The sequence below is a fragment of the Ekhidna lutea genome (assembly GCF_900188325.1).
GTDB classification, from domain to species: domain Bacteria; phylum Bacteroidota; class Bacteroidia; order Cytophagales; family Cyclobacteriaceae; genus Ekhidna; species Ekhidna lutea.
This window is the reverse complement of record NZ_FZPD01000001.1, coordinates 171,594-286,936: the sequence shown is the minus strand read 5'-3', so window position 1 is coordinate 286,936 and position 115,343 is coordinate 171,594. Positions and strand designations below refer to the sequence as shown.

106 protein-coding genes and 1 tRNA gene (1 of these 107 only partly in view) are annotated in these 115,343 nt (G+C 41.0%); 64 read left to right on the top strand and 43 right to left on the bottom strand.

Annotated features, from left to right (window positions below; translation table 11 throughout):
* Positions 1-73: 73 nt before the first annotated feature.
* From CHB71_RS01225 to CHB71_RS01205, 5 genes are all read left to right on the top strand, one after another.
* Complete coding sequence (locus tag CHB71_RS01225) at positions 74-937, top strand: M57 family metalloprotease (protein ID WP_089355056.1); 864 nt, start codon at positions 74-76, stop codon at positions 935-937.
* A 180-nt stretch (positions 938-1,117) separates the two neighbouring features.
* Positions 1,118-2,023, top strand: coding sequence for a M57 family metalloprotease (locus tag CHB71_RS01220; protein ID WP_089355055.1), 906 nt, complete (start codon positions 1,118-1,120; stop codon positions 2,021-2,023).
* A gap of 193 nt (positions 2,024-2,216) precedes the next feature.
* On the top strand, positions 2,217-4,310 hold the full coding sequence (recG, locus tag CHB71_RS01215) for an ATP-dependent DNA helicase RecG (RefSeq protein ID WP_089355054.1): 2,094 nt from the start codon (positions 2,217-2,219) through the stop codon (positions 4,308-4,310).
* Between the two features lie 93 nt (positions 4,311-4,403).
* Positions 4,404-8,270: a PKD domain-containing protein gene (locus CHB71_RS01210; protein WP_089355053.1), complete on the top strand. Its 3,867-nt coding sequence runs from the start codon at positions 4,404-4,406 to the stop codon at positions 8,268-8,270.
* A 109-nt stretch (positions 8,271-8,379) separates the two neighbouring features.
* Positions 8,380-8,799 (top strand): hypothetical protein, encoded by a 420-nt coding sequence (locus CHB71_RS01205; RefSeq protein WP_089355052.1) that lies wholly within the window; start codon positions 8,380-8,382, stop codon positions 8,797-8,799.
* A 126-nt stretch (positions 8,800-8,925) separates the two neighbouring features.
* Here the strand turns inward: CHB71_RS01205 and purH are convergent, their stop codons facing one another.
* The 3 genes from purH to CHB71_RS01190 are packed head-to-tail and all read right to left on the bottom strand — an operon-like array spanning position 8,926 to position 11,444.
* Positions 8,926-10,452 carry a bifunctional phosphoribosylaminoimidazolecarboxamide formyltransferase/IMP cyclohydrolase gene (purH, locus tag CHB71_RS01200; protein ID WP_089355051.1) on the bottom strand — a complete coding sequence of 509 codons (1,527 nt, stop codon included), beginning with the start codon at positions 10,450-10,452 and terminating at the stop codon, positions 8,926-8,928.
* Between the two features lie 53 nt (positions 10,453-10,505).
* Positions 10,506-11,072 carry a phosphoribosylglycinamide formyltransferase gene (gene purN / locus CHB71_RS01195; protein ID WP_089355050.1) on the bottom strand — a complete coding sequence of 189 codons (567 nt, stop codon included), beginning with the start codon at positions 11,070-11,072 and terminating at the stop codon, positions 10,506-10,508.
* Positions 11,073-11,087: 15 nt separating this feature from the next.
* Positions 11,088-11,444 (bottom strand): YraN family protein, encoded by a 357-nt coding sequence (locus CHB71_RS01190; protein WP_245811192.1) that lies wholly within the window; start codon positions 11,442-11,444, stop codon positions 11,088-11,090.
* Positions 11,445-11,461: 17 nt separating this feature from the next.
* Here CHB71_RS01190 and CHB71_RS01185 point away from each other — a divergent pair, with 17 nt between their 5' ends.
* Both CHB71_RS01185 and lipB read left to right on the top strand, forming a co-directional pair.
* A complete protein-coding gene (locus tag CHB71_RS01185) occupies positions 11,462-12,433 on the top strand; it encodes a type I phosphomannose isomerase catalytic subunit (RefSeq protein ID WP_089355048.1) in 972 nt (323 codons plus the stop codon).
* Between the two features lie 3 nt (positions 12,434-12,436).
* Positions 12,437-13,144, top strand: a complete 708-nt coding sequence (gene lipB, locus CHB71_RS01180; protein ID WP_089355047.1) for a lipoyl(octanoyl) transferase LipB — start codon at positions 12,437-12,439, stop codon at positions 13,142-13,144.
* Here the strand turns inward: lipB and CHB71_RS01175 are convergent, their stop codons facing one another.
* Positions 13,145-13,840, bottom strand: coding sequence for a hypothetical protein (locus CHB71_RS01175; protein WP_089355046.1), 696 nt, complete (start codon positions 13,838-13,840; stop codon positions 13,145-13,147).
* 87 nt (positions 13,841-13,927) lie between these two features.
* On the opposite strand from CHB71_RS01175, the gene CHB71_RS01170 reads away from it, so the two are divergent.
* The 6 genes from CHB71_RS01170 to CHB71_RS01145 all read left to right on the top strand — a co-directional run bounded on the left by CHB71_RS01170 (position 13,928) and on the right by CHB71_RS01145 (position 19,695).
* On the top strand, positions 13,928-14,317 hold the full coding sequence (locus tag CHB71_RS01170; protein ID WP_089355045.1) for a hypothetical protein: 390 nt from the start codon (positions 13,928-13,930) through the stop codon (positions 14,315-14,317).
* Positions 14,317-15,039, top strand: coding sequence for a 3'-5' exonuclease (locus tag CHB71_RS01165; protein WP_089355044.1), 723 nt, complete (start codon positions 14,317-14,319; stop codon positions 15,037-15,039). Before CHB71_RS01170 ends, CHB71_RS01165 begins: the two co-directional genes overlap by 1 nt.
* Before the next feature lie 22 nt (positions 15,040-15,061).
* A complete protein-coding gene (gene rnr, locus CHB71_RS01160; RefSeq protein ID WP_089355043.1) occupies positions 15,062-17,233 on the top strand; it encodes a ribonuclease R in 2,172 nt (723 codons plus the stop codon).
* A 235-nt stretch (positions 17,234-17,468) separates the two neighbouring features.
* On the top strand, positions 17,469-18,017 hold the full coding sequence (locus tag CHB71_RS01155; RefSeq protein ID WP_089355042.1) for a hypothetical protein: 549 nt from the start codon (positions 17,469-17,471) through the stop codon (positions 18,015-18,017).
* Between the two features lie 62 nt (positions 18,018-18,079).
* Positions 18,080-19,336 (top strand): sensor histidine kinase, encoded by a 1,257-nt coding sequence (locus tag CHB71_RS01150; protein WP_144017289.1) that lies wholly within the window; start codon positions 18,080-18,082, stop codon positions 19,334-19,336.
* Positions 19,333-19,695, top strand: a complete 363-nt coding sequence (locus tag CHB71_RS01145) for a response regulator (RefSeq protein ID WP_089355040.1) — start codon at positions 19,333-19,335, stop codon at positions 19,693-19,695. The genes CHB71_RS01150 and CHB71_RS01145 overlap by 4 nt, the downstream gene beginning before the upstream one ends.
* On the opposite strand, the gene CHB71_RS01140 is transcribed toward CHB71_RS01145, so the two are convergent.
* On the bottom strand, positions 19,692-21,167 hold the full coding sequence (locus tag CHB71_RS01140; RefSeq protein ID WP_089355594.1) for a DUF4301 family protein: 1,476 nt from the start codon (positions 21,165-21,167) through the stop codon (positions 19,692-19,694). The genes CHB71_RS01145 and CHB71_RS01140 overlap by 4 nt on opposite strands.
* Before the next feature lie 106 nt (positions 21,168-21,273).
* Here CHB71_RS01140 and CHB71_RS01135 point away from each other — a divergent pair, with 106 nt between their 5' ends.
* Positions 21,274-21,732 carry a tellurite resistance TerB family protein gene (locus tag CHB71_RS01135; RefSeq protein WP_089355039.1) on the top strand — a complete coding sequence of 153 codons (459 nt, stop codon included), beginning with the start codon at positions 21,274-21,276 and terminating at the stop codon, positions 21,730-21,732.
* On the opposite strand, the gene CHB71_RS01130 is transcribed toward CHB71_RS01135, so the two are convergent.
* Entirely contained in the window at positions 21,729-22,496 is a 768-nt protein-coding gene (locus CHB71_RS01130; protein WP_089355038.1) for a S1/P1 nuclease, read from the bottom strand. The genes CHB71_RS01135 and CHB71_RS01130 overlap by 4 nt on opposite strands.
* A 349-nt stretch (positions 22,497-22,845) precedes the next feature.
* Between CHB71_RS01130 and mfd the strand changes: the two genes are divergently transcribed.
* Together mfd and gldJ are read left to right on the top strand one after the other, a co-directional pair.
* The gene (gene mfd, locus CHB71_RS01125) at positions 22,846-26,205 is read left to right on the top strand and encodes a transcription-repair coupling factor (protein WP_089355593.1); all 3,360 of its coding nucleotides are present in this window, start codon (positions 22,846-22,848) and stop codon (positions 26,203-26,205) included.
* 147 nt (positions 26,206-26,352) lie between these two features.
* Positions 26,353-27,687: a gliding motility lipoprotein GldJ gene (gene gldJ / locus CHB71_RS01120; protein ID WP_089355037.1), complete on the top strand. Its 1,335-nt coding sequence runs from the start codon at positions 26,353-26,355 to the stop codon at positions 27,685-27,687.
* Between the two features lie 53 nt (positions 27,688-27,740).
* Here gldJ and CHB71_RS01115 read toward each other — a convergent pair whose 3' ends face one another.
* Positions 27,741-28,406, bottom strand: a complete 666-nt coding sequence (locus tag CHB71_RS01115; RefSeq protein ID WP_089355036.1) for a ComF family protein — start codon at positions 28,404-28,406, stop codon at positions 27,741-27,743.
* A gap of 22 nt (positions 28,407-28,428) precedes the next feature.
* Here CHB71_RS01115 and CHB71_RS01110 point away from each other — a divergent pair, with 22 nt between their 5' ends.
* From CHB71_RS01110 to CHB71_RS01075, 8 genes are all read left to right on the top strand, one after another.
* Positions 28,429-28,785 (top strand): hypothetical protein, encoded by a 357-nt coding sequence (locus tag CHB71_RS01110; protein WP_089355035.1) that lies wholly within the window; start codon positions 28,429-28,431, stop codon positions 28,783-28,785.
* Positions 28,786-28,825: 40 nt separating this feature from the next.
* A complete protein-coding gene (locus CHB71_RS01105) occupies positions 28,826-32,296 on the top strand; it encodes a DUF4175 family protein (RefSeq protein WP_089355034.1) in 3,471 nt (1,156 codons plus the stop codon).
* Positions 32,292-32,693 (top strand): ATP-binding protein, encoded by a 402-nt coding sequence (locus CHB71_RS01100; protein WP_089355592.1) that lies wholly within the window; start codon positions 32,292-32,294, stop codon positions 32,691-32,693. Before CHB71_RS01105 ends, CHB71_RS01100 begins: the two co-directional genes overlap by 5 nt.
* Positions 32,693-33,115, top strand: a complete 423-nt coding sequence (gene ybeY, locus CHB71_RS01095) for an rRNA maturation RNase YbeY (RefSeq protein WP_089355033.1) — start codon at positions 32,693-32,695, stop codon at positions 33,113-33,115. The genes CHB71_RS01100 and ybeY overlap by 1 nt, the downstream gene beginning before the upstream one ends.
* Before the next feature lie 62 nt (positions 33,116-33,177).
* Positions 33,178-35,043 (top strand): tRNA uridine-5-carboxymethylaminomethyl(34) synthesis enzyme MnmG, encoded by a 1,866-nt coding sequence (gene mnmG, locus CHB71_RS01090; RefSeq protein WP_089355032.1) that lies wholly within the window; start codon positions 33,178-33,180, stop codon positions 35,041-35,043.
* Entirely contained in the window at positions 35,043-35,915 is an 873-nt protein-coding gene (locus CHB71_RS01085; protein WP_089355031.1) for a class I SAM-dependent methyltransferase, read from the top strand. Before mnmG ends, CHB71_RS01085 begins: the two co-directional genes overlap by 1 nt.
* Entirely contained in the window at positions 35,912-37,609 is a 1,698-nt protein-coding gene (locus tag CHB71_RS01080) for an Ig-like domain-containing protein (RefSeq protein WP_089355030.1), read from the top strand. Before CHB71_RS01085 ends, CHB71_RS01080 begins: the two co-directional genes overlap by 4 nt.
* Positions 37,610-37,989: 380 nt before the next feature.
* A complete protein-coding gene (locus tag CHB71_RS01075) occupies positions 37,990-39,798 on the top strand; it encodes a tetratricopeptide repeat protein (RefSeq protein WP_089355029.1) in 1,809 nt (602 codons plus the stop codon).
* Here CHB71_RS01075 and CHB71_RS01070 read toward each other — a convergent pair.
* Positions 39,775-40,248 (bottom strand): Lrp/AsnC family transcriptional regulator, encoded by a 474-nt coding sequence (locus CHB71_RS01070; RefSeq protein WP_089355028.1) that lies wholly within the window; start codon positions 40,246-40,248, stop codon positions 39,775-39,777. The genes CHB71_RS01075 and CHB71_RS01070 overlap by 24 nt on opposite strands.
* 133 nt (positions 40,249-40,381) lie before the next feature.
* On the opposite strand from CHB71_RS01070, the gene CHB71_RS01065 reads away from it, so the two are divergent.
* Positions 40,382-41,668: a cystathionine gamma-synthase family protein gene (locus CHB71_RS01065; RefSeq protein ID WP_089355027.1), complete on the top strand. Its 1,287-nt coding sequence runs from the start codon at positions 40,382-40,384 to the stop codon at positions 41,666-41,668.
* A 218-nt stretch (positions 41,669-41,886) separates the two neighbouring features.
* On the opposite strand, the gene CHB71_RS01060 is transcribed toward CHB71_RS01065, so the two are convergent.
* Positions 41,887-42,444: a hypothetical protein gene (locus tag CHB71_RS01060; RefSeq protein ID WP_089355026.1), complete on the bottom strand. Its 558-nt coding sequence runs from the start codon at positions 42,442-42,444 to the stop codon at positions 41,887-41,889.
* A gap of 90 nt (positions 42,445-42,534) precedes the next feature.
* On the opposite strand from CHB71_RS01060, the gene CHB71_RS01055 reads away from it, so the two are divergent.
* From CHB71_RS01055 to CHB71_RS01035, 5 genes are all read left to right on the top strand, one after another.
* Positions 42,535-43,032: a MarR family winged helix-turn-helix transcriptional regulator gene (locus CHB71_RS01055; protein WP_089355025.1), complete on the top strand. Its 498-nt coding sequence runs from the start codon at positions 42,535-42,537 to the stop codon at positions 43,030-43,032.
* Between the two features lie 23 nt (positions 43,033-43,055).
* Positions 43,056-45,437: a 3-hydroxyacyl-CoA dehydrogenase/enoyl-CoA hydratase family protein gene (locus CHB71_RS01050; RefSeq protein ID WP_089355024.1), complete on the top strand. Its 2,382-nt coding sequence runs from the start codon at positions 43,056-43,058 to the stop codon at positions 45,435-45,437.
* A 23-nt stretch (positions 45,438-45,460) separates the two neighbouring features.
* Entirely contained in the window at positions 45,461-45,817 is a 357-nt protein-coding gene (locus CHB71_RS01045; RefSeq protein ID WP_089355023.1) for a four helix bundle protein, read from the top strand.
* Between the two features lie 33 nt (positions 45,818-45,850).
* Positions 45,851-47,026: a thiolase family protein gene (locus CHB71_RS01040; protein ID WP_089355022.1), complete on the top strand. Its 1,176-nt coding sequence runs from the start codon at positions 45,851-45,853 to the stop codon at positions 47,024-47,026.
* A gap of 102 nt (positions 47,027-47,128) precedes the next feature.
* Positions 47,129-48,595, top strand: a complete 1,467-nt coding sequence (locus tag CHB71_RS01035; protein ID WP_089355021.1) for a M28 family metallopeptidase — start codon at positions 47,129-47,131, stop codon at positions 48,593-48,595.
* 423 nt (positions 48,596-49,018) lie between these two features.
* Here CHB71_RS01035 and CHB71_RS01030 read toward each other — a convergent pair whose 3' ends face one another.
* The 6 genes from CHB71_RS01030 to CHB71_RS01000 form a co-directional block, all read right to left on the bottom strand.
* Positions 49,019-49,678: a response regulator transcription factor gene (locus CHB71_RS01030; protein WP_089355020.1), complete on the bottom strand. Its 660-nt coding sequence runs from the start codon at positions 49,676-49,678 to the stop codon at positions 49,019-49,021.
* Between the two features lie 25 nt (positions 49,679-49,703).
* The gene (locus CHB71_RS01025) at positions 49,704-50,471 is read right to left on the bottom strand and encodes a sensor histidine kinase (protein ID WP_089355019.1); all 768 of its coding nucleotides are present in this window, start codon (positions 50,469-50,471) and stop codon (positions 49,704-49,706) included.
* Positions 50,461-51,153, bottom strand: coding sequence for a hypothetical protein (locus tag CHB71_RS01020; protein ID WP_089355018.1), 693 nt, complete (start codon positions 51,151-51,153; stop codon positions 50,461-50,463). The genes CHB71_RS01025 and CHB71_RS01020 overlap by 11 nt, the downstream gene beginning before the upstream one ends.
* Before the next feature lie 793 nt (positions 51,154-51,946).
* A complete protein-coding gene (locus tag CHB71_RS01010; protein WP_089355016.1) occupies positions 51,947-52,300 on the bottom strand; it encodes a hypothetical protein in 354 nt (117 codons plus the stop codon).
* A 311-nt stretch (positions 52,301-52,611) separates the two neighbouring features.
* On the bottom strand, positions 52,612-52,740 hold the full coding sequence (locus CHB71_RS19070) for a hypothetical protein (protein ID WP_262485918.1): 129 nt from the start codon (positions 52,738-52,740) through the stop codon (positions 52,612-52,614).
* Between the two features lie 175 nt (positions 52,741-52,915).
* The gene (locus CHB71_RS01000; protein WP_245811191.1) at positions 52,916-53,995 is read right to left on the bottom strand and encodes an aminotransferase class V-fold PLP-dependent enzyme; all 1,080 of its coding nucleotides are present in this window, start codon (positions 53,993-53,995) and stop codon (positions 52,916-52,918) included.
* Positions 53,996-54,396: 401 nt separating this feature from the next.
* Here CHB71_RS01000 and CHB71_RS00995 point away from each other — a divergent pair, with 401 nt between their 5' ends.
* Positions 54,397-54,714: a Rieske (2Fe-2S) protein gene (locus CHB71_RS00995; RefSeq protein WP_089355014.1), complete on the top strand. Its 318-nt coding sequence runs from the start codon at positions 54,397-54,399 to the stop codon at positions 54,712-54,714.
* Here the strand turns inward: CHB71_RS00995 and CHB71_RS00990 are convergent, their stop codons facing one another.
* Positions 54,715-55,911 carry a sodium:calcium antiporter gene (locus tag CHB71_RS00990; protein ID WP_089355013.1) on the bottom strand — a complete coding sequence of 399 codons (1,197 nt, stop codon included), beginning with the start codon at positions 55,909-55,911 and terminating at the stop codon, positions 54,715-54,717.
* 168 nt (positions 55,912-56,079) lie between these two features.
* Here CHB71_RS00990 and CHB71_RS00985 point away from each other — a divergent pair, with 168 nt between their 5' ends.
* From CHB71_RS00985 to CHB71_RS00975, 3 genes are read left to right on the top strand one after another with little or no spacing between them, the layout of a single operon-like run.
* On the top strand, positions 56,080-56,841 hold the full coding sequence (locus CHB71_RS00985) for an SDR family NAD(P)-dependent oxidoreductase (RefSeq protein WP_089355012.1): 762 nt from the start codon (positions 56,080-56,082) through the stop codon (positions 56,839-56,841).
* A 59-nt stretch (positions 56,842-56,900) separates the two neighbouring features.
* Positions 56,901-57,320, top strand: a complete 420-nt coding sequence (locus CHB71_RS00980) for a hypothetical protein (protein WP_089355011.1) — start codon at positions 56,901-56,903, stop codon at positions 57,318-57,320.
* 13 nt (positions 57,321-57,333) lie between these two features.
* Positions 57,334-57,729: a hypothetical protein gene (locus CHB71_RS00975; protein WP_089355010.1), complete on the top strand. Its 396-nt coding sequence runs from the start codon at positions 57,334-57,336 to the stop codon at positions 57,727-57,729.
* 36 nt (positions 57,730-57,765) lie between these two features.
* Here CHB71_RS00975 and CHB71_RS00970 read toward each other — a convergent pair whose 3' ends face one another.
* Together CHB71_RS00970 and CHB71_RS00965 are read right to left on the bottom strand one after the other, a co-directional pair.
* Positions 57,766-58,590: an arylamine N-acetyltransferase family protein gene (locus tag CHB71_RS00970; RefSeq protein ID WP_179213274.1), complete on the bottom strand. Its 825-nt coding sequence runs from the start codon at positions 58,588-58,590 to the stop codon at positions 57,766-57,768.
* Positions 58,587-59,669 carry a hypothetical protein gene (locus tag CHB71_RS00965; RefSeq protein ID WP_144017288.1) on the bottom strand — a complete coding sequence of 361 codons (1,083 nt, stop codon included), beginning with the start codon at positions 59,667-59,669 and terminating at the stop codon, positions 58,587-58,589. Before CHB71_RS00965 ends, CHB71_RS00970 begins: the two co-directional genes overlap by 4 nt.
* A gap of 72 nt (positions 59,670-59,741) precedes the next feature.
* Between CHB71_RS00965 and CHB71_RS00960 the strand changes: the two genes are divergently transcribed.
* The 6 genes from CHB71_RS00960 to CHB71_RS00935 all read left to right on the top strand — a co-directional run bounded on the left by CHB71_RS00960 (position 59,742) and on the right by CHB71_RS00935 (position 68,292).
* A complete protein-coding gene (locus CHB71_RS00960; RefSeq protein ID WP_089355007.1) occupies positions 59,742-60,314 on the top strand; it encodes a DNA-3-methyladenine glycosylase I in 573 nt (190 codons plus the stop codon).
* A 31-nt stretch (positions 60,315-60,345) separates the two neighbouring features.
* Positions 60,346-63,354, top strand: coding sequence for a PKD domain-containing protein (locus CHB71_RS00955; RefSeq protein WP_089355006.1), 3,009 nt, complete (start codon positions 60,346-60,348; stop codon positions 63,352-63,354).
* Positions 63,355-63,409: 55 nt separating this feature from the next.
* Positions 63,410-64,480: a peptide chain release factor 1 gene (gene prfA / locus CHB71_RS00950; RefSeq protein ID WP_089355005.1), complete on the top strand. Its 1,071-nt coding sequence runs from the start codon at positions 63,410-63,412 to the stop codon at positions 64,478-64,480.
* A gap of 14 nt (positions 64,481-64,494) precedes the next feature.
* Complete coding sequence (locus CHB71_RS00945; RefSeq protein ID WP_089355004.1) at positions 64,495-65,868, top strand: right-handed parallel beta-helix repeat-containing protein; 1,374 nt, start codon at positions 64,495-64,497, stop codon at positions 65,866-65,868.
* Positions 65,869-66,016: 148 nt separating this feature from the next.
* Positions 66,017-67,915, top strand: coding sequence for a tetratricopeptide repeat protein (locus CHB71_RS00940; protein WP_144017287.1), 1,899 nt, complete (start codon positions 66,017-66,019; stop codon positions 67,913-67,915).
* Positions 67,915-68,292: a response regulator gene (locus tag CHB71_RS00935; protein ID WP_089355002.1), complete on the top strand. Its 378-nt coding sequence runs from the start codon at positions 67,915-67,917 to the stop codon at positions 68,290-68,292. The genes CHB71_RS00940 and CHB71_RS00935 overlap by 1 nt, the downstream gene beginning before the upstream one ends.
* On the opposite strand, the gene CHB71_RS00930 is transcribed toward CHB71_RS00935, so the two are convergent.
* The gene (locus tag CHB71_RS00930; RefSeq protein WP_089355001.1) at positions 68,289-68,588 is read right to left on the bottom strand and encodes a hypothetical protein; all 300 of its coding nucleotides are present in this window, start codon (positions 68,586-68,588) and stop codon (positions 68,289-68,291) included. The genes CHB71_RS00935 and CHB71_RS00930 overlap by 4 nt on opposite strands.
* 50 nt (positions 68,589-68,638) lie before the next feature.
* Between CHB71_RS00930 and CHB71_RS00925 the strand changes: the two genes are divergently transcribed.
* From CHB71_RS00925 to CHB71_RS00895, 7 genes are all read left to right on the top strand, one after another.
* Positions 68,639-69,367 carry a DUF3667 domain-containing protein gene (locus tag CHB71_RS00925; protein WP_179213272.1) on the top strand — a complete coding sequence of 243 codons (729 nt, stop codon included), beginning with the start codon at positions 68,639-68,641 and terminating at the stop codon, positions 69,365-69,367.
* A 19-nt stretch (positions 69,368-69,386) separates the two neighbouring features.
* On the top strand, positions 69,387-70,931 hold the full coding sequence (locus CHB71_RS00920) for an MFS transporter (RefSeq protein WP_089354999.1): 1,545 nt from the start codon (positions 69,387-69,389) through the stop codon (positions 70,929-70,931).
* A gap of 1 nt (position 70,932) precedes the next feature.
* A complete protein-coding gene (locus CHB71_RS00915; protein ID WP_089354998.1) occupies positions 70,933-72,864 on the top strand; it encodes an adenylate/guanylate cyclase domain-containing protein in 1,932 nt (643 codons plus the stop codon).
* 67 nt (positions 72,865-72,931) lie between these two features.
* Positions 72,932-73,471, top strand: a complete 540-nt coding sequence (locus CHB71_RS00910; protein WP_221406658.1) for an RNA polymerase sigma factor — start codon at positions 72,932-72,934, stop codon at positions 73,469-73,471.
* A 28-nt stretch (positions 73,472-73,499) separates the two neighbouring features.
* Positions 73,500-74,237: a HEAT repeat domain-containing protein gene (locus CHB71_RS00905; protein ID WP_089354996.1), complete on the top strand. Its 738-nt coding sequence runs from the start codon at positions 73,500-73,502 to the stop codon at positions 74,235-74,237.
* Between the two features lie 50 nt (positions 74,238-74,287).
* Positions 74,288-75,070: a DUF4097 family beta strand repeat-containing protein gene (locus CHB71_RS00900; protein WP_089354995.1), complete on the top strand. Its 783-nt coding sequence runs from the start codon at positions 74,288-74,290 to the stop codon at positions 75,068-75,070.
* 1 nt (position 75,071) lies between these two features.
* Complete coding sequence (locus CHB71_RS00895) at positions 75,072-75,740, top strand: DUF4097 family beta strand repeat-containing protein (RefSeq protein WP_089354994.1); 669 nt, start codon at positions 75,072-75,074, stop codon at positions 75,738-75,740.
* A 41-nt stretch (positions 75,741-75,781) separates the two neighbouring features.
* On the opposite strand, the gene CHB71_RS00890 is transcribed toward CHB71_RS00895, so the two are convergent.
* Complete coding sequence (locus CHB71_RS00890; protein ID WP_089354993.1) at positions 75,782-76,810, bottom strand: strictosidine synthase family protein; 1,029 nt, start codon at positions 76,808-76,810, stop codon at positions 75,782-75,784.
* Position 76,811: 1 nt separating this feature from the next.
* Here CHB71_RS00890 and CHB71_RS00885 point away from each other — a divergent pair, with 1 nt between their 5' ends.
* The gene (locus CHB71_RS00885; protein WP_089354992.1) at positions 76,812-77,306 is read left to right on the top strand and encodes a hypothetical protein; all 495 of its coding nucleotides are present in this window, start codon (positions 76,812-76,814) and stop codon (positions 77,304-77,306) included.
* Position 77,307: 1 nt separating this feature from the next.
* On the opposite strand, the gene CHB71_RS00880 is transcribed toward CHB71_RS00885, so the two are convergent.
* Positions 77,308-78,063 carry a hypothetical protein gene (locus tag CHB71_RS00880; RefSeq protein WP_089354991.1) on the bottom strand — a complete coding sequence of 252 codons (756 nt, stop codon included), beginning with the start codon at positions 78,061-78,063 and terminating at the stop codon, positions 77,308-77,310.
* Complete coding sequence (gcvP, locus tag CHB71_RS00875) at positions 78,060-80,939, bottom strand: aminomethyl-transferring glycine dehydrogenase (RefSeq protein ID WP_089354990.1); 2,880 nt, start codon at positions 80,937-80,939, stop codon at positions 78,060-78,062. The genes CHB71_RS00880 and gcvP overlap by 4 nt, the downstream gene beginning before the upstream one ends.
* 147 nt (positions 80,940-81,086) lie before the next feature.
* Between gcvP and CHB71_RS00870 the strand changes: the two genes are divergently transcribed.
* From CHB71_RS00870 to CHB71_RS00860, 3 genes are all read left to right on the top strand, one after another.
* Positions 81,087-82,508, top strand: coding sequence for a M28 family peptidase (locus CHB71_RS00870; protein ID WP_089354989.1), 1,422 nt, complete (start codon positions 81,087-81,089; stop codon positions 82,506-82,508).
* Positions 82,509-82,842: 334 nt separating this feature from the next.
* A complete protein-coding gene (locus tag CHB71_RS00865; protein ID WP_089354988.1) occupies positions 82,843-84,177 on the top strand; it encodes a dihydroorotase in 1,335 nt (444 codons plus the stop codon).
* A gap of 65 nt (positions 84,178-84,242) precedes the next feature.
* A tRNA-His gene (locus tag CHB71_RS00860) sits at positions 84,243-84,318 on the top strand.
* A 115-nt stretch (positions 84,319-84,433) separates the two neighbouring features.
* Here CHB71_RS00860 and CHB71_RS00855 read toward each other — a convergent pair.
* The 5 genes from CHB71_RS00855 to CHB71_RS00835 form a co-directional block, all read right to left on the bottom strand.
* Positions 84,434-84,631, bottom strand: coding sequence for a hypothetical protein (locus CHB71_RS00855; RefSeq protein ID WP_144017285.1), 198 nt, complete (start codon positions 84,629-84,631; stop codon positions 84,434-84,436).
* 221 nt (positions 84,632-84,852) lie between these two features.
* Positions 84,853-85,374: a hypothetical protein gene (locus CHB71_RS00850; RefSeq protein WP_089354986.1), complete on the bottom strand. Its 522-nt coding sequence runs from the start codon at positions 85,372-85,374 to the stop codon at positions 84,853-84,855.
* 253 nt (positions 85,375-85,627) lie between these two features.
* Entirely contained in the window at positions 85,628-85,933 is a 306-nt protein-coding gene (locus tag CHB71_RS00845) for a type II toxin-antitoxin system RelE/ParE family toxin (RefSeq protein WP_089354985.1), read from the bottom strand.
* Positions 85,921-86,109: a hypothetical protein gene (locus tag CHB71_RS00840; RefSeq protein ID WP_089354984.1), complete on the bottom strand. Its 189-nt coding sequence runs from the start codon at positions 86,107-86,109 to the stop codon at positions 85,921-85,923. The genes CHB71_RS00845 and CHB71_RS00840 overlap by 13 nt, the downstream gene beginning before the upstream one ends.
* A 272-nt stretch (positions 86,110-86,381) precedes the next feature.
* Entirely contained in the window at positions 86,382-86,933 is a 552-nt protein-coding gene (locus tag CHB71_RS00835; protein ID WP_144017284.1) for a hypothetical protein, read from the bottom strand.
* 211 nt (positions 86,934-87,144) lie between these two features.
* Between CHB71_RS00835 and CHB71_RS18910 the strand changes: the two genes are divergently transcribed.
* Positions 87,145-87,465 (top strand): DUF4442 domain-containing protein, encoded by a 321-nt coding sequence (locus CHB71_RS18910; RefSeq protein WP_221406657.1) that lies wholly within the window; start codon positions 87,145-87,147, stop codon positions 87,463-87,465.
* 194 nt (positions 87,466-87,659) lie between these two features.
* Here CHB71_RS18910 and CHB71_RS00825 read toward each other — a convergent pair whose 3' ends face one another.
* Positions 87,660-88,829, bottom strand: a complete 1,170-nt coding sequence (locus tag CHB71_RS00825) for a hypothetical protein (protein ID WP_089354982.1) — start codon at positions 88,827-88,829, stop codon at positions 87,660-87,662.
* A gap of 52 nt (positions 88,830-88,881) precedes the next feature.
* Between CHB71_RS00825 and CHB71_RS00820 the strand changes: the two genes are divergently transcribed.
* Entirely contained in the window at positions 88,882-89,559 is a 678-nt protein-coding gene (locus tag CHB71_RS00820) for an SDR family NAD(P)-dependent oxidoreductase (protein ID WP_179213271.1), read from the top strand.
* Here the strand turns inward: CHB71_RS00820 and CHB71_RS00815 are convergent, their stop codons facing one another.
* Genes CHB71_RS00815 through CHB71_RS00795 form a run of 5 tightly spaced genes read right to left on the bottom strand, consistent with a single transcriptional unit; the run spans position 89,560 to position 93,219 of the window.
* Positions 89,560-90,018, bottom strand: a complete 459-nt coding sequence (locus CHB71_RS00815) for a hypothetical protein (RefSeq protein WP_089354980.1) — start codon at positions 90,016-90,018, stop codon at positions 89,560-89,562. It lies immediately after the preceding gene.
* Positions 90,019-90,068: 50 nt separating this feature from the next.
* Positions 90,069-90,788, bottom strand: coding sequence for a DJ-1/PfpI family protein (locus tag CHB71_RS00810; protein ID WP_089354979.1), 720 nt, complete (start codon positions 90,786-90,788; stop codon positions 90,069-90,071).
* On the bottom strand, positions 90,785-91,201 hold the full coding sequence (locus CHB71_RS00805) for a nuclear transport factor 2 family protein (protein ID WP_221406656.1): 417 nt from the start codon (positions 91,199-91,201) through the stop codon (positions 90,785-90,787). Before CHB71_RS00805 ends, CHB71_RS00810 begins: the two co-directional genes overlap by 4 nt.
* A gap of 2 nt (positions 91,202-91,203) precedes the next feature.
* Positions 91,204-92,457, bottom strand: a complete 1,254-nt coding sequence (gene metK, locus CHB71_RS00800; protein ID WP_089354977.1) for a methionine adenosyltransferase — start codon at positions 92,455-92,457, stop codon at positions 91,204-91,206.
* A 51-nt stretch (positions 92,458-92,508) separates the two neighbouring features.
* On the bottom strand, positions 92,509-93,219 hold the full coding sequence (locus CHB71_RS00795; RefSeq protein WP_089354976.1) for an SAM-dependent methyltransferase: 711 nt from the start codon (positions 93,217-93,219) through the stop codon (positions 92,509-92,511).
* On the opposite strand from CHB71_RS00795, the gene CHB71_RS00790 reads away from it, so the two are divergent.
* Positions 93,220-93,426 carry a DUF2905 domain-containing protein gene (locus CHB71_RS00790; protein ID WP_221406655.1) on the top strand — a complete coding sequence of 69 codons (207 nt, stop codon included), beginning with the start codon at positions 93,220-93,222 and terminating at the stop codon, positions 93,424-93,426.
* On the opposite strand, the gene CHB71_RS00785 is transcribed toward CHB71_RS00790, so the two are convergent.
* Positions 93,419-94,180 (bottom strand): alpha/beta fold hydrolase, encoded by a 762-nt coding sequence (locus CHB71_RS00785; protein ID WP_089354974.1) that lies wholly within the window; start codon positions 94,178-94,180, stop codon positions 93,419-93,421. The genes CHB71_RS00790 and CHB71_RS00785 overlap by 8 nt on opposite strands.
* Before the next feature lie 112 nt (positions 94,181-94,292).
* Here CHB71_RS00785 and CHB71_RS00780 point away from each other — a divergent pair, with 112 nt between their 5' ends.
* From CHB71_RS00780 to CHB71_RS00765, 4 genes are read left to right on the top strand one after another with little or no spacing between them, the layout of a single operon-like run.
* Complete coding sequence (locus CHB71_RS00780; RefSeq protein ID WP_179213270.1) at positions 94,293-95,651, top strand: alanine/glycine:cation symporter family protein; 1,359 nt, start codon at positions 94,293-94,295, stop codon at positions 95,649-95,651.
* A gap of 60 nt (positions 95,652-95,711) precedes the next feature.
* Complete coding sequence (trkA, locus tag CHB71_RS00775) at positions 95,712-97,052, top strand: Trk system potassium transporter TrkA (RefSeq protein WP_089354973.1); 1,341 nt, start codon at positions 95,712-95,714, stop codon at positions 97,050-97,052.
* A 2-nt stretch (positions 97,053-97,054) separates the two neighbouring features.
* Entirely contained in the window at positions 97,055-98,512 is a 1,458-nt protein-coding gene (locus CHB71_RS00770; protein ID WP_089354972.1) for a TrkH family potassium uptake protein, read from the top strand.
* 52 nt (positions 98,513-98,564) lie between these two features.
* Positions 98,565-99,659 (top strand): prolipoprotein diacylglyceryl transferase, encoded by a 1,095-nt coding sequence (locus CHB71_RS00765; protein WP_089354971.1) that lies wholly within the window; start codon positions 98,565-98,567, stop codon positions 99,657-99,659.
* A 29-nt stretch (positions 99,660-99,688) separates the two neighbouring features.
* Here the strand turns inward: CHB71_RS00765 and CHB71_RS00760 are convergent, their stop codons facing one another.
* The 3 genes from CHB71_RS00760 to CHB71_RS00750 form a co-directional block, all read right to left on the bottom strand.
* Positions 99,689-102,886: a T9SS type A sorting domain-containing protein gene (locus CHB71_RS00760; protein WP_089354970.1), complete on the bottom strand. Its 3,198-nt coding sequence runs from the start codon at positions 102,884-102,886 to the stop codon at positions 99,689-99,691.
* Positions 102,861-103,241, bottom strand: coding sequence for a hypothetical protein (locus tag CHB71_RS00755; protein ID WP_089354969.1), 381 nt, complete (start codon positions 103,239-103,241; stop codon positions 102,861-102,863). Before CHB71_RS00755 ends, CHB71_RS00760 begins: the two co-directional genes overlap by 26 nt.
* Before the next feature lie 111 nt (positions 103,242-103,352).
* Complete coding sequence (locus CHB71_RS00750; RefSeq protein ID WP_089354968.1) at positions 103,353-103,592, bottom strand: hypothetical protein; 240 nt, start codon at positions 103,590-103,592, stop codon at positions 103,353-103,355.
* A 256-nt stretch (positions 103,593-103,848) separates the two neighbouring features.
* Between CHB71_RS00750 and clpB the strand changes: the two genes are divergently transcribed.
* Together clpB and CHB71_RS18765 are read left to right on the top strand one after the other, a co-directional pair.
* Entirely contained in the window at positions 103,849-106,464 is a 2,616-nt protein-coding gene (clpB, locus tag CHB71_RS00745; protein WP_089354967.1) for an ATP-dependent chaperone ClpB, read from the top strand.
* Positions 106,457-106,603, top strand: a complete 147-nt coding sequence (locus CHB71_RS18765) for a hypothetical protein (protein WP_179213269.1) — start codon at positions 106,457-106,459, stop codon at positions 106,601-106,603. Before clpB ends, CHB71_RS18765 begins: the two co-directional genes overlap by 8 nt.
* Positions 106,604-106,645: 42 nt before the next feature.
* Here the strand turns inward: CHB71_RS18765 and CHB71_RS00740 are convergent, their stop codons facing one another.
* Positions 106,646-107,785 (bottom strand): outer membrane protein assembly factor BamB family protein, encoded by a 1,140-nt coding sequence (locus CHB71_RS00740; RefSeq protein ID WP_089354966.1) that lies wholly within the window; start codon positions 107,783-107,785, stop codon positions 106,646-106,648.
* A 60-nt stretch (positions 107,786-107,845) separates the two neighbouring features.
* Between CHB71_RS00740 and CHB71_RS00735 the strand changes: the two genes are divergently transcribed.
* From CHB71_RS00735 to CHB71_RS00730, 3 genes are all read left to right on the top strand, one after another.
* Positions 107,846-109,120, top strand: a complete 1,275-nt coding sequence (locus CHB71_RS00735) for a hypothetical protein (protein ID WP_089354965.1) — start codon at positions 107,846-107,848, stop codon at positions 109,118-109,120.
* Between the two features lie 102 nt (positions 109,121-109,222).
* Complete coding sequence (locus CHB71_RS18760; protein ID WP_179213268.1) at positions 109,223-109,390, top strand: hypothetical protein; 168 nt, start codon at positions 109,223-109,225, stop codon at positions 109,388-109,390.
* Between the two features lie 208 nt (positions 109,391-109,598).
* Positions 109,599-110,816, top strand: a complete 1,218-nt coding sequence (locus CHB71_RS00730; protein ID WP_089354964.1) for a WG repeat-containing protein — start codon at positions 109,599-109,601, stop codon at positions 110,814-110,816.
* A 172-nt stretch (positions 110,817-110,988) separates the two neighbouring features.
* Here CHB71_RS00730 and CHB71_RS00725 read toward each other — a convergent pair whose 3' ends face one another.
* The 3 genes from CHB71_RS00725 to CHB71_RS00715 form a co-directional block, all read right to left on the bottom strand.
* Entirely contained in the window at positions 110,989-111,831 is an 843-nt protein-coding gene (locus CHB71_RS00725; protein WP_089354963.1) for a dienelactone hydrolase family protein, read from the bottom strand.
* Positions 111,832-111,913: 82 nt separating this feature from the next.
* The gene (locus CHB71_RS00720) at positions 111,914-112,561 is read right to left on the bottom strand and encodes a TPM domain-containing protein (RefSeq protein WP_089354962.1); all 648 of its coding nucleotides are present in this window, start codon (positions 112,559-112,561) and stop codon (positions 111,914-111,916) included.
* A 12-nt stretch (positions 112,562-112,573) separates the two neighbouring features.
* Complete coding sequence (locus CHB71_RS00715; RefSeq protein WP_089354961.1) at positions 112,574-113,473, bottom strand: TPM domain-containing protein; 900 nt, start codon at positions 113,471-113,473, stop codon at positions 112,574-112,576.
* A 69-nt stretch (positions 113,474-113,542) separates the two neighbouring features.
* Between CHB71_RS00715 and CHB71_RS00710 the strand changes: the two genes are divergently transcribed.
* Positions 113,543-114,133 carry a LemA family protein gene (locus tag CHB71_RS00710; protein ID WP_089354960.1) on the top strand — a complete coding sequence of 197 codons (591 nt, stop codon included), beginning with the start codon at positions 113,543-113,545 and terminating at the stop codon, positions 114,131-114,133.
* Here the strand turns inward: CHB71_RS00710 and CHB71_RS00705 are convergent, their stop codons facing one another.
* Both CHB71_RS00705 and CHB71_RS00700 read right to left on the bottom strand, forming a co-directional pair.
* Complete coding sequence (locus CHB71_RS00705; RefSeq protein ID WP_089354959.1) at positions 114,134-114,823, bottom strand: energy transducer TonB; 690 nt, start codon at positions 114,821-114,823, stop codon at positions 114,134-114,136.
* 204 nt (positions 114,824-115,027) lie between these two features.
* Positions 115,028-115,343 carry the 3' portion of a hypothetical protein gene (locus CHB71_RS00700; RefSeq protein WP_089354958.1) on the bottom strand. The gene runs 200 nt beyond the window's last position, so only the last 316 of its 516 coding nucleotides appear in the window; its start codon lies off the right edge, out of view; the stop codon is at positions 115,028-115,030.

Genomic DNA, 115,343 nt, shown 5'->3' with positions numbered 1-115,343 from the left:
TGTTTGTTTGGTTTATTTGACTTTGCTAGATTGCCGGGTGACTTAAACACCCCATTTATCAAAATAAAATATTATGAGAAGAATTAATTACTTGATGACTCTTGCTGTGCTGGCAGGTTTCACATTTGTTTCATGCTCTGAGCAAGAGCCAATTGCCGACGATCTTTCTGTACCAGCTGATGTTGTTGCACAAATAGCTGCATTAGGATTTGATGTGCAGAATTGGGTTCCTACCAAGTTTGAAAATGGATACCTTGTAGAAGGTGATATTTATTTAACTGACCAAACCATTGCTGAAATGGGTCAGGGAAATCCGCTTGCTTCTGTAGAGCAGTATAGCACCGACAACCTGGTCAATGCTGGTGGTGGTCGCGTGATCACTATCTACGCACCGGAAGAAAGCTCTGGAGGCGGACGAGGCAAAAAAGGAAGTGGCGGGTACAGCCCGGCAATGATTGCCGGCCTTGATGAAGCCATTTCTCGATATAATTCAGAAAATCTTATGATCTCTTTCCAAAGAGTTACATCTTCTTCAGGTGCTGATATTGTTATGACTAGATTAAGCAAGAGAGACGAAAGAAGAGGCGTTCTAGGATCAGCAGGTTTTCCTACTGCTTCAGGCGACCCTTACGGTGAAATCAAAATGAGTGGTGTTCTTGAGTCTTCTTACGGACTTAGCACTGATGGCATTGCTACTATCATTGCTCATGAAATGGGTCACTGCATCGGATTCCGCCACACAGATTACTTTGACAGAAGCATCTCTTGTGGTGGAAGCACTGCAAACGAAGGTGATGGCGGTGTAGGTGCAAACCACATTCCTGGAACTCCAACAGGTGCAACTGCATCTAAAAAATCATGGATGCTAGCATGTACTGATGGAGGAAATCGTCCATTCAACAATGACGATAAGACTGCACTAGATTACCTATACTGATCAAAAAACTAACATTAACCTAAGGGTGTTTTGAAAAGGGAGCTATTATAGCTCCCTTTTTATGTTTTTTACAAAACGAACCCCTGTATTTCGGTTTAAAGACAATAGATTGTATTCCTTCTGATAATTTCTTACCTTGGGTTATAGCGAAAACACCTTAATCAAAAAACCCTAATTATTATGAAGAGAATTATGAGAATATTATCGCTTGCTCTAATGGCAAGTGTTATGCTATTTTCCTGTTCTGATCAGGAACCAGAAGCCGAAGACTATTCGGTTCCGGAGGATGTTGTTGCTCAAATAGCAGCATTAGGATTTGATGTGGACAACTTCGTCCCAACTACGTTCAATGAAGGTTATCTTGTAGAAGGTGACATTTATCTAACGGATGAGACCATTGCCGAAATGGCTATGCCAAAAACACTCGCCACTGCTGAGCAATACAGCACCAATGAATTGGTATGCCCGGGAGGTGGAAGAGTAATATCCATATACATGGATGAAGGAACCTCTGACGGTGGAGGAGGTGGAGGTGGAAACGGCGGAGGGCCTCCTCCTGGAAAAGGTCCTAATAAAACATCATCATCTGCTTCGTTTCCATCCACTTATGGTGCAGCATTGGATGAGGCCATCTCTCGATACAATGCAGAAAACCTATTGCTGACCTTCCAAAGAACCAACTCGTCTTCTGGTGCTGATATTGTTTTCTCAAGACTAAGCAAGAGAGACGAAAACAGAGGAGTGCTTGGCTCGGCTGGGTTCCCAAATAATTGTGATCCATACGGTCAAATAAAAATGAGTGGGGTACTTGAAACCAATTATGGTCTTTCTGTTAACGGAATAGCAACTATAATGGCCCATGAAATTGGCCACTGCATAGGTTTCCGTCACACAGACTATTTCGATAGAAGTATTTCCTGTGGAAGCGGAGGAGATGAAGGTGAAGGATCAATTGGTGCCAATCACATTCCGGGAACTCCTACAGGTGCTTCATTATCCAAAAAGTCATGGATGCTAGCTTGTACTGATGGAGGAAATCGTCCTTTCAACAATGACGATAAGACTGCACTAGACTACCTGTACTAATCAAACAAACTAACATTAACCTAAGGTGTTTTTAGAGGGAGCTTAAAAAGCTCCCTTTTTTCTGCTTTTACTTTAAATCAAAATATTATATTGCGGGGTTGATTAACAACACCAAATTATTATGAGAAGATAATACGGTGAACCAAAGGGAGCTTCTGCTCCCTTTTTTTATGCTTCCGATTATCTTAGCCACATGCATCAATTCTTTGATCGATCTATTGAGTTCCTAAAGGGAGTTGGCCCTCATCGAGCCGAAACTCTCAACAAAGAATTGCAAATCTTCACATTCGCTGACCTCCTCCAGCACTACCCTTTTCGTCATGAGGATCGCAGCAAGTTTTATAAGGTCAAAGAGCTACAACCAGACCTTCCATATGTTCAGCTCATTGGAGAATTCAAATCTTTCAAAACGATAGGTATAGGAAGAAGGGCACGGTTGGTCGGAGTGTTTGCGGATGAAACCGGCTCCATTGAAATGGTGTGGTTCAAAGGGATACAATGGGTCCAAAAAAGCCTGACGATTGGCGTGAAATATGTGGCTTTCGGAAAGGCCACTTTATATAATGGAAAATTCAACATTGCTCACCCGGAAGTAGAGGTACTCACTGAAAAGAATGCCAAAGGAGGATATCTGATCCCTGTCTATCATACCTCTGAGAAAATGAAGAAGAAGGGGATGGACAGTAAGTTTATAACCAAAGCAATGAAAGTGTTATTGGTCGAGGCTGTTAATCACATTCCTGAGACCTTACCCCATCACCTCCTCCAAAAGTTTAAATTGATCGATAAGAAAACGGCTGTGGTGGCCATGCATTTTCCTCGGAATGCTCAGCAACTTATCATCGCTCAAAACCGAATGAAGTTCGAGGAACTGTTCTTTGTTCAGCTTCGGCTCATCAAACTAAAAATTGCCCGAACGGAAAAGTATAAAGGAGCCATCATCAACACCAGTGACCTCCTCAATCAATTTTATGAAAAGCACATACCTTTTGAGCTTACCGGGGCACAAAAACGAGTAGTCAAGGAAATCTACGCAGACTTCCGATCTGGTCAGCAAATGAATCGGCTGGTACAAGGAGATGTAGGAAGTGGGAAAACAATGGTTGCTTTTCTATCAATACTCATTGCAATCGGTTCCGGGTTTCAGTGTGCTTTTATGGCGCCAACCGAAATTCTGGCTGAGCAGCATTTCAAAGGATTGCAAGAATGGACCAAACCCCTGGGAATACAGATGGCCAGACTAACGGGCTCAACCCCTACTTCGGAGCGGAAGCTGATCCATGAAGGACTGATGTCTGGTGTAATTACCATTTTGGTTGGGACGCATGCTTTGCTTGAAGATAAAGTCAAGTTTAAGAATTTAGGATTGGCTGTGATCGACGAACAGCACCGGTTTGGCGTTGCGCAGCGGGCCAAGCTATGGACAAAAACAAAGGACACTTATCCTCATGTGTTGGTTATGACAGCCACGCCTATTCCACGTACGTTGGCAATGACACTATATGGTGATCTTGATGTCTCCGTCATAGATGAACTGCCGGCAGGAAGGAAGCCAATAAAAACAAAACACTTCTTTGAAACTAAGCGGCTCGAAATGTTCGGGTTTGTGGAAAAAGAAATTAAAAAAGGCAGGCAAGCCTATATCGTCTATCCACTCATAGAGGAGTCTGCTACGCTGGACTACAAAGATTTAATGGATGGATATGAAGGAATAACCAGGCGTTTTCCCAATTATCAAATCTCAATCGTACATGGAAAAATGAAGGCTGAAGATAAAGAATGGGAGATGCAGCGATTCGTAAAAGGTGAAACGCAAATCATGGTGGCTACCACCGTGATTGAAGTTGGGGTAAATGTGCCAAATGCATCCATTATGGTTATAGAAAATGCAGAGCGGTTTGGACTTTCACAGTTACATCAGCTAAGAGGTAGAGTTGGAAGAGGCGCAGAACAATCTTATTGCATTTTAATGTCGGGTGTTAAGCTAAGCACTGATGGTCGTAAAAGGTTGCGAACCATGGTTGACACAACAGATGGATTTAAAATTGCAGAAGTAGATCTCGAGCTTAGAGGTCCCGGAGACCTGATGGGCACACGTCAGAGTGGAGTGCTGGATTTATTGGTTTCAGATCTGGTGAAAGATGGTGAGATTCTAAAGACCGCCCGCATTGCCGCTCAGGATATTTTAAAAACGGATCCCAAACTTCAAAAGCCTGAGCACCAAATGATCAAATCTCATATCGATTCTTTTAGTAAAAATACAGTGAATTGGGGGAGAATCTCATAATTGACGTTATGAGCTATATTAATATACCCCTATCGCGGTATTAAGTCTGCTTTGCTTTTTATGTAAATTGAGGGTAACCCACATATTATTCTCATGAAAAAGCTGATCATCACCCTCTTTTTTATCACCTTATTGCTTCCTTCATACGCTCAGGTCGATACCACATTTTCAACATTTGCCTTTGCTGCCGACCTACACGACCCCTTTACTGGAAGGATTACTGAGATATACTCACTATTAGATGAAAATTATCGCACTCACATTGCATGGGTAAGGGATGATCAAAACACACGCGATGTAATGTATAGTGTTTACGATAATAGCTCCGTACAAACGTATGTTGTTGATGACGACATATCTAATGAAATCAAAAGATATCCAACGCTTGTTTTAGATGATAATAATCGCCCTCATTTAGCTTGGTTTGTGAAAAGAGATAATGACCAATCATGTTGTCCTAGTGGCAATTATGCTGTGATGTATGCAGGTGACCCTGACGGTGACGGCAATTTTGAGGTTAAACAAGTATCAACCAACCCAACAGACCCAACATCAAATACCGCTACCGAATACACAGATGCCTACGTAAATCATTCACCAGCCATTTTTATAGATCAAAATGGAGGAATTAATGTAGCGTACTTTTCAGATACATACGCTTCTATTGGCTATGAGCAATACTTGATCATAGCTACAAAATCCGGAAGTGGGTGGAACTACGATGAGGCAATTGTGATGGATGGCATCAATATTTACTCACAAGACTACCCTATACTTCCAAAAAGAACAGGATCGAATATAGTCGGAGGTGTACTAGATATAAGCCCGGATGATCTGGAAATATTTTATGAGTCAGGAGGTGCTTACGCACTACAGACTATCACAAATAACCCTGATCATGATGTAGAACACGCGCAAACCTTTATTGATAATTCAAACACACAGCACATTTTTTACACGGATAATAATGTGCAAACAGACCTCAACACGATATATCATTATACCATAGGGGTTGGAACTTTCAGCTTCATCGAATCGATAGTTTTAGAACAATATGTACCAAGCAATTTCACCTATGCCGCCTATGATAAAGTTTTAGATGATTTCTTCTTTATGTATCGTGGTAATTATAGTGGTAGTGAAGGAGCATATGCGCAGAGGTTATCAATGCCTTTATCCGGTGGAGGCAGAAAAGAAGTTGATGCAAACTTCAAGTCTGCACTTGGTGATAGAACCTTCAATGTTTATAATGGATTTATTTCTCATGTCACCGGCTCACTTTCAGAAGATTCAATCTTTGTCACAACGAATGTGATCCCAACCTCCGGTCCTGTTACAGCCAACTTTGAGCCATTGTCCGCAGAGGTCAATCTCGGTGAGTCTGTTCAGTTTACAGATTTATCCACCGGCAACCCCAACGAGTGGAGTTGGACTTTCGAGGGCGGAACACCCTCCAGCTCTTCAGAGCAAAGCCCCTCGGTTGCTTACCATACTGCAGGAACCTACAGTGTCACTCTTACAGTGAGTAATGAAGGAGGCTCTTCCAATACCAAAACTGTCACTGAAGGAATAACTGTCATTGACCCGGAAGCTATTTTAACTCCGGAGTTCACCGCCTCAGACACGCTGATTGAGATCGGCTCATCCGTCACATTTACTGACAACTCCAATGGCTCACCTACTTCCTGGGGTTGGCAGTTTGTGGGAGGCACGCCATCAACCTCAACAGAACAAAACCCAACAATTACCTATAATTCTACCGGTGAATTTGATGTAAGTTTAACTGTGGGCAATGCGGATAGTACTGCCACAATTACTGAAGTTGGCTTAATAAATGTCATAGAAACAGTAACTGCAGACTTCTCCGTTGATGCTGAAGAAGTCAGACCAAACGCAGATGTAACCTTCAGTGACCTCTCATCAGGAAATCCTACAGCCTGGAGCTGGACATTTGAAGGGGCCACTCCATCAACTTCAAATGAGCAAAACCCAGTAGTGGCCTATGATAGTATTGGGATTTATGGTGTCACGTTAGAAGTCAGTAACAGTACTACTTCTGATGTTGAAAGCAAAGAAGGGTTTATCACCGTCACTGAGTTTGATGGTCAATTGATTATAGCTTTTTCTGCAGATAAGACTGAAGTCATCAAATTTCAAAATGTTCAATTTACTGACGAATCTATTGGCAGCCCCTCCTCCTGGTCATGGAGCTTTGAAGGTGGAACACCATCAACCTCTACAGAACAAAACCCTTCGATCAGTTATGATAGCGTTGGCACTTTTGATGTCGTACTTGAAGTTTCAAATGGTGATTCAACAGGTACACTTACCAAAACAGAATACATCACTGTTGCTTCTGATGAAGAATTGGATCCCATTTTCTCTGCTGACAAACAAACGGTCTTCATTGGAGATACGGTTCAGTTTACCGACCAGAGTACCGGAGATCCGGAACGTTGGGAGTGGGAATTTGAGGGCGGGAACCCCGGCACTTCCGAGGTTCAAAACCCTAGTGTGGTTTATGAGGAGTTAGGCTCCTATTATGTCCGGTTAGAAATTTTTCAAGGGAATCTACAGGCTCGAGACACACAAGCAGATTTCATTCAGGTTGTAGAACGACCCGATAGTCTGGAAGTCGACTTCACACAGGACAAAACTGAAATTACTGTTGGCGATAGCATCAGCTTTAGCGACCTAAGTGTAGGAGAGCCTGTGGAATGGAATTGGGAATTCCCTGGTGGTGAGCCAGCTACTTCCACCGACCAAAATCCGGTGATCACCTACCCCGAGCCGGGGACCTATTCAGTGACACTTTCTATAAGTGATACGACTACAACACAAAGCATAACAAAAGAGGACCTGGTTTTTGTCAAGGACACAATCCTAATTGCGGACTTTGTTGCCGATACCACTGTAATCGTAATTGGTCAAAGCGTGCAGTTTACAGATCGAAGCTCCGGAGTGGTGACTTCCTTTGAGTGGCACTTTGAAGGCGGAACACCTGAAACGTCTACTTTAGAAAATCCGATAGTTCAGTATAATCAAGAAGGGTCTTTTGAAGTTAAGCTTGTAGTTAATGACGGACAAAAGACCGACACACTGATTCGAAGTGCTTTTATGCAGGTGTATGATCCTGAAGGTTGTGATGGTATGACAACCTTTACCTCGTCTAACGGAACTTTTGAAGACGGAAGCGGCCCGTTTGAATACGCTGCTTACCTTGATTGTTCCTGGTTGATTGCAGCATCTGGAATAGAGTCCTTGGCATTAATATTCAGAGACCTTCATATAGGAGATGGCGATACCTTGAATATCTATGACGGTGGCGATGATCAGGCTGAGTTGCTAGTATCATATACCAACGAAGAACTGCAAGAATCAATTAATTACTCAAGCTCTAACATCGTATTTATTACATTCAAAAGTGATTCGGTTGGGCTGGCTGGTGGCTGGGAGATTCTTTATGAAGAAGCTCTGGTGGCAGACTTTTCAAGTGATGTGTTAGAAGTGGAAGCGGGCAATAGCGTGGTGTTTTCAAATCAGAGCACTGGAGGTTTCACCGAACTGGAATGGTCCTTTGATGGTGGGTCTCCCGAAACCTCAACGGAAGAAAATCCAAGTATTCTATATGAAGAGGGTGGAACATATGATGTGACTCTTTCAATCGCCAACGAACTACAGTTTGTTTCAGAAGCAAAGTCAGACTACATCACTGTGCTTGATGTCTCACTTGGAAGTGATGAAGTGAGACTAAGCTATTATCCCAACCCAACACGCCGATATATTTATATCAAATCTGAAGGGTTCAAAACTGCAAGTATCATTGATCTGTCGGGTAACAAGTTAAAAACCTTTTCAACTAACCTGCTGGATTTAAACGAACTTTCGAGTGGTTCATACATTATTCAAATTGAAACAGTGGGGGGAGACGTTATCAACCGAAGAATCGTAAAAAAGTAAAAGCGGTCACTTGAGGAGAGTTCAATTAATGATTAATTGTTACCTGCACATTATGGTTAATTAATGGACTTATTGCCAATTCACTATTTAAGTAATTAACTTAACCTTAATGAAATCCCAATACATCAAACTCCTCAAAAAACAGATCAGCAAGCTGGAAGAAGAAAGTTTTGATCTGGAAGCCTGGAAAACCAGTGCGATCACTGTGCTGGAACGAATCTTTGGGGAAAATGACCCACGGGCAAAGCAAATCAATAACCTAAAAATTGATTACAGCAGTTGGGCTTTGCGTGATTCCAGTTCTAGTTATAAGCCTGTTGAAACGGCAAAGCTAAAGGGGAAGGAAGTTTTGAATACCGCCATAGATGAAATCGAAATTTTTGGAGCTCCTGAAAACCATGCGGTAGAAGTTTTAGGAAGTGATTTTGTAAAAAAAATGCAAAAGATGAATGATTCAGAGCGCAAGAAACATTTTAAAGGAATGAAAAAAGATGAATTGGTGGAATTGTTGATGAAGTTGACTTCTTAAGGGTTTAACCGCAGAGACATTAAGAAATACACAGAGAACACAGAGAGAAGTATAAATATTCTCTCCGTGATTTCTGTGAAAAACTCTGCGATCTCTGTGGTTAGAAAAACATAAAAACTGACTCTGTCAGTGCTTAAAATGCCTGGTTCCTGTCATCACCATCGCAAGGCCATTGGTATCACAATAATATATGGAATCCTGATCCTTGATAGATCCGCCCGGCTGGATCACAGCTGTTATACCTGCTTTGTGAGCAATCTCCACACAGTCCGGGAATGGGAAAAAGGCATCAGAAGCCATAACCGCACCGTTTAGGTCAAACCCAAATTTACCGGCCTTTTCTATCGCCTGGTTCAGTGCGTCTACTCTGGATGTTTGACCAACGCCACTTGCCAGAAGTTGACCGTCTTTCGCCAGCACAATGGTGTTAGACTTTGATTGTTTACAAACCTTAGAGGCAAACAATAAATCCTTCACTTCATCAGCAGTTGGAGCTTTTTTGGTTTTTACTTCCAAGTCATCTCTGGATTCGGATTTCAAATCATAATCCTGAACAATGGTGCCATTCAGCAAGCTTTTGTATTGAACCTCCTGATGCCACGGTTTTTTCTGAATAAGGAGGATTCGGTTTTTCTTCTTCTCAAGAATTTCCAGCGCATCCACGGCGAATGTTGGTGCAATCAAAATCTCAAAAAACAAGCTACTCATTTCTTCTGCTGCAGCTTTATCCACTTCCTGGTTGGTGATTAAAACACCGCCGAATGCGGAAACTGTATCTGCTGCAAAAGCTCTTTTATAAGCCTCCAGAACTGATTGGCCAGTTGCAATGCCGCACGCATTATTGTGCTTCAAGATACCAAAAGCAATGTCATCGGGAAACTCTGCCATTAGTTGTACGGCAGCTTCAATGTCTACAAGATTATTATATGAAATCTCTTTTCCCTGGATTTGCTCAAAGTATGCCTCAAAATCCCCATAGAAATATCCTTTCTGATGTGGGTTCTCTCCATATCGCAATGTTCTGCCAGGCGCTGATGAACCCCTGAACGCAGGAACTTGCTTTTCTGCATTCATCCAGTTGAAGATGGCTGAGTCGTAATGACTGGAGGTAGCAAATGCCTTAGCGGCAAATAATTTCCGCTCCTCCTCGGTAGTCTCACCGTTTTGATTATCTAAGATATTCTGTAAGTCCTGATAATATTCACGAGAGCTCACCATTACCACATCCTTGTAGTTTTTGGCTCCCGCTCTAATCAGTGCAATTCCTCCGATATCAATTTTCTCGATGATGTCGTCCTCTCCTGCACCACTTGCCACTGTCTCTTCAAACGGATACAAATCCACAATTACCAAATCAATAGGTGGGATTTCGAATTTTTTTGCTTCTGATAAATCAGACTCATTATCTCTTCTATGGAGTATCCCTCCAAAAATTTTCGGGTGTAGTGTCTTTACTCGACCCCCGAAAATAGAAGGGTAGTCTGTCAGGCTCTCCACCGGAATCACGTCGATACCCAGTTCCTTAATGAATTTCTCTGTTCCTCCGGTACTGTAAATCTTTACTCCTTGCTCAGCAAGTTTTGTGACTATGGGCTCAAGGCCATCTTTGTGGAAAACAGAAATAAGGGCAGATTGGATTTTCTTAGTAGACATGATTTAATGAAATATTAATGGGGCTCAATTGTTCGGCGTACAAAAGTAGTCGGTTAACCTAAAACAACACGCTCTATAACCTTCGGAAAATGCTCATACTCAAGCGCATGTATTTTTTGTGCCAATGATTCGGGTGTATCGTTCTTAGCTACCTCGCATTTTGACTGAAAAAGAATTTTTCCTTTATCATATTCTTCATTCACCAGGTGAATGGTAATGCCTGATTCTTTATCTCCTGATTCAATCACAGCTTTATGAACATTTGTACCATACATGCCTTTTCCTCCAAATTTTGGTAGAAGAGCAGGGTGAATGTTGATGATTTTGTTTGGGAATGCTTTAATTAGGTATCGTGGGATTAGCCATAGAAACCCTGCCAGAATAATATAGTCAAAATCAGACAACTGTTTTATAAATGATGGGTCATTGAATTGTTCTCGACTGAAAGTGGCTGAAGGGATTTCTAGTTTTTCAGCACGGGCATGTACACCCGCTGATTTCCTGTTGGAAAGAATTTCTTTCACCTGAATGCTATCATGATCTTCAAAGTGTTTCGAGATGTTTTCAGCGTTGGTGCCACTGCCTGAAGCAAAGATGGCTAGGTTGATTGGCTTATTCATTAAGAGCAAAACTAATTAGAAGGCATCTTCAAACACCTCTATTTTTCCGGAAGAGTCCACACAGACTATATCAAACCGTATGTCTTTATTCCAATTAATACCAAAAATGTATTCTTCAGCCGCATCTTTGATTCTATTCTGCTGTGCAGCAGAAACAAATGTTTCTGCTTCTCCAAAATCTCTTCTGCTACGGTTCTTTACCTCAACAAAGATCAGAAGCTCCTCATCCTGAAGCGCAATAAAATCTATTTCTGCTCGCAGATATCGGTAATTTGTCTCCAAAATTTCGCAACCCTGATTTTCGTAATACCTTTTTGCTATTCCTTCACCCTGAATACCTTTAGTTTTGCGATCCATGTGCGAGGGCCGCACGGCCATATTTTAAATTAATGTCACAATTATATCCATTAAAATTCAATCCCATCTTCAAAGAAAAGCTTTGGGGTGGACAGAAGATTAAAACGATTCTTGGAAAGGACTTAGGAGACCTAGATAATTGTGGCGAAACCTGGGAGCTTTCCGGAGTTCCTGGAAACACCTCTATTGTATCCGAAGGAGTGCTGAAAGGGCATCAGCTTACTAACCTTATTTCAGAATATAAAGCTGATTTGGTTGGTAGCTCAATATATCAGCAATTTGGTGCCGAATTTCCTCTTCTAATAAAGTTTATTGACGCGGCGAAAGACCTTTCGATTCAAGTACATCCAGATGATAAACTTGCTCAGAAAAGGCATAATTGTCCCGGGAAAGCAGAAATGTGGTATGTTGTTCAAGCTGATCAAGCTGCTTCCCTCATTAACGGGTTTAAAAAAGATTCAAACAAAGAGGAATATTTAACACATTTAGAAAGCGGGCAACTAACTAGTCTTTTGCATAGAGAAGAGGTAAAAGAAGGTGATGCATTCTATCTTCCTGCTGGTAGAGTTCACACCATTGGCAAAGGGTTGCTCATCGCTGAAGTGCAACAAACCTCTGATGTAACCTATCGCATTTATGATTTCGACCGTATTGACAAGGGAGGAAAAAAAAGAGAGCTTCATACGGAACTAGCTTTAGATGCAATTGACTTTTCAAAACCAGAACAATTGAAAAGCAAATATGAAACAGTTCTAAATGAAGCAATTCCCATAGTTTCAACACCCTATTTTTCTACCAATAAGTTTATTCTTGATCAACCAAAAACCATAAACCGCTCAGAACTCGATTGTTTTAAAATCTATATTGCCGTTGGTGGGTCTGGAAAAATTGGAGGAGAAACCATCAAATTTGGTGAGGTAATATTGGTCCCCGCCTGCATGAAACAATATAACATTGAACCAGATGGTGAGCTTGAATTGTTGGAAACCTACATAGAGCTGTAGCTAGTGAATAAAAAAACACAATTCATTCATTTAGGTCTTAAAGACTACAAAGAAGCCTGGGATTTTCAGGAAAATCTATTCAAAGAAACGGTAGACCAAAAAATTTCAAACCGTAAGCTTCCGGAGGCTGATCAAATTGAAACCAAAAACTATCTAATATTTTGTGAACATCCTCATGTATACACACTTGGAAAAAGTGGAGATGAAAATCACCTCCTGGCCAATGATGCTTTCCTGAAAGAAAAAAAGGCAACCTTCTACAAAATCAATAGAGGTGGTGACATCACCTATCATGGTCCCGGCCAAATTGTAGGCTATCCCATTCTTGATCTCGATCATTTCTTTACTGACATTCATAAGTACTTGCGTTTTCTGGAAGAAGGGGTGATTCTCACACTCAAAGAATATGGAATCGAATCTGGACGCGTTGAAGGACTAACTGGTGTTTGGCTGGATGGTGATGATACAGCGAAAGCACGAAAAATTTGTGCATTGGGTGTGAAAAGCAGTCGGTGGGTCACCATGCATGGGTTTGCGTTTAATGTGAATACAGACCTTGAGTACTTTAATTACATCGTCCCTTGCGGAATTCAGGATAAGGCCGTTACCTCGTTGCAGAAAGAATTAGGTCACGAAATTGATATCAAAGAAGTAGAGAAAAAGCTGAAAAAAAACTTAGCTGCTGTATTCGAGATGGAGCTGATCCAATAATCATTTTTTCACCAACCACAACGAAAGACCATATCCTACAAACGTACTCATAACATGCATGAGTGAAATATGGAGGTCGATTCCAAAAACAAAAAGGTTGAATAGCTCAAAAAACACGGGAATCATTAACATTACCAATGGTTTTCTGCTTTTTGTAGCCAATGCTCCATAAACCTGAAACATCCCTATCGAGCCTCCCATCCAGTTTCTCGCAAAAGCGAATTGCATGAATTGACTGTCAGGATACAGGTCTAGACCTACAGTATAAAAAGCACCAAAAAATGGTGCTACTGTCATATAAGCAGAAATGAAAATTAATGCCGTCGTTTTAAACCCAAATATTGCTTCATGTGACTGTACAATAATTAGGATTCCAATGACAGAAACGAAAAGTATATGATCAAACCCATTGTGCAGAAACAAGGTGGTAAACATGTTCCTCACAAATATTAAGGGATCTTCTCTAAGGTTTTTAACCCAAAAAGCAAAGTCACACTGAAGTGCTATCTGCCATGAACCCTCACAGTTTCGGGTTGACGCAAAGCCCAAAATTCCAATGATTGACCAAATAACAATAAGGTACGAAATAGAAAAAGCCTTTTGCTTTGCCAGTTGCGTCCAACTAAGTGTCTGGTTGTTGACTCCCTTCCAGGGCCATACAAATGGAAAGATTCTATTGTTTTCAGGGTTTTTCATTACAAATAAAGCGGCAAACTAAACCAAGCCTAAAGAATAAGGAAAGTGGTTTTCATTTTTTATGCAGAATGATCCCAAATTTGCGCTATGCGGAAAGACATTGATTTTGCTCCGGTCAAAGACGTTCACGTGGTGATAGCCAAAGACGATGAAGGGTGGAAAGTATTTCTTATCAACCGAAATGAGAACAAACTGGAAAATACAATGGTCACATCCAAAGGCTATGGTGAGACTAAAACAGAAAAACAAAAAACCTCCACCCTAAGACACATGATTCCGTTCATTGATTCTGGCGAATATGCTTTGATTGAACCAATTGATGAGTCTGTTTTTCATCTGAATAATGAATATTGGGTGAGTTACTTTATTGACGGGCGGGTATATGACAAAAAGTTTATCTTTGTACCTGATTCCATCGTTGAAGAAAACCTCACCTTCATTGAAGAATTGGAAATGAACGGTATCTTGCATGATTGATGCAAAACCACTTTCAAGATTTCTTAATAGTTGATATTGAAACCGTCTCGGGAAACGAGAACATTGAACAGCTTTCTCCAACTTTAAAAAAACATTGGGAACGAAAAGCTGGTTTTATTCGTAATCCTGAAGAAAAACCCCCCGAAGAGCTCTATGAAGAACGGGCTGCTATCTACGCAGAGTTCGGAAAAATCATAGTGATAGGAATGGGCTTCTATCATGAACACAAAGGAAAGCCTGCCTTGCGAGTTAAAACGCTCGCATCAGACCATGAAAAAGAATTATTAACTGACTTTAAAAATTTTATAGAATCTAAGTTCGATCAAGACAATCTAAAGCTGTGTGCACACAATGGAAAAGAATTTGATTTCCCTTACCTGTGCCGCCGCATGCTGATCAACGACATTAAAATCCCCTGGTCGCTAAATATGACCGGGAAAAAACCCTGGGAGGTAAATCACATCGACACGATGGAACTTTGGAAGTTTGGCGATTGGAAAAGCTTTACTTCACTGGATTTACTTACCAACATCTTTGGGATACCCTCCAGCAAAACTGAGCTGGACGGCTCAATGGTGACAAAAACATATTATGAAGAAAAAGATGGGTTAAAGAAAATTGAGGAATATTGCCAAAAAGATATAATCGCAACGGCACAGCTCTACCTCCGCCTCAATAATTTACCTCTGATCGATCCAGGTCAGATAAACATCGTAAAATGACCGCACGGTCAAAAAAACAAACATGAGTAAAAAACGAAAAAAGAAACTAGGATCACGATCCAAACAACAACCAAATCACGTAAAAGAAATAAAGAGCAAGCTCCACGAAATTTTCTCCCTTAATGATGGGAAGTCGTACGGTTATAGAGAGCTTATCAGACAACTAAAACTACGAGACAAAAAATCAAAAGATTACCTTAAAAGTCAGCTTTTCAGCCTCGAAAGCAAAGAGAAAATCAGACGACTCAGTGACGGTCGCTTCGTCAGCAACGCTGAAAGCGAATACATTCAGGGGACGGTCGACCATGTAAACGCAAATTTTGCCTATGTAGTGACTCCAGAACCTGATGAAGATATTTGGGTAAAAACAAACGACCTGAAATTCGCTATTCATGGCGATTTAGTGAGTGTGATTCTTACTAAGCCGGCCGGCAAAGGCTATCGAGCCGAAGGCAAGGTGGTGAACATCCTCAAACGAAACAGGGATGAGTTTGTAGGTAAAATAGAAATTTCACAAAAGTTCTCTTTTGTAGTCCCCGACAGCCGTAACATCCATTTCGACATCATGGTCTATCCAGAGAAAATTGGGAAGGCTAAGGCGAATGATAAGGTCATGGTCAAAATTGACAAATGGCACGATGCGAAAAACAGAAGTCCACTTGGAACTGTAACTGAAGTTTTGGGACAAGCTGGTGAGAATGAAGCTGAGATTCATTCCATCATGGCGGAGTTTGGATTACCATTCCGATTCCCGAAAAAGATTGAAAAAGCAGCCGATGAAATTCCTGACCTCATAACGGACGAGGAAATCAAAAAGCGTCGGGACTTTCGGGATATCACCACTTTCACCATTGACCCGCATGATGCAAAAGACTTTGATGATGCACTTTCTATCAAAGAGCTGGAAAAAGGAAAATATGAAATAGGTGTACACATCGCAGATGTATCTCACTATGTGGAAGAGGGTACGGAGTTGGACAAAGAAGCCATCGAGCGGGCCACTTCTGTGTATCTGGTAGATCGCACAATCCCCATGCTGCCGGAAAGATTGTCGAACGGCCTATGCTCATTGCGACCAAACGAAGAAAAGCTCACTTTTTCTGCCGTTTTTGAGATTGATGAAAAAGGAGTGGTTTCTAAAAAGTGGTTTGGACGAACCGTCATTAAATCGGACCGCCGATTCACTTATGAGGAAGCCCAGGAAAGAATCGAAGGGCTGGATAGTGATTTCACCAAAGAGATTGTCACACTCAATAACATTGCAAAGCATCTCCGAAAAAAGAAATTCCAGCAGGGAGCAGTAAACTTTGAAACAGTAGAAGTAAAATTCCGACTGGATGAGGATGGCAAACCACTTGAAGTAATCCCGAAGGAGCGAAAAGATGCCCACAAAATGATTGAGGAGTTTATGCTCCTTGCTAATAAAGAAGTGGCCACACACATCTACAAGTGGAAAGAAAAAGGCAAAGAAGAGGGAAGCAAAACCTTCGTTTATCGGGTACATGATGATCCGGACCCGGAAAAGTTGAGCACGTTCGCTTCATTCGCTGCAAAGTTTGGTCACAAGGTGGATACCGGAAACAACATTTCCCATGGTCTAAATAAGCTGATGGAAAACATTGAAGGCAAACCGGAGCAAAACGTTCTTGAGTCACTGGCTATTCGGTCCATGGCAAAAGCCAAATACACCACGGATCCAAGGGGTCACTTTGGATTGGCGTTTGATCATTACTCGCATTTTACTTCTCCTATTCGAAGGTATCCGGATGTGATGGTGCACCGACTCCTCGAGCATTATTTGCAAGGAGGAAAGAATGTAGGCAATGAAGAGTATGAACCGCTTTGTATGCATTCATCTGAAAGAGAAAAGCGAGCGGCTGATGCTGAGCGTGCCTCCATCAAATACAAGCAGGTGGAGTTCATGGAAACCATGCTTGGGCAGGAGTTTGAAGGGATCGTTTCCGGTGTGACTGAATGGGGCATATTTGTGGAGATCATCGAAACAAAATGTGAAGGAATGATTCGCATGAGCGACCTCAATGATGACTTCTATGAGTTTGATGAAAAGCAAATGCGGGTGATTGGGAGAAACAATAAACGCATTATAACATTAGGAGATAAACTCAAAGTACTGGTTGCCAAGACCGACATTGATCGCAGGACAATTGATCTTGAGTTGGTTGATGAGAAGTGATACACTGAGTCATAAAGCCCTTGACATGCTGGAGTACAACGGGTATTCGGTTAATCTCAGTGAGGATCTGGTCACTATTCGAAAGGCTTGTACACGGCTATTAAAAACAGCTGCTCTTTCAGTTGGCTCAAACCTTCTTAAATGCACTATTCGATAATAAATAAGATTTACTAATAAATTTTTCTTACCTTAAAGTAATCGTTAAAGGCCAAAAGCCTTTTTAACATAGTTACTTATGAAGTCACCCAATCTGAGCCAGAGAGCGATCGATCTTCTTGGAGAAAACGGCTATTCCTTCAAATCCAGGGATGGTAAAATCATCATTAAACATCGCACCGGGATTATGGGTATAGTTGTCCTTCTTTTTGTGACGATCTTTTTATCTATCCCTGTATTTTCCGCAGGTGTCATTTATGGGGTTATCCTGATAGTGGGTGTTATTGCTACAATTGTGATAAAACGCATATTCTTTTCACAAAAATCAAGTCTAACCATTGATTTGGAAAACAATACGTTCACAGCCATCATAGGGACATACCATCAGGAAAACCAACCGCTAAAAATGATTTCTACAATAACCCTTCACTCCCAGTTTATAGATGAGTACACTACGGCTGCAAGAAACTCCGTGGAAGAATACTTGATCTCAATCAGGGTTCAACTTATCACCAAAGAGGAGTTAACGCTTTTTCAACTCAAATCAGAACAGTCAGAACCAACGCCAGAGGTGAATGAAGTTTACTCCCTATTGGAAGAAAGTGTGAAAAGTGCAAAAGTTGCCTAGCCCTATGTTGCTATAAATGCGACAGATTTACTAAATTCCACCAGCCAATAATCACCCGCCAATTGAGTACTAGTCAATACCTTTCCAGAGAAGCTGGATTTTATCGCTTATTAATGATATCAGCCTATGTCGCATCATTGGGCTTTGGTTTCTTTTATTACGTTGCTGATGTAAAAATCATATATCAGTCGTGTTTTGGAGCATTTTTCGTCTTTTTAATCCTTGGGCTCCTATCATTGTCCACATTAGAACTTCCAGCCCTCTTTAGACTATCAATTCTAACTACCCTCATTGCATTTTTTGTACAGATCTTCTATACAGGTGGCACAATGTCACCGGCTTATCCTATTTTTCTTATTTCCCCTCTGCTCGCTTTTTTTTACAAGCCGGTCAAGGATCGGTATATTTTTATGGTTCTGGCGGGGCTTTGTATGTTCTCTATACTACCGCTAACCTTGTTGGGATATACCAAGAACATATTACCGGAAGAGTTTAAGATAGCTCACTCATTCATTTGCGTTTCATTCATTTTTGCCAGTGTCATTATCTATACTTTCCTGTTCAGAAATGCATTAGTTAAGCGAAACCAAAAAATTGGAGATTCGATGAAACAGCTTCAAGAGGCTACACATAAGCTTATTCAATCAGAAAAAATGGCTTCTCTGGGAATGCTTTCAGCGGGTGTTGCGCATGAAATCAATAACCCACTAAACTTTATCAAAGGAGGAGTTGAGATACTAGAGCAGGGTTTGGAAGATGAAAAAGAATTGAAATTTGAAGCTTCGCCGTGTATTCATATCATAAAAGAGGGGCTAAGCAGAGCTTCCGTGATTGTAAACAGCCTAAATCATTTTAGCAGAAATACGGAAGCAATGGATGAGCAATGTGATCTTCATGACATACTCCAGAATAGTATCATAATGCTCCAACCACGATTAAAATATAAGGGTAAGCTTGAAAAGCATTTCACTGATGAAAAATTAGTGGTTCCGGGCAATGAGGGTAAGCTTCATCAGGCTTTTCTAAATATCATTTCTAATGCTGAGCAAGCGATTGAGAAAGACGGTGAAATCCTTATCAAAACACGCAAAAGTGGAAGTAAGATAACTGTTGAAATAGCTGATAATGGGGTTGGAATCAGTAAAGAAAACCTGAGCAAGATTAGCGATCCATTCTTCACAACAAAACCCGTTGGACAAGGCACGGGGCTTGGTCTATCCATTACATATAAAATTATCGAAGATCACAACGGAAAAGTTGAGGTAACATCAAAACCAGGAAAAGGTTCTAAATTTGTCATCTCTTTTGATGTGAAGTGAGACGTACTATATTATTTGTAGATGATGAATTAATCAACCTTTTCGTTTTGGAGAAAAGGTTTGAGAAAGATTATGATGTACTTACAGCACAGTCAGCAGCTGAAGCTTTCGAGAAAATTTCAGAAAATCAAAATCGCATTGACGCGATTATTAGCGACCTGAGAATGCCCGAAATGGACGGGCTACAATTCATCAATAAAATAAAGCCTGCGCTGCTTGACATTCCCTGCTTTTTGTTGACTGGCTTTGATTCGGATGAAGTCATCGAAAAGTCAATTGAGTTAAAAAAAATCCAGCATGCCTTTAGGAAGCCCTTCGATTACGGCGAAATTGATCGGATGTTGAAAGAAGTGCTTTAGCAGTGATTTTCTTTAAGAAGGTCTGTTACAGTTTTTACCGGATTGAAAGTGATGAGCGGAACCTCTACAAAAACTGTATTCCAATCAGCCATACTCCCATTCCATAATCCCGGAAGCTCCATGGCAAGCAACTTTTGTCCGTTGTATGATTTTTCTGAAATAAAACCTGCCTCATCATCCCTAAATTGCATAAGGTCAAACTTTTCTCCTTTGTAGTTTTTTACTCCAAGCACCAGATCTACCGGGTTAAAATGAGTTCCTGCTTCAAAAATTTCGCGTTGTTCATCACTACTTGTGTCTACTTGTGCAGACTCTACAATCTGAAGCGTTTGAGCATCTTGTTTTTTAACCCAAAAAGGTCCACCACCAGGCTCTCCTTCATTTTTCACCATGCCACAAACGCGAATAGGCCTGTTTAAAAGACGAACAGTTTCACTATTTGAGTAACCTCCTTTCATTCCAAGTTCGGACAAAAGGCTTTTGGCTTCTGAGGTGACATCATCACCAGAATCGGCTTTTTTAAGAAGGTTAAAAACACGCTCCTGATAAGCCAGAAGAACACCGGCCAGAACTTTCTTGTATTTTATCGTTTCTTCCTTGAGTCTGTCAGGAACTACATTATCAATGTTTTTTACAAAAATCACATCAGCATTTAGCGCATTCAGGTTTTCCAGTAATGCGCCGTGACCAGCTGGCCTGAATAGTAAACTCCCATCATCCGCGCGAAAAGGTTCACACTCCGGTGTTGCTGCAATTGTATCAGTGTCTGCCTGCTGAAAACTGAATGAAACATCAATGTTTTTTTCTGCCGACTTTGCTATAATATGATCTTCAAACTTTGCCTGGTGATCTGGGGAGATAGTGAAGTGTATTTTAACCCCGTTTTTCCCTTTCGCATATGTAACTCCTTCGACCAAGTGCTCTTCGGCTGGTGTTCTGCTTTCCGTATCGTATTTATGAAATTTAAGAAGTCCCTTCGGAAGCGATCCATAGTTCAGACCTTCATTATAAAGGAGATGTGAAATAACATCATCATGCTTATAATCATTTAGGGCCTGATCAACAGAGATTCCATGTGTCTGGGTAAAGCTTTCATTGAGTTCTTCGTAGAACGCAAATCGGTTCAGGTTTTCAAAGAACTTTTTAGTCTTTTTATGTTCTTGACAATACGTATCAAAAGATTCCTTCGTCCCATCAAATTTTTGCAGAAAAGAAAAAAGTGGCTTAAACATTCGTGTAGCAGCACCTGATGCAGGAACAAACTTCATCACTTCAAGCTCAGATTCATCATAGTTTGAAGTATAATGATCTACTTCCTCTTTGCTAAGTAGCAAAATGCCATTCTCAACAGTAGCAGGAGCCAACAGAGGAGCTGGTAAAAAACCATTTTTAAATCTCATCAGCTGATCTTCAATCTGACTTTCCTCAATTCCCTTACGCTTTATCAGCTGTTTGTCTTTATCCGTAAACATTGATTTGGTTGTCAAAACCTTAAAAATAAAATTCCCCCCGCGAAGTTGTTCATTTTCATATGAAAACAAATTAATTTGGTTTGTCCAAATCTTAAATCAGAACGGCATGAGCATGGAAATATTCAAAATAGCACCTTCTTTTTACGGAATAACGATGGTTCCAAAAGAGTCATGGAGACAGTATGGGTATGCACTTCTGACAATCGCCGGTTCTGATGGAGAGGTTTCTGATCCCGAGCTTGAGTGGCTCACAATCGAATGTGCACAAGCTGTTGGTGTGGACGAAGATATTATTGCCGACTGGGAGGAGTATGATTTTGAAGAAGGTGATCTGGAGGAAATATTTTATGATTTCAACTCAAGTTCATTTGCAAACTTCAACAAGTTGCTCATCTATGATGCCATCCGGATGTCAAGTGCAGATGGTGATTATGCTCAAGATGAAAAAGAGCAGGTGAGCCATGCGGCCCAAATATTAAAGGTCCCCATGGAAACTGTTTTTGCTATTGAGGCTTTAGTGGATCTAGAACATGCAGCGGATAAACTTCGAATGACTATTCTCTAACCGTATATTTCATTTAAGACATTAGCCAGTCTTATACCCGCTTGAAGCAATCGCTGATTTAATAAATCTAAGTTTTCGTATACATAATCATAGCTTAGCTTTTTGTCCTCCGGTACCGTGTTATAACACTGTTCCCGATACTTCACTGATTCATAAGCCCAATCTAAAACATTAAGAGAAGACCAATCTTCAAGCTGTTTTGCAGTAGGGTGATCTATCCATTCTGCGTATTCTGTATAGCTAAACTTTTGCTCCTCTATCATTTGGCTATCCCATACCCTGTGCAGGTTAGAGCTTTTCCAGAAAAAGTCTAATTTCACATCATTCGCACCCCGATCTTCTCCATTACCAACATGGAGCGGCTGGTGAATATCTCCAATTAGGTGAACGAGACATTTCAACGCAAACGCTTCATCCCCATCTGTAAATTCCTTTGTTTCCAGCTCAGAAATTAAACGTTGAAGGGCCACTATCACATCACCTTCCTCAGGAGTGCCCGCTTCTTCGTAGGTTTTTCCTGTTGGAATAGTTGCGAAATGCCAGTCATACATGTAATCATATTTGTCATCTGACTTAATAAAATCCATGTAATAACTTACCTCAGCAAGGGTTTCAAACCCCAATGCTTTTTCAATGTTTTTCCTTGCTTTATTAGTAAGGTGCCGCTCTGCTATTAAACCTACTATTCGATGACCAGTGGGGCCCCAGGCAAAAGATTGAGAAACTATTAAGAGCGTAATTAATGGAAGGACGAATCTTTTCATGCGTTAAAGTTAAACCTAAAGTGAAATTAGCGAAGGATTTGTAGAATAGGAATGAACCAAAAAAAGAGAAGGCGTGCCCGAAGAACGGTACACGCCTAATCACCAACCTAACCTAAAAGAAAGTCTTTCAATAAACGAACGAAGTTCAATTTATTATGAATGTCTTTGCTCTTAATACACATGAAAGACACTAAATGTTGCAATCACATCTTGAAATAGTTCATTTTTTAGATGAATGACCGCTTATGATCTATTAACAAGTATCTACTGGTGTGATGGTCAAAACCATTTGAGGCTTGTGCATGTAGTATAAACGTTACTTTTGCCAATCTAATTTTTGAATGTGGGTTTGAATACGAAAGATTTACTACTAAAGTACCAGGAGAGCAGCAACGTTGAAGCAATAGCAGAGAGCCTCAATAAGAAAAAACAGTTGCGGTTGAAGGGAATTGCAGGCAGCTATGATGCAGTACTGGTTGCCGCTACATTTAAAAAAATTGGAGGAATACACCTCATCGTTCTTCATGATTTTGAAGAAGCATCATACTTCAGTACGGATCTATCAAACTTTCTTGAGGATGAATTTATTTCATTCCCATCTTCATACAAAAAGCCATATCACTATGAAGAAATTGAGAATGCGAACATTCTGCAAAGGGCCGAGGTGCTCAATGAGCTTAATGATCGGCAAAATCTTTTAATCATCACTTATCCGGAAGCCCTCTCAGAAAAAGTAATAAACAAGCGATCCCTTGTATCCAACACCTTTACTGCAAAGCCTGGCGAACAGCTGGATATAGAATTTCTTGCCGACCTGCTAATAACATATGATTTCGAGAAAACAGATTTTGTATATGAGCCTGGACAATTTTCTGTTCGAGGCGGCATCATCGATGTGTTTTCATATTCCCATGAACAGCCATACAGGTTAGAGCTTTTTGGCGATGAAGTCGAAACCATAAGAGAGTTTGATCCTGAATCTCAGCTTTCAACTAAAGAACTTGATCACATTTCGCTTATTCCGAATGTACAAACAAAATTGGTAAGCGAAGAAAGGCAGTCATTCCTGGATTACATTCCATCAGAAACCGTAATCTGGTTGAAAGATCACCAGCAATCGCTTGATATTATTGATAAGTCTTTTCACAAGGTAGAAGAGCAGTTTCAGGTGATAAAAGAAATGAGCGGCGACTCTAAATTGATTACCTCACCCAACCAATTGTTTGAAACCCAAGATTCATTTACTCAATCTTTAGAGAAATTCAAGAAAGTTGAGTTTGGAAGCAGGTTCTACCTTCCGCCCGATGAGGAGCTCACACTTGCCGTCCGCCCACAACCCTCCTTCCATAAAAACTTTTCGCTACTTGCCGAAAGCTTAAAGGAATTGCAGGAAAGAAACTATCAAAAACTTATTGCAGCAGAATCCTTCAAGCAAATCGAGCGTCTTGTAACAATTTTCGAAGAAATTGATCCGGAGATTTCATTCGATGGTGTAACCGCCTCCCTTCGTGAAGGCTTCATAGACGACCATGAAGAAATCTGCCTTTATACTGACCATCAGATTTTTGACCGATTTCATCGTTACAAGGGAAAAGAGAAGTTTACCAAAAGCAAAGCACTAACGCTCAAAGAACTTAAGACGCTCCAGCCTGGAGATTTTGTAACCCATATTGATCATGGCGTTGGGCGGTTTGCCGGATTGGACACTGTAGATGTTGGTAGTAATAAGCAGGAGGCAATGCGGCTCGTGTACAGAGATGATGATTTGCTGTATGTCAGTTTGCATTCCTTACACAAGGTTTCAAAATATTCCGGAAAAGAAGGGGAACCTCCTTCAATCAATAAACTTGGTTCACCAGAATGGGAAAACAAGAAGAAAAAAGTAAAGCGAAAGGTTAAGGACATTGCGAAAGATCTTATTCAGCTCTATGCAAAGCGAAAGGCAGCTCAGGGGTATGCGTTTCCTCCGGATGATTACCTGCAGGCAGAGCTTGAATCTTCCTTCATGTATCAGGATACTCCAGATCAGTCAATGGCCACCTCTGATGTAAAAGCAGATATGGAATTGGAGCACCCAATGGACCGGTTGGTTTGTGGGGATGTTGGTTTCGGAAAAACAGAGATTGCAATACGTGCTGCATTTAAAGCCGTTAACTCAGGTAAGCAGGTGGCTGTACTGGTTCCCACTACTATTCTTGCTATGCAGCACCACCGGACATTTGCCGCTCGGCTTGAAAGTATGCTCGTCTCCATTGACTATATCAATCGCTTCAAAAGCACTAAACAGATCAATGATATAAAGAAAAGAGTCAAGGAGGGAAAAATAGATATCCTTATCGGTACTCACCGAATTGTGAACAAAGACATTGAGTTCAAAGACCTGGGCTTAATGATCATAGATGAGGAGCAAAAGTTTGGAGTGAAGGTGAAGGAACGTTTGAAAGATATGCGAGTGAATGTTGATGCGCTAACACTGACAGCAACACCAATCCCAAGAACACTACACTTCTCACTAATGGGTGCTAGAGATTTGTCAATTATTTCTACTCCTCCACCAAACAGGCGGCCCGTCACAACGGAACTACATGAGTTCAACGAAGAAGTCATTCGCGATGCAGTAAGTCATGAGGTTAGAAGGGGCGGACAGGTTTTTATGGTTCACAATCGTGTCAGCGATATTGAGCAAGTGGGCAATATGATTTTCAAACTCGTACCTGACTCAAAAATTGGAATTGCACATGGTCAAATGGAAGGAGCTCAGCTAGAAAAGGTAATGCTAAAGTTTATTGAAGGCGAATATGATGTGCTGGTATCAACCAATATCATTGAAAGTGGCCTTGATATTCCAAATGCTAATACCATCATCATTAACAACGCCCATATGTTTGGGCTTTCTGACCTTCACCAAATGAGGGGTCGGGTGGGAAGATCCAATACGAAAGCATATTGTTTTATGCTGACGCCTCCAACTTCCGTACTTACAAGTGACGCACGTAAACGTCTTAATACACTTGAAGAGTTTTCTGATCTGGGAGATGGGTTTAAGGTAGCGATGAGAGACCTGGACATTCGTGGAGCCGGAAACTTACTTGGTGCAGAACAAAGCGGGTTTATCAATGACATGGGTTTTGACATGTACCACAAAATTCTAGACGAAGCGGTGCAGGAACTAAAAGAAGGTGAGTTCAAGCAGCTTTTCGAAACGGACCTTATGAAAAACAAGGATGCAGTCGAAAAAATGATTGAAGACTGCAATGTGGAAACAGATTTTGAAGCGTTGATCCCTGAAGATTATGTAAGTAATATCTCTGAACGATTAGGGCTTTACACCAAACTTGATGACTTAAAGTCTGAAGAGGAGCTAAATGACTTTATTAAAATGATGAAAGACCGGTTTGGCCCACTTCCAAATGGTGTTAACAACCTGACAGAAACGGTAAAACTTCGGTGGAAAGCAATTCAAATAGGTTTTGAAAAGGTGACGATCAAAAACAATAAAATGCGTTGCTACATTTCTGACAAAAAGCCACAGGAGTACTTTCAGTCGCCAAGATTTGGAAACGTGCTCAGCTTCATCAAGTCAAACCCACATGACAGTAAGATGAAAGAGGTCAAGAATAAACTTCTGATAAGTGTTGAAAATGTAGGCACTATAAGTAACGCACGAGAAGTGATCGAGCAGATGCACACACCATTAACTCACGCATAAAAACTTCAACTTCAAACAATAAAAGGAGTCTAAAAAGCATTTAATCATTAAGGTTTAATCTAAAATCCATTGACTTACGATGGGTTTTTTGAAATATTTGTGTTTATTAGTACGTTGAAACGTTTCAAGACAAATTCAAACGGTGTTATGAAAAATTATGTGAGAGCAGCTAAGAGCACAGGTTTCTTTGCTTTGGCTGTAGTTTTTTTAGGTGCATGTAACTTCCTTGGAGGAAGCGGAGGCGCACCATCAGCAGAAAATCCAGGTTTTGCCAGCTCTGCCACCGGCCTGGAGTTTAACGAAGAAGGTGGTTTTCAAGTCAGTGATTTTCAGGGACAGCCAGACGGACCAAACCTTGTTTTTATCGAGGGAGGTAGAACTGTGCTTGGATCATTTGAAGAAGATGTTATGTATGCGCATGACAACCTGGAAAGAGCAGTTACAGTTGCTTCATTCTATATGGATGAAACAGAAGTTGCTAATATCCACTGGTTAGAGTACGAATACTACATCAAGCAAGACTCAGACGATTATTACTGGAGAAACAACCTCCCGGATACCACCGTTTGGGCAAAAGACCTTGCTTACAACGACCCATACGTAAATAGTTACTACAGATATCCTGGATTCAGATACTTTCCTGTTGTAGGAGTAAACTGGAGACAAGCAGTAAACTATTGTAAGTGGAGAACTACAGTTGTAAACCTAAAGTTAGCTGAAGATGCTGGCTACCTTGACCCTGTTGCATCAGGAGATGATGCTTTTGCAGGAGCAGAGGGTGGAGACCTTGCTGCATCAGCAGGTTCAGTTCCAGGCCTTAGCTCTGGAGTTGTACTTCCAGGCTATAGGTTGCCAACAGAAGCAGAGTGGGAATATGCTGCGCAAGCACTTATAGGAACTCAATGGTTGGATGAAAACCAGACACACAAAAGACTTTATCCTTGGGATGGCCATGCTTTAAGAAATCCATACGGAAAGAGCATGGGGTATTTCCTTGCAAACTTCAAGAGAGGTAATGGTGACTATGCCGGTATCGCTGGTAAGCTAAATGATGGTGCGATGATCACCACCTATATCTACGATTACCCTCCAAACGATTTTGGACTATACAACATGGCTGGAAATGTGAACGAGTGGGTGCAAGATGTGTACCGTCCGCTTTCATTCCAGGATATGGATGATCTAAACCCAGCACGTAGAGATGCTGTGCTAGACTCTGAAGATGATTACGATTCTGATTACTCGTATATTGGTAATGAAGGAGCCTACACAGAAGAAGAGTGGGTAAAAACTTCAGGACTGCAGAAGTCTTACAATGCAGACAACCCGCCAAAGAGAAGAGTAAGAGTTTATAAAGGTGGTTCGTGGGCGGATGTAGCTTATTGGCTATCCCCTGGAACCAGAAGATTCTTGTTCGAAGATTCTGCTACTTCTACCATTGGGTTTAGATGCGCAATGATTAGAGCTGGATCCAACTTCTAAAAATTAAATCTCACAGATTTTTCATTAGGCTACTCGTAAAGAGTAGCCTTTTTTTATTTTCCCCTGGCTACAGAAGCTAAATGAATAGATTCGACATTGGCTTGTATAAGTCTTTGACTTAGCATACCTATGGTTGCTCCTGTAGTGATCACATCATCAACGATTAGTACCGATTGGCCAGACAAATCTTCATGAACCTCGGAGTAAACATTCTCCATATTGATCCACCGATCTGCCTTTGATTTATTTGTTTGGCTTTTTGTTGCAATTTTTCTCTTTACCAGATCCGATTTTACATCCAGAGCGAAGACCTCAGCAATTCCTATTGCTATCTGCTCGCTCTGGTTATAGCCACGTTTCCTCACCTTAGACGGGTGTAGTGGTACAGGTAAGACAAAATCAAATTCGAGGAACTCTAACGTTGGTGTCATCCATTGACCCAAGGTTTTGCCAATTTCCTTCTTCCCCTTATATTTTAAGTTGTGTAGTAATTTTCTGGTAATACCTTCTCGGCTGTAATACAAATAAGCACTTGCTGACTTTATCTTTGGCTCAAATGCAAACTTCCTGAATAGATCATTTTCCGGGTTTTTGTGATCACTGGTTACAGGTAAGTCTATTTTACAGTTTGTACATATAAATTGCTCTTCAGATATTAAAGACTGTGCACAATTAAGACAGTTCTGGGGGAAAAGAAGTGAAACGAAATCTCTGATCATTTGGAAAAAATAATCATAAATAATGGTCTATAAAAAAGATCTGGATCTGCAAAAAGAATGGGTTGAGCTGCTTTATAAGTTAAAAGAATTGACCGGTAAGCGACCTGCGGATTTAAATGCTGTTCTATTCCTGGTTGGGGTTCAGGAGTTGGGACTTGGGGCAAGGTCATTTTCAAAAGAGGAAAAGCAAGACATTTTACACATTGCCATTTGCAAAGTCCTTTCACTGGCTGGATATTATGAATTAGAAGGACATGATGAAGATGGATGGCCCCATTGGAAACTGATTAAGAAATTACCCCGATTTGACCTCATGGAACAGGAGAAATTGTTAAAAATTCAGATTTTAGAGTATTTCAGAGAAGAAATTGGATGGTAACATGCACCTTTGATTCTTATTGTCCGTTTACACTCCAACTATGAGTGGTTTAGAAGAAATAAAATATAAACTCGCATCTTTTAAGAAAAGGTATTATTTCCGTCAAATAATACTTGGTATACTCGGCTTCTTGATTCTTAACACTGTGTTCTTCGTAGGCATAAACGGACTGGAACATAAGTTTTGGTTGGGCGTCACAGGGAGGGCAATTCTATTTTTCAGCTTTATACTGCTTGTTTTCATATCTTTCTATTCCCTGATCATAAGGCCAGGTCTTCAGTTGGCCAAAATAAAGAAAGGATTAAGTGATGAGGATGCAGCGAAAGAAATATCAAAACATTTTTCTGAGCTGGAAGATCGGCTAATCAACACATTACAGCTTGGCAATCAAGGAAACAATGACCTACTGTTAGCAGCGATAGAAAAAAAATCACAGGATTTCAAAAGATTCAAATTTGTTCAGGCTGTTGATTTTCGACCTGCAAAGAAATATGGAATCATCCTTTTCATAGTAATTGTAGGATTTTCACTCGTGTCTTTTATCAACCCATCCCTAATATCTGAGAGCTCTAAACGAATAGTCAACTTCAAAAAAGAGTATGTACCTAAAGCTCCTTTTGCATTTTTTGTGCAAAACAAAAGCTTAGAGGCCTTCCGGGGTGAAGATTTTACATTGACCACAAAGGTTGACGGTAATCAGCTACCTGAATCTGTCTATTTAATCATCGATGAAAAAAGATATGCCTCAGCGTATTCTCTTAAGGACAAAACATTCTCACACACATTCCCAAAAATTCAAACAGATAAAAAAATACAGTTTGAGGCGGCTGGATTTCAGTCAAAAACATATAATGTACGAGTAAGAAACAGACCAGACCTGGTCTCAATGCTTATTCGTGTTTCTGAACCCAATTACACCGGAGGACAAATACGAACCATCGAGAATACTGGCGATCTTACGATACTGGAAGGGTCCACCGTTTTGTGGCAAATTAATACGCTCGCATCCGATAGTGCTTCTATCATCTTAAATGAAAAAGAACTGAGATTAAGCAGAACAGACGAGTCAGGCTTTAGTCTTGAAGAGCGCGTTTTTAATGATGGGAGCTATGAAATTGAACTCTTTAATGAGTTTAGTAAAAATAAATCTGAACTCATGTATTCCATTGATGTAATTGAAGATGAATTTCCTGAAATTGCTGCTCAATATTTTCCGGATTCAATTGGATTTGAGTTTTTGACACTTGCAGGATCCATTTCAGATGATTATGGTTTCACCGGCTTATTCATAAATTATCGAAAACAAAAACAAAAAGAATACACACGTATCCCTTTAGATATTAATAAAAAGGCAGGGAGTCAGAGTTTTTATGCCAACTGGAATCTTGACTCGCTAAATATACAGCAGGGCCAGTCTTTAGAAGTTTTTATAAGTGTTAAAGACAATGATCAGGTAAATGGACCTAAAGAAACAAAAGCCAATGTCTTCATTTTACAAACACCCGGTAGTGATGAAATAGACGCATTAATTTCTGAAAAACAGGATGGAGTTGAAGATCAACTTGGCGATACTGAGAAAAAAGCAGAGGAAATAGCAGAGCGATTAGAAGAAATCGAAAACAGGCTAAAATCAGAACAAAAAGTAGACTGGCAGGAAAAAAAGCTACTTAATGATATTATTGAAGATAGAGAAAAGCTAAACGAAGAGATTGAGAAGCTTAAGAAGCAACATGAAGATTTAATGAAATCCAGTAACCGATTCCAAAAACAAAGCGAGCAGTTGCAGGAAAAAAACCAAAAAATGCAACAACTGCTCGATGAGCTAATGGATGAAGAAACCAAAAAGCTTTATGAAAAACTTAAGGAGCTGTTGAAGGAGAATAATCCATCAGATCAGGAAGTCAGCCAAGAGTTGAATGAGTTAAAGAAAAGTGAGCAAAACCTGGAAAGAGACCTGGAAAGAGCACTTGAACTATTCAAAAGACTAAAAATGGAGAGTACTTTGGAGCAAAACCTGCAGAAGCTGGATACTTTGAGCAACAAGCAAGAAACAGCCGCTGACGAAAATTCGGGGAAAGAGGAGCAAGAAGAAATCAATAAGGAGTTTGATGATTTCAGAGACAAGATGGATCAGGTTCAGAAAATGAATCAGGAGCTAAAGCGACCGGAAGCACTTGAGGATTTCGAATTGGAAGAAAGACAAATTGCCAAAGAACTTCGTGAGATAATGGAGCAATTGGAAAAGGAGAGTGGAGATCAAAACGAAGGAGAAAAAAATCAGGAGGGTGAGGAAAATGATAGCTCTGAATCTGAAGAGGATACTGGTGAAAACTCCGAAAAAGAAAACAATCAATCATCGGATAGCAAGCCTGGTGAAAACGCTGATAAAAAAGAACAAAATGAAAACCAACAAGGTCAACAGAGTCAAAAATCTCAGCAACAGAAATCCAAAAGCACACAGCAAAAGCAAAAAAATGCTGCTCAGAAAATGAAAAATCTGAGTAAAAAGCTTCAGAATATGCAAGGCGGCATGCAAATGGAAATGATGCAAGCAAACCTGGACCAACTCCGAGACATACTGGATAACCTGGTTAAGCTTTCGTTTAACCAGGAAGAAATCATGCTAGAGATGCGTCAGGTAAGTCAGTCGGACCCTCGTTTCCTTGAGCTCTCACAAAATCAGCTAAAACTTAAAGACGATGCGAAAGTAATTCAGGACAGCCTGCTATCCCTGGCTTCAAAAGTTGTTCAAATATCTTCATATGTAACCCGTGAAGTAGGGTCAATAAACGACAACATAGATGAAGCTATTGACTATTTGAAAGACAGAAACCGTGGGCGTGCGCTTTCGAGTCAGCAATTCGCCATGACATCTATTAATAATCTGGCATTATTACTCGACGATACGATGCAGCAGATGCAGATGGCTATGTCGGAGGCTATGGGTAATTCCAGCTCCGGAAAGAAAGATCAATCTCAAAGTATGCCGGATCTACAGGAAATGCAAAATCAGTTGGGAGAGCAAATCAATGAGCTAAAAGGCTCAGGAAAATCTGGCAGAGAACTTTCTGAAGAGCTCGCCAGGCTTGCAGCAGAGCAAGAAATGATTCGGAGACAAATGGAAATGCTGAAAGAAGCTGAAGACGGTAAGCCTGGAGGAGGAATCGGTGGTGATGATCTTAAACGTGCCATCGATATGATGGAGCAAAACGAAGTAGACTTGGTAAACAAAAGACTGACCCAGCAGTTAATCAACCGACAGAAACAAATTATGACCAGAATGCTGGAGGCAGAAAAAGCGCAAAGAAATCAGGAAATGGATGAAGAAAGAGAAGCACAGAAACCTTCTGTAATCTCTCGGGAGATACCTCCTGGCTTTGAAAAATATCTTGAACTAAAGAAAAAAGAGATCGAGTTATTAAAAACTATTCCAATAGAATTAAATCCATTTTATAAAAAAGAAGTAAACGACTATTTTAGACGCTTAAGTTCAGACGAAGAGAATGATTGATAACATTCAAATACAGATTCCATCGCTTCCTGAAAATATCAGGATAGTAGAAAGTTTCATTGATAATGCAAAAGATCAATATCAATTGAATGATGATATATATGGAAATATCATGATTGCTGTTACAGAATCTGTAAACAATGCTATTGTGCACGGAAATCGATCAGACAGCAAAAAGAATGTGCATCTTCAGCTAGCCCTTGAAGAGTCACAAATCAAATTCACTATTGAAGATGAAGGTCCCGGATTTGATTATAGCAACCTCCCCGACCCAACACTTCCGGAAAACATCAGCAAACCTGGAGGACGGGGTATTTTTCTAATGAAGAATCTTTGCGATGAAGTATCCTTCAAAAAAGATGGGAGAGTCGCTGAACTAAGTTTTTACCTTTCTTAATGGCCATTCAGTTTTATTCGGAAGAGACTGACTTTTCACTAACCAAACCAACCGAAACTTCTGACTGGATCACAGAGGTCATTCGTGCACATGACCACAAACTATCTGAGATCTCATATGTTTTCTGCTCCGATGACTATTTATTGGAAATCAATAAAGAGCACCTTAAACATGATTATTACACAGATATTATCACGTTTGACAACTCAGAAGAAGAAGGAATCATTGAATCTGACATATTCATAAGCATCGATCGAGTCAGAGAAAATGCTCAGACACAATCAACTTCTTTTGAACATGAACTGAACCGAGTAATGATTCACGGTGTTTTGCACCTGCTTGGGTTTGGTGACAAAACCGAGGAGCAGCAAAAAGTCATGAGAGAAAAAGAGGATGCCTGTTTATCTTTGCTGAAAAATTAAGTTCCACGTGAAACATTGATTGGTGGATCCTGCTTAGGTTCCACGTGAAACATTGAAAATTTATGCTTCAAGAGTACGATATTATAGTTGTTGGCGCTGGGCATGCAGGCTGTGAAGCTGCTGCTGCCGCTGCAAACATGGGTTCAAAAGTATTGCTGGTAACAATGAACATGAACACCATTGCTCATATGTCTTGTAACCCAGCTATGGGCGGAATAGCTAAAGGGCAGATCATTAGAGAAATAGATGCGCTTGGTGGCTACTCTGGGCTGGTTACGGATAAATCAATGATTCAGTTTAGAATGCTAAACAGATCTAAAGGCCCTGCTATGTGGAGCCCTCGGGCGCAATCCGATCGTATGCGCTTCGCAGAAGAATGGAGGCTATCACTGGAAGGCATTAAAAACCTGGACTTTTGGCAAGAAATGGTGAATGGACTGCTCGTTAAAGATGGCAGAGTAACCGGTGTAAAGACTGGGATTGGACTAGAAATATCCGCCAAAGCAGTGGTGCTTACCAATGGTACTTTCTTAAATGGTCTTATTCATATAGGAGAAAAACAATTTGGTGGTGGTAGATCCGGTGAGCGCGCAGCAACAGGAATAACAGAGCAACTTGTGGAGTTAGGCTTTGAATCTGGCAGAATGAAAACTGGAACTCCGCCTAGAGTAGATGGACGTTCATTGGACTATTCGAAAATGGAGGAACAGGAGGGAGATGAAATCCCTGGCAAATTCTCATATCTTGAATCTTCAAGACCTCTTACCACACAAAGAAGCTGTCACATTACATATACAAATCCCGAAGTACATGAAATACTACAGTCAGGTTTTGAACAATCACCGATGTTTACTGGCAGAATTCAAGGGCTAGGGCCAAGATATTGTCCTTCAATTGAAGATAAAATCAACAGATTTGCTGATAGAAACAGGCATCAAATCTTCGTAGAGCCGGAAGGCTGGAACACGGTAGAAATATATGTTAATGGCTTTTCTACTTCACTTCCGGAAGGTGTGCAGTTCAAAGCATTACGAAAAGTACCAGGTTTTGAAAACGTAAAAATGTTTCGTCCTGGCTATGCAATCGAATATGATTTCTTCCCGCCTACACAACTTTCAAATACATTAGAGACCAACCTGATCGAAAATCTATATTTTGCCGGACAAATAAACGGAACCACAGGTTATGAAGAGGCAGCTTGCCAGGGAATGATGGCCGGTATTAACGCCCATTTGAAAGTGGCTGAAGAAGCCCCATTTATACTTCAGAGAAACGAGGCATACATTGGTGTACTAATTGATGATCTTATCAATAAAGGTACAGATGAACCATACAGAATGTTTACATCCAGAGCTGAGTTTCGTTTGTTATTACGTCAGGACAATGCAGACATAAGACTTACAGAGAAAAGTCATGGCATAGGATTAGCGTCTGATGAAAGGTTATCACAGGTTAAAAACAAAAAGAAAGAAACAGAAAAGTTAATTAGCCTATTGAACGAAATACAATTCAAACCTAATGAAGCTGAAGACAAACTTGCAGCTCTATCATCGGCACCCATAAAAGACAAATCGTCATTGGCTACAATTTTGAAAAGACCTGAAATATCGATCTATGATTTTAAGTTATTCTCTGGAAAAATAGAAGAGGCTTTGAACTCCTTTTCAACAGAAGTGATAGAGCAAGCAGAAATACAAATCAAGTATAAAACATACATAGATAGAGAACAGCAGAACTCTGAAAAAATGAGCAACCTCGAAAACTTGCGAATCAAAAAAACCTTTGACTATAACCAACTACCTTCATTATCAGCCGAAGCAAAAGAAAAGCTATTGAAAATAAAACCAGAAACTCTGGGCCAGGCCTCCAGAATTAGCGGTGTATCCCCTTCTGATGTTTCTGTTTTAATGGTTTACCTAGGTAGATAATGTACGAAAAATTAGATAATTGTCCCATTTGTAATCATACCCAGTTTCAGAATCAAATCATTTGCGATGATCATTCTGTTTCGGGAGAAAGCTTTGCATTAGTAAAGTGTTCAAATTGTTCTTTGGTTTTTACAAACCCACGGCCTGATGAGGAATCCCTACCCAAATATTATCAAAGCGACGCGTACATCTCGCACACAGATAGAGCCAACTCCCTTATTAATATTATTTACAAGGTTGTTAGAAAGATTACCCTTCGTAAAAAAGTGCACCTTATCAATAAAATAAATACTCAATCTGGTCAATTGCTGGATTATGGTTGTGGTACAGGTGATTTCATTCAAACTGCTACAGAAAATAATTGGCAGGCTTTTGGATATGAGCCTGATGAAAAAGCAAGAGTTATTGCTAAATCAAAAAATGGCACATCGGTGATAGAAAAATTAAGTGAGGTAAATGACCAGGTGGATATAATTACTGCATGGCATGTTATTGAACATGTGTCCGATCTTAAAGAAACTATTAAGTCATTAAAAAAGAAATTGAAAGAAGGAGGACATATGATATTAGCTGTTCCAAATTACCAATCATTTGACGCTCAACATTACCAAGAGTTTTGGGCAGCATACGATGTTCCCAGACATCTCTATCATTTTGATCAGGTATCAATGAAAGCATTGGCTACTCAAACAAAACTTAAACTGGTTGAAACAATCCCAATGCTATTCGATTCATATTATGTCTCTTTGCTTAGTGAGAAATATAAACCTAAAGGAAGCTTACTTAATGCTTTAAGAATCGGCCAACTATCCAACAAAAAAGCAGCCAAAACCAATCAATATTCAAGTTTGATCTACATTCTCAGGAAATGAAGGATTTCATAACCATCATCCTATTTATTATATTCATTGATATTACCTTCCATCAATGTGCTAATCCCGGTAGGCCAACAGGAGGTCCAAAAGACACCATTCCACCCACACTTATATATGCAAATCCGGTTTCTGGAACCACCAATTTTAATTCCAGTGAAATTGAATTAGAATTCTCTGAATTTATTACTGCTGATAAGCTTAAACAGCAATTAATAATTACACCTAAAACTGATATTAACTATAAGTCAATTGCTAAGCGTAATAAATTAATTATTAAGCTGGAAGGAGAACTAGAAGATTCTACTACCTACAACTTCAATTTTGCTGATGGTGTAACAGATATTACAGAAAATAACCCAGCTATTAATTTATCGATAGCATTCAGTACAGGTCAATACATTGACAGTCTATCAATAAAGGGATCTGTAGAACAACTCTTAACTAAAGAGCCAGGTAAAGAGTTTGTTGTTGGGCTATACCCGTTTTCAGACAGTCTTGATTTCTTCTCAGAAAATCCAATGTATTTCACTACTGCTAATGATTCCGGAAACTATGTAATTAATTACATTAAAAAAGGAGTTTATAAAATCCTCGCATTTAATGATGACAACAGCAATTTCATTTTAGATCCTGAAACTGAAGCACATGGGTTTCTTCAAGATACTATTCGCTTAGATTCAAGTACAATTCTTCCACCAATTAGAACAATTCTGCAAAATGTAAAACCAATCAAACTTATCAATGCAAGACCTGCAGGACCTTATCTAGAAATTAAATTCAACAAAACTCCAGATGAATATTCAATCACTCCAGATTATTTATATCATCAAGTAGTTGGAGATAAAAAAGATGTTTTAAGAGTTTACAAACCAGACACTATCAATTATGGCGATAGTCTACAGTCTATCATTTACGTCAAGGACAGCTTAAACAATGAAATTAAAGACACAATAAACTATGTCTTTTTACAATCCAATAGAAAGCCGTCCAGCTTTACATACTCAATTAAAGAATCAAAATTGTTTATAACTGATTCGAATAGAATTTCTTTAAAATTCAACAAACCAATCAAGTCATCAGACTCTTCCAAATTCTATATTCAAGCGGATAGTACTTTTTCACTTCAGGTATTTCCTAAGTCAAAATGGAATCACAATTTCACTACACTTGATTTGCAATTCAAGTGGTCTCCCGACAGCATCTTTGCTGCTTATGAAAAAACATTGCCCAGAGATACAACAGCAATTGATTCTCTTTCAAATGATCCAATTAATCAATCCATTTCTGCCGGACCAAAACAACCCGCACTTAAACTTATAATTGATAAAGGAGGCTTTGTATCTGTTGAAAATGACACTTCAGCACAAAAAGCATTACCACTGTCTAAGCCAACTAAACAATCAGCAGGTGTTTTGAAATTGACAGTGCAAACAGATGAAACTCATTTTACTATCCAACTAATTGACGAGAATGGAAAAGTTGCCTATCAAAAATCAAATGAAAAAAACATCACCTTCAATACTATTAAACCAAGTAACTATACTGTAAGAGCACTAATTGATGATAACAAAGATGGAAAGTGGTCATACGGTAACCTGCTCAAAAATCAGGAACCTGAACAAATATTCCTTTATCGTCAGGAAACAAGCATTAGAGAAAATTGGGTTGTAGAGTTGGGCATAACTTTCTAATCCTGTGCATAACCGGCTTTAAGAAAGTTGATAACTAATAGACTTAACACACAAATTATAAATATTGAATATCCGGAAATGATAACATTTAACAAATCCTACCTTATCGACAATTTATGATTTTGATTCATACAAAAAGATTCCAACATTGAAGAATTACGCATTATCCACAAAAAGCATTAAACAACTCGTTTTCAATTAATTAGATGTGAATACACTGTTAAATAAGAAAAAATCAAATCCACCTTATAAACAATCCGTAAATACAAACTTTAACTCTTTATCTTATCCACGTATCCACAGCCCTAATAATAAGAATAGTATTTTATTAAACTTTATATAATATTATAAGGTATGTATATATGTGAATTAATTGAACAATGATCCGAAGGGCTTTACTCTACATATTTTTCCCACTTAATCTGATAATTGCACAGAGCCACGATCAAATTCAGATTGCCAATGAATATTATCAGCAAGGTGATCTGGAGAAAGCTCGGATGCTTTACGAAGACTTATCCGATAATCCATACAACCTACAGCTGATTGCTGGAAACTATCTCACGTTATTAAAAGCTACCGGAGATTTTGATGTTGCAGAAAAATTTTTGCAACGCTCTATCAAAACCTTTCCATCTAATATGCAATTCAAGGCAAACCTCGCAGCAGTATATAATGAATCTGGAAATACGGAAAAACTCAACAGTTACATTAAAGATCTTACCAAGGAATCAAAATCAAACCCTTTCCAACTGAGTATTCTTGCACAGTATTTTGCCAACGAACAGCTTTATGAAGAATCCATTCGGTTTTTTAAAGAATCAAGAGAAGCGCGTAATAACCCAACGGTTCATGCTTTGGAGCTTGCTTCCATTTATCGCATGGTCAATGACAAAGCCTCAATGATCGAGGAGTATTTGAATTATGCCTCCGATAGTCCGAACCGACTCAGCTACATTAAAAACCTACTTCAGAATTTTATTCAACAGGAAGAAGATTTGAATGAGTTAGAAAATACACTTATTCGTAAAATGCAGGAGGAGCCGGATGACACCAAGTTTGCTGAACTCTTACTCTGGGTGGAGCTTCAGCGAAAAAATTTTTACGGAGCGTTCATCCAAGCCAGGGCCATTGATAAAAGAAACCAACGCCCGGGAGATCGCTCCATGGATATTGGACGCATTGCAATGGAAAATAATTCGTATGATGATGCCGAAGAAATTTTCGAGTATGTAGCACGTCAATATCCAAACTCCAGAAACTATCAGTTTGCCCGAAAGCTGTGGATGGATTCGAAAGAGCAAAAAATCAAGAATACTTATCCGATCAACAAATTGGAGATTCGAGAACTAGCGAATCAATACCAGGCTCTCTACGATGAACTATACCCGTCACAAACTGCTTTCGACGCATTAAGAAGTAAGGCGCTGTTACACGCCTTTTATTTGGATGAAATTGATTTCGCAGCACAACTCCTCAACAAACTCGTTACGGACCCAAGAGCAGGCCGCCAGTTGCTTTCACAGAGCAAACTGGACCTGGGTGACATCTATCTGTTACGAGGCGAACCATGGGAGGCTACACTTTTGTATTCTCAGGTGGAGAAAGCATACAAAAGTCATCAGCTCGGATATGATGCAAAATTGAGAAATGCCCGACTGCATTACTTCACCGGAAATTTTGCTTTGGCGAAAGGACATTTAGATATCCTGAAAAAAAACACCACAAGGGAAATTTCCAATGATGCTATTTCCCTCGGTATGCTCATTACGGACAACACCGCACTCGATACCACCGATGCAGTGATGCAGGAATTTGCAAACATCGAGTTGTTGATTTTTCAGAATAAAAAGGCGGAAGCTAACCAACGATTGAGTGTAATGCTTGAACAGTACATGCACCACTCAATCACGGATGAGATTTTTTGGCTCAAATCGAAATTGGAACTGGAAAATGGAAACACAATCAGTGCGATCGAATACCTCGACAAAATTTTAGCCTCTTACGCATACGATATTTTGGCTGACGATGCTGCGTTTAAGAAAGCGGAAATTGTGGAGCAGCAGCTCAAAGATGTGGAACAGGCAAAATCACTCTACCAACAATTTTTGGTTGAGTATCCGGGTAGCATGTATTCGGCGGAAGCCAGGAAAAGATTTCGGCAACTACGCGGAGATTTTGTCAACTAGCGGTAAGACATCTGTTTGTTTCACTTTCTTCAACACCATCATACTTTGTACCAGTCGAATGTTGTCAAGCTTAGCCAGTTTCTTATTTACAAAATCGGCATAGCCGTCCATATTATTCACGAGCACTTTTAGCAAAAAATCAAATGACCCTGCCAGGTGGTAACATTCCATTACTTCTGGAAATTTCGAAATCTCCACTTCAAACTCCCGTAAATAATCTGCCTTGTGTGATTCCAATGTCACGGAAGAAAACACCTCAAACCCAAATCCGGCTTTTTTCGGATTGACGGAAGCATGATAGCCGGTGATCACGCCTTTTCGCTCCAGCCGTTTCAGCCTCTCATAAATCGGTGTGATACTCAATCCCAACTCGGCACTTAATTCTTTCATGGTCAACTTTCCATTTTCCTGGAGAAGCACCACCAGCTTTTTATCAATGTCATCCATCATGTTTCTGTTTAGTCCGAACTTTAGGATAAAATAAAGAATAAATGAGTTGTCAAAATAATAATTAGTAGATGATTTTTCTATATCAATTGAATTTAATAGTTAATTCATCCAATTTCGATTAAAATATCACGCTATGAAAAATCTAAGTCCGGAAAGTTTAATGATGTCCTATGGCTTCAAGCCCTCATTATCAGAAGGAGCCATCAAGCCACCCATATTCCAAACGTCCACATTTGTTTTCGAAAGAGCCGAAGATGGAAAAGCATTTTTCGAACAGGCCTACGGCTTAAGAGAAAAGAATGAAGGCGAAGAGCTGGGTTTGATTTACAGCCGACTAAATAATCCCGATCTTGAAATTCTTGAAAACAGACTGACGCTCTGGGATCAGGCAGAAGATGCAGCTGTTTTTGAAAGTGGAATGGGTGCAATTACAACTGCGCTTATGCAGTTTTTGTCTCCTGGTGATTTGCTGTTGCACAGCAATCCGATCTACGGAGGAACAGATCATTTTGTAAAACACGTTCTTCCAAGGTTTGGTGTGAATGTTATGGGATTTGATCCGAATCAAACTCAGGAAGAGATTGAAACAATGGTGAAAGAAAGCGGACATCCACTAAAGATGATCTATGTGGAAACACCTGCCAACCCAACCAATCACCTCGTGGATCTGGAAATGTGCCGATCGATCGCAGAAAATTTCACAACAGACGAGCGACCACTTATTGCAGTTGACAATACTTACATGGGACCAATCTGGCAGCATCCATTGAAACATGGAGCGGATCTCGTACTTTACTCAGCCACCAAATACATTGGCGGACATAGTGATGTGATTGCAGGTGCTTGTTTAGGAAGCAAAGCATTGATTGCTCAGATTAAAGAAATGCGGACATTCCTTGGAAACATGGCAGGACCATGGACGGGATGGTTGTTGCTTCGAAGTTTGGAAACGCTGAAAATCCGAATGGAAAAACAAGCCGACAATGCAGCGCATGTTTATGAGGCAATCAAAGCGCATCCGAAAGTGAAAACAATCCATTATCTCGGTGCACTTAAAGAAGGGACTAAGCAAAAAGAAATTTTCGATCGACAATTCTCATCCGGAGGAGCGATGCTAAGCATCATTTTAAACGGTGGAGAAAAAGAATCATTCCAGTTTTTGAATAATCTGAAGCTAATCAAGCTAGCCGTAAGTTTGGGAAGTACGGAATCATTGGCGCAGCACCCGGCATCTATGACTCATGCGGGAGTGGATCCGGATGAAAGACTGAGATATGGAATTACCGATGGACTGGTTCGACTTTCCGTAGGGGTTGAAAACCCCAAAGATCTGATTTGGGATATCGAGCAGGCACTGGAGCAAGTAACAATCGATTCAAAGAATGAATCAAAACCTTCTTTGGAGCCAGAGATGGCTTGATCGAAAGAAATCATTTTTTTTTAAAGAGATACACTAGATTAGAAGGGTGAAAAGGTTTTTCATCCTTCTTTTTTTGAGTGGAGCATTAAACAGCTGGTCACAACAAACCATAGAAAACTGGAGCCATCCGTATCAATTCAAAAAATAACTCACCGTATTCTCTGCCCCAACTCCGTTCTCTCGGTGGTTAAACTCAGCTCCCTCTGCGGTTAAATAAACTAAACCAAAATCAATCTCGGAGGAGCAGGCTCCATGAGCGAAGGATCAGGTGAAAAGTGCTTATCCAAAAAACCATTCATTTCATCAATGGTTTTATCAGAAAGAAGTGGAATTAATTCCTCCATTACTTCTCCAGAAATCATATAGGGTGGATTCTCCATGTTCAGCTTGTTGCCTTTGCAGTGTGCGTAGATTTGGTACTCCCTACATTCATTCACATTCGTTTTTTTTATCATACAGGATTGTAAGTTTTCTTCGGCCGACTGTTGTTGCATTTCAATCCGGTGTTGTACATCCATGTTTTCCTGAAAGTACTGCATCATCTTCTGCCAGGACTCTTTTGAAACTTCCCGCCTCATTTTTTCTGCACAGTCCATGCATATCGCATAGTCAAACACCACATCCCTGGCCGGATACCCCTCGTAATTCTTAATTGCTTTTTCTATGATATATTCAGTATCTTCATGTAAGAGATACTTTTCACATTCGATACATCGCTCAAAAGGCGTATTTGTTTCGAATGAATAAAAATCACCCGGTATTTCCTGATCCTTCATATTTCAAAACTATAATAAGCAGAAGGAACAAAAAATAGTATGCATGCATAACAAATTTTCCTATATTTGAACTGTATAAGCTAATACACCATGAAAAGAGAAGAAACGGTCGACTACAACATAAAAGCTTTATGGCATGGCGTTTCCCGAATGTATAACCAATTCGGTTCGCCTTATGATTTGACGGCTTCCACCGGATTTGTGCTATTAAATATTGATGTGGAAAACGGCACACCGGCAACTAAAATTGCCCCTATGCTGGGGATGGAATCTAGAAGCCTTACTCGTATGCTTAAATCCATGGAAGAGAAGGGCTGGGTTTATCGGAAGAAAGATGCAATAGACGGAAGATCGGTCCGGGTTTTCTTATCGGATATAGGAAAAGAAAAGCGGGAGCTTTCCAGACGTGCTGTTCGCGAATTCAATACAAAGATCCGAACACTGGTTGATGAGAAGAAGCTAAGCGTCTTCTTCGAAGTACTTCAGGAGATCGGTGGAATTGTAGACGACCCTTCCTTGTTCAAAAAAGTAGCCGATCAGATTGCAGAAGAGTTTGCAGCTGATGGCTTATTACAACCCAATCATTAAATCTTAAAAGGAAATAAACACTTATGAAACGAACCATTAAGAAGGCAGCTGTTCTTGGATCGGGAATCATGGGCTCACGTATCGCATGTCACTTCGCCAATATTGGTGTAGAGGTGGTGCTCTTGGATATTGTGCCACGTGATTTGTCCGATAAGGAAAAAGAAAATCCGGCCGCCCGAAACAAGCTGGTGAATGACGCGCTACAAACAGCGATAAAATCAAACCCATCACCACTTTACGACAAATCCAAAGCTCGATTGATCGAGACAGGCAACTTTGATGATGATTTATCCAAAATCAAAGACGTTGATTGGATCATCGAAGTAGTTGTAGAGAATCTTGAAATCAAAAAATCACTTTTCGATAAAGTAGAAAAGGAAAGAAAACCGGGAACGCTTATCACATCCAACACATCCGGCATTCCGATTCATTTGATGCTGGAGGGTAGAAGCGAAGATTTCCAAAAACATTTCTGCGGAACGCACTTTTTCAACCCTCCGAGATATCTAAGGTTATTGGAGATTATCCCAACAAAGAAAACGGATCCGGAGATTGTAGACTTCTTCATGAAGTACGGAGATCTGTATCTGGGAAAAGAGACAGTATTGTGTAAAGACACGCCGGCATTTATTGCCAACCGAATTGGAGTATACGGCATGATGTCTACCATGCATGTTGTAGACGAGCTTGGATTAACAGTAAATGAAGTAGATAAACTAACCGGTCCGGTAATCGGTCATGCAAAGTCTGCTACATTCCGAACGTCAGATGTTGTAGGGCTTGATACGCTCGTTAATGTATCCAACAACTTATACGCTGCGCTCGAAAAAGACGAGTCGAGGGAGATATTTAAACTGCCGCGTGTAGTTCAAAAACTTTCGGATGAAAAATGGCTGGGTGATAAAACCGGTCAGGGCTTTTACAAGAAAGTAAAGAAGGATGGCAAGTCGGAGATTCTTGAGCTCAACCTCAAGACTTTTGAGTACGAGGAAAAGTCAAAAGCCAAATTCGATGTGATGGATAAAACCAAAAACATCGAAGATGTAAGAGGTCGTCTTCCAATCCTTTTGAAGGATGATGGAAAAGCCGGCGAATTCTTCAGAAAGACTTTTTACGACCTGTTCAAATATTGTTCAAATCGAATTCCGGAAATCGCAGATGAGCTTTACAGAATTGATCAGGCTGTTGCAGCTGGATTTGCATGGGAACTAGGCCCATTTGAATCTTGGGATGTGCTTGGTGTTGAGGAAACAGCCTCTAAAATGAAAGAAGCAGGAATGGAACCAGCCAGCTGGGTTCAGGAAATGCTGGATGGCGGAAACAAATCTTTCTACAAATTCGAAAATGGGAAGAAACACTACTACGATATTCCTTCAAAATCATACAAAGTAATCCCCGGAACTGAGGGTTTAATCTTCCTTGATGCATTCAAAGAAAGCAACGTGGTATGGGAGAAGCCGGGTGCTACCATTTACGATATTGGAGATGGTGTATTGAATCTCGAATTCCACACGAAAATGAATTCTGTTGATGCGGATGTGATCGAAGGAATCAACACGGCCATTACCATGGCAGAAAATGATTATCGTGGATTGGTCATTGGAAATGAAGGCCAAAACTTCTCAGCCGGTGCAAACCTTGCGATGTTGTTTATGTACGCAGTAGATCAGGAGTTTGATGAAATCGACCTGATGGTTCGAACATTCCAAAACACCATGACTAAAGCACGATTTTCAAGTGTGCCGGTTGTGGCAGCAACTTCAGGTCTTGTACTTGGTGGCGGCTGTGAGTTGTCCCTACATTGTGATGCCATTCAGGCCCATGCAGAATCGTATGTTGGTTTGGTGGAAGTTGGTGTAGGTCTGATTCCTGGTGGTGGCGGAACCAAAGAGTTGACGCTTCGGGCCGCCGATGAATACACACCTGGAGATCCTGAACTAAACACGCTTCAGGAATACTTCATGAATATCGCTACAGCGAAAGTGGCAACTTCTGCTGCGGAAGCGAGAAAGATGAATATCCTCAGAGGTGGTGATGAAATCACGTTGAACAGGAACCGTTTGTTAACAGATGCAAAGGAGAAAGTTTTAGCGTTAGCTGATGCTGGATATACTCAACCTGTTCCAAGAGAAAACATCAAAGTACAAGGCAAATCAGCCCTTGCGATGTTCCATGCAGGAATCAGTGGGATGAAATATGGAAGCTACATTTCAGAGCATGACCAGAAGATCGGCCAAAAGCTAGCTTGGATTATGGCAGGGGGAGATTTGTCAGCACCGACAAAAGTTTCAGAGCAATATCTGCTGGATTTGGAAAGAGAAGCTTTCTTGAGTTTGTGTGGAGAGCCTAAAACGTTGGAGCGAATACAGAGTATTCTTTTCAAGGGGAAACCGCTTAGAAATTAGACTTTAGACTAAAGACGTTAGAGATGCATAATTTCAAAGAATTACATGTTTGGAAGAAAGGAATTGATATCGCTCAAAATATTTATGAGTTGACTTCAAGATTTCCAAGTGAGGAAAAATTTGGAATCGTTTCACAAATGAGAAGAAGTTCTGTCTCGGTTCCTTCTAACGTTGCTGAAGGTGCTGGCAGAAAGACAGACAAAGACTTTTCGAACTTTCTTTCTATTTCTCTCGGCTCTCAATTTGAGTTAGAAACACAGTTAATAATTTCAAATAGAGTCGGCTTTATTTCTGATGAACAACTTGCAAAAGAATCATTGGAACTAATTGAATTACAAAAAATGACACGTTCTTTAGTTGATAAATTTTCTAGAGTCTAGTGTCCAAATTCTAATAATCTTAAAAAATAAGTTATGAACGCATATATAGTAGCAGGATATAGATCGGCGGTGGGAAGAGCAAAAAAAGGCGGCTTCCGATTTTACCGACCGGATGATTTGGCGGCAGATGTGATCAAGCATCTGGTTGGGTCAGTTGAAGGATTTGACGCCACACGGGTGGATGATCTGATAGTTGGGAACGCAATTCCTGAGGCAGAGCAAGGGTTACAAATGGGCAGATACATTTCTCTCCTTTCTCTTCCTATGTCTGTACCAGGCATGATTATCAATCGGTATTGTGGATCTGGCCTGGAAGCAATTCACCTAGCCTGTGCAAGAATCCATTCAGGCACAGCAGACTGTATCATTGCCGGAGGAACAGAGTCCATGTCTTTGGTGCCGATGATGGGATACAAGGCAGCCTTAAACTGGAAGATTGCTGAAAAGCACCCGGAATATTACCTAAACATGGGGTTGACGGCAGAAGAGGTGGCAAAGGATTTTAATATCTCAGCAGAAGATGCGAACAAGTTTGCTATGGAATCTCACCAAAAAGCAGCCAAAGCAATCAAAGATGGAAAGTTCAAAGATGAGATTGTGCCAATCACTGTGGAGGAAACTTTTGTAGGTGAAGACGGCAAACGACATAAGAAAGAATTTGTGGTAGACACAGATGAATGTGTGAGAGAAGAAACCAATATGGAAACCCTTGGCAAACTTCGTCCGGCATTTAAGCAGGGCGGGCAAGTAACAGCGGGAAATTCTTCTCCTACTTCAGATGGAGCAGCTTTTGTGATGGTAATGAGTGAGAAAATGGTGAAGGAGCACAATCTGGAGCCAATCGCACGAATGGTTTCGTATACTGCAGCTGGTGTTGACCCCAGAATCATGGGAATAGGGCCGGTTGAAGCAGTGCCAAAAGCATTGAAGCAAGCAGGCTTGAAACAAAATGACCTGGATCTTGTCGAGTTGAATGAGGCGTTTGCTGCTCAGTCGCTTGGAGTTATCAGAGGGTTGGATTTGGATACGAGCAAGCTAAATGTAAATGGAGGAGCCATTGCACTTGGTCATCCGCTGGGATGTACAGGCGCAAAGCTTTCCATCTCGCTGTTCAATGAAATGAGAAGAAGAAAAGGTAAATACGGAATGGTCACCGCATGTGTTGGTGGTGGACAAGGAGTAGCTGGTATTTACGAATTTTTTAATTAGACATAGTAGTAGTAGTGGTTAATGATGAATGGGTCATCTACGCCGGTGGATGGCCTTTTTCATTTAACTCTTTGAGCTAACTTGGCAGCAAAATCTAAATCCATGAAAAAAATCTACTCACTAATCACGGTTTTATTTGTCCCAGCCCTCCTTTGGGCCCAAACAGATAAAGAGCTTGCAGAACAAGCGACAAACCAGGCAATCATCAAAAGCCACATTGGATTTCTGGCTTCTGACGAACTTAAGGGAAGAGACACACCTTCTGAAGGATTAAAAATTGCTGCAAAATATATTGAAAGCCGGTTTCTGGAATACGGTGTAAACATGGGGCCGGGCATGGAATCATACATGCAGCCAGTGCCGATGAAAAAAGTGGCACCAAGAAAAACAGCAGCCATAAAAGTGGGAAAAACGGAGTTGATGCTGAATACTGACTTTGTGGTAATTGATGGAGATGAAAGCGTTTTTGATCAGCCGTTTTATTATGCCAAATATGGTATGCCCGATGATTTAACAAAAGAAAACATTGAAGGAAAGGTTGTTTTTACGATTTGTGGAGACGGTGAGAGTCAAAACCCTCAGGAATGGTTCACTCTATCTGGTGAAAAAAGAAAGAAAGTAAAAGAACTCGGTGGTCTGGCTTTAATTGAACTTTATAGCTCTGCTCAGTTACCATGGAATTTCCTGGTAAGATATTTAAGTCGTGAGCAAGTGATCATCAATGAAACTAGCGAAGAGGGCTCTATTTCTCATATTTGGCTTAACCGATCGGTTGAGGATGTTTCATTTCTAGATTCTAAGAAACCCGCATCTATCGTTATCGGTGAATCAGAAAGTGAAAATTTTATAAGTCAAAATGTGGTTGGGTATGTGGAAGGAACAGACCCAAAATTAAAAGACGAATTTATTGTGTACTCTGCTCACTACGATCATGTTGGAATAGGACAAGCGGATGCCAATGGGGATAGTATTTACAATGGATCAAGAGATAATGCTGTCGGGATTGTGACTGTATTATCAGCAGCAAAAAGTATAGCAGCAAACCCAACGAAGCGCTCTGCGCTTTTTGTCCTCTTTACCGGAGAAGAAAAAGGACTGCTTGGAAGCAAGTATTTCGTCGATAATGCACCAATCGAATTGAGCAAAATGGTTTACTGTTTCAATTCAGACAATGGCGGATACAATGACACTTCAAAAGCAACGATCATTGGATTAGGAAGAACCACTGCTGATGAAATGATCATAGAAGCATGCAAAGCGTTTGGTCTTGAAGCCACAGACGATCCTGCACCGGATCAAAATTTGTTCGACCGATCAGATAATGTACGTTTCGCGGCAAAAGGCATTCCAGCTCCAACCTTCGGTATGGGCTTTACCGCCTTTGATGCTGAGATTACCAAGTATTATCATCAGCCGGGGGATAATCCTGAAACCCTGGATTATGTCTATCTGGAAAAATTCTTTAGAAGCTACGTTTACGCATGTCGCATGATCGGCAATGCGAAGAAGGCGCCATTCTGGGTGAAAGGCGATAAGTATTATGAGGCAGGAAAAGAGTTATATAAGTAGGAGAAGCCGTCCTACCACTTCGAGTGGTAGGACGACTTAACTTAAAACCCAAAAAAAAGGCCCGGGAACGGGCCTTTCTATATTTACAGGATTGGTAGTGAGGATTTTACTAAGTGTTTTCTTAAATAGAAAATGCCAGGGAGCCCACTATGTGAGTGAGATAGTTGGCAAACCAAAGGATTAAGCGAAAACCTTGGACTCCCAGCATCTTCATAGATTAACCATCAACCTAAGAGCGTATCATCTATTGTTTGTAATAAATGACAATATGAAATTAGACAATCCAGGAATTCACAAACTGTACTCAAACAGGCTGAACCAAGCATTATTCTTGTAATGCGCTGAAAAAGAGCTAATTACGAAAAGAGCTAATTATAATTTTACCTGAAAAGTGGTATTAGAATACCCAAAAGTGGGTAGTGCCTAAAATGCAGCTATTCCATTTTGAAAAGCGAACTTCACCAAGCCAACTGCATTTTTCGCTTTGGTTTTCCGCATAAGATTTTTTCGATGTGTGTGTACGGTTTGCTCACTAAGAAACAACTTTTCACCAATCTCCTTCATGGTGAGTTCCTGACAGATATGCTGCAAGATTTCAATTTCACGAGGGCTGATATCTGCGCGCCTTGCTACACCTTTATCCAACCCATCTTTCTGTACTTTTTTGTGAAGCGCTTTGGAAACTAATTGGTTGTAGTAAAAATCATTATTTGTAACCGATACAATGGCTTTATGTACCTCATCTGGGTCGGCATTTTTTAAAAGGTAGCTATGAACACCTATCTCAATCAAATCTGAAATAATCTGAAGTGAATCATGCATCGAGATCATGATGATTTTTACTTCTGGATATTTAGAAACGGTCTTTTTTGCGGTTTCCCAGCCGTCCATAACCGGCATCTCAAGATCAAGTAAAAGCAAGTTGAAAGACCCTTCCTCTAGTTTTTCCAACGCTTCCTTCCCATTTTCTGCTTCACCTACGCTTCCCACCTCATCAAATGACTCAAGGAGCATCATGGTACCTCTACGAAAAAGGGTATGGTCATCTGTGACCAAGATGTTTAGCTTTTCTGGTTGATTCATGTCTCACTCGGTTGACCATCACAAATTAATCAATCGAATGCTCTATTACCAAATCTACTTTGGCCCCACCTGTATCGCTATTGGAAAAACTAACACCAGCATGAATAGCTTGGGCTCTGTTTTTAATGTTAAGTAAACCCATGCCATTGCTGTTTTTTAATACATCTTCTGGAAATCCAACCCCATTATCGCGATAGCAAATGTGGATTGTTCCTCTATCGTTGGTGAGTGAAATCTCTATTTTATTAGCGTTGGCATGCTTTAATGAGTTATTTGCTAGTTCTTGAACGATACGAAATAGCATCAGCGAATCCTCATGGGCTAACTTTTGTTCTCCCCATTCGATGATGCTCGCAGTAATCTCATCCGAAGAAATTTTTTCAAACAAATCTTCAACAGCATGCTTAAGCCCATATTTTTTCAAAATAATAGGCATCATCTGGTGTGAAATGCTTCGAACCTGTGAAATCGTTTCGTCCAGATGACCCAGGATGGGCTCAAGAGAAACGACTCCTTCTTTCTTCTTCGTTACCTGCAGGTTTAGTTTGATAGAAGAAAGCATGGCTCCTACACTATCATGTAATTCGGTACCCAACCGGTTACGCTCAGCTTCCTGAGATTTTAAAGTCGCATTGAGCATTTCTTCCTGATGCTTTGTTTTTACCTCCTGCATTTCAAGCTGGTTTTCGAGGACTTTTCTTCGATATAAAAGCACAAAGAATACCACAGAAAATGCCATTAACATTACACCAATGGTCCCGATGATGACAAGCAAAATGACTTTACTTTCCATCTGTTTTAGGGTTTAAGATTGGATCATAGACACCTTTATGCAAGAGAACCATAGCAAAGAAAAGCATATAGTTTTTTGATGTATTGGCAAAAAGATTGACCATATTGATAGGAAAGAGCTGTTTGGAGGTGATTTCCAGCTCAAATACCAGGTATTGCATAAAAAGCCCCTTGAGAAATGTAAGAGCATAGTAAGCGAAAAATGCTGTCAATGCGTAGAAAACCGGCATTTTTAAAAGCTCTCCTTTTGGTTTGCTTAATATTTCACGAAATCCTAATACGGATAGTGTGAGAAAAACAGCTGAAGAAAAGACCCAGGTAATGGTATTTGATTCCAGAAAGGTCATGAAAAAACCAAACGAAATAATGGCCGTAAGTGCAAAAATTATAGCAAGGACAGTAATGACTGTTTTGAGTTTCGGCAATACACGAACAAAAAACCAGGACATCAGAAAGTAATTAACAAGAATCCACCAGTTGCTGCCGATGTAGCTATTTGGATAAAAATGCTTGATGTAGATATAGATCGAAAAATCAAATATGAAACTTGTAAAAACGATGTAGAAGAGGATTGCAGCGTTTGACTTCCACTGCCTGATAAAAAAAAGGAAAAACAAAATTCCCGGAATGCCTGAATATCGATTCAGATCCGCAAAAATCCAGAATACATCAGAAGACGTCAATTTTGTAATTTATTCTTGGAATGATAGGCTTTCGAAAAAGCATACAAAAACCAAAGTGCACCTCCAAAGATAAGCCCTGTCCCATATACTACGATATTCACGACAATCTCTATCATGCCTTTGCTGATTTTGGTTTTAAGGTATCAGGATAGCCTTTATCTATAAGGACGAGTGCGTAGAAGAGGATGAAGTTTTTAGTAATGTTAGCGGATAAACTAATAAACAGAATCCAAGCATATGCAGCTTTAGATATTTGAAGGTCAAAAATGAGAAAGTTTTTAAACAAGCTTTGAAGTAACAAAACACTGTTATAAATGAAGAAAGAAGAGGCAATCCAGAAATATGGATGTTTTCTGAGTCGGCCGTCAGGCTTTTTTAATAGTTCTAAATAAAACGCTAGTGACAGAAATATAAAAGTGCTATTACTAAATAGCCGTATAAAGGTATTGGACTCTGTGAGCTTGAAAAAGTAGGTAAATGATAGTATTGAACCAATGAAAAAAACCGTTATTAATAGTGAAATTAAAAACTTTCTACTTTTTAGTAAATGCTGAAATAGAATAAGAGAAACAATAAAATTGGCTATGTACCACGAGTTTGAAACAATAAAACTGTTAGAATAGATTCTCACAAAAAAATAGTTCAGGTTGTCAGCTAAAAGTGAGCAAACAAGAATAATGAAAACTAAAACTGTCGTATGTTTTTTGTCTCGTATGAAAAAAATAAAATAAAGGCTCCCAGCTAAAGCTGAGAACCTATTAAATTCTAAAAACCAATTTATAAACGTTTCCACCTATACACCATTTGGACACCAAGGGGGACACGTATCACCATCATCCGCAGGATCATCATCTCCCGGATTCTTTAGGTTTGCAGCCGCACCCAACGATTTCATTTTCTTATCTAATATGTTTCCATCCGCATCCGCCGGAAACAAAACAAGTCGCTCTTCACCGTCATCGTTGATGCCTTTGAAAAACCAGATGCCTTCACAGCCATCGTAATTTTGCAGTGCTTCTAGGATGTCTGAACCATACAACCATCCATGAGTACCATTGGGGTTTTTCTTCTGATAATCTTTGACCCATTTCCTGGCCTTAGATTTGTCCATCTTCTTGCCGATTTTTCGTACGTCTTTCTTTGCCATTTTTCTAAAGGGTTAGTTGGTTAGTAGACAATGGTAGCGTGAACTCCATTTTATTCAAAGAAGACTTCAAGAAAAGGAATGAAAAATACCCAAAAGTGGGTAGTTAATTACTTAGAAAATGTAAATGAGGAGGCTGAAATTGGATCAAAGTTGAAGAAGCAACTATATTTGCTCTCCACATAAAAATTGATCAAAAATGGCAATGCTAGGAATAATTATCGGACTGTTTGTTTTGGCAATTCTTTGCCCGTTTATCCTACCAAATAAGGCGGTAAGCAAACACGAAGGAGATCACGTAGAATAAACGTGATTTAGTTCTTTTTCTGACTTTCTTTTCGCGCGTTTACAAACATCAGGGCATGTGCAAATGCAGCTAGAATGATGATGATGTTTACAAAAATGTTTACGCCTTCGGTTACTGCAGGATTCGTTAAGTTCATTTTCTTTTGTTTTAATTTATTACCAATCAAGAAAAGGTTTTTCGTAGTAAAGGAAAATACGCCACTTTTACCCATTCATCCCTAAAGGGAATCTCCTTATACCTCCCTTTAGGGTTGGGGTCTTTTAGAACATTAAAGAAAAACTTTTCTTGGATGACCACTGCTTATCAGTTAATCACCTGGATGCGAAGATAGGTTCTTTCATTGCTTTGAGCAATTTTCTTACGTCCATTTCGTCGTTATATACATGTGGTGAAACCCGAACGGCCTTTCCTCGGAAGCTCACGCTGACCCTATTTCTTGTTAAGGAAGTTTTTAATGCATCGACGCTTACCGAATCGGGTAGCCGTAAACCAAAAAGGTGATGCGCACGATATATCTCACTCTCGATACCATAACCTAGCTCTGCCAACTCTTTAATGGACTCACTCATTAATTCTTGCGTATATACCTGAATATTATCAGGCTGCCAGTTTATAATCTGTCGGATGGCCTGATGAAGCATCGGCACCAGAATAAAATTGCTATGCTCACCTACTTCGTACCGCAATGCTTGTTCTTGATATTCGTCCTGATAGTTAACCAGATTGGTAAAGTCTTCGCTATTTAGCCGGTTTATCCAGTTTTCTTCAATCGGCACCCCACCATCAAACGCCGGGCCGTAATAGGCTAATCCAATGGAATATGGACCCATCAGCCATTTATATCCCGCACATATTAGCGCATCAGGTCGGATATCTCTTATACTGAAGGGAAGTGCACCAACAGACTGAGTACCATCAATGACAAGCAGTCCACCAACCTGATCTAGTTTTTTGCGTATTTTTTGCAATAAAAACAACGTTCCGTCCGACCAGTGAACATGCCCAATTGCAAGCACTCTAGTTTTTGGAGTGATGGCATTCAATATTTCGTTGTTCCAACTCTCTCCCCTGTTCGCACTGTCACTTGGAGAAATAGGTTTAACATCAAAACCCTTTTCTTGTAGCTTCAACCAAGGATAAACATTGCTTGGAAACTGCTCTTCTGCCAACAATATTTCTCCATCCTTGAATGGAAGATTGTTAACGACATTGGCAAGTCCATAGGATACTGACGGAATTATCACTACACGTTTTGGCTCATCATTGTCAACTAATCGTGAGTAGAGCACTCTCAGGTCTTCCGTTTCTTGGAAGAAATCATCGACTGATATTTGAAATGGCTTTCGCTTTCTTTTCAATCCTTTCACACCTGCGCTTTCTACCTTTTTCATCAGGGGAGACATGTAGGCACAGTTGAGATACGCATGCTTACGCTGCAGCATAAATTTTTGTCGTTGGCACTTCATTGGCATCTAAGATAATTCGAACCAGAGAAACACATTACATAAAGTTGTAATCAATATGAAAACCTTAGTTATGTATGAAACACCCTCCTTACCTCCCTCAAGGGAGGAATTTCACCACGAATAATTTTTTAATCTTCATAGCTTCATTTTTATTTCTGCGCAACTATCCCCTTGAGGGGATTATAGGGGTGTTTTAATAAACTCATCATAAACAAACGTAAACGTTAAAACCGTTTCACTGAAAGGCAGGCCGATTGTTAATTTCAGTAATTCACTTTGTGGCCTTCTGGTTTAAAAACCACCGTCCAATATTTAAATTGTAGTCTATGAAGGTTAAGCTTTTCGAATCGCAAGCTAAGGCAAAAGAGGTTTTAAATGATAATGAACCACGGCTGGTAAGGGCTGAGGGAAAGGAAATTTGTATCGTGCGAAAAGGTGAACGAATATTCGCCTTTCAGGATGCGTGTGCACATATGGGTGAAAACCTGCATAAAGGAAAAACTAACTACCTGAATGAAATAGTATGTCCGTTGCATACCTACCGATTCAACATGAAAACAGGTGAAGAAGCTGAGCAGCGTTGCAAGTCCCTGAAAGTCTATGATATAATCACAGACTCAGAAGGTATACATCTGGAAATTTGATTATCCTATTCTGAAAAACTTAACTACACCAACTAACCAGTCAGCTATGCTCTGTGCGATTTCATTGCCTGATCCACGCCCTACGATATAGAGCACGAAGAGCACATAAATGCTGAGTAGCAAATAAGACTTTCGTTTGCCAAAGTAATTTCCACTGGTGAAAATGATCACAGCCAACACTGTTAACAACCAAAGTAAAAAGCGGAGCTCACTACTCAGGTCAACCAGCTCCGGTGGCATATGAATAGGACCATTGAGAATGGTAAAAATGAAAAGCGGGAAACCGAGTGCAAAACAGATATCGAAAATGTTGCTACCCAAAGCATTGGATATTGCATCATCATATTGACCGTTTTTGGCATCCTTGATGGAAATGATCGTATCTGGAAAACTTGAAGCAGCAGAGGCCAGAATCAACGCCACAAACATAACGGGTATATTCAACCCATTAAACTCCCCCATTCCAGCAACCGAGTAAGTGTCAGAACCGATCCACTCACATGCAAGTACAAGAAAGTAACAAACCAAAGCAATTGAAATGGTAGAGAAAAGCAGCAATGACCATGCTCGTCTACCACTTATTCGATTGTTTCCAATGAATACCCTTTCCAAATCGAATGTAATAAGCCCTTTTAAGAAAGGTCCTTGAGGTTCTTCATCACTTTCAAAAATTTCTTCTTCCAGCTGTCCGCCTTCTAAAAGGTCTTCCTTATCAGATTTTTTCATGGAGGCAAACATGTATACGATGTATACAACATATACAAGCATGAGCAGCATGCCATGATACCAATGTAAAGTTGATCCGCTGATTAGAATAAGGAATATGAGTTCAGCAATGATCAGAGCAATTCCATCTCTCAAAAGAACTTTTCTGGAAACCTGCACTTTTTTGGTCATTTTCATACCAATAACGGCAAGCACAGCTACTGCAGGTATTACCATTCCATTGAATATTGCACTACCGGCAGTAGTGCCTATACCACCCGAAAAGCCCTCGGCATCCGTCAGCACAAACAAAAAGAAAAGCGAAGTAAAAACTTCAGGCATTGAGCTTGCAATGGCATTGATTGTTGCTCCACGAACTCCCTCGGATAGGTTTCTTCCGATATATTCTGAAGCGGTCATGAAACCATCACCTGCTCTCCAAATTATTATGCAACAAAACGTGATTAGCAGTAAGGGGATAATAATGCCCATGAAATATATATGTTACGTTCAAGTGTATTTTGCGGTGACCACTATGCTGGAATGGCCTAAATTAACAAAGTTTTGCTTCTGGAAAACAACATCACCTATCTTTTATTTATCAGAATTAGTCAACTTCAAATCCCTTTTGTCTAATTTTTCGTCTCAAAATACGATGAAATGTACATTAACCTTTCAGGCTTAAATATTCTTGTGACAGGAGCAAGCAGGGGAATTGGGAAAGCTCTTGCGACAAAGCTTGCTGAAGCAGGAGCAACAATTGCGGTTCACTATAACAAAAATGTAAGAGAAGCGGAGAACCTGGCTCACATTCTAGGTAATGAATCGAAAGCTTTTCAGGCAGACTTTTCTAAACCGGATGAAGCTGCCAAATTGTTTGAAAGAGTAACCCTGGAGATGGGGAGCATCGAAATCGTGATTAACAATGCAGGACTTGCCAAGCCAGCCAGTGTTGATGCGAAAGACGATGAATGGATGAAAGCCTGGAATGAGACCATGATGGTGAACCTAAACTCTGCAGCGATCATCTGTAAAAAGGCAGTGCAGCATTTTGTCAGTAGAAAAGCAGCAGGAAGGATCATCAATATCGCTTCAAGGGCAGCATTTCGAGGAGAGGAAGCTGAGTATATTTCTTACGCTGCATCTAAAGCAGGCTTAGTTTCGCTTACCAGATCAATAGCAAGATCTTATGGTAAGGAGGGCGTTAAAGCGTTTGTGATAGCACCCGGATTTGTGCGAACGGATATGTCGCAGGAATTTATGCAACAGTACGGGGAAGATCATGCAAAAGGTGATTTGGCACTTGAACGTCTAACAGAACCAAAAGATATAGCTCCATTGGTTACTTTTATTGCAAGCGGAATGGCAGATCACGCCACTGGAGCCACTTTCGATATTAATGCTGGAAGCTATTTGCATTAATGGGTTTCTATTTATGGATTAATTCCTAAATTAGAAGGACGAAAATACAAACAGCGGTAATGGAAGATAATATTAAAAACCACTTGAAAGCCCTCATCCAACTTTCTATCATTGATCGAGACTTTGGACAACCAGAGAAATCGTATGTTTATACCATCGGAAAAGCAAATAGAGTACCTGAAAAGGAAATAGATGTTTTGGTAGGTGAAGTATTAAACACCAAGGAAAATAGCGAAGTAAACTTTCAAGGTTTACTAAGTGAAGAGCGCTTTGATTACCTATATGACGTTATTCAGCTGATGAAAATTGACGGAGAAGTATTTTTAACAGAAATCAGGTATTGTGAAGATGTTGCTGAAAAGCTTGGCTATGATAAAAAAGTGGTAAAGAAAATGTCTTCCAGAATATATGGAGATCCTTCAATCACCGGGAATAGAGAGGCTTTAATGAAGGAGGCCAATAAATATTTGAATAAGTAACCGAATAGAGAATATGAGCATTAAGTCGAAACTGAGCGTGCTGGTACAGTTGGCAAACATCGATGGAGAGTTTGCCGGAGAGGAAAAAGACCTGATATACATGATTGGCAAGGCCAACGGCGTAAGTGAGGATCAAATCAATGATATGGTAGATAATCCAGAGCCCTTACCCCCATTGAGTACCATGACAGAGGACGATAGGTTTGAATACCTTTTCCACCTGGTACAATTAATGAAAATTGATAGCCAGGTCTATTTGTCAGAAATAAAGTTTTGTGAAGAGTTGGCTGAAAGAATTGGATTTAAGCGAAGCGTAATTTCTGAACTTTCTTCAAGAATATACAGTGATCCGGCTATTGCTTCGGATGTATCCTCACTGAAGCGAGCAGTGAAAAAATATAAAAACTAGAACATTCTTACCCTGACAAAACCGTCAGGGTTTTTTTTATTCCTGTTTAGGAATAAGCTGTTGAAATGTTATACCAAAGTGGTGTTCAAGCTTAGAAAGAAAATCATCCTCATGCAGGATTGGTTTTTCTTCAGTCTCTCCAAGTGATTTGATTTTTAGTTTACGATCGGTAAGCGTTACTCGCCCGTCTTGAGTTAGAATGGTGGCAAGCTTCTTTTGCGTAAACGGAGAATCAGGCGAGGATTGATGATACTCACACATTTCTAGAAATTGAATAAGCTCTCTTTCCTCCAGAGTGAACTTAATGCGATTCTCAAGATAACTGCCGGTTGATGAGTGCCTTAGAATAAGGTTTTCATCCGGGTCGGTTTCAATTTTCCAATATTGGGTGTAATCCATTTGAAGTTCTCCAACGGTAATTTTTAATGGAGCGATTTGCCCATCGCCAAAACCAACATCGACCAGCCAGAGCTCGTCCTTCAGCTTAACAACGATCGCCATGTGATCAAAAGGCCTACCAAATGCCTCCTTTTTATGACTCCAAACTTGTCCGGAGATTATATAGCAATCAAACCCGAGGTGATAAAGCAAATGATAAAACAAGCCATTCAACTCGTAGCAAAACCCGCCTCTCCTTCTTGTTATCACCTTGTCAAAAATCTTTTGATAATCGAGTGTGATCTTATTTTTGTAATGGATATCCAGGTTTTCAAAAGGGATATGCAGTAGATGTGCCTTCTGTAGTTTTTTTAGATATTCGAGTGAGGCAGGTTTGTGCGACAGGCCAATTCTCTCCAGGTAGGCTTCTATATCAATTTTAGTAGCTTTTGGTCGATTCTGAAAAATATTGAGCTTTTTCAATTTCTGATGTTCAACTCCTGAGTTAGGTTTCCAATCATATTGCTTAGTGCTTCCTGCCAGGTTACGTCAGCATCCCACTCACCTACGTGCACGTTTTTGGATATGTTTTGTCTTACATAAAACTTATAAACTATTGCGTCCTTCGGTATGGTTTTGACGCGCGTTTGATCGGGCATTACGGGAATGACAGACACAAAATCTGTTTCGCTAGGCAGTACTTCATAATCCAACATCTGCTTCACGTTCTTCGCTGATGATCGTACATGCCGAAGCAAAAATTGATATCGATTTCTTTTTAGCTCATCATCAGACATGGTGTTAATCATTTCGTATTCATAGGGGTAGGAGCCCATGATCTTTTCCAAATCTGCATTTCTACGTTTTATTTCGTTATTGTATACGCGAATATTCTCCATTACTCGTTCGTCTGAAATGTTAGTCGTATCCAATAAGCTAAATCGCTCTACAGCCAGCTTGCTCCTTCGGAGGATCCCGGGATAGTTTTTTAGTAGGGTATTCTCAACGATTGAGACTCCCTGAAGGTAATTAGGTTTCTCTGGAATGAGGAAGTTATATAATTCCTGATCAGCACGTCTTATTTCTTTTCCTACTTTGAGTAGTAGGTCATATAGATCTGTGTCTTCAGCATAAAAAACGTCAGATCCATCCTTGATAAAACGGATTGTCCCATCGTAGGGGGCCATAATGAATTCATATCCCATTGTTTGCTTGGTAAGAAAAATCACATTTTTAACACCTCTTTTATTGAATAGCTCCACATATGAAAGAAGAGCCACTTTGTTGGCTGTCAGGTTTAAGTCATTCAAATAAAAAATAGCGTCAATTCCCATAGTGACAAACCCCTTATGAACCTGATTTAACATCTTTTGATGGTCACCTACCATATCGTACCCGTTATTTTTTTCATGAGGAACAGAAAAGATAACTGCAGTTCGCTCACGGCTAAGGTCTTTTGGAATCTTTAGGGTTTTATTAAAAGAGACGTAATCATAAATGGGTGACTGCCCGGCAAGGACACTCGCCATCAATGCAAAAATTGTGAGAAGAAATATCCTCATATGTTGACTTAGTAAGTGTAATTTTATAAACCTCAACTCAATTAGGACCCAATTTAGTATAAGTGATCTACTATGAAAACACGATGCAGCTGGTGTGTCAACACTTTTGAAGAATATGTGCGGTATCACGATGAAGAATGGGGTGTTCCTGTTCATGATGATAAAAAACACTTTGAGTTTCTTGTTCTTGAAAGTGCGCAGGCAGGGTTAAGCTGGGCAACCATTTTAAAGAAACGGGAAGGGTATCGAAAAGCCTTTGCCAATTTTGACGTTGAGACTGTAGCTGGTTATGGACCGGGAATGGTTGAGGACCTGCTTCAGGACGCATCCATTATCCGAAACCGAGCTAAGATTGAAGCCAGCATTAATAATGCACAGCGATTCATGGAAATTCAGAAGGAGTTTGGCTCTTTCGATAAATACATATGGCAGTTTGTTGGAGGTAAGCCCATTATTAACCAATGGAAAACAATGAAAGGTGTGCCCGTGACCACTAAAGAATCTGATGAGCTGTCGAAAGACCTAAAGAAGCGAGGGTTTAAGTTTGTTGGCTCCACTACTATCTATGCGCACATGCAGGCGATAGGGTTGGTGAATGATCACACTGTTGATTGCTTCCGATATTCGGAGCTTAAAAAACCGTAACTTTAATACTTTACTCACCCTATTCTAAACAATGAAAAGATTAATAATCTCGGCTGGAATAATTACAATTTTTGTATTCGCAGCACTTTTTAGAACCCACCAATCAGCGGAAGAAACGTATTTAAAAAATATTTCAAAACACCATCGCCATGAGCTTGACGGTCCAGAAAAGTCAGCTTTCAGGGATGCATTGATGACAATGAATCCTATAACGGGTGAAATACCCACAAAAAACATCAAAGAAACAATTCGAAACGTAAAATCAGGAAGAAGCGCAGCTGATCGCGACTTTAAATGGACACAGGTGGATACTGAGATTGCCGGCAGAGCACGAGCTATTATGGTAGATCCGAATAATGCAGAAAAACTATGGCTTGGTGCTGTCACAGGAGGATTATGGTACAACTCTGACTTTAGAAACAATGCAGATTGGGTTCCCGTTTCAGACGACTGGGAAAGCCTTTCTATAAGCAGTATTGCCCACGACCCCAATAATCCTCAGGTGTTTTATGTAGGAACAGGAGAGTCTTTTACATCTGTCAATATCTATCGTGAGTCAACTTCATCGGGAGTTGGAATTTACAAAACAACTGATGCTGGAAGCACATGGACGCTACTATCCTCAACAACAGATTTTCAATACGTAAACGATATTGTTGTCAGAAACGAAGGCGGAACAAGTGTGGTTTATGCCGGAGTGGCATCAGGTATATATCAAGGAAGAGTTTTTGGATCTACACCATCCGACGGACTTTATCGATCCACAGATGGGGGGAGCTCATGGGCTCAGGTACTCCCTAATATTGAAGGGTCTACAGTGCCATATTCTGTAAGCGACATTGAGATTGTTTCCAATGGAGATTTGTATGTAGGGACGATGAGAAACCTGGAACTAAAAGGAGGAGGAGTCATTCTCTCTTCCTCAGATGGGATCAATTGGGAAACAGAAGATCGATTTGCAGTGAATATCACAGAAGAGTTATTGAATGATTATGGGTTTGAAGCATATCCGGGAAGGGTTCGAATTGCTTCCGGCGGAGACATGATATATGTTGTTGGAACTGCCGGGTGGTTGAACAACTTTCAACAAATCAGAGACTGGGGAGGTGCTACCAGAATGATGTATAAAGAAGGAGCTACAGGCTGGGTGGATTTAGATGGACCGCCATCAAACTGGGCATCAATTCCATGGCATGCGCTTGCATTTAGCGTTGACCCTTCGGATGACAATCACTTAGTGGTTGGTGGTCTTGATGTTCATGCGCTATCCAATGCAAGGGAAGCGGGTTCTCTTAGCTGGGTACATTTGAGCGATTGGGCCTCCATGTACTATTTTTCTGATTATCTGATCACATACTATGGGTTAAACAATATTGACAGCATTAAGAACCATTTCGTTCATGCAGATATACATTCAATATTGTTTACCGGATCTTCAGATGAGGTGGTGGTAAGCACGGATGGCGGAGTGCAGTATTCTGCAGATTTTACCAAAGGATTTGCTACGTTGGAAGGTGAGCGACTAAATACCTATCCTACATTTGGTCACATAAACAACTCATTGGCAACCACACAGTATTATACCATTGCACTTCATCCTGAAAAAGGAAATATGGAAGTACTCGCGGGATCCCAGGATAACAGTACCCATACGACAGAAAATGGCAGTATCACCTATGAAAGCATGATTGGAGGAGGAGATGGTGCTTATTGTTTCTTTGATAGAGATGACCCTGACCTTCGTATCTCCTCATCTCAATCAAATGCTTATAATATCTGGATTGGCAATACAGGGCATTTTTATGGACTGAGTTCAGGAACCTTCATCAACCCAGCTGCTTATGACGACCGCTCTAATCTTTTATATGTAAACATGGCTGTAGATGGTGGCTATGAGGCATTGATTACTGGAATTCAAGGAAGGTTTTTAGACACGCTTGGAATTATCAATGTTAATGAGCCTCTTGGTAAGGACATGCTTGGCCTTCAAGCTCGTGATACTATAAAACTTGGAACAAATAGCACGGCCGCATTTTCAGCACTTAAAATTTCACCTTATGATGACGAGTTGAATGCGACCATGATTTTGGGAAATCAGCTCGGTGATGTTTTTAAAATTACCGGACTGCCTTATAGTCCATCAGCGACAAAAATTGACAAAGATCAGCTGCCTGTTGGTTATATCTCAGCGGTTGATATAGGGTCGTCCAATGATGAGCTTTTAGTTAGCTTTTCCAATTATGGCGTGACCTCAGTGTGGTATACTGATGACGGTGGAACGACCTGGCAAAATATTGAACGTGACTTACCCGATATCCCGGTGCGCGACGCAAAGTTCAACCCTTATGATAGTGACAAAGTGCTCATAGCTACCGAGTTGGGTGTTTGGGGTTTGGAGAGTATTGAGTTGGAAGAAGAAGGGTGGAAAGCATACAACGAGGGGTTGCCAAATGTAAGAATTGATATGATGCAAATACGGAAGTCTGACAGTGTCATTGCATTAGCAACTCATGGTCGGGGTGTCTTTACAGGAAAGTTTGATCAGGGAGCGGTAGTGAAACCAGTAGCAAATTTTGATGTTATCGATAAAGTTTATAAAATCAATGAGCCCATTGACTTTGATGCTTCAGGCTCATTATCACCTGAAGGAGACTTGACATATGCCTGGGATTTTGGAGATGGAAATACAGGAGCAGGTATAAACGTCACTCACGCTTTTGAAGAATCCGGCCTCTTTAACGTAACACTTACTGTAACAAGCGGTAGTTATTCTGATTCCGAAACAAAACAGGTCATGGTGGAGCCACTTGGTCTTAAAACTAAGAGTTTAAATGTTTATCCAAACCCGACATTCGGCGCAATTACCTTTGATTTTGAAGTAGCAGAAGCAGAAGTTTATACCCTGGGAGGAAATCTACTTATTAGGGCCAATGTTGTCAACAATCAACTAGACCTGTCCACACTTCAAAAAGGAATATATTTTATTCACTCAAAATCAAATTCGGGCGAAATACGCACGTTCAAAGTCATCAAAAAATAGAGGTTATCAAATATCCTTAATCACGGTAACTTTGTCATGCAAATAGAAACAGAGGATGATTGAGAAACTGGAGGAAATAAAGCACCGATTCGAGGAGGTTGGTCAGCTAATCGTACAGCCGGACATTGTCACGGATATGGAGAAGTACGGCAAGCTGAACAAGGAATATTCCGATCTTGAGAAAATCGTAAAAGTGTATAATGCATTTACTGATGCGAAGAGCAATCTGCAAAACGCCAAAGAGGTGCTGGGTACGGAAAAGGACCCTGAATTCAGGGAAATGGCAAAAGCCGAGATAGATGAGTTGGAGCCGAAAATAGAATCCCTGGAAGAGGAGCTTAAGATCATGCTTATCCCGAAAGACCCGAATGACAGCAAGAATGTAATCTTGGAGATAAGAGCAGGAACAGGCGGTGATGAGGCATCCATTTTTGCGGGAGATCTTTTCAGGATGTATAAAGCATTTGCCGAAGATCAGAAGTGGTCATTTTCAGTTTTGAACTTTAGCGAAGGGAGTGCCGGAGGGTATAAAGAAATAGTTGCTTCTGTTGAAGGAGTGGATGTTTACGCAAAGCTGAAATTTGAATCTGGAGTTCACCGGGTGCAACGCGTGCCGGCAACAGAATCCCAGGGTCGTGTTCACACATCGGCTGCAACTGTAGCTGTTCTGCCGGAGGCAGAAGAGGTAGATGTGGAGTTGAATATGGGGGACATCCGAAAGGACACATTCCGAGCATCCGGAGCAGGAGGTCAGCATATTAACAAAACAGAATCCGCTGTACGATTGACTCATGCACCTTCAGGGTTGGTGGTTGAGTGTCAGGATGGCCGATCACAACACGCCAACTATGATAAGGCACTAAAGGTGTTGAGGTCACGACTATACGAGATAGAATTACAAAAACATAACGCTGAGATAAGCAGCCAAAGAAAGAGCATGGTGGGTTCGGGTGATAGATCTGATAAAATCAGAACCTATAATTATCCCCAGGGGAGAGTAACAGACCACCGAATTGGTCTTTCGGTATTTAATCTGCCGAATGTCATGAACGGAGATATCGATGAATTTATTGAGCAGCTGCGTATTGCAGAAAATGCAGAAATAATGAAAGAAGAAGCGGAGTGATCCGTTTTTATCCCATGCGGTATTTCGCTGTTATCATATTCATATCTCTAATTTGGACTGGGTGTTCTACTGATGAAGAAATTGTTTCTTTTGACCCGGGCCTGCCTCTATTGTTTAGTAACGATTCTGTGGCTTTCGACACGCTTTTGTCTGAACGAAGGAGCAGCACCAGGAGGCTTACTGTTTACAACCCAAACAAACAGGCGATTGAGATTTCAGAAATTGTTTTAGGCAAGGATCAGAATTCAGACTATCAAGTAATTATCAACGGAAAGGAAACAAACCGAATCACCAGTGAAAGAATTTTAGGTGGAGACAGCATCATGATCCTGGTGGAAGTGAATGTGCGGGCTCAAAATCAAAACCTCCCTTATCTAGTCAAGGACTCATTGATTTTTAGGTGGAATACGAATGAAGCGCATGTCAAGCTTATTACTTATGGTCAGGATGGAAACACCTTAAAAAACGAAGTGATTTGCAATGAAACCTGGACAAGCGATCGTCCCTATATTATTTCTGATACGGTAGTGGTTGACCTAAACTGCAGGTTGACGATAGAGGAGGGAGCACAAATCTATTTTGAGAATGATGCAGTAATGTTTGTGCGGGGAACCTTAAAGGCAATTGGAGATTCAGCAAATCATATTGTTTTTAGAAACGCAAGATTCGATGGTATTTATGATCGGGTTCCGGGACAATGGGATGGCATATACTTTTTGGAAGGAAGCATTGATAACGAGGTTGTATTTGCAGAAATTTATAATGGTCATGTGGGCTTAAGGGTTGGCACTCCGGATGATGATGATCGACCTGATTTGATCGTTCGCAATACTGAAATTTACAATATGAGCCTGGGCGGAATTCTTGCTTTTACTTCAGATGTGGAAGCTAGCAACACACTAATCTACAATTGCGGTAATTATTTGGTTGGTGGTTTTGCTGGGGGTAATTACAAATTCCACCATTGCACCTTTTCAAACGAGCCGGCCTTGTTTATTCAGGATGAACCGACTGTACAGTTTGCAGATAATATTGTGGTAGGTGAAGATCAGCTTTTGGTCGCCGATTTATCTATTGAAATTATTAATTCGATTATCTGGGGGACAGCTGAAGAGGAGCTGCTCATCAATAATGGAGGAGGGGCCACTATTTCTGCATTTTTAGAATCTAACATTATCCGATCAGCAAACGAAATACCAAACAACTTCACCTCTCAGGAACCAAATTTTCCTGGTTTTGCAGAACCGTTTTTAAATGACTACCATCTGGATACACTATCCTTTGCTAAGGATAAAGGGTCTGATATTGGAATACATATTGATTTGGAAGGCAAGCCCCGAGATGCAATGCCCGACATTGGTGCATACGAGCGTATCGAAAAAGAATAACCAAACATCTAAAAGGCAGCACGGTTTACATATTTATTATTATCTTTTGATAACCAGTAAATAAAGAGTGAGAGCAACCAGCTACATAACAATACTTTTATGTACGATATCTCTATGCTTTGGGCAGAGCGATAGTTTGTTGAATGCCTTGAAAGATAAGCAGGGAAAAGATCGAGTTGAAATACTGCATCAAATAGTCTTAGATCAATGGCTCAATTACCCGGCAAAGGCGATGCAATATGGTGAGGAGGCATTGCAGTTATCAACCGAGATTAATGATTCTTTGATGATATCAAAATCTCTTCGACTGATTGCGGGTGTTTATTACTACAAAGGCGATTATGATCAATCGCTTGATTATAACCGTCGGGCATTTGATATGGCGGTTCACTTAAAGGACTCCTCCCTTATCAACAATGGCTACAATAACATCGGGCTATTGTATTATAACCTTGGCAGCTATCAGACAGCCCTTGAATATTTGCTCAGAGCACGTGACATTAAGCTAAAAATTGGTGAGATCTATGGAATGGCTACAACTCTCAACAATATTGGATTAGTCTTCGATCGCCTGGAGGACTATGAAGAGGCACGGAGGTATTTCGGACAAGCCTACGATGAAGCAACGGGGATAAATAAAAGTGATGATCAGCTTTATGCCCTAAACAATATTGGCATTACGTACATCAAAGAGAATAATCTTGATGCAGCACTAGATCACTTTCGAAGAGGTCTGAAACTTTCGGAGGAAATTGCAAATATCAACTGGGGTGCAGTATCTCTTCGTGGCATTGGTGAGGTGAAACTCAAACGAGGAGACCTTGATTCTGCCTATTATTATTTCAAGGAATCCCTGAAAAACAGCGAGAGCATTGATGATAAGAAAGGCATCTCCGAAGCATATTATTTACTATCAAAATATGCTTTAGCGAAAGAAAGAGCAAAAGAAGCAATTCAATATCTGGACTTGGGTCACGCAAAGGCAAAACAGCTCCAAATCAGACAACAACAGCTGAGTAATCTTAAACTATATTCTTCAATTTATGCTTTGCAAGGAAATTCGGAACTCGAGATTAAATACCTCAATGAGTATATCGAGCTGAGGGACTCCTTGTTTGCTGATGTAGTAAGTCGGAACCTTAACCTAATACCACTTAAGCTAAAAGAAGAGGAGGATAGGTTGAGACTTGCTGAGCAACAGGCAGAGATCAGAAATCAGCTGATCACCAATCAACTTTTTACTTTTATAATCATTATCACAGTCCCACTCTTATTTGTAATGATCATTTTGCTTCGTAAAAATGATAGGAAAAACAAGGAACTGCAACGAAACAATGAAGAGTTAAAAAAGACACAGAAACTATTAATCACCTCTGAGAAAATGGCGTCTCTTGGCGTACTGGCTGCTGGAGTTGGCCATGAGATCAATAACCCACTGAACTTCATCAAGAATGGAATAGAAGCCCTGGCAAGAAAGGTGGAGCAGAATAGCGATATCAAAGATGAAGAGATGGACGCTTACTTTAAAATCATTAACGAAGGGGTAGATCGGGCAACAAATATCGTTAAAAGTCTAAGCCATTTTAGCAGAAAGGGACTTGAAGGTGATGAGCGCTGCAATATCCACGAGATCATTGAAAATTGCTTGCTTATTCTGAACAATAAAATCCGAAACAAAATCCGTGTATCAACCAACTTTACAAGCCAAGGGGCAGAAGTAAAAGGAAACGAAGGACGACTTCACCAGGCGATGATGAACATTATCGCAAATGCTGAGCAAGCCATCAAAGAAGAGGGAACTATAGAAATAACCACTCTTAAGAAGGAAGATCATTTTGAAATATGGGTGGAAGATGATGGCGAGGGAATACCGGAAGAAAACCTAATGAAAATCAGTGACCCCTTCTTTACAACAAAGGCACCAGGTGAGGGAACGGGTTTGGGCTTGTTTATCACATTTTCCATCATAGAAGAACACAACGGACATATTGACGTAAAATCTGATGGGGATAGAGGGACTAAATTCACTATTACCTTACCTTTATAATGATGAGTGAGAAGCCGGCGATATTATATATTGACGATGAAGAAGCGAACCTCCTTCTTTTCCGGGTTTCCTTTGAAGGAGAGCGAGAGGTGTTAGTAGCAAACTCACCGGAAGAGGGATTACAAAAGCTCTATGATAATAAAGACAGAATTAAAGCGGTCATTAGTGACATGCACATGCCGAAAATGAATGGCGTGCAGTTTATTGAAAAAGCGCAGGAAACGGTTGATGATATCCCATATTTTATACTTAGTGGCTATGCATATAACGATGAAATTGATCAGGCGCTAAAGCGTAACACGATCAAGAAATTTTTCACCAAGCCATTCAATAGGTCTGAAATCGAAGAGCAACTCAATTATGTGAATGGTAACTAGCCACTATCTTGATCACCCTCTGGCTTTCCTAATATTTTGTCCTTTTTATCCTTAATACTTTCAGCAGCTTCCTCCAGATTTAATCTGGCTTTCAACCGATTTAAAATTCCTTTTCCTATTGAAATGGCACGATCTCCGAACGTAGGCTCAGCTACTTCCTGATTTTGTGCGTCCTCATTTACGGGGCTAATTAAATATTTGTTTGTAGAGGCTGTATCCACCACTATTCGTTGTGCTGAAGCAGCGCTTGCAACAGCAAAGCATAAAAGAAAAGTGGTGAATAGTTTATTAATCAATGCAACGAAGTATTTTCGATGTTCATCAATATTAGTGTAAACAGGGAATATTGGAAAGGATTTGCAAAAACTGTGAGACAAAACTTGACAAAGGGTTTAAATACTGCCCCAGATGTGGTCAGGAGCATAAGGACAAAGTGGTGCACTTCAAACAGTTTATACTTGATTTCCTGGGGGACTATTTCACTTTTGATTCACTTATTATTCGAAGTGTTCGACCATTAATTTTCAAACCGGGATTTCTTACCAATGAATTTATAGCCGGCAGAAGAGTCAGGTATATTCCACCATTACGGATGTTTATTTTTATCAGTATCATTTTCTTCCTGATACTTGGGCCCGTAGAGCAAACAGTAGAAATCGAGCGATCGGAGGAGGCTGAGTTTTTAGATTCTTTTTTTAATGTCTGGTTTCCAAGGCTGTTTTTCTTGCTATTACCCCTTTTTGCCCTTTTTCTCTATATGATGTTTAGAAAACCGGGTCGCTTTTACCTAACCCATTTTATCTTTTCCGTGCACTTTCATGCCTTCACATTTGTGTTGCTTACCATTATGGTTATATTGATCGACCACATTTTTCCAACCAGTGTTTTTCTAAGTCAGTGGTCTTTGATGATAACTGTCTTACTTCTTCAATTGTACTTGTTCTTTGCTTTACGAAGGGTGTATGAACAGAAGTGGTTTACGATTTTATTCAAGCTAGTTATCATCAACATTATGTATGTGATATCAGCTATGATCATCTTTAGTGGTGTGGGAGCATTGATCTTTTATCTATGATTTAAATTAACTTGAGTAAATGTCTACTCAAACGGAGCACCATTACCCCCTCAACTGCCCCACCGGGAGATGGACCATGTTCTCGACCATTTTGGCCACCAGCATGGCATTTATTGATGGTTCAGCGCTGAATGTAATCCTCCCTTCTCTTCAGCAAGATCTGGAGGCGGATGGAATAGACCTCTTCTGGGTGCTCAATAGCTACCTATTGATGCTTGCGGCACTGATAATTGTGGGAGGAAGTCTTGGGGACAAATTAGGCCGTGTAAAAGTCTTCAAATTCGGGATTCTGGTTTTTACCGTTGGTTCTGCTTTGTGCGGATTATCACAAGACATCACTCAGCTTATAGCCTTTCGAACCATTCAAGGGATAGGTGGTGCTTTCATGATACCGGGGAGTCTTTCCATTATTTCGGCAGTATTCAGCAAAGAGGAAAAAGGAAAAGCGATTGGTACTTGGTCTGCAGCCACTACCATCGTTACGATTTGCGGACCCGTGCTTGGCGGAGCATTAGCTGACGCTGGTCTTTGGCGGCTTATTTTCTTTATCAATTTGCCGCTCGGGTTATTGTCTATCATCGCCTTGCAACTTAAGGTTCCAGAGAGCAAGCAACCGAAAGTATCTTCAATTGATTGGTGGGGAGCGGCATTGCTCGTTCTGAGCCTTTCGGCATTGACTTTCGGCTTTCTGGAAATGCCGGAACTTGGGTATCAGCATTGGGTGGTTATCACAAGCTTAATTCTGGGTACATTTTTTATGGCGCTGTTCGTCATTGTAGAGCGAAAAGTAGATGAGCCGATGGTGCCACTGACCATGTTTAAAAACCTTACGTTTTCGGGAGTAAACCTCCTTAGCTTTTTCTTATACGCAGGAATGGGGGCGGTCATGCTGTTCCTTTCGCTTAACATTATTCAGGTACAGGGCTACTCTCAGCTTCAGGCAGGCCTCACTTTTCTACCCTTCTCAATTATCATGGTGCTTGCCGCAAGAAAAATGGGCGAGCTGACAAGCAAGTACGGAGCTAGACGCTTCCTGATCCTAGGCCCAACAGTTACGGGTCTCGGCTGTGTGTGGTTTGCATTCATCGGCATGACGGGTGGGCCTTCGGCTTACTGGACAACATACTTTCTGCCGTTCCTGGTTTTTGCACTTGGTGTGTCAATTACAGTGGTACCATTGACCACTGCAGTGATGGCATGTGTTGATGATAGTAAAAGTGGGATAGCGTCGGGGATTAACAATAGCGTGACCAGGATATCGGGAACGTTTATCAATGCGATTTTGGGTGCTATAGTAATTCTGATTTTTGGAAGTTTTGTGCAGGAGTCTTTGCAGGAAATGCAAGTTTCATCAAGCATTACCAATGAGGTTATGAATGAAGCGGCTAAGCTGGGTGAAGCTGTAGCCTCAAAAGATTATAGCAAAGAACTTCAGGCTTCAGTCAACCGAATTTTTGATCTGTCGTTCATTAATGTTTATCAAATTGTCTGCTGGATTAGTGCAGGGCTCGCATTTTTATCAGCAGCCATAGCCTATTTCATGGTGGAGGGAAAGAAAGTATAACATGGCTCGAAGACAACTTAGCGCAATTATGTTCACCGACCTGGCCGGCTATACAGCCATGATGCAGGAAGATGAGTTTAACGCGAAGGGGGTTAGAGATCAGCACCGTCAAATCCTGGAAAAAGAAATTAAAGGTCACGATGGACAAATTCTCCAATATTACGGAGATGGTGCCCTTTCCATTTTTAGCAGCACCATTTCAGCCGCCAATTCAGCGCTTACAATTCAGCTTTCTTCTATTCAAAACAAAATCCCGTTACGGGTTGGGATTCACTCTGGTGATGTGGTAGTAGAGGACGAAGGTGTATATGGTGATGGGGTAAACATAGCTTCCAGGATCGAATCTTTTTCCGTGCCAGGATCAGTTATGATTTCAGATAAGGTGTTTGATGACATCAAAAACCACCAGTCATTTCGTCCACTGCTCATGGGAGAGTTTGAGTTGAAGAATGTGCTGAAGCCGGTTGAGGTGTATGCCCTTACGAACGATGGGCTGGTAGTGCCTCATCGTACAGATCTCAAAGGGAAAGTAAAAGAGCGAATCAAAAGCATTGCGGTTCTGCCTTTCATCAATCGTAGTGCGGACCCTGAAAATGAATATTTCAGTGACGGGATTACCGAAGAGATCATCACCGCACTGGCCAAAGTGGAAGGGCTGAGGGTTATCTCAAGGACCTCATCCTTTTCCTTTAAGGGTAAGCAAATGGATGTCCGTGAAATAGGCAAGCAGCTAGAAGTTCAATCCATATTAGACGGAAGTGTAAGGAAATCAGGTAATCGCGTTCGAATTGTGGCCCAACTTAGCAGCACGTTTGATGGGTATCAACTGTGGACCGAAACCTATGATCGTACACTTGAGGACATTTTTGAAGTACAGGATGAAATTTCCTTAAAAATCGCTCAGCAGCTAAAAGAGCGATTATCCAAAAAAGGACTGGAAGATCACGATAAAACAAAAGCCATCAATATTGAGGCGTACAATGCATACCTGCAGGGGCTCTTCTATTATAACAAGTGGACACCTATCAATGCACAAAAGGCAGTTGAATCATTTAATAAGGCAATAGAACTCGAACCAGGATATGCACAAGCATATTCCGGGCTGTCACTTTCTTATGGGTTGATGTCTTTTACTGGCTTCATGACCCCATCGGACGGGTACCGACTGACAGAGGAGGCAGCCAGGAAAACATTAAACCTTGATCCCAAAAATGAAAATGGATATGTCTCGCTTGGTTTGATAGAGCTTTTCGCGAAGTGGAATTTTGATAAGGGGAAGGAGTATTTGGATAAAGCGCTAGATATCAATCCTAAATCTCCAGAAGCAAACCAGGCAGCATCTTTATATTTTCTTGTGAAAAACGATTTAGAAAAGAGTTTGGAGGCAATTCAGAAGGCACGGGAAGTCGACCCACTCTCACTGATTACAAATCGAACCTTGGCTGATATCTATTACCTGAGAAGGGATTACGATATGGCGATCGAAGTGTATGACTGGCTCCTTCAACAGGACCCTGAGTTTAAGTCAGCGCTGGATTTTAAGGCGTGGGCTCACTTGATGAATCGAGATCATGAAACAGCCATTCAAATTTTTGAGTCTTTTCTGGAAGCGGAAACCGCTCATGCCATTAAGCCCTATGTACAATTGGGATATGCCTATGCCCTGAAAGGTGAAATGGAGCAAGCAACATTTTATCTCCGGCAATTGGAACAGGATGCTAAAAACAGCCCACCGGAAACCAACTACCTCAATTATGCCACGCTATATGCCGGACTGGGCAGAATAGAAGAATCGTTGAATTATCTGGAAAAAGTAGTTGAGCAGCGCCTTGGATCTGTATTACTCATTCACCTCAGCCCAATCTGGGAGCCGCTCCATGATAGCCCTAGGTTCAATAGATTACTCAAAAAAGTCGGATTAAATAATTTTTAAATTGACCTGTAACCTTCCCTCCATTTCCTTGTAACTTATCTGCATTACCAACACAACCTGGTTGAATTTGGAGACAACAGACGAACAATTAATGTCCCTGGTCAAGGCCGGACAGCTGGATTACCTGAATGAATTGTTTAGTCGCTATAGCAAGCGCATCTACAATTACTTTCTCAAGTCCACATTGGAACGAGCCGAAAGTGACGACCTGACACAGGAGCTTTTCATCCGCGTGATGAAGTACAGAAACTCTTATAAAGAAGGGCACTCTGTTCAGTTCTGGATCTTTCAGATAGCCAGGAATATGATCAAGGATCATTTCAGAAAAATGAAAATCCACAAAGATCAATTCAACCTGGTGGAGGTGATACCGGAAAGGGAGGATGTTGGAGATGATGAGCTTTTCGAAAGAGAAAAGAAGCTGCATCGGGCAATGAAAGAGTTGTCAGATGAAAAACGTGAACTGTTAGTGTTGAGCAAATTTCAGGGAATGAAATATGAGCAAATAGCCAAGATGCGGGATACTACGGTGAGCAACATAAAAGTACAGGTGCATCGCACAATTAAAGAATTGAAAGAAGCATACTTCCAATTAGAGGAAGTCTAACCGGCATGGCCGGAGCAAATTAAAGTTGATGAAAATGAAAATGACAGATGAACAACTGATAGCGCTGATTGAAGGTGAGCCCAATGAAGAATTGGAAGCGCAGCTTGCCAGCGATTCAAACTTGAAAAAGCGATATGATGAGTTGAAGGAAGTGGTTGAAGCCATGAGTACATCAGGAGATGTAGAAGTTCCATTTCATGTGCAGGCAGGCGTACTTTCAGCTATCGAAAAAGAGAAAAACAAAGTCTCCGGCAATCAGTCCTGGCTGCAGATAGCTGCTGCGGTGGCTTTACTTATCATAGGATTTGGAGCAGGAAAGTTCTCCGGCACGGACTCATCTAATGAGTTGATGGCGCTAAAAGATGAAGTACAATCACTCAAAGAAGTAACACTAACGAGCACATTGCAACGGTACTCAGCAAGTGAGCGAATCATGGCGGTCAATCAAATTGAGGAAAAAGGCACGGTTAATAAGCAGCTAGTTTCTACCCTGATTTCTACCCTCAATTCGGATGAAAGTCCAAACGTACGATATGCGGCTCTACAGGCTTTACAAAAGTTTATCAATAATGAAGATGTAAGAGCCGAGCTTGTAAAGTCCCTTGAGGCACAAAATGACCCACTCATTCAAATATCTATGATTACCATTTTGGTAGAGGCAGAAGAACGAAGCGTCATAGCTCCTCTCAAGGATATAATCGAAAAAGAAGAAACAACACCTGAAGTAAAACAGCAGGCAGAAATTGCCATTCAGGTCTTGACATAAAAATACCGGTACTATTTAATTATTAATCAAAATTCAAAATCAATATAAAAATGAAAAAGATAATAGCAGGACTAATATTACTGACGAGCGTCAGTTTGGTGGCCCAACAGAAAACAAGCTATACAATGGCTGTAAAGGGTAATGCAGCGGAAACATGGGTCGATATCAATAACCTTTTTGCAGATATTGAAATCGAAGGTACCTCAGGCTCTGAGATTAAAATAGAAGTAAGCAACTATGACGGACTTCCGGAGAAAGCGGCCGGACTAAAGCCACTTTCAGCAACAGGCCCGGAAAACACAGGGATAGGACTTAGCATCAAACAGGAAGGAAACAGAATTTCTATCTCAGGCGCTCATAGGGAAGCCGATGATGCAGAGTACAAAATGTATTTACCCAAAAGCCTGATGCTAAAAATAGACTACAATAGCTGGCAGGCCGGGGATGTGGTTGTCAGAGGAATGGCAGGAGAGATTGAAGCCAAAAGTCAGGTGGGAGATTTGGAATTCATTAACGTGACAGGCCCAATTGTGGCGCACACATTAAGCTCGGATTTAGACGTGTCGTTCGCTTCACTCTCCAGCAAAACACCGACCTCTCTTAGTTCTACCAGTGGAGACATTGATGTCACTTTGCCCGCATCGGTAAAAGGGACATTTAAAATGTCAACCATTTCTGGAGGAGTATATACAGGCGTAGAGTTTGATTTTGGTGAGGAATCAAATATTCGGAGAGTCGGAGGTCAAAATGCCACAGGAAAACTAAACGGTGGTGGTGTAGAAGTTACTTTAAAGACCATAAGCGGAGATATCTACATTAGAAAAGCAGAATAATATGAAAAGCGTAAAAGGACTTTTAATTGTGCTGTGTCTGGTGACCTTTGGGTTGTCAGCACAGCCAAAAAAGGTCACAGAATCTGTAGCTGTGGCCGGGCAAACCAACCTGGATCTGGATTTTGCCTTTGCAGACGATATCATGTTTAAAACATGGGATAAAAATGAAGTACTCGTCGAGGTTATGGTGGAAATCAATGACGGTGAAGACAATGACATCTTCACACTTAATTCATCCACATCGGCAAGTACCATTTACATTGAAATGGATGAGGACATGTGGAAGAAGATCAGTAAGGAGAAGAATGGGAAATGGAGTAATTGCAGCTACACCTCTACCATCAATTACACGGTGTATCTTCCCAGGAAAATGAATGTGAGGTCTGAGACAATCTCCGGCGACTATGCCTTTGAATACTTTGGAGCTGAAATGGAGCTCAAGACTATCTCAGGTGAAATTGACGTGACCATCCCAGAAAGAAACGGAATGGATTTTAAAGCGAAAACCATCTCAGGAGAGATATTCTCTAACATTGAGATTAGCTACCCTTATGGTAAAGAAGGCTTGCGTCAGGTTGTGGGGCAAGATGTGCGTGGGAGAGTCAGCAACGGTGGAGTTGAATCATCATTTGAGACCATCAGTGGAAATATTTATTTGAGGAAGGGTTAAATCCCCTCCTTGGAGGGGTAGGGGTGGGTTTTGACTCACCCTCACTTCTTCCTCAACACCACCAACCGATCGTCCATTACCGTTCCGATAAACAGCAGATCCTTGTAAGGAGCAGCTACGCTACTGGCAGAAACAAAAGCGCCATCATTTTCATACAGGCTTTCCACCTTTTCTCCATCCTCAACTTTAATAACCTCCGAAGGAGCAATTTCTTTTTTCCCTGCGGCATAGGAGGCAAACGCCAACAGATTAGGATGTGAACCCATCCAGAGGTTACCTTCAGGGTCTAATTCAATATTATCAATGCCCGAAGCAACATTCAAGTCTCGGTCATGTGCTAAGTCACCACCCTCTAGAATGTCATAGTATTTCAGTTTGAAACTTCGTGGAGAAGCAACAAACACCTGCTTTCGATCCTTTGAAATATTAATCCCATTGGCATAACTGATTCCATCAGCCACCTTTCTGTATTTGCCATCATAAAACATGACGTTGGAGGCAGCAACTCCTAAATAATTTTCAGCCATTCTACCCCAATAGCTGGTATATCCGTGATCGTTTGTGAAATAAAACGAATCCTTATCCAAGGCAATTACATCATTCGGACTGATCATACTTTCATCTTTGTAAGTGACCATATAGACCAAACTATCCCCAAACAATTCAAATTTTTCGATGGTGTGCCCTCTTGCATGATTGACAACTAATATCTGATAGTGAGCAGAATCCAGCTTTAATAAACTGATGCCATGTGGGTAGAAAGGAAGCTTATATTCGGCTGTGAGTTTTTTGGGCACAAAATCACCAGAATCCAAATCGAGATAATATAAGTGTCCTTGTGAACGGTTGCCATCTCTTCTTCCGGCCCGATCATCCTGAGAGATGATCATGAATCCTTCCTCGTAATTTATTGTAAAGTCCTCCGCTCCCTTCATGGGAATTTCTGCAATAACTTCATACGTTTCGGTGTTATTAACTTCACGGAAATATCCGGTGGAGGAAAAGATGTACAGGACATATCCACCGACCAAGGTGACAATGATTAAAATAGTGAGTAGAAACTTTTTCATAATGCGATTAGGTGTAATCCTTAAAAATAGAAAATCTTTCTATTTGATTTTCCTTGGTTTAATCTTTTTGGCCGGATGTGGGGGGGATGAGATTCAATTGCCGCCCAATCAACTGGAAGGTAAAATAGACAATGAAGACTGGAGTTATAAATCAGCGAATGGGTACCTAATTTCTTCTGATCTCAGATATCGGGCACGCTTCCTGTCATCAAAGGAAAGTGTCCAAGATCCTTGTACGCTACCATCACCGTCCCTTGCTCATGTCAAGGCCATTTTTAAGCCTTCTTTAGGTAGTTTTTTTGTTGCACCTCAGGCATTAGATGACAATCAGGTTCAGGTTTCCTTTGAGATTTCGACCTCAGAAAACCTTACCGCGCAAAGTGGCTTTATGGAAATCTACGCGATTGAAAACCAGGTTATCATCGGATATCTGCAAGCAGTGCTAGATGAAACAAATAAGGTAGAAGGATCTTTCGAGATAAGACTATGCAATTGAATCAACGCAACTCTTCCGTTGAAATGGTGAAGCCGAATGCAAGCTCAATTAACCACAGATGTGCGCTGTTGATTTGTGCAACGGCACCAGGATGGTCATAAACCGGGTTGAGCGAATAGCTAAAATTTAAACTCATCACATAGTCAAGGTCGAAGGCTGGAGCAATATAATTAGCCCCCACGTTTAAAAAATAGACATTATTTGCAGCTGTCAGAAGGTCGTCTTCTCTTTCCCACTTCTCTTGTACCCGAGAAGGGTTATCCACCTCAAAATAATTAACACGCAGAGCGCTAGCTACATTGATATGCGGTGTTACCCCGCCATAAACAGAAAAATCACCCAATATTTTTCCATAGTTAACCGGGACCGCTATATAATCAAGGCGTGGACGAAACTTAAACCGTGCATCTGTAGAGACCAATCCGTAATACTGCTGGTATTGGATATCCGGAGTTTTAAAAAAATACCCATCACCCCCATTCGTATACTTAATTCCGGTTTTTACGAACGATGTTTTATCTAGGAGGATATCCATTTCCAGCCCGATCATTCCTCCTGGTCTTACAGAATTCGTAGCAGGAGAAGAAGCGTTTACTCCTTCATCAATCAAAAATTGACGATACTCGATAAAGCCATATTCCTGCATCAGGTCTCTATCAAAAGTAGAAATTGTCATTCCGACTTGCCCATAAAACCGAATCTGCGAAAAACCACTGATCGAAAGCCCTAAGAAAGCTAATAAAATCAGCTTTTTCATGCCTCTACTTCTTCCTCCTGCTCCTCATAAACATCAAGGGGAAGACAACTACACACGAGGTTTCTATCTCCATATGCACTATCAACCCGACTCACTGCAGGCCAGAATTTATTCTCTCTTACATACTCAGCCGGGAATCCGGCTTTTTCGCGAGAGTAAGGGTACTTCCACTCCTCAGCTACTAATACTTTATACGAGTGAGGCGCATTTTTCAAAGGGTTGTCTTTTGCGTCTGCAATCCCATCAATGACCTCCTGGATCTCTTGACGGATCGCGATCATGGCATCACAAAATCGATCAAGCTCTTCCTGAACTTCACTTTCGGTCGGCTCGATCATCATAGTGCCGGGAACGGGGAAAGAAACTGTAGGGGCATGGAAGCCATAATCAATAAGTCGTTTGGCCAGGTCTTCTACCTCTATTCCGGATTTTTTAAACTGACGGCAGTCAATAATCAACTCATGTGCATTCCTTCCTTTGTCATTTGCATAGAGCACTGGGTAATGTTCTTTCAGGCGAGCTGCGATGTAATTTGCATTGAGAATAGCCATTTTGGTTGCGTTCGTTAGTCCACCTGCTCCCATCATTGCAATATATCCATGTGAAATTGGAAGAATGCTGGCACTTCCATATGCCGCTGCTGACACAGCAGGGTTGCTGTTATGCTCAGTGGTATGTCCCGGTAGATAAGGAGTCAGATGCTCTGCAACTCCAATTGGCCCCATGCCTGGCCCACCTCCCCCGTGAGGGATACAAAATGTTTTGTGAAGATTCAGGTGGCATACATCCGCACCAATAATCCCGGGAGATGTTAGGCCCACCTGAGCATTCATGTTGGCACCATCCATATACACCTGTCCACCATTTTCGTGAATGATATTACAGATTTCAATGATTGCCTCTTCAAACACACCATGTGTGGATGGGTATGTAACCAAAAGCGCAGCAAGCACATCTTTGTTGGCTTCAGCCTTTTCTCTGAGATCGTCTACATCAATGTTTCCATTTTCATCACACTTGACTATCACCACTCGCATGCCCGCCATTACTGCACTTGCCGGGTTGGTTCCATGTGCTGATGATGGGATAAGGGCCACATTTCGGTTAGGCTGTCCTGTACCCTCCAGGTAAGATTTAATAACCATTAATCCAGCGTACTCACCTTGAGCTCCGGAGTTTGGCTGAAATGACACAGAGTGAAAGCCGGTAATTTCCACAAGCCAATCGTGCAATTCGTTGATTAAGATGCCGTACCCTTCAGCCTGCTCTTTTGGAGCAAACGGGTGAATGTTTGCAAACTCAGGCCAGGTTACCGGAATCATTTCAGTGGTTGCGTTCAATTTCATGGTACATGATCCCAGAGAGATCATGGAATGAACAAGCGAAAGATCCTTATTCTCCAAACGCTTCATATATCTCAGAAGCTCATGCTCTGAATGATACTGATTGAAAATTGGATGTTCAAGGTACGGGGTAGATCGCATTAAAGAAGAGGGATATTCCACTTCAAAATCTTCGACGATCGGAGCTTCAAAGGCATTGCCAAGTCGGGCAAAAAGTTTGACCACCTCGTTGGCATCATTTACTGTATGAGACTCATCAAACGAGATGCCTACTCCATCATCAAAGTATCGAAAGTTGATTTCACTTTTATGACTTAATTTTCTTAGATGTACTATTTGGTCTGAATCCAGCTGAATTCTGAGCGTATCAAAGAAATACGTGTTCTGATTTTCAAATCCGTACTGTGCAATGGTATTTGCAGTTTCTTTAGCCAAACCATGGGTACGTGCACCAATTTGCTTCAATCCTTTTGCTCCATGATATACCGCGTACATTCCGGCCATTACCGCTAAAAGAACCTGTGAAGTACAGATGTTTGAGGTTGCGCGCTCCCTTTTGATGTGCTGTTCTCGGGTTTGTAGAGCCATGCGGTATGCATCATTTCCATGTGCATCTTTTGATGCCCCTATAATCCTGCCTGGTATCGACCGCTTGTAGGCTTCTTTTGTAGCGAAGAATGCTGCGTGAGGTCCGCCATAGCCCATCGGCACTCCAAATCGTTGTGAAGTTCCAACCACCACATCAGTACCCCATTCACCAGGAGCAGTCAGCAAAGTGAGGGCAAGCAAGTCAGACGCACATGCGGTGAAAACCTGATTTTCCTGAGCAGCCGAGACAATCGCTGACCAATCTCTAACAGAGCCAGAGTTGTTCGGGTATTGGAAGAATACACCGAATATCTCAGGAGAGGATAGATCTGCATCTGCCAGATCAACCACTTCCAACTCAATTCCGAACGGCAGAGCCCTTGTCTTTAATACATCCAATGTTTGAGGAAAAACCTCCTCATCAACAAGGAACTTATTTGATGATTTTTTATCTCCTTTTCTAAGTCCGTAAAGCATAGACATAGCCTCCGCAGCAGCAGTTCCTTCATCAAGCAAGGAAGCATTTGCAATTTCCATTCCCGTCAGGTCAATGACCATGGTCTGGAAATTTATTAAAGCTTCCAATCTTCCCTGTGCTATTTCAGCCTGATACGGTGTGTATGCAGTATACCAGCCGGGATTTTCCATGATATTTCGCTGAATCACCGTTGGCACAACGCAGTTGTAGTATCCCTGACCAATAAATGACCTAAAGACTTTATTCTTATCCGCTACCTTCTGCATTCGGTTGAGGTATTCAAACTCATTGAGCGACGGAGGAAGGTTCAGTGCCTTTTTCTTTAAAATGGGAGCGGGGATGGCCTCATTAATTAGGTCATCAATGTTCTTAAGACCAATGGTGTCAAGCATAGATGAGACTTCACTTTCAGAAGGCCCATTGTGTCTTCTTTCAAACTCAACTCGATCGTTCAGGTTTATTTTCATCAGAGGGTTTCTTTAGAGGCCGCAAATTTACGTCAGTAGCATCACTACAAAAAGTCTTTTATCAGCAAACCACTTATGTAATTATTTGGTTTACCCGTTCTAAAATCCTTTACTTTTAGGCCCTGATTTTTAATACGTTATATCAAAATGAAAAAATTAACTTACGCAATAGGCTTAGTGGTGGCCTTCGGACTAATGGCCCAGGACAAAACAGCCATTAAGTACGCTAAAACAATCACTGATAGCGACCTAAAAGAACACCTTTCAGTTTTAGCTTCCGATGAGTACGAAGGAAGAGAAACTGGTGAGAAAGGACAAAAAATGGCTGCAGAGTATATCGCGAATCATTTCAAATCTTTAGGGCTTGAAGCTCCTGTCGATGGTTCATACTTTCAAAGCTTTAACCTGACTCAATCTGCGATAGGATCGGTTTACTTCAGAAAAGAGGAAGACAAGAAAATTGGTTTCGAAGATTTCATTTACTACTCAAAGGCTGAAACAATGGGTGAGGAGTACATCAATGTTGTAATGGGTGATGATGAAGGTACGCAGGATATTGATGGTTCTTATGTGGCTTACACTACGGATAAGCTTGGTGGATTGCAAGAAAGAGCTGAAAAGGCCAAAGAAGATGGCGCGCTTGGGTTCATAGTTTTTCTGACAAACGAAGACGAATTCAGCTCAGTGCTAACTCGCTTTGGACCATATCTTAAACAGGCGGGCTTAACTCTGGGAGACCGGGACAATGAAGCAGACAAGATGATAATTGGGGGCAAAGAATTGGCCGCCTGGATGTTTGGAAAATCTTTTGAAGAAATAAAAGCCGGTGATAAGTCTGAACTAATCTTTAATGCGGATTACCTGGACAAGCCAGTTGGAACAGAAAACGTATTAGGCTTCCTAAAAGGCAGTGAGAAACCGGATGAAGTTTTAGTAGTCACTTCTCACTATGATCATGTGGGAATTATTAATGGAGAAATTCACAATGGAGCAGATGATGACGGATCAGGAACAGTGACCGTGTTAGAAATTGCAGAGGCTTTTGCTTCGGCCGCCGATAAAAAGAAAGGACCAAAAAGAAGTGTGCTTTTCATGACAGTGACCGGGGAAGAAAAAGGACTTCTTGGTTCGCAATACTATACAGATACGGATCCAATATTCCCACTCGAAAATACGGTCGCTAACCTGAATATTGATATGGTTGGTCGTGTGGATGATGCTCACTCGGACAATTCAGACTACATCTACCTGATTGGCTCAGACAAGCTTTCAACGGAGCTTCATGAGCTATCTGAAAACATGAATAAAACGTATACTAAGCTGGAGTTGGATTATACGTATAACGATGAGAATGACCCCAACAGGTTCTACTATCGATCAGATCACTACAATTTCGCAAAAAACAATGTGCCAATCATTTTCTATTTTAATGGGACACATGCTGATTATCATAAGCCAACAGACACGATTGAAAAGATCGATTTTGCTACCATGGAAAAAAGAGCAAAGCTTATTTTCCATACCGCATGGGAAATCGCAAATAGGGAGGAAAGAATAAAAGTGGATTAGTGATTGCCGGAAAGTTGGGAAGGAAATTGATCATTGTGGGGCATTCGCCCCACAAGATCTTTTCAACCAGCTATGGAAAGAAAGACTAAAAAATCCATCTTTCTAATACAAGTATAATTATTTAATATGGTTTCCTTAAAAAAATTGACTCAAAAAAATTGTTAAAGCGGCTTATAAACATCTTTTTTTGTGGTAAATCATAATGTAAGAGCTCTTTTAGGCTCTTTTTTTATTTCCTTTAATTCAGGGTTTAATGGCTAATTTAGATTTATTCTTTGCTTGATATAAGCCATAGTTTCCAGGATAATCATATTTAAAATAAAAAAAATTATATATGCTTTTAATTAAAGAGGTCAGTATTGTGAATGAGGGTCAGATAAAAACAGGTGACATCCTTATAAAGGATGACCGAATTGAAAAGATTGGTACTGCCCTAAGTGTGGATGGGAAACATAAAGTGATTGACGGAAAAGGGCTTCATCTTTTCCCCGGAGTGATTGATGATCAGGTGCACTTTAGAGAGCCGGGTCTGACGCATAAAGGAAACATATTCACAGAATCAAGAGCCGCCGTTGCAGGAGGGGTCACATCTTTTATGGAAATGCCCAATGTAAATCCACAAACAATTACCCAGGAATTGTTGGAGGCGAAATATCAAATTGGTGCTAAGAATTCGCTTGCCAATTATTCATTCTACATGGGTAGCACGAATACTAACCTCGATGAAGTGCTGAAAACAGATCCAGCTTCAGTATGTGGCATCAAAATATTTATGGGTTCATCTACCGGGAACATGTTGGTGGATGATCAGGAAACGCTTGAGAATATTTTTAGAAATGCCCCCATTCTCATTGCTACTCATTGTGAAGATGAAGCTACCATTCGGGCCAATACAGAAAAGTTTGTTGCAGAATACGGAGATAATATCCCATTCAAATATCACCCGGTCATTCGAAATGAGGAGGCCTGCTATTTGTCCTCCTCAAAGGCGGTTGAGTTGGCGAAGAAGAATGACGCACGATTGCACATCTTACACATTTCCACCGGGAAAGAAACCAACCTCTTCACGAATGAAATTCCATTAGGTCAAAAGAGAATTACTTCAGAAGCATGCATCCATCACTTGTGGTTTAGCGATGCAGATTATGATGAAAAGGGAGCTTTTATTAAGTGGAATCCAGCAGTTAAGTCAGCTGAGGATAGAGATCAGATATGGAAGGCTCTATTGGATGACCGCATCGATGTGATTGCAACAGATCATGCGCCTCACACACTGGAAGAGAAGCAAAACCCATATATGAAAGCACCATCCGGTGGTCCGCTAATCCAACACACGCTGGTAGCCATGCTGGACTTTTATCATCAGGGTAAAATTTCATTGGAGCGCATTGCTGAAAAAATGTGCCATGCGGTAGCGGAGTGTTTCGATGTAAAAGAGCGTGGTTACATCCGTGAAGGCTACAAGGCAGATTTAGTTTTGGTAGACCTGGATAAGCCATGGACTGTTGACAAAGGAAACATTCGGGCAAAGTGCGGGTGGTCACCGTTTGATGGGCATACATTTAAGTCGTCCATTGAGAAAACCTTTGTATCCGGTCACCTCGCTTACACAGATGGAGAGCTAGACGAAAGTAAACTTGGCCAGCGATTAAAATTTGATCGGAAATAATCGTTTGTAGATTTCATAAGGGGTATTACCTTTGCACTCCTTTTCAGAGAAATCTGAAAATATATGGTGATTGTAGTTCAGTTGGTTAGAACGCCTGATTGTGGTTCAGGAGGTCGCCGGTTCGAATCCGGTCTTTCACCCCTAAGAATGGAAAGCAGTTGCAGAAATGTGACTGCTTTTTTGTTTATAGACCTCCTGAATTGATCCATTGTGGTATATTCTCATTTATATTTTCTAAGAATTTCTGAGTGTACAGTTAGGTTTTGGGGGCTCTCAGATTCTTCATAAGCACCATTACTTCATTTCTTTGACTCTCAGTTAGGCTGTTCCAGAGAGTTCCTGCTTTTGCGTTTTTGCTTTCAGATAGAAGATCGTGGAGAGATTCCAGAAGTTTTGTGTTCTGAATGTCATCAATTAGTTGATGAAGGTTTGATTTAAGTTCAACGGTACTCATAATTAAGATACGAAGAATTCTGTCGAAGATTAGTTCCCCCATACTCTCTAACGCTGAGGTAAAATGCTGTGACCTCAGAGCTTAATTAATTGCGATGAAATTTGCGAATCTGCCAGTGCATTCAAAGCCTGCCTTTGCCGGCAGGCAGATAGCGGGATATTTTGCAGAAACTTGGCAGATGACTAAGTAAGGCCATGCGACCATATCGTATGTATGCTTATCTATATATTTAGCTTATTGCGAACTGTTTGAATTTGGTCTGTTAGTCCGTTTGTTTGTCTGTCGGCAAGCTCAAGTAGGTCGACAAGTCCAACTATATGGAAGTGGATTTTAAGAGTGTCAATAGGTCCGTGGAACTTTATATATCCAGAAACAGGATTAAAGGCAATGGACTTTATTTCGTTCCATTTCACAGTTTTAGCCACTTTCCAAAAACTGAGGACAGTTAAAGTGTCATCCTCGATTTTTATTCTATGGTTTTGGTAGATCATCGCGATTATTAGGCCTAAACCACCAAAAAAGCCCAGTATAAAAAGAACACTGATCCACACATCTTTCTCATTTGATACTACCACAGTGACTGAGCTGATTACAGCGATTAAAACACAACCAATGCCAAAATACCAATAAAATTTACTCAATCTTAATTCACTTGCTGAATCAAGATCAATTGTTTTTGATGAGTTGTATTTTAATAAACCTAAAACGAGAGAAACTGCTATTGCGATAAAAAAGTAGCTCATAGGAGAGGTTAAGCATAACGCTCAGCTAGCGGGCGGATGTCCCGAACTAAGCAATTTCTGATAAAACTAGCGAACCTGAACCACACGCACAACGCTATCTACAAAGTACTGCGTTAACCCGGACATCCGCTAGAATTGCCCACAGTTCTTCCACGCACAGTAAGTCACAGAAGGGAAGGGGAGCGGTGTGTTCCTGCGATACTTGCTAGTAGCAGCCTGACATCTGCATCGCTAGCGTTTGTTACCTTCTGTTCTAGACTCCTTTAAGCTTGTTAGGATTTCTTGATGTGTGGAAGACTCTCGAAATTGTTACATGATCTGACGCAACTCGATAAATTATCTTGTAGCTCCAAACAACTATGAAGCGATACTCTGATTTCTTATGTTCAAGAAGAGGTTCAACTCTTCCCATTTTGGGAGTTCCTTCTAAAAGTGCAGTTGAACTGAGAATTTTGTCAAGTACAGTTTCTGCATATGAATTCCCTTGCTCTTCTTTGATGTATTTGATATTACGTTCGAGTTGACCGAAAGCTCTTTTGGTCCAAATTACTTTAGCCATTCTTTAGATTGCTGTTCAACTTCAGATTGAGTTAATATCTGACCACTTTGTTCTTGTTGTTCAGATAGTTCTATGTCAGCCAGCAAGGAGAGCTGTTCATACACGTCCTCCAAAGTTGACTCAGGTGTTAACCTACCGGCAATTTGAATTAAATGTTCTTTGAGCTTTGTTTCCATGGTAACTAAATTAACGAATGTCATTCTGTTTCCGTTCTGTTAAGAATGAATTTTGATCTGGCTTGCGATGGAAGGTAACAACCGGCTATAGCACACTTTATGCACTATATCCACTTATATGTGCAATAAAACTACACAATATCTCTCACACCTCTTTAGAAAGGCATGGCGGTTGTCCTATTGCAATGAGTGGCTGGATGACTTTCTTCATGCTTTGTGAGAATTTGCAGCTATGCGAGATTACACATTCGGTATAGCGGGGTTTATCTGTTCTAAGCTAATTTCCTCACCCACTTTTTTGACATCAATGAGACAATGGGAGTTCCTATTACTCCCGGAAGTATCCACAACAACCACTGATAGGAACTACCGGGCATAAAAATGTTAGGATTCTGAACAGCAAAAGCGGTGATAGCTGCAATGTATGATCCACCCATTGCACCAATGTGTTGTTTGATCCACCAGCCTTTCTCCACTTCCGGTTTACGTATAAAAAACCTTAAGTCCTGCGTCGCATTTAAGCTGGTAAAAACCCCAAACAGCACACAGAGAAATGCCAGAATGGTATTGGGAGTATTGAAGTATAGATGCCCTCCGTAAATGATAATCCCGATCCCAAAAAGAAGCGTTACAATACTTACTGCCCAATCATACCATTTTTCTGAACCTTCCTTTTTACGTCTGAGTATTCGAACGCCAACAAATGATGCATGGAAAGTAAGCACAGCAATGACCATAAGAAAAGCGCTGAATCTATAAAAGGAAATGATTGTCCATGCACTTAAACAAATCCACCACATGGCTCCAACATAGATTCTACCCATCAGAATATGATTCGCTGAACCTTTACGATTCAAAAACTGAATCAGGCCCAGCAGCAGAACTGTGCCACCGCAAAAAACATGAGAGAAGATCAGAAACGTGTGCATCGCTTTTTTAAGCAATTCAAAGCGAAAAACCTTCAACTCAAAAAATAGATTGACTGAACTGTCGATTTAGTAGGATGAATTGTTAGTTCACTCTTAAATTGGTGTCATGTATCAGTTTCTTTCTCGTATCTCTAATAAATACTTTAGCAGATACGCCCATATTTTGTTTAAATGGTTCTTCAATAAGTCTCCGATGTATCGCAGAACGACAGGAAGAATTACCTCAGTAACAAAAGACCTGAGCAGAATAGAAGTCAAAATTCCACTTTCGTACAAGAACAAAAATTACGTCGGGACCATTTTTGGCGGAAGTCTATTTTCGGCCACCGATCCCATTTACATGGTGCAATTGATTCAACTTTTAGGTAGAGAATATGTGGTTTGGGACAAATCCTCCATGGTTAAATTCAAGCGACCAGCCAATTAAAATGCCTATGTTGTTTTCGAGTTTACACAAGAAGAGATATCCAACCTGAAAGCTGATATATCCAAAAAGAAAGAAGTCGATCTCACGAAAATAGTTCAGATAAAAAGCAAAGAAGGTAAAGTCTTTTGCGAGATTGAAAAAACGATATATGTGGCGGATAAGGAGTTTTATAAGGAAAAGAAAAAAGCTAAATCTTAATTCTTAATCGGCATCCTTTTAAACTCCTTTGTTCTGTCAAACAGGTATCTATAGGTATGATGTGTCTTCACCACATCGCCTCCAACCTGCTCCACCACTTTGATCATCTTCGGGTTAAAATCCCCAATCCAGTTCATTTCTAACTGCTCGTAACGTGTATACGTTTCCTGTACCACATCCCTGATCGCCATGATAAGTGCTCCATCTACACCTTTGCCCTGATGTTCAGGCGAAATGCCAAACACCAACCCAATCATTTTTTTATTGGTCTTTCTGATTTTGTGATAAAGGAATTTCAATTTTCCAATGAGATCAAGCTTACCGTTCACATGCTTGAAAACCTGATTCAATTCCGGAATATTGATATAGAAACCAACCGGCTGATCTTTATGGTACCCAAACCACATGATTTTTTCATCCATGATCGGCTTCATTTTCTTGATAATGGCATTAGCCTGAAGTGAAGACATCTCCGCTACACCCGGATGACGTGCCCATGCATCATTGTAGACTGTTCTAAAATCTTCAGCGTATTTTTTTAGTTTCTTCTTCTCGATATGTCGGAAGGTGTAATCCGCATCTTTTTGAGCAACCGCTGCTTTCTCATAAAGACGGTCACTTAGCGGATCCATCACTTGTCTTCCAAACGTGAATTGCTTGAAGTAAACCTGAAAGCCATAGGCTTCAAATAGTTTTTGATAATAGGGAAAATGGTAATTGCATTGATAGTTTGGCGGTCGGTCAAACCCATCTACCAGCAACCCCCACCAGGTGTCACGATCTCCAAAATTGATTGGACCATCCATGGCCTCTATGCCTTTTGCTTCTAGCCATTTTTTGCCTGTATCAAACAGGAGGTTAGCAGCTTCCTGATCATCAATGCATTCGAAAAACCCGACACCACCGGTTGGCTGGTCATTGTCTTTGTTTACAGTTTTCTTATTTATGAAAGCAGCTATTCTACCAATCGTTTTTCGCTGTTCATTCCTCAATACCCACCGTGTGCATTCTCCGTTTCTGAAGAACTTATTCACTTTTGGATCAAAAACACCATTGATGTCCTTGTCTAGCGGGCGAATCCAGTTGGGCTCGTTCTTGTAAAGCCGGATGGGGAACTGTAGAAACTCCCTGGCGGTTTTCTTATCGGTAACTTCAATGATATGCATCGATGGTTTTTTTTGGCAAATAAAACATTGATAGCCTTTAAACCTGAAAGAAATGAAAAAAAGGATCATAGTAACGGGCGGAAATCGAGGAATTGGAAGAGAAGTCTGTAAACAACTGGTGGATTTGGGTCATGATGTCACGCTCACGGCAAGATCACCAGAGAAAGGCCATGAAGCTGCAAAGGAAGTAGGGGCGCATTTTATGCAACTAGATGTATCAAATAAAGAAAGCATCTACCAGTTTACGGCTAAATTCAATAAGGAAGTAGGGGCATTAGACGTTTTGATTAACAACGCAGCGATACTGAAGGATAATGGCATGGACGTGATAAATGCTGACCTGGATGTAGTTCAGCAAACCATTCAAACGAACGTTTATGGTCCCTGGAGGCTTATACAAGAACTATCGTCACTTTTACAAAAATCGGATAACGGACGAATCATCAATATATCAAGCGGAATGGGTGCCATCGAGGACTTGAGAGGGGATCATCCGGCATATCGTATTTCTAAAGCTGCGCTGAATGCACTTACAATAATGGCACATTCGCAGGTAGGATCAAGCGTTAAAGTCAACGCGATGTGTCCTGGTTGGGTCAGAACAGATATGGGTGGCTCTGGCGCACACCGCCCTGTTGAAAAAGGAGCAGAAACAGCAGTATGGCTAGCGACTGAAGAGGAGATCCCTGGAGGAAAGTTCTTCAGAGACAAAAAAGAGATTCAGTGGTAGCTAGCAATTTATGGTGTCGTTGCAAACGCCATTAATCAGATCTTCAGAGGCCTGCTCTCCTACCATCTTGATGCTTTCGTCTTCATTCAAAAATCCAATCAGGTATCCTTTTAAGTCTTCTGTCAGGCTTGGCAAAAACCCACTCACTTCAAAGCTATCTTCTCCAACATATAAAGTGAATGAGGTCACATTTTCCGGCTTTGGAATGGCCACCCAGGTGTAGAACTCCCTAACCACAATATCCTGATCCGAATGAACAATGACAGAGTCCATTCTATCAGATTGAGTTCGTGCTTGCTGGTTTCCGGTACTTTCAATTAGCGGGAATATGGCAATGTTATATTCGCTGGAGTTAAATGTCCCCTCGGGTGGTGCAATGCAAGATGCACTTATGCAGTCACTGTTTCCACAACCTATGATCAAAATCCAAAAAAACAGAACGATTATTACTTTTCTCATAGCTTCAAATTATTCAATGGTAAGACACGAGATTTAAGCGATGGGTTGAATTATTTATCTACTTTCACAAATGCATAATCATTGATATCCCAATCAATGACTAAGCCTCGCCCAACCCCCTTGGCGACCAGATCACCGTAAAGGTGATGGACAAGATAGAGAGCTACGTCATATGATTTAGCTCCGCCGGCAGAAGTAAGCAAGTTGTCGTGATGAACAAATGAAACGTTTTCATGAACGGTTAACGAAGGAAAGGTTTCCTTATATTTTCCAATGTCTGTTGGGAAAGTAGTGGATTCTTTACCTTCAACCAGGCCCGCTTTTGCAAGAACGAATGCACCATCACATAAAGACATCACATAATCAGCCTTATCGCCAATTTCATTCACCCAATTGATTAAAACCTCATTTTCAAGGTCCGTATCCATGTTGTGTTCCGCACTTGGGACTACTAGAATGTCAATGTTTGGAATGTCTTTGCTATCAAATGAATAATCCGGCAGCAACCTCAGCCCTTCAAAAGAGGTAATGGTATCCATTATTTCTGCAACAGTAAATACGTTGATGCCTCCATCAGTATGGAAAATAGTGTGCTGAAAAATGTCGAAAGGAGCCATTAGCTCTGAATTATATACCCCGTCAATCATAAGAAAAGCGGCATTAAATGACTGACCTTCTGCCACAGGCGCTATTTCAATGGGTGGTTTTTTTTCCTGCTTTTGGCAGGAGCCAAAAAAAATCAGGATGAAAGCGATGCTTGATAGTCTCATGAAAGTTTCAGTTTAATTTTATCCCAAAGGCTCATGTCCTGTAGATGAGCCATCATTTTCTCTCCCACTTTTTCAATAGCCTTACTTGGACGAATCATGACTTTGAATTCGGTGATTTTATGCTCTTCATTCCAGGTAATGATGTCAACTCCATCGATGTGAATTCCGTCAATTATGGCATTGAACTCCAACATAGCATCTCGCTCGCCAACTATTTCTTTGACGTAATGGAATTGGGCGTCTTTAAACATTTTAGCTGCCGAGAGCAGGTAAATCATCACCTTTTTACGTCCCTTTTGGGGCTTAAATAGAATGGGAGAAAAGAAAACGGCATCTTTATCAAGAATTGTCTTGAGCAACTTCGCGTCATGATGTTTTACGACCTCATGCCAGCTGCTCAGCAGTTCATTCATGATTACAGCTTGAAAGCTTCTTTCACCTGATCCACATAATCCAGCTTTTCCCAGGTGAATGTTTCCACCACTTTCTTTACCTCATCACCACCGTTCCCTTTAAAGATCACCTGCTTTACTTCAGGGGCCCTACCCATATGTCCGTATGCAGCAGATTCTGAGTAGATAGGCTCTTTTAGTTTCAAACGCTTGATGATGTAAGCAGGACGCATATCGAAGATTTTCTCCACGATCTTAGCTATCTCGCCATCATTCATATCCACATTAGCAGTACCGTACGTATTTACATAAATACCCATAGGCTCAGCTACTCCGATTGCGTATGAAACCTGAACAAGGACCTCATTCGCTACACCGGCAGCAACAAGGTTTTTAGCAATATGACGGGTAGCATATGCAGCAGAACGATCTACTTTAGATGGATCTTTTCCAGAGAAAGCGCCACCGCCATGAGCGCCTTTTCCGCCATAAGTGTCTACGATAATTTTTCTACCTGTGAGTCCTGCATCTCCATGGGGTCCGCCGATCACAAACTTCCCGGTTGGGTTGATGTGATATTTGATCTGATCATTGAATAGCTCCTGATTTTCTGGCTTCATTTTAGCAATCACACGAGGAATGAGAATGTTTATCACATCCTGCTTGATTTTTTTCAGCATGTTGTCTTCATTGTCAAACTCATCATGCTGAGTTGATACCACAACGGCATCAATTCGAACCGGGTGGTTATTGTCATCATATTCTATTGTGACCTGAGACTTGGCATCTGGTCTTAAATATGTCATCTCTTTGCCTTCTTTTCGAATGGCCGCAAGCTCCATCAAAATGCTGTGGGAGATATTAAGAGCTAACGGCATGTAATTGTCCGTCTCTGTGGTGGCATATCCAAACATCATTCCCTGATCACCGGCACCCTGCTCATCTTCCGAGTCTCGATCTACTCCCTGATTAATATCCGGTGATTGTTCATGGATAGCAGATATCACCCCGCAGGAATTTCCGTCGAACATGTATTCACCTTTGGTATAACCGATTCTGTTGATTACATCTCTGGCGATATTCTGGACATCCACATAAGCTGTCGTTTTTACTTCACCGGCAAGCGTAACCAGCCCGGTTGTTACCAGTGTTTCACACGCCACCTTGCTATCCGGGTCAAATGCGAGGAAATGATCAAGCAATGAATCGGAAATCTGATCAGCAATTTTATCCGGGTGTCCTTCGCTTACGGACTCTGAAGTAAATAAATAGGGCATCTATATATCGTTTGAATTGGTCGGCAAATTTAGAAGATTCGGGGAACTCCATCAGGGGAATTGTCCAAAACTAAAAATGGCCGGAATTTTATGTATTTGAATGTCTGTTTTTTGCCACTTTGAAACGGGCTGAGTAAGGATTTTTTCTGTAGAACCTGAGATATCTGCAGCAATGCTTAGCAAAGTATCCGGCCTGCAAGTCTTGAGGATATCTTTAATGAGTTGTTGATTTCGGTAGGGCGTCTCCATGAAAAGCTGTGTATAGCCTGACTGGCTCAGCTTCTCCAGCTCACGGATTTTTTGCTGTCTCGGATTTCTGTCAATGGGTAAGTACCCATGAAACGTAAATTTTTGCCCATTAAAACCGGAAGCAATAAGCGCCATCTGTATAGAGGAAGTGCCGGGCATTGGGACGACCTGGATGTTTGTTTGATGTGCAAAGCTTACCGCTAGGTTCCCGGGATCGGCAAGACAGGGAACACCGGCCTCAGAGATTACCCCCATGTCTTCTCCATTTCGAAGAGGTTCAAACAATGGGTACATCTGATCCCAGTTTGATTTCTTATCCAGAATATTAAACTCCAGTTCATCAATGGTAATACCTGCCTTTAAACTGCTGATAAACCTCCTGGCTGTACGAACATTTTCAACGAAAAAATGCTTCGTGTTTTGAAGCACTTCAGTTACCATTGGGGAAACAAAAGACGCATCGTTATCCGTTGATAGATAGGTGGGAATAAGAAACAGTTTACCTTGACTCATATGGGCAAAATATTGATTTTAATTGGATTGGTACTTGTTGTCATCGGGGCAATTTTAGAATTTGCTCCCAATATTCCTTTGGGACGCTTGCCCGGAGATATTCGAATTGAAAAAGAGAATTTCACATTTTACTTTCCAATAACCACCTGCATTGTAATCAGTTTGCTTTTGATGCTTGTGGGGTATTTGTGGAATAAAGTCAGGTGAGAAACTCCATTACCATTTCACCTAGTTCCTTCGGCTTCTCCGCGTGTACCCAATGACCGGCATCTTTTACCGTTGCAATTACAGCTTTTGGAAAGTGCTCCCGAATCAAATCATGATCTGATTCAGTGATGTAATCTGATTTACCTCCGGCGATAAATAGAGTCACACCTTCAAAACTCACACTTCCCTCAATACCCTCACCGACTTTTTCGATTGCTTTCTGGATCGCATCAACATTCAGTTTCCAGGCGAATGAACCATCCTTTTTTCGGTCCAGGTTTTTGAGAATGAACTGTCGGACGCCCATATTGGCAATCACTTTTGACATTTGTTCATCCGCATCCTTTCTGTTTTCAAGATTATCTAAATCTACTGAATGAAACCCGTCAAAAATTTGCTGGTGATGAGGAGGGTAATACTTAGGAGCAATATCAACCACAATTAATTTATCTACTTTTTCAGAATGCTCAGTGGCTAAATGCATTGCTACCTTGCCACCCATTGAATGTCCAAGGATAAGAGCTTTTGGCAACCCTTCGTCATCCATTAACTCCACTACATCCTTTACCATCACATCGTAATCAAACTCATCGCTGTGAGGCGAATTGCCATGGTTTCGGAGGTCCACGAGGTAGACCTTAAAGTTTTCTGCAAAGACCTTTCCCAGTGTTTGCCAATTGTCAGAGGAGCCAAATACTCCATGCATAATGATGAGGGGTTCGCCCTCACCCAATGTTCTAAAATTTAGTTTCATTTCAAAATTTTGAAAATGTAGGACATTAGAATGTCGAAAATGGTCAATTTGTTCATTTCATTAAGAACAAAACCTATTTGGATCAAAGATACATATTACCTTCACGGGCTTTATGAACTCAATTAGCACGTTTTTATCAAATGCGGTGAACTTCATTTGGGGTCCGCCACTTTTGATCTTACTCCTTGGAGGAGGTTTTTTTCTCCTCGTATATTCACGATTTCTTCCTTTCCGATACCTCCGTCATGCGATCAATGTCTTGCGAGGGAAGTACGACGATCCAAACGATCCCGGTGAGATTAGTCACTTTCAGGCATTATCCGGAGCACTTGCCGCGACCATTGGCATGGGAAATATCAGCGGGGTGGCACTGGCAATAGCAGCTGGTGGACCTGGTGCTATGTTTTGGATGTGGGTGAGTGCCTTCATTGGAATGGCAACAAAATTTTTTACTTGCACGCTTGCTGTACAGTTTAGGGGCAAAGATTCGGAAGGGAATGTGCAAGGAGGGCCCATGTACGTGATACGAGAAGCCATGGGAAAAAAATGGATGCCACTGGCTGGGTTTTTCTGTGTGGCTGGATTTTTTGGAGCTACGCCTGTTTTCCAAACCAATCAGATGGTGGCTGTTTTTAAGAATGTAATCCTAATACCAGCCGGAGTACAGGAATCTTTCACCGTCAATTTGACTATTGGTATTGTGATAGCGATTATCGTCGCGATAGTTATACTTGGAGGCATCAAGCGAATCGGAAATGTAGCTTCAAAGCTGGTTCCATTTATGGTCGTGTTGTTTGTGGTAAGCGTTCTGGTCATTATGATCACGAATGCTTCTGAGGTTACCCCTTCTTTCCTTTTCATTATTGAAGATGCTTTTACTGCTAAGGCCGTACTTGGTGGGGCTGTCGGTGCTGTGATTGTTGAAGGGGCAAAAAGAGCGGCTTTTTCTAATGAAGCCGGAATCGGTATGGCGCCATTGATGCATGGAGCAGCAAAAACAAAGGAACCAGTACGAGAAGGGCTTGTAGCGATGTTGGGCCCTGCAATAGATACTATCATTGTGTGTACAATGACTGGTCTTTGCATACTAATCACCGGAGTATGGAATAGCGGTGAAGCTGACGGAATAGTGATGACAGCAAAAGCATTTGCTGTTAGTCTACCCGGATTTGGGCCATATATTCTGATGATTTGTGTGATGGTCTTTGCAATCACCACCATTTTTGGATTAGCGTACTATGGACAGAAATGTTTATCGTTTTTGATAGGAGCTAAGTATGGTAAGTACTTTTATTACTGGTACATTGGTCTTGTGTTGGTCGGTTCGGTAGCGTCACTAACCGATGTAGTTAACCTTGTTTTTGTAGCATATGGACTGATGGCCGTACCAACTATGATTTCAGCCATTGTGTTGGCACCTAAAGTGATGCACGCCACCAAGAAGTATTTTAATGAAGTATATAATTCGTAATCATTTGGAATGCTGGTACTTACATACAATATCTTTGCACCTCATTATCATTAAGATAGAATGAGAATTGTAATAGCAGGGGCCGGCGAAATGGGTTTCCATTTGGCAAAGCTTTTAACGGCAGAGGAGCAGGATATCGTAATCATTGATTCAAATTCCACAGTGCTGGAATATGTATCCCAGCATCTGGATGTGAACACCGTTAGGGGAAGTTCGACATCACCAAGGGTTTTAAAAGAAGCAAATATTGGCAAGGCGGATTTGCTGATAGCAGTAACCTCCATCCAGGAAACAAACATTACGACTTGCATTTTAGGCAAGAGCCTTGGTGCGAAAAAGACCATCGCTCGTATATCCAATGTTGAGCTTTTACACTCCCGGGAGGAACTAAACCTTAGTAATGTTGGAATAGATGAAATTATCTCGCCGGCTTCATTAGCTGCAAGAGAGATCAAACGGCTTTTAAAACAATCAGCCTTAACAGATACTTTCGAATTTGAGAAAGGAGTGCTCTCGCTTGTAGGGATCACGATTGATGAAGACTCAGAACTATTCGGAAAGACATTAACGGAAACAGCATACCTAAACCCTGATCATAGCTTCACCACGGTAGCTATTCTCCGGGATGACAAAACGATCATTCCATATGGAGAAAATAAGTTCCAGAATGGAGATCATGCTTATTTCATAGCCCAACCTGATGGAATAGATCGGGTAACTGCCCTTGCAGGAAAAGAGAGCTTCGAAATCAAAAACCTGATGATACTAGGGGCTAGTAAGGTGGGAATAAACACCGCAAAGCTGCTGAGCAAAAAGTACAACATCAAGCTCATCGAAGCGGATAAGGAAAAATGCCTGCACCTTGTGGATGAATTGCCTGATACCATGATCATCAATGGAGATGGTAGAGACATCAACCTTTTAAAAGAGGAAAGCATTGACCGGATGGATGCCTTTGTCGCTTTGACAGAAAATTCCGAGACAAATATTATGGCATCTCTGCTTGCCAAGAATCAAGGCGTAAGGAAAACGATTGCTCTGGTAGAAAATGTCGATTACATCCACCTTTCGCAAAGCATCGGAATCGATACACTCATCAATAAAAAGCTGATAGCAGCTAGTTTCATTTTCAGATACATTAGAAAGGGTGAGGTGCTAAACATTGCAGGTATTCATGGTGTGGATGCAGAAATTTTGGAGTTTGAGCTTGGCGAAAAATCCAAGATCATGCAAAAACCACTTAAGGACATGGACTTTCCTAAGACCGCTATTGTTGGAGGGGTAATTAGGAAAGGAAAGGGAATTGCGGTGCAAGGAAACTTTGAATTTGAAACAAAAGACCGAGTGGTAGTTTTGTCTAAGCCGGAATGCATCCGCAAAGTGGAGAGTTTCTTTAAGTAGATATGCAGTTTAACTACAAGGTAATTCTAAAAGTCATTGGTATTCTGCTCCTCATCAATGGGGCGTTTATGCTGACATGCTTGCCTTTTAGTTTTTATTACGGAGAAGGTGATCATATGGCTCTGATTGGCTCTGGTTTTATTGCCATTGGAGTTGGTGCTTTGCTTTTTCTACTCACCAGAAACCTTGAGAGCAATGACCTCAGAAAAAAAGACGGATACCTGATTGTAACACTGGGGTGGCTTTCTATGTCATTTTTTGGTTGCCTCCCCTATATTTTTAGTGGTGCTATACCCGATTTAACCAACGCTTTTTTTGAGACTCTTTCGGGCTTCTCTACAACCGGAGCTACTGTATTAACAGATATCGAGTCTGTAGATAAAGGCATTCTGTTTTGGAGAAGCTTAACACAATGGATTGGCGGGATGGGTATCATCGTGTTGACGGTCGCCATTCTTCCCCTTTTAGGAATTGGAGGAATGCAGCTCTTTGTTGCAGAAGCACCGGGGATTTCACCAGACAAACTACAACCACGAATCAAGGAAACCGCAAAACGCCTTTGGATTATCTATTGTGGCCTTACTTTAACTGAGTTGGTTTTGCTATGGTTTGGCGGAATGGATTTTTATGACGCCATTAATCATAGCTTGACTACCATGGCGACAGGTGGGTTCTCAACGAAGAACGCAAGTATTGCCTATTACCAGGATCCATATATTCAATATGTGATCATTGCATTCATGTTTTTAGCCGGCACCAATTTTACTATGACCTACTTTGGCTTGCACGGACAGTTTAGAAAAGTATTAAGAAATGAAGAGTTTCGTTTTTACTTCATCTTTTGCCTGGGAGCTTCATTGATAGTAGGTCTGATTATTTTCAACCTTGGCCATGACACATTTGAGAAATCGATCAGAGATGCGCTCTTTCAGGTGGTTTCAGTCGTTACTACTACAGGATATGTGACCCATGATTACACAGCATGGACTTCTTTTCTTACAGTGATGTTCTTTCTTCTCATGTTCGCTGGAGGATCTGCCGGGTCTACTGCAGGAGGAGTCAAGCTAGTGAGACACATTCTATTGATCAAGAACAGTTTGTTAGAGCTGAAACGAATTCTTCATCCATCTGCAATTATTCCTGTACGATTTAATGGAAAGTCAGTAAGTAGAGATATCACCTTTAATGTGCTTGCCTTTATTATGATCTACATTTTGGTTATGTGTTTCGGAGCGATCGCAGTTTCTTCCTTTGGAATAGATTTCAACACCTCACTGGGAGCTGTGGCAACTACATTAGGGAACATTGGTCCGGGAATTGGTGATGTTGGTCCGGTTGATAATTTCGCCCATTTACCCATGGGTGTAAAATGGATTTTGTCTTTCATGATGCTCCTTGGAAGGCTGGAACTATTTACAGTGCTAATTCTCTTTACCCCATATTTCTGGAGAAAAGTCTAAAGGCTTTCACAAGATTGAGTCATCTTTGGCACCCTGAGCAAATTTTGATTGAATGAACACGCTGAGCTATATCATCTGGACCGTAGATCCGGCCATTTTTACGATTCCCTTTACAGATTATGCACCACGATGGTACGGTGTATTGTTCGCGCTCGGATTCCTGTTATCTCAGCAAGTCTTTTTTCGGATTTTCAAAACTGAAGGAAGACCTGAAAAAGATGTAGAGCGAGTTACAGGCTATATGGTTGCCGCGACTATCATAGGTGCCCGGTTGGGTCATTGTCTATTCTACAATCCGGAATATTATCTATCCAATCCTGTTAAAATATTAATGATCTGGGAAGGCGGACTGGCAAGTCATGGGGGTGCGCTGGGCATTTTGGTAGCCATTTATCTCTTCTGTAAAAAATATAATTACAGATATCTATGGGTGCTGGATAGGTTGGTAATTGTAGTAGCTCTTACAGGTGCAATGATTCGGACCGGAAACCTTTTCAATTCGGAGATGGAAGGCACACTCACCAACTCAAATACGGGAGTTGTTTATGCACGAGCTACTTACGATGTGCTCAATTATTCAGAAGATGTTGATGATGTTTGGTTTGAGCAGGGTGGAGATTTGCAAAGTGACCAGGCTGGAGTTGTTCCTATGACTGCATTTATTGAGTATCGTCGAGGTTATGATTTTGAAATGAAAGACAAACTGTTCGTTGAGAATCAATTGAAAAGCACACTTGATCGATATGGAGAAGTGAATGAACACGTTGATTTTGGAGAAGGCCCACTTATTTACAAAAACTACGAAAGGGATGGAAAAGAGATTGTAGAAATATCAGCTTTAGGAAAAGTTCGACATGCCGCTCAGCTTTATGAAGCGTTGTACTGTGTTGTTTTAATGATCGTGCTGTACTTGCTTTGGAGCAAAAGACGTGAAGTGCTCCCTCAGGGATTCAATTTTGCTCTTTTCATGATTGTACTATGGTCTCTACGGTTTGTTGATGAATACTTCAAAATGAACCAGGAAGCATTTGAAGAAAACCTGGCTTTGAATATGGGTCAGATACTGAGTATTCCTTTAACGATCGCTGGAATTATCTTAATGGTTTGGGTCTTTCAGCAAGATCGAAAAATGTCTGACTTTAAATAAAAAAGGGAGCCGCTAAGCTCCCTTTGATGTTATTTTCCAACAATTACTTTCTGGCTATAGAGTCGGTGATTCTGCTCATACCTTAATACATATATTCCTGCCTGTAGGTTTGGCTTCCAGGTGGTCTCTTTTGAAGTCGGTAGGATTTGATGAACCTTTCTACCATTTAAATCAATGACATCAATTGTAGAAGGTATCTCATTATCGAACCTAATAGATGCGCTTTCTTTAATTGGATTGGGATAGATCTCAAGTTTAGACGCCAATTTATCATTTGAATCAGCACTTAACGGAGCATTTGGGATTTCAACAGACCAGATGCCTCTTCCATAAGTTGCAATCACCAGAGTGTTGCCGGATAGTTTAAAATCATATGTATTAACTGCAGGAAAGTCACTCTCAAGCAGCCCCCATGTCTCACCGCCATCTGTAGATTCGATAATCCCAATTTCTGATCCAACCCAAATTCTATTATTATCATCAGGGAAAACGAACAACGTATTTACAGCCACATCCGGGAATCCTCGATCTCCGGTTCCATCAAACCCTGAAATATCTTCCCAGGTCTGTCCCAGGTCTGTAGTTTTTAAAACTTTAGGATAGCCAGCAAATGAAAACAAAGCATAAGCCGTATTGTCTTCGGAAGGGTGCGTAGCGATACCTGAAACGGACCCCATTTCGAATACCTCGTAATTATTAACAGGATTGAATATGGTACCGCCATTGGTAGAAACATACAGTCGCTCTTCTTCATATAATCTACCACCAGCCCAAACAATATCAGGGTTGCTGTAAGAAACTTCTACATCAGCACTGTTGGTGAACGACCACATATCCGGATTCACAAGTGAAGTAAGGTCCCAGCTTCCTCCAAAATCCTGACTTCTCCATACACCCGAAGCTCCGACGGTAAAAATTCTATCGGGGTTAGACTTACTATGTGCAAGCCTGGTAATAAACGGACTTGTGTCCTCATAGTCTGTTGTTGCCTGTATCCAGGTAGCACCACCATTCAGGGTACGACCGAAACCATTAAACTGTGAGCCACCGATGATCTTATTTTTATCTTCACTATGCCAAAGCACTTCAAAACCATCTCCCCCGATGGCAAAAGTTGATTGTGCCGTAGCGCTTCCCTCTACGCCTTCACTATGATACCAGGTGCCATTATCCTGCATTCCACCAATGTATCGGTCAGAATCCGGAGCTTTATCAGCACCATAAAATTGGGTGGTGTTGTACCCATGACTAACATATTCAAAATCACCTTGATTCGGGCCCGGATCTGTACCAACTTCAGATTTATATACACCCCCATCATTCGTAATTAGAAAACCAAATCTTTGATTAGCCTCATCAACGTCAGTAACTATTGAGTTGTGTTGATCGGGGTGGATACCAACAGCTCTACTCGATTGAGGAAAGGCGTTAGGCCCACCAAACTGTCCATAAGCGTCAGATACACTTGTTGTAACACGAGCCAGCCCATCCATTGAAGTTACAAGAATGCCTAAATTGGAAAGAGGTAAGTTATTTTCATCGAAACCAGCAGCCTCTTGAGAAAGAGTAGGCCAGAAAAAATACATCTGACCAGCATCGATTCCGCCATTCATTGCAATGGAGGAATTCTCAAAATCCTGATATTCGATATCATGAATGTAAACGTATTCTCTAGAATGTGAAATCGGCTGTCCGTCAGTTTTCGCAATCGCCAGGTTCCATTTTCCATCTTCCTGCTGATCTCGAAATGAGGCCATAAGCTGTACGTTGTTTTCAGTATCCCAAACTTGAAATGGAACGTCAACATAATCCTGATATAGGTATCCGCTTGAAGGAACGCCTGAACCCTGCCCATCAACTGTGAACCGGTGTGCCTTTTGAGTCCCCTGGCCAAAACGAACCTCCACAGACTTAAGGTCTTCTGTAGCTACATTACCCTGATCTATGGTTCCACCATAAAATTTTCCTCCGAAGTTGATATAGGTGATAAAGGATTGTGTGCCGTCTTCAACATCAATACTTTTTACATCTAGTGTGTCTGAGGGTTCAAGCTCAAATTTCCAATTATTTACACCTCCAACGTAGACAATATCTTCGTCAAATGGGTGTGTGGTTACGTAATTATCATACCAGCCCTGACCGCCAAGAAAGTTTTCATTTGTGCCTGTTGCATTAACCACCAAATGCCAATTGCTTCCACCATCACTAGACACATACAAGTCAGACCCGGATCCGCTTAAACCACCTTCTACAGAAGCCCAAAGTCTATTTGGATTGACATCAGAAATACCAATCTCTACACGTCCTCCTGGAGACATTCCATTACTTGCATCTGTCCAGGTTTCACCACCATCCGTTGATTTGATCACGCCTATTCCTCGTATAGCAACGTATAGTACATTAAAGTTTGAAGCGTCAAAAGCGATATCGTCATACCGTTCATTGGTAGATGAACGTACTTGCGTCCAGGTTTCACCACCATCCGTTGATTTATAGATAGCGGCATTGAGCTCACCTGTCCACACGCTGTTTCTTGAGGTTACGACCACCTCATTCTCATCCATTGGATTGACGACTATTCTTGAAACATTTTTGAAATCAGGAAAATCTGAAGGACTGGCAATTTGGGTCCAGCTATCTCCCTTATCTGTAGATTTAAATAAACCTGCTCCATCAATATCGTTTGTAAAATGCTCACCGGTTCCAGCATAGATCACGTTTGGATTAGCTTCTGACATTGCGAGCGTGTTTGTCCCGAGGTTGGGAATATCTTCAGATATAAATGTCCAGCTTGTCCCAGCATCGGTTGTTTTCCAAATTCCTCCGGATGCAGAGCCGGCAAACCAGGTGGATCCGGAAGTGTCATCAGGGTCTACTAAAATGGATCGTGTCCTGCCAGCTACGTTTCCAGGGCCTCTTTCTATAAACTCCAGGTCTGTAGTACTTCTTAATTGTGAAGGTTGAGTTTTTGCTTTTAAGAATTCTTCCATCACCTGATTCGGGCCATATTCCGGCGAATCTTCTCCAATTCTAGTTCTCAACTCACGCTGAATGAGGGCATGAATATCCGGTGCTTTTGATTTTACCTTTCCCTCTTTTTTCTCTTCAATTTTTTGAGCTAGATAATTTTGATATGCTGATGAGGGGTCATCTAAAATTGAAATTGCAATCGTTGCTAAAACGCCAATTGCAACAATTCCACTAAAAACGATCGTTGTTCTTCTCATATTTTTTGCCAGTAAGCAGGTTATAATAATAAGTGTATGTTGAGCTACCCTGTTTGTTTTCAATAACCTCAGGGTACTCTTTAATGAGCAGTTCTGTACTTGATGCCCAGTTTATATCTCCATTCAACTTAATGGGCCCATAAATAATCTCTTCTGATGACTTCTTGTAAACAAGAAAGGTTTTGTGCTGACTAAGCTTACCATCTGATCGGCACAGAACATATTCCCCCTGCGGGATACGGCTGAAGTTCTCACCCAATTCCTCTTGCAGGGTTTTATCAAAGGGATCTGTTGAATTTTTCTGCACAGAACATGAGAAAAAACAAAGTATGCAGATCAGAATAAACTTGTTCATATTAGCTTTTTACGAATTAGCAAAAATAGAAGAGTATTGTTAATCAGTGTGAATGAAATAAAAAAAGGGAGCAGCGCTCCCTTTATATTTTTCCTAAAGAATAACTTTTAATTATTCTTCTTCTGTTGTTTCTTCTGTTGCTTCTTCAACTTCTGCTGTAAGTGAATCTACTGCAACATCCAATGAATCCATAGCGTCATCCGCTGCTTCTTCCATATCATTCATTGCTTCTTCAGCAGCTTCGCCAGCTTCTTCTACTGCATCTTCTGCTTCAGACTCGGATGATGATGAAGATGAGGTGCAAGCTCCTAGGAATGCAACCATAGCTAATAGTAATAGTACTTTTTTCATTTTTGGTCAGGTTTTAAATTCTACCCTTAAAATTAGGAGTATATCCCTCATAAACAAACGAAAGCAGCGATTTAGTAAAAATATCCCAAACAAAAGTTTATCATTTACAAATTCATTATTAAAAATTTCTGCCTGACTAGTTGTCTTAATTTCCAAAAGCACGATAGAGGTTTTCTGCCAAATTGTCTTTAAATAATACAATTAAATCATTGGAATGGCTTTTGTTTTCTTCCGATCGTACAACAATAAGAGACTAATGAATTTTAATAATTATACAATCAAAGCACAGGAAGCATTGCAAAAAGCTACCGAAATCGCTTCCGGTAGTGGTCAGCAAGTAATTGAAACGGGACACTTGCTAAAAGCAATATTGGTGTCGGATGAAAACCTGATTTCGTTCTTATTAAAGAAATTGGGAGCCAGTAAGCAGATGATTCAGGCCCCCTTGGAGGAGGTAATAAGCGCGTACCCAAAGGTTTCAGGTGGACAACCATACCTTTCCAATGATGCTGCCAAAGCTTTCCAAAAAGCGGAAAAGTATCTCAAGGATTTTGGTGATGAGTACGTCGCTGTAGAGCACATTATTCTTGGTGTATTATCGGGAACTGACAAACCAGCCCAGATTCTAAAAGATGCTGGATTTCAGGAGAAGCAATTAATTTCTGCAATCAAGGAATTACGAGGAGGAGAGAAAGTGACCGATCAAAATGCTGAGTCCAAGTATAGATCGCTGGAACGATACTCCAAAAATCTAAATGAGCTCGCCAAAAAAGGGAAGATAGATCCGGTCATTGGGCGTGATGAAGAGATCAGGAGAGTGCTTCAAATTTTGGCACGAAGGACAAAAAACAACCCGATCTTACTCGGTGAGCCCGGTGTAGGTAAGACCGCTATTGTAGAAGGAATGGCACAGCGAATCGTTGATGGAGATGTGCCTGAGAACCTAAAATCAAAAACCATAATCTCCCTGGATATGGGCTTGCTGGTTGCAGGGGCCAAATACAAAGGAGAGTTTGAGGAGCGACTAAAAGCAGTAATCAAAGAAGTGACCGACAGTGATGGGGAGATCATCCTTTTCATAGATGAGATTCATACGCTAATTGGTGCCGGAGGTGGTGGCGAAGGAGCCATGGATGCGGCTAACCTGCTGAAGCCTGCATTAGCCAGGGGAGAGCTGCATGCGATTGGAGCGACCACACTTCAGGAATATCAGAAATACATTGAGAAGGACAAAGCGCTGGAGCGTAGGTTTCAAGCGATTACTGTTGATGAGCCAAACGTTACAGATGCTATCTCCATCCTTCGAGGAATTAAAGATAAATATGAAGTACACCACGGTGTGCGTGTGAAAGATGATGCGGTAATTGCGGCAGTTGAGCTTTCTAACAGATATATCGCTGATCGGTTTTTACCGGATAAGGCCATTGACCTCATGGATGAAGCGGCTTCCAAGTTACGTATTGAAATCGACTCACTTCCGGAAGAACTGGACGAATTGAATCGAAGAATCATGCAGTTGGAGATTGAACGAGAGGCGATCCGTCGGGAAAAAAACAAAGAGAAAGAAAAGCAACTCAACAAAGAGATTGCTGATCTTGAGGGTGACCGTAAAGAGCTGAAGGCTAAATGGGATAACGAGAAGTCTGTGATCCAGGGCTTGCGTGAGGCGAAAGAAAACATTGAAAATTATAAGCTGGAAGCTGAGCGAGCAGAAAGAGCAGGTGAGTATGATAAGGTAGCTGAGATTCGTTACGGAAAAATTGTGGAGGCCGAGCAAAAACTAACGGAATATCAGGAACAGCTCCATGAAATGCAGGGAGAAAAGAGTCTGCTAAAAGAGGAGGTAGATGCTGAAGACATTGCCGAGATAGTTGCCAAATGGACAGGCATTCCGGTTTCAAAAATGCTCCAGAGTGATCGCGATAAATTGATTCATCTGGAAGATGAGCTAGGCAGAAGAGTAGCCGGACAATCCGAGGCGATTCAAGCTGTTTCTGATGCTGTGAGAAGAAGCCGTGCCGGATTGCATGATCCTAAGCGGCCAATAGGTTCATTTATTTTCCTCGGCACCACAGGTGTAGGTAAAACAGAACTGGCAAAGGCATTGGCGGAATACCTATTCAATGATGAGAACTCGATGGTCCGAATTGATATGTCGGAATACCAGGAGCGACATGCAGTCAGCCGATTGATCGGGGCTCCTCCAGGCTATGTCGGATATGATGAAGGGGGTCAGTTAACAGAAGCGGTAAGAAGGAAGCCTTACAGTGTGATCTTGCTTGACGAGATTGAAAAGGCACACCCTGATGTATTCAACATTCTGCTTCAGGTATTGGATGAAGGACGACTAACAGACAATAAAGGCCGTGTAGCGAATTTCAAGAATACGATCATTATCATGACCACCAACATTGGTTCAGGATTGATACAAGACAGTTTTGAGAAAATGGATGAGAAAAATCCGGAACCGGTTATTGAGGAAACTAAGAATCAGGTATTCGAGCTATTGAAAAAATCAGTTCGACCGGAATTCCTTAACCGGGTGGATGAAACGATCATGTTCCGTCCGCTGAGTAAGGAAGACCTGCAAAAGATTGTTGGCATCCAGTTCAAACTCATCCAGAAACGACTAGAGGAAAACGGAATTAAGATAGAAGCAGATAATAAGGTGTTGGCTCATCTTGGCAAGATTGGGTTTGATCCACAATTTGGAGCCAGACCATTGAAGCGGGTGCTTCAACGAGAGATTCTTAATGAGCTTTCAAAAGAGATTCTGGCTGGCAACATAGCAAAGGATTCGGTGATAGGAGTCACACTTTCGGATAGTGGAGAAGTGGAGTTTTTGAACCTTGACAAAGTAGAAATTGAATAAGGTCTGGAAGCTTATCAAACGCATGTTTTGGGTGGCGATCATCGGAACGATGATCGCTTTTCACAATACTTACACTCAAGAGTTTAAGTCTCTGGATGATGTTAGGCAGGAGATCATTGAGGAAGATGAAGAAGATTAGAGATCGGTACTAGACCGATCTCTTTTTATTTTAAAAAAGGAATTATTCTACTTTGAGAGAATAAATTTTTCCGTCGTAACACCCAAAAACTACTAAATTCTTGAACATGGATGGGGAAGAGAACGTACCCTCAGGTACATCAAATCTGGCTATCTCCTCTCCCGACTTTCGGTTCAGTAAAAAAATCGCTCCTGAATCTTTTGGGTTATAACCATTCCCTGCAGTGTAAATTACCCACTCCTCAGTCACAATCGGCTTAGTGTAGATATTCTTCCCCCCATTCTGCGACCAGATTGGCCGCCCAATGATGGGATCAAATGCGAGCATGGAATAGTTATCTGATCCACCAATGTATAGCGTGTCTTTGTATATCACCGGATCTCCGATAACCCATCCTTTTTTGGCGTCTGTGTAGGTCCATTCTTTTTCTCCGGTTTCAATATCAAGTACATTGAGCATATAGTTTCGAGCTCCAAAAAACAGAAGTCCATCATATGCCAGAAATTCGGACACAACACCACCAAAAGTGCCATAAGGCTTCTCGCCACGGTACGTTTTCTTTTTCCATATGAGCTTGTCACTATCCAGCGAATAACAATATACCATACCCTCCCAGTCACCAAAATATAATCTATCGTCCTTAACAAAAGGAGAAGATCTCACAGGGGCATTTTCATCTGCAGGATATGTTTTCACAACCAGTCCATTTGAAGCATTAAGGCCATATACATTTCCATCTCCACTCCCTACATAGATGATTCCACTATGGTATGTAGCTATCGATCGTTTATCATCGAAGGGGTCAATCTTGTATGGCCATTCCCTCTCTTCATACTTGAAGATGAATGGCTCCATACCTGTGTTAAATTTCCAGATTTGCTTCCCATTTTTGGCATTGACCAAGTAAAACACATTGGCAGATTCAAAGAATACATTCCCGTCCACCCAGGTTGCTTTCGCCTGAATGTTGCCACCAGTTTCTATCTTCCATTTTTCATTACCCTGTAGATCAAGTGCATAGAAGTCACCTCCTTCATTGCCCACAAATATTGTTTCATCCTGAATCAATGATGCCGCCAGTATTCTGTCTGAGGTTTGAAAACTCCAGTCTAAACTGAGCGCCTGGGCAAAGCTGCATGTGATGTAGGTTAGTCCGAGGACAAATGTCATTAGTCGTTTCATAATTAGTCCATTTTATTTTGAGCACCAACATAGCGAAAGTCAGATTTTTGATCGACCATCATGGTTTTCAAAACCTTGGCGAAACCTTTGCAGTATATTCTTGAAGGAATTTTGAAAGAAAGAGATTACATAGCGCAGTGCAAAAAGCAGATTGAGCAAAAGCTAAATCTAAGCTCCGAACCGATGGAACGGGACTTTGAATATCTGCACGAGGTAATTCTTGAAAAGACCCGTACAGACCTTAGCACCTCTACGCTTCGAAGAATCTGGTCAGATAAACACCAATCGATCCCTCAGGCTAAAACTTTGGAGGCCTTAGCTCAATTCTTAGATCACTCAGGGTGGCATGCTTTTAAAGCATCACTTTCCAAAACTGACAGGAGTTGGTACAGGCAAAGGAACCGAACCATCCTTTATATTATGGGATTGCTGCTGGTTGTTTCTTCCATCATTTTATTGACCTCAACAGACGAGGTAATAGGTGATGTGATACTGGAGCCGGAAGTGGATGTGCATGAAGGTGTTCCGGCGACTATAGGTTTTCATTATCAGGTGAAAAGCCCCAATATTGACATTGAGCTATCATGGAACCCGTATGAGCGTACCCGATTAGATATGGAGGGTAACTTTTACAGCGGAACCTATTACTATCCCGATTATCATAAAGCAAAGCTTCTTTATGGCGAGCAGGTGTTGATTCAAAAGCCTGTTCATGTGACTACTGTACAATGGCACGGTTTGATAATGGATGAAGGTTATGATGCCAACCCGGTTGTGCTGGATGAAGCTGAATACCTGCTTGAAGATAAACTGGCAATCACAAAGCAAACGCTTCAGCGAATTGAGTTTAAATCAGATCAAGCCTATCCGGTATTTACGCTTTCTCATGCAGACCTTTCACGTCTTTCGGGAGATGACTTTTCAATGGTAGCACAGTTAAAAAGTGAGGCTTTTGAAAACGATCAGACGTGCCTGATTTATGAGGTGCTAATAAAGGGTACACACGGGAGCATTCGTGTACCGATCAGTAAGACCGGGTGTTATGGGTTGGGAGTTTTAAAGTGCGCGGAAAAAGTCTTGTCAGGAAAGCTGAATGACCTTTCTGCCCTATCAACAGACCTAAGCATTCCTCACGAAATTGCATTCCGTAATCATAGCAAACAGCTAACAATATATGTGGCTGATAATGATCCACTGATGATCCAATATGAAAATTCCATTGGCACGCTAAAGGTGATCAAATTCATTTTCCAGGGCTCTGCCGAGCTATTGTCTTTTGAGCTAAGAAATGAAAACGAGCAGCCACTTTCATCCTCAGCATTACGCCCATTTTAAAAAAAACATCCGCCCGAATTCTAAAAATTGTTGGTTTACTGGAACCAGATTTCGTCAAATCGCATTAAATTTATTCTAACAATTACCCGTAACAACTGCGTCATGACTACAGAAGAAATCCAATCACAAATCACTGAATTAGAATCTAAGCTGACAGGTGACATGTTTAATGACATGGAAATCAAAGACAAAATCCACAATTTGAAGATGAAAGCAAACGGAACTCGTCCGATGAACTCAGAGATTGAGTGTGTTGGATGTGGCAGTTGATCGAATATAAATTTTCAGACCTTCCCGAATACGTATATATAGTTAGGATAACGAATCTTAGCCATGCATAAGTATTATTACATATTTCGCGCTACTGTTGCATTTCTTTCCATTGCACTCTTCATCAGCACGTGTGCTTAATCTAAATCTCTTCACGGAAGCTATTTAGATTTTAGCCTGTCTTTTATAGTGCAAAAAGACATTTCACATGATATCTAAAGTTATCCGGGCAACACTATTATGGCTTATATGCCTTCCATTTTCATCACCAGCGCAAGATGAAAAATACGATTACATCGCCAGCTATGGTCAGCACGGCAATAGCAGTCTGGCGGTCGTAAGAAAAAACAATCATTATGGGATGATTGACCGTCAGGGTAAAGAAGTTCTCCCCACAGAGTACGAGAAAATATACTCTTTCGGTGAGTCAACCTCCAACTGGGCCAAAATCCAGAAAGATGGACGCTACGGGTTTATTGATCGATCTGGAAGTATAGTATTAGCTCCAGTCTTTGACCGCATTTATTCTTTTGGAAGCAAAAATGTAAACTGGGCATTGGCAATGAAAGATGGGCTATACGGGTTTATTGATCGGTCTGGTGAAATAGCCGTACCATTTGTTTACAACGAAATCAATTCCTTTGGCAGCTATGGTGTTTCATGGGCACGAGTTGAGCGAGACGGCTTATATGGTTTTATTGACCGAAGTGGTAAAGAAGTGGTAGCACCTTCCTACCAACGAATTGGAAGCTTTGGATCAGGAGGGGTGGATTGGTCTAAAGTAGAAAAAAACGGACTCTTTGGATTCATTGATCGTTCAGGCAAAGAAATTGTTCCAACAAAATACACTTCTATTTCATCTTTTGGTACCATCACCAATCAATGGGCTCGGGTGGAAGTGAATGGTCTCTACGGAGTTATTGATAGAGCCGGAAAAGAGGTTATCGCACCGAAGTATGAACGCATTTATGATTTCGGAACCAAGGGCGCACCTCAACTAGCTTTAGTCAGAAAGGCCGGTCTTTACGGCTTTATTGACAAGGCGGGTAAAGAGGTCGTGCCACCAACTTATGAGCGTATTAGCTACTTTGACAAAGAAAACTCCAACTGGTCGTTAGTTGAAAGGGATGGCAAGTTTGGCTTTCTGGATAAGAGTGGAAAAGAAGTGGTGCCGGTTGTTATGACAGACTTAAGCAGCAGCTTTCATGAACTTAGCGATCACTTTGGATCAAGAGGTTCTCATCTGGGACGAATAGGGCCCGTTAAGAAATTTTGGGTAAGTGATTTTGTAGGGGAATATGCACTAATCAAAAGCAAAAAATCATGGAACCTAGGTGTGATCAATACCGACTTTGAAGTGGTGGTGCCTGTGGAGTACAAGAAAATTTTGGTAGATACCGATGGGAATATCCATGTTTGGAAATAAAAAGGAGGAGGCTGTCCTGAAATATTTCAAGTGTGTTGGTGTAAACTTCTCCCAAAATAAGGCATTAAAACATCCCCCTCACCCCCTTCTAAGGGGGAATATCCCCTTGAGGGGATTATAGGGGTGTTATAAATAAATAGTTTTTAGCTCAATACTTATCTTTATTCTTCAACTATTTGAAAGCCTCTGCAAAAAGCACTTTCATCTCTGCCCAACTTGCACTGTCAGCTTTTGCATCGTAGGCAAGTGCTCCTCTTAAATTTTCAAATTTTGCTGCAAGTGAATCGGCATCTTTATTTGTAAAAGCATGCACCACTCCATCATAAGAAATGTACTTGTAATCAACACCAGCAGCATCCATCACAGTTTTGAAATCTTGAACATGTTGTTCTGTGATCATTGGATCTGAGCCTCCATTGGCAATCAAAACTTTACCTTTCACAGCTCCTGAATCAGGCATTACCGGAAGCCGTAGACCTGCATGGAAAGCACCAACCGCATCCAGATCATAACCTGCATTTGCCATACTTAGCACAACAGACCCACCAAAGCAATAGCCTATCGCTCCAATTTTTTCATTATCAACATTTGGATGATTCTTTAATGTTTCCAATGCCGCATCAAATCGTGCCTTAGCCTCGTCGAAGTTGCCCATGACCATACCGGCAAATTCGCCAGCCTCATCCGGATGAGCCGCCTGCTTGCCATCTCCGTACATATCTACAGCGAGAGCTACATAACCCAGGTCAGCCAGCATCTCGGCTCTTTCTCTGGAATATTCATTGTGTCCCCACCATTCATGAACCACCAAAATACCCGGACGTTTGGATGAGTCGTTGACGTCCATGGCCAGATAACCTACCATGGTTGTAGAATCAGTGGCGTACGAAGTGACTTTTCCGATCACCTTCACCGGTACTTCTTCCGGCGTATCACTCTCTGATTCTTTTTCTGTGCTGGTGCAAGCAAACAAGAATGCTCCAAGCACTAATCCATAAAACAGTTTGAATTTCATCGTTCTTTAGGTTTTTAAGTTTGTATAAAGGTAAACAGGAATCAGCTACAGACTGTTCCGGTAAAACAAACTTGCTGATGCCTTAATCTTTGATTCTTAGTTCGTCAGACAGCTCGTTGGTATCAGAGTCTTTTCGAATAAAACCATTGTTCAAGAGCAAGTCCTTGCAGTGGTTGATTCCACTCACCAGCCCATCTCCTATTTTATTTTGTCTTAAACCATCGGTAATAAGAGTGACTACTTTCTCCCAGTCTTCTTTGTCAACCTTGGCATTGATTCCTTCATCCCCCATGACCAAGACCACATGCTCGAGCCTGCTTATATAAATCAAAATACCAACTCGTTCTTTGGTATCATACACTTTTTCATTGATGAATGCTTCTTTCGCACGGAGAGATATCATCTCCATGGCTCTTTCCTCAGAAACAAGAATTCTTTTAAGGATTGGAAATAGAATCGGGAGAAAATATCCAATAGCCATTAATCCAAGAATTACGATAAATACCTCAAGAAAGGATAAAGCAGGAAGCATCCATGTATAGGAGAGCAGCGCAATAATCCCAAATCCCGAAATTCCAAGGATTGCTGAGAGATGCCAGGATACTTCAGCATAATCATCACTTTTTCTCGTGAAAAAAGGGACAATCTCACCGCAAGACTCTTTTTCGAGTGCTTTAACAGCCTCCTTGACTTGATGCTTTTCTTCTTCTGTGAAAATATATTTTTTCATATGCTTCAAATTTTACCAGCCTCCGGATGCGCCACCGCCACCAAATCCTCCGCCTCCACCGGAGAACCCGCCACCACTGAAACCTCCTCCTCCGCCCCAGCCGGAAGAACCACCTACATAACCCCCATAATATCCGCCTCCACGTCTGCCACCTCCACCGGAACCAACCCCGTTTAGAAATACAAGTGCTAAAAAGGATGAAAAAATAGCAGCACCAAAACTTACTAGAATCCACATCACGATAAATACAATCGAAACCATGATGAGATTGCTCTTCAGATTACCTACTTTTTTACCAAGTAAACCTTTGATAATAAACACAACAAAAATGCATGCTACAATTCCTATGAAAAGAAAGAAAGAGTATTGATCATCATTGCTACTTCTCTTGCTACCTGATGATGTCACTTGTGGTAATTCCTCACCATCAATTAATCCAATGATAGCTTCAACTCCTTCTTCAATTCCAAGGTAGTAATCACCATCTCTGAAATGCGGAACAATAATATTTGAGATGATACGCTTTGCGTAAGCATCCGGGATCGCACCTTCCAGTCCATACCCCACCTCAATTCGCAGCTTCCGGTCATTTTTTGCAATGATTAACAACACTCCATCATCAACATCTTCACGCCCAAGTTTCCACTGGTCCACCACCCGAATAGAATATTGTTCTATCGTCTCCGGTTTAGTGCTAGATACAGTCAGGATGGCTAGCTGACTGCCCTTCCTTTCCTCCAAATCTTTCAGTTGATTGGTCAGATATGCCACTTCGTTTGGTGACAATATGTTTGCCTGATCTGTAACTCGTTCAGTAAGTGTTGGAACTTCCTGCTGGTCTTGCGCTTTCAAATGGCTAATGGCTACTATTGCGACAAGCAGAATGACTATTGATTTTAGGTATGATTTCATATCTTCGATGAAAATAAGGAAAATATAAATTCTACGAGAGCCTTGAGCTTTGAATATTAAATAAAACCTATGAGCAAGCGAGTAATTACCATACTGATTATTGTAGTCGTTGTTTTTCTTGGATACAATTTTTTCGCCGGGAAGTATAACAGCATGGTGACTATGGATGAAGAAGTTAATACCGAATGGGCCAATGTTGAAACTCAGTATCAGCGGAGATACGACCTTATTCCCAACCTTGTGAATACTGTAAAGGGTTTTGCAGAACAAGAAAGAGAAGTGCTGACTCAAGTGACAGAGGCCAGAGCAAAAGCATCGAGCATTCAAATCGACCCTTCGAATCTCAATCAGGAAGCACTTCAAAATTTTGCCAATGCACAGGGACAGTTAAACTCCGCGCTTTCCAGGTTGCTTGTTACTGTTGAGCGATATCCTGATTTAAAATCCAATCAGAATTTTCTTGAGCTTCAAGCCCAGCTAGAAGGAACCGAGAATCGGATTTCTGTGGCCAGAACGCGATTCAATGAGAAAACTAAAGCTTATAACACCTACATTAGGAAGTTTCCAAACACCATGCTTGCTGGCATGTTTGGTTTTGAAAGAAAGCCACTCTATGAGGCAACCGAAGGAGCGGAGAACGCCCCAACGGTAGCGTTTTGATTACTGGAGCTGAAAGTTTACCGGAAGCCGCATTCTTACCTTAACCGGGACTCCTCTTTGCTTACCGGGACTATAGTTTGGTAATAGCTTTAAAACCCTGATAGCTTCTTCATCACATCCGGCACCAATGCCCCTTATTACTTCAATGTTGGTGATTGCTCCGCTTTCATCTATTACGAATGCTAAAGTCACCCTCCCCTCAACACCAATGCGCTGGGCAGCTTTGGGGTATTTGATGTTTTTTGCGATGAAGCCTAAAAGTGCCGCATCTCCACCAGGAAACTCAGGCATTTCCTCAACTACATCAAAAGGTGTATCGTCGATCACTTCAATTTTTAACGGTTCGCTACTGACAGCATCATCAATTGCACGCTGAACATCTATTTCAAGTTTATCTTGCTCAATTGCTTTCGTTAGTTTTTCAACCTCTTTGATTTCAACAGCGGCTGAAATTACCTGCTTTTTAACTTTTGGCTTTGGAAGTTCTGGAATCTCTTGTTTGGTAACCTTTGGCTCCTCCAACACATACCAGGGTTCTTCAATGACAGGTGTCGTTTCTACCACAGGGTCAATAGGAGACCTCCATTCAAAGGCCACTAGCGTAAGAGATAGCGAAACAATCATTCCAATACCAAAGAACATAGGTCTTTTTGACTCTAGCTCATACTTTTTGTTTTTCTTCAGTTCCATGATTCAAGGATTTATAAGGTTTTCAATCATTAGATCGAAATAAAAGCATGAATCGTGCCTGAATGCCGACTTAGTTAAAATGGATTATCCCCTTGAGGGGATTACAGGGGTGTATTACATGTTAACACCTACCCATTCTACAATGCCTCGGATCGGCCTCAAGGGAGGAATTGAATAATGAACTGTTTTATTTTTTGCTCAATGTCAATTCAGAAAATCGTTGATGTGTTTGACCAGGTCATCGAAGACTTCCCTTCTTGGGAGTAAATCTTGAGTGTCATTCCCGGCAATGGGTCTGGGGATGGTCTGATGAGAGGCCTGAAGATACTGCTCGCACAGCTTCAAATCTTTTAGGATAGGATTGTTTCTGTCAAGGGAACAGGCATGCCTGAACTCCTCCAAATAAATTTCATACCATTTGGAAGCACTGCTAAAAGAAACAAGGGAGGTGAAGAACAACTCTAGCGCATTATCTCGTCCGCTGACAAAAGTTAGTCTGGATGGCTCAAAGTTATCTTCC

Bases quoted from the DNA above. Each gene is read 5' to 3' on its own strand.
- CHB71_RS00715 (WP_089354961.1), bottom strand. From the start codon at position 113,473: ATGAAATCATACCTAAAATCAATAGTCATTCTGCTTGTCGCAATAGTA.
- CHB71_RS18910 (WP_221406657.1), top strand. From the start codon at position 87,145: ATGTATCAGTTTCTTTCTCGTATCTCTAATAAATACTTTAGCAGATAC.
- CHB71_RS01055 (WP_089355025.1), top strand. From the start codon at position 42,535: ATGAAAAGAGAAGAAACGGTCGACTACAACATAAAAGCTTTATGGCAT.
- CHB71_RS00760 (WP_089354970.1), bottom strand. From the start codon at position 102,886: ATGAGAAGAACAACGATCGTTTTTAGTGGAATTGTTGCAATTGGCGTT.
- CHB71_RS01060 (WP_089355026.1), bottom strand. From the start codon at position 42,444: ATGAAGGATCAGGAAATACCGGGTGATTTTTATTCATTCGAAACAAAT.
- CHB71_RS00935 (WP_089355002.1), top strand. From the start codon at position 67,915: ATGATGAGTGAGAAGCCGGCGATATTATATATTGACGATGAAGAAGCG.
- CHB71_RS00710 (WP_089354960.1), top strand. From the start codon at position 113,543: ATGAGCAAGCGAGTAATTACCATACTGATTATTGTAGTCGTTGTTTTT.
- CHB71_RS01030 (WP_089355020.1), bottom strand. From the start codon at position 49,678: ATGAATCAACCAGAAAAGCTAAACATCTTGGTCACAGATGACCATACC.
- CHB71_RS00835 (WP_144017284.1), bottom strand. From the start codon at position 86,933: ATGGGTAGAATCTATGTTGGAGCCATGTGGTGGATTTGTTTAAGTGCA.
- CHB71_RS01210 (WP_089355053.1), top strand. From the start codon at position 4,404: ATGAAAAAGCTGATCATCACCCTCTTTTTTATCACCTTATTGCTTCCT.
- CHB71_RS01220 (WP_089355055.1), top strand. From the start codon at position 1,118: ATGAAGAGAATTATGAGAATATTATCGCTTGCTCTAATGGCAAGTGTT.
- CHB71_RS00895 (WP_089354994.1), top strand. From the start codon at position 75,072: ATGAAAAGCGTAAAAGGACTTTTAATTGTGCTGTGTCTGGTGACCTTT.
- gcvP (WP_089354990.1), bottom strand. From the start codon at position 80,939: ATGAAAATAAACCTGAACGATCGAGTTGAGTTTGAAAGAAGACACAAT.
- mnmG (WP_089355032.1), top strand. From the start codon at position 33,178: ATGCTTCAAGAGTACGATATTATAGTTGTTGGCGCTGGGCATGCAGGC.
- recG (WP_089355054.1), top strand. From the start codon at position 2,217: ATGCATCAATTCTTTGATCGATCTATTGAGTTCCTAAAGGGAGTTGGC.
- CHB71_RS00815 (WP_089354980.1), bottom strand. From the start codon at position 90,018: ATGAGAAAAGTAATAATCGTTCTGTTTTTTTGGATTTTGATCATAGGT.
- CHB71_RS00825 (WP_089354982.1), bottom strand. From the start codon at position 88,829: ATGCATATCATTGAAGTTACCGATAAGAAAACCGCCAGGGAGTTTCTA.
- CHB71_RS00730 (WP_089354964.1), top strand. From the start codon at position 109,599: ATGATATCTAAAGTTATCCGGGCAACACTATTATGGCTTATATGCCTT.
- CHB71_RS00855 (WP_144017285.1), bottom strand. From the start codon at position 84,631: ATGAGTACCGTTGAACTTAAATCAAACCTTCATCAACTAATTGATGAC.
- CHB71_RS00790 (WP_221406655.1), top strand. From the start codon at position 93,220: ATGGGCAAAATATTGATTTTAATTGGATTGGTACTTGTTGTCATCGGG.
- CHB71_RS00965 (WP_144017288.1), bottom strand. From the start codon at position 59,669: ATGAGGATATTTCTTCTCACAATTTTTGCATTGATGGCGAGTGTCCTT.
- CHB71_RS00740 (WP_089354966.1), bottom strand. From the start codon at position 107,785: ATGAAACGACTAATGACATTTGTCCTCGGACTAACCTACATCACATGC.
- CHB71_RS00870 (WP_089354989.1), top strand. From the start codon at position 81,087: ATGAAAAAATTAACTTACGCAATAGGCTTAGTGGTGGCCTTCGGACTA.
- CHB71_RS00770 (WP_089354972.1), top strand. From the start codon at position 97,055: ATGCAGTTTAACTACAAGGTAATTCTAAAAGTCATTGGTATTCTGCTC.
- CHB71_RS00865 (WP_089354988.1), top strand. From the start codon at position 82,843: ATGCTTTTAATTAAAGAGGTCAGTATTGTGAATGAGGGTCAGATAAAA.
- CHB71_RS00915 (WP_089354998.1), top strand. From the start codon at position 70,933: ATGGCTCGAAGACAACTTAGCGCAATTATGTTCACCGACCTGGCCGGC.
- gldJ (WP_089355037.1), top strand. From the start codon at position 26,353: ATGAAAAATTATGTGAGAGCAGCTAAGAGCACAGGTTTCTTTGCTTTG.
- CHB71_RS00850 (WP_089354986.1), bottom strand. From the start codon at position 85,374: ATGAGCTACTTTTTTATCGCAATAGCAGTTTCTCTCGTTTTAGGTTTA.
- CHB71_RS00795 (WP_089354976.1), bottom strand. From the start codon at position 93,219: ATGAGTCAAGGTAAACTGTTTCTTATTCCCACCTATCTATCAACGGAT.
- CHB71_RS00765 (WP_089354971.1), top strand. From the start codon at position 98,565: ATGAACACGCTGAGCTATATCATCTGGACCGTAGATCCGGCCATTTTT.
- CHB71_RS00720 (WP_089354962.1), bottom strand. From the start codon at position 112,561: ATGAAAAAATATATTTTCACAGAAGAAGAAAAGCATCAAGTCAAGGAG.
- CHB71_RS01035 (WP_089355021.1), top strand. From the start codon at position 47,129: ATGAAAAAAATCTACTCACTAATCACGGTTTTATTTGTCCCAGCCCTC.
- CHB71_RS01165 (WP_089355044.1), top strand. From the start codon at position 14,317: ATGCAAAACCACTTTCAAGATTTCTTAATAGTTGATATTGAAACCGTC.
- CHB71_RS00885 (WP_089354992.1), top strand. From the start codon at position 76,812: ATGCGATTAGGTGTAATCCTTAAAAATAGAAAATCTTTCTATTTGATT.
- CHB71_RS01045 (WP_089355023.1), top strand. From the start codon at position 45,461: ATGCATAATTTCAAAGAATTACATGTTTGGAAGAAAGGAATTGATATC.
- CHB71_RS01205 (WP_089355052.1), top strand. From the start codon at position 8,380: ATGAAATCCCAATACATCAAACTCCTCAAAAAACAGATCAGCAAGCTG.
- CHB71_RS00975 (WP_089355010.1), top strand. From the start codon at position 57,334: ATGAGCATTAAGTCGAAACTGAGCGTGCTGGTACAGTTGGCAAACATC.
- CHB71_RS01170 (WP_089355045.1), top strand. From the start codon at position 13,928: ATGCGGAAAGACATTGATTTTGCTCCGGTCAAAGACGTTCACGTGGTG.
- CHB71_RS00780 (WP_179213270.1), top strand. From the start codon at position 94,293: ATGAACTCAATTAGCACGTTTTTATCAAATGCGGTGAACTTCATTTGG.
- CHB71_RS18760 (WP_179213268.1), top strand. From the start codon at position 109,223: ATGACTACAGAAGAAATCCAATCACAAATCACTGAATTAGAATCTAAG.
- CHB71_RS00840 (WP_089354984.1), bottom strand. From the start codon at position 86,109: ATGGAAACAAAGCTCAAAGAACATTTAATTCAAATTGCCGGTAGGTTA.
- CHB71_RS01000 (WP_245811191.1), bottom strand. From the start codon at position 53,995: ATGAAAAAGGTAGAAAGCGCAGGTGTGAAAGGATTGAAAAGAAAGCGA.
- CHB71_RS00990 (WP_089355013.1), bottom strand. From the start codon at position 55,911: ATGGGCATTATTATCCCCTTACTGCTAATCACGTTTTGTTGCATAATA.
- CHB71_RS01175 (WP_089355046.1), bottom strand. From the start codon at position 13,840: ATGAAAAACCCTGAAAACAATAGAATCTTTCCATTTGTATGGCCCTGG.
- CHB71_RS01050 (WP_089355024.1), top strand. From the start codon at position 43,056: ATGAAACGAACCATTAAGAAGGCAGCTGTTCTTGGATCGGGAATCATG.
- CHB71_RS01155 (WP_089355042.1), top strand. From the start codon at position 17,469: ATGAAGTCACCCAATCTGAGCCAGAGAGCGATCGATCTTCTTGGAGAA.
- CHB71_RS01135 (WP_089355039.1), top strand. From the start codon at position 21,274: ATGAGCATGGAAATATTCAAAATAGCACCTTCTTTTTACGGAATAACG.
- CHB71_RS19070 (WP_262485918.1), bottom strand. From the start codon at position 52,740: ATGAACTTAACGAATCCTGCAGTAACCGAAGGCGTAAACATTTTTGTA.
- CHB71_RS01070 (WP_089355028.1), bottom strand. From the start codon at position 40,248: ATGATGGATGACATTGATAAAAAGCTGGTGGTGCTTCTCCAGGAAAAT.
- CHB71_RS00945 (WP_089355004.1), top strand. From the start codon at position 64,495: ATGCGGTATTTCGCTGTTATCATATTCATATCTCTAATTTGGACTGGG.
- CHB71_RS00755 (WP_089354969.1), bottom strand. From the start codon at position 103,241: ATGAACAAGTTTATTCTGATCTGCATACTTTGTTTTTTCTCATGTTCT.
- prfA (WP_089355005.1), top strand. From the start codon at position 63,410: ATGATTGAGAAACTGGAGGAAATAAAGCACCGATTCGAGGAGGTTGGT.
- CHB71_RS00820 (WP_179213271.1), top strand. From the start codon at position 88,882: ATGAAAAAAAGGATCATAGTAACGGGCGGAAATCGAGGAATTGGAAGA.
- ybeY (WP_089355033.1), top strand. From the start codon at position 32,693: ATGGCCATTCAGTTTTATTCGGAAGAGACTGACTTTTCACTAACCAAA.
- purH (WP_089355051.1), bottom strand. From the start codon at position 10,452: ATGTCTACTAAGAAAATCCAATCTGCCCTTATTTCTGTTTTCCACAAA.
- CHB71_RS00705 (WP_089354959.1), bottom strand. From the start codon at position 114,823: ATGGAACTGAAGAAAAACAAAAAGTATGAGCTAGAGTCAAAAAGACCT.
- CHB71_RS00880 (WP_089354991.1), bottom strand. From the start codon at position 78,063: ATGAAAAAGCTGATTTTATTAGCTTTCTTAGGGCTTTCGATCAGTGGT.
- CHB71_RS00735 (WP_089354965.1), top strand. From the start codon at position 107,846: ATGGTTTTCAAAACCTTGGCGAAACCTTTGCAGTATATTCTTGAAGGA.
- clpB (WP_089354967.1), top strand. From the start codon at position 103,849: ATGAATTTTAATAATTATACAATCAAAGCACAGGAAGCATTGCAAAAA.
- CHB71_RS00845 (WP_089354985.1), bottom strand. From the start codon at position 85,933: ATGGCTAAAGTAATTTGGACCAAAAGAGCTTTCGGTCAACTCGAACGT.
- CHB71_RS01110 (WP_089355035.1), top strand. From the start codon at position 28,429: ATGGTCTATAAAAAAGATCTGGATCTGCAAAAAGAATGGGTTGAGCTG.
- rnr (WP_089355043.1), top strand. From the start codon at position 15,062: ATGAGTAAAAAACGAAAAAAGAAACTAGGATCACGATCCAAACAACAA.
- CHB71_RS01085 (WP_089355031.1), top strand. From the start codon at position 35,043: ATGTACGAAAAATTAGATAATTGTCCCATTTGTAATCATACCCAGTTT.
- CHB71_RS00805 (WP_221406656.1), bottom strand. From the start codon at position 91,201: ATGAATGAACTGCTGAGCAGCTGGCATGAGGTCGTAAAACATCATGAC.
- CHB71_RS00960 (WP_089355007.1), top strand. From the start codon at position 59,742: ATGAAAACACGATGCAGCTGGTGTGTCAACACTTTTGAAGAATATGTG.
- CHB71_RS00725 (WP_089354963.1), bottom strand. From the start codon at position 111,831: ATGAAATTCAAACTGTTTTATGGATTAGTGCTTGGAGCATTCTTGTTT.
- CHB71_RS01025 (WP_089355019.1), bottom strand. From the start codon at position 50,471: ATGGAAAGTAAAGTCATTTTGCTTGTCATCATCGGGACCATTGGTGTA.
- CHB71_RS00890 (WP_089354993.1), bottom strand. From the start codon at position 76,810: ATGAAAAAGTTTCTACTCACTATTTTAATCATTGTCACCTTGGTCGGT.
- CHB71_RS00785 (WP_089354974.1), bottom strand. From the start codon at position 94,180: ATGAAACTAAATTTTAGAACATTGGGTGAGGGCGAACCCCTCATCATT.
- CHB71_RS00920 (WP_089354999.1), top strand. From the start codon at position 69,387: ATGTCTACTCAAACGGAGCACCATTACCCCCTCAACTGCCCCACCGGG.
- purN (WP_089355050.1), bottom strand. From the start codon at position 11,072: ATGAATAAGCCAATCAACCTAGCCATCTTTGCTTCAGGCAGTGGCACC.
- CHB71_RS01115 (WP_089355036.1), bottom strand. From the start codon at position 28,406: ATGATCAGAGATTTCGTTTCACTTCTTTTCCCCCAGAACTGTCTTAAT.
- CHB71_RS00985 (WP_089355012.1), top strand. From the start codon at position 56,080: ATGTACATTAACCTTTCAGGCTTAAATATTCTTGTGACAGGAGCAAGC.
- CHB71_RS01080 (WP_089355030.1), top strand. From the start codon at position 35,912: ATGAAGGATTTCATAACCATCATCCTATTTATTATATTCATTGATATT.
- CHB71_RS01130 (WP_089355038.1), bottom strand. From the start codon at position 22,496: ATGAAAAGATTCGTCCTTCCATTAATTACGCTCTTAATAGTTTCTCAA.
- CHB71_RS01105 (WP_089355034.1), top strand. From the start codon at position 28,826: ATGAGTGGTTTAGAAGAAATAAAATATAAACTCGCATCTTTTAAGAAA.
- CHB71_RS00750 (WP_089354968.1), bottom strand. From the start codon at position 103,592: ATGAAAAAAGTACTATTACTATTAGCTATGGTTGCATTCCTAGGAGCT.
- CHB71_RS01075 (WP_089355029.1), top strand. From the start codon at position 37,990: ATGATCCGAAGGGCTTTACTCTACATATTTTTCCCACTTAATCTGATA.
- CHB71_RS00900 (WP_089354995.1), top strand. From the start codon at position 74,288: ATGAAAAAGATAATAGCAGGACTAATATTACTGACGAGCGTCAGTTTG.
- CHB71_RS01140 (WP_089355594.1), bottom strand. From the start codon at position 21,167: ATGTTTACGGATAAAGACAAACAGCTGATAAAGCGTAAGGGAATTGAG.
- CHB71_RS01065 (WP_089355027.1), top strand. From the start codon at position 40,382: ATGAAAAATCTAAGTCCGGAAAGTTTAATGATGTCCTATGGCTTCAAG.
- CHB71_RS01040 (WP_089355022.1), top strand. From the start codon at position 45,851: ATGAACGCATATATAGTAGCAGGATATAGATCGGCGGTGGGAAGAGCA.
- CHB71_RS00905 (WP_089354996.1), top strand. From the start codon at position 73,500: ATGAAAATGAAAATGACAGATGAACAACTGATAGCGCTGATTGAAGGT.
- CHB71_RS00955 (WP_089355006.1), top strand. From the start codon at position 60,346: ATGAAAAGATTAATAATCTCGGCTGGAATAATTACAATTTTTGTATTC.
- metK (WP_089354977.1), bottom strand. From the start codon at position 92,457: ATGCCCTATTTATTTACTTCAGAGTCCGTAAGCGAAGGACACCCGGAT.
- CHB71_RS00810 (WP_089354979.1), bottom strand. From the start codon at position 90,788: ATGAGACTATCAAGCATCGCTTTCATCCTGATTTTTTTTGGCTCCTGC.
- trkA (WP_089354973.1), top strand. From the start codon at position 95,712: ATGAGAATTGTAATAGCAGGGGCCGGCGAAATGGGTTTCCATTTGGCA.
- CHB71_RS00980 (WP_089355011.1), top strand. From the start codon at position 56,901: ATGGAAGATAATATTAAAAACCACTTGAAAGCCCTCATCCAACTTTCT.
- CHB71_RS01010 (WP_089355016.1), bottom strand. From the start codon at position 52,300: ATGGCAAAGAAAGACGTACGAAAAATCGGCAAGAAGATGGACAAATCT.
- CHB71_RS01185 (WP_089355048.1), top strand. From the start codon at position 11,462: ATGTCACAATTATATCCATTAAAATTCAATCCCATCTTCAAAGAAAAG.
- CHB71_RS01225 (WP_089355056.1), top strand. From the start codon at position 74: ATGAGAAGAATTAATTACTTGATGACTCTTGCTGTGCTGGCAGGTTTC.
- CHB71_RS00995 (WP_089355014.1), top strand. From the start codon at position 54,397: ATGAAGGTTAAGCTTTTCGAATCGCAAGCTAAGGCAAAAGAGGTTTTA.